Consider the following 115,343-nt stretch of genomic DNA (forward strand, 5'->3'; position numbering starts at 1 on the left):
AGTGGAAATCAACGTCCAAATTGTACAAGCCATAAAAATAGACAAACTCGATTTTCATCGAGTTTGTCTACAGTCTGGGGTGATGTTAGTTTAACATCACCATCTTTTTGTCGTTTATCTTGTAAATCTATTAAAATATGAAAAATAATAACATAATCCTAGTTCAAAATAGGAAAATAGTGACTATTACCCCTTAAAATCACCCCAAAAGTTGTGATACTTTTATACTCAGTAAGAATATTCCAAAAATTGATTATTTTAGAGGAGGAAAGTTCTTTGATTAAACGCAGTTTGTCCATTCTAGCAATCTTTCTATTAGTATTTACTGCAAGCGTTTCCGCAGCCAAGCTCCCAGATCCCCCGACAGGCTCGGGCGGTGCAGGTAAGAAGAATCAGGAAAGTATTATAAAGCTGAAGAAAAATGATTTGGGGAAAAAATACAAAAGTAATGAGAAGGTTAGGGTCATCGTAGAGATGAAGGAAGCCCCGGCAATAGAAACAGCTTCGAAAGAAGGGAAACTTTTTAAACAGTTATCGAAAATTAAGAAACAACAATTAAAGTCCGAAAAGCTAGCTAATCAGAAGAAATTGAAAAAAAAGGTGAAAGAGAAAAAAATAGCTTTCAAAGAACTTGAAAGTTTTACGACAGTCGTCAATGGGTTCAGTGGTGAACTTCAGTATGGTGAAATCAAAAAGGTGGAAGCCATGCCTGAAGTTGCTGAAGTACATATTGCGAATGAATATGAACGTCCTGTAGAAAAACCCGAAATGCTTTATAGTAAAGAACTTGTCCAAGCCCAGGAAGCTTGGCGGGAATATGGATATAAAGGGGAAGGGATGGTCGTCGGGATTATTGATACTGGAATCGACCCATCTCACCGTGATATGGTACTGAACGACGAGACTAAGGCTGAACTGACTGAAAGTGAAATAAGCGGGATGAAGGAATCTAGCCATCTATTAGGCAATTATTATACGGCGAAGGTACCTTATGGATACAATTACATGGATGAAAATGAAGAAATCCTTGACCTTGGTGAAGGGGCTTCCATGCATGGAATGCATGTAGCAGGTACGGCCGGTGCCAATGGAGATGAAGAGAACGGCGGCATTAAAGGGGTTGCTCCTGAAGCCCAGCTGCTTGCTTTAAAGGTCTTCGGGAATGATCCCGACATGCAGACAACATGGGGCGATATATACATTAAGGCGATTGACGATGCCATCATCCTTGGGGCGGATGTGCTGAATATGAGCCTTGGCTCCACTGCAGGTTTTGTATCGGCAGAAGATCCGGAGCAGCAGGCGGTATCCAGGGCTGTTAATAATGGGATCCTGATGTCTATTTCAGCAGGAAACTCGGCGCACTTTGGAAATGGATTTGCAAACCCATCAGCCTCGAACCCGGATATTGGTGTTTCAGGTTCACCTGGGCTTGCTTACGACTCTGTACAAGTGGCATCGGTAGAGAATAACTATATGGATTTGGATGCAGCGACTTATGATATAAACGGACAAGCAGGTAAAGCTCCGTTCATGTCGGCTTCAAGCGTACATCCCAATGCTTTGAAGGATAAAACACATGACTTGGTGGCTGCAGGTCTTGGGACGCCGGATGAGCTTTCCAAAGTGGATGTTAAAGGCAAGTTCGCCCTCATCGAGCGGGGCACGCTTTCTTTTATAGAAAAGGCGCAAAATGCCCAGGCAGCAGGAGCGACAGGAGTCATCATTTACAATAATGCTGACGGGTATATTTCCATGGCCACAGATCCAAGCATCACCATTCCTCAGCTGTTCATGTTGAAATCGGATGGTGCAAAGCTGAAAGCGGCCTTAACGGATGGCGAAAAGGTGAAGATTACCTTTAATGGTGATAAAACAAAAGCTGTAAATCCAGAAGCAGGGAAAATGAGCTCATTCAGTTCATGGGGAGTCGCACCGAACTTGGATTTCAAACCAGAAATCACTGCTCCAGGCGGACAAATTTATTCGACGCTGAACAACGATGAATATGGAATGATGAGCGGTACTTCGATGGCGGCACCACATGTTTCCGGAGGCTCGGCACTGGTTCTTGAAAGAGTGGATAAAGAATTTAAATTAGATGGATCTGCCCGGGCTAATTTAGCTAAGAATCTGATGATGAATACTTCAAAACCATTAACGGATCAGGGTGTCGTCAATAAGGCCCTTGACTGGGAAAACCCTTACTCGCCTCGAAGGCAGGGAGCCGGAGTCATGCAGCTGCAATCCGCATTGTCCACACCTGCTGTCGTGACCGAGGCATTCACGAAAGAAGCGAAGGTTGCACTGAAGGAGATCGGCAATAAGTTCGCCTTCACTTTAAAGGTTGAAAACTTCAGCAACAAAGCGGTCAAGTATGATGTAAAAGGAAACATCCAAACGGACTATGCAATCCAGGGACAACTGGGTTATTCCGCTAATGAGCTGGAAGCACAGGAAATTAAGAACGCTTCGATTAAAATCAATAATAAAAATACAAATAAGATTACCGTTCCTGCAAAAAAATCGGTTACATTCGAAGTGAAGGTGGACATATCCGATGCAAAGGTACTTGGCGATGACCTTCAGACTCTTGTAGACATTGACAAGGTCTTTCCAAACGGATATTTTGTTGAAGGGTTCATTTCATTGAAGGATCCAGCCGATACGAATCCGGCACTGAATGTACCGTATGTAGGGTTTAAAGGAGAGTGGGACAAAGCCCCGATCCTGGATGGCACTAAATATGACAAAGAGTCTTTCTATGGCATGGCAGGAGGAGTATCGACAGCAGGTGAAGATTTCACTTATCTCGGCTATGACCCTGCGGGAAAAACATTCAATGGCAAAAATATTGCAATTTCCCCAAATGGTGATGGTGCACAGGATGACTTCGTGCCGGTCCTATCATTCTTAAGGAATGCGAAAAAGGTAGAATACAATATATTGAATGGTGAAAACAAGTCGGTCCGGAAACTTCGCACAGAGAATAATGTACGTAAGGACTATTATGATGGCGGACAAGGGACTGCATACACCCTGGATCCGGCCCGTAAATGGGACGGTAAAATTAATAACGCACTCGCTAAGGATGGGGTCTATTATTTTGAAATCAAAGCGATGATAGATTACGAGGGTGCGAAATGGCAGACGTTTAAAATGCCTATCAAAATCGATACGGTAAAGCCGACAGTCAAGATTTCGAAAAAAGGCAATGTGTTGACCATCCAAGGTAAGGATAATTTGAATGGTTCAGGGCTTGCTTATTACGATGTACAAGTCGATGGAGCATCCATCATGGAGGAACCGCTCCCGGCGAATGCGAAACAATTCACCCTACCTGATGTAAAAGGGGAAAAGGTTCAGGTTGTGGCAATTGACTATGCAGGTAATGAAAAAACGGCTGAAACCGAATTAGCAAGCGATTCGGCTCCGATAGATAATCATGCACCAGCTGTAAAGATCAAGAGTCCTGAAGCCTTGAGCGTGAACAATAAAACTAAAATCAAAATAACTGGAGAAATTGAAGAAGCGTCGGAAATAACGGAATTTAAAATCGACAATAAAACGGTACCTGTAACGTATAACAAGACGAATAATAAATATCAATTCTCATATGAAAAGAAATTTGTAGATGGTGTCCAAAGCTTCACGGTTAAAGCAACCGATAAGTGGGATAACACGGTTTCCTTTAAACGGACGATTATGGTCGATGCAACAAAGCCAGGGTTAAAAGTTAAAGGTGTACCGGAAACTGTGGGAGCCAAAGGAAAGAATCCAAAAGTGGACGTGACGGTAGAGGATAATTTCGATGAAATCCGCCTTTACCTGAACGGAAGCGAAGTATTCTATCATGAATTCAAGGAACCATACAAAATGCGTGCCTATAAGAAGAAGATAGAGGATTTGGAGCTGCCGCTTAAAACAGGCAACAACAAGATTGAATTTAAGGTGACCGATCTTGCAGGAAATGAATCGAAGAAATCCTTTAACATCAATAAAGCAAAAAAATAACGAAAGGCAGCCCTCTTATCCAAGAGGGCTGTTTTTGCGTAATAAGATTCCCGGTTATGGATTGGAAGTATGAATTCTTTCGTGATGATTTTGGAGTAGTTTACTGCGTTTTCACCGTGCTAATATGTAAATCTATTAGTGAGGAAGTATTTTCATTTTCCGGCAGGGATATGGAATAGGATGAAAGAATTAGGTATAAAGAACCTATTAAAAGGAGGGTATCTATGAATTATAAGAAGAAATCCAGCAATAAAGTAAGTAGTCTTGCAATTACAGTGAAATTCGAAAGGAGAGGAAGCGACAGTTCAAATCTTACAAAACCGAGTTTCTTTGATGCACTTCAGCACGTCCATTCCCCCTTTGAAAAGGATCCCCGCTCAAATTCACCCTATCAGGATTTTCCTCTATGTCAGGAGGTAACCCTTTCTTTTTTTGAAAGAGGTGCTAAAACATCTATTAATTATGATCCCCACCAAGAAAAAATCATCATTGAGGAAAGTTCAGGGACATATCAGCCGAATAAGGGTGAGGCGCTTACTGCAATCCTCGATCATATCATGATCAATCATGGCTATCACCATTCTTTTTTCATCATCCAGCAAAAAGGGAGGAACGTAAAAATGAAAGCTGCTAATCCGTGATATCATCTTCTGGAACTGCAGGACATTGTAGGGTATGAGGAACGTACGAATAAGTTACTTTACTCAATAAGGATGGAGCTGCCACGGCAGCTCCTCGACATGATGAGCGTCTCCTATCCTTCAAAATGTTAAACCATCCGCCGAATGATCTTTGATAGGGTTTGGATGCCATAAGCTAATTGATCCTTCGAGGCGTATGAATATGAAAGCCGTATATGTGTATGGTTATTTGGTTCGTATATGTATCCTGGATTAAGAAGTATGTTCTCCTTTATCGCTTGCTTGAAAAGGTTTGGATTCACGATGGGTTTACATAATTTTAACCATATATAAAATCCGCCTTGAGGTATTTGCCATTCAGCCAGTCCCAAAAAATATTGATCGAGAAGGGTTAATGTAAAATCTCTGCGATCTATCAACTCATGCCTTAGCCATTCTAAATGCCTTGAATATTGACCATTTGCTAACCATTCTGCCACAAGGTGTTGGGAAAGTGCACTGGAACCGTAATCCATTTGCATTTTAATGTCCGCTAAACGTTCAATCACAGTTATCGGGCCAGCAATCCATCCGATACGCAATCCGGGGCTTAATGTTTTGGACATACTGCCAATGTGCAATACAAGGCCATCTGCATCAAGGGATTTTAAAGGTGGCGGTGGTTCTTTTTCAAACCACAAATCACTATATACGTCATCTTCAATAATCGGAATCTGTTCTTTTTTGCATAGTGATAGGAGGTTTAGTCTTTCTTCTTTTGTCCATGTAGTATTTGTTGGATTGTTAAACGTTGGAACAGTATAAAACAGTGACGCTTTCTTCCTTCCATTGATGCGCTTTATTTGTGTCGGAATACTTTCCCGGCCTTGTATTGATAAACCTACTAATTGCATGCCCGCAGATTGAAAAGGGTGAACGGAATTTAAATAGGAAGGGGATTCATGTAAAATCAACGATCCCTTTTGAAGTAAACCAACTGAAATCAACTGGAGTGCCTGAAGCCCGCCAGAAACGACCATGAGGGAGCTGGGACTTGCGTTGATCCCTTTTGTTTCTAAATAAACACTTATACATTGGCGAAGTCTCTTATCACCCTTGGGCTCGGAATAACCTAATGAGTGGGCATCAAAAGAGGTGGATCGCAACGTCTTTTCGATTTGTTTTGTAGGCAATAGAGCTGGAGATAGTTCGCCCGTGCCCAATCTGATGATGGCGGTGTCCGTTTCATACTGATTAATGTCCTGAATCGTTTTTAAATTAGGTTCATGAAGGCCATTCCGGACATAGTTTTTCCAGTCGGGCTGTTTGCTGGAGACGAGCACATTCCATGTATTATTTGAAACGAATGTTCCGGAACCAATCTTAGTTTCCAATAATCCGTCTGCAATCAACTCATCTATGGCTGTGATGAGGGTACTTCGGTTTACACCAAATGAGTCTGCCAATGAGCGTTGTGATGGAAGCTTAGTACCAACCGGCCATTCCCCTCGTGTAATTTGTTGTTTGACCCAATCTACTATTTGTTGGTGAAGTGATTGGTCGGAAGCCCGGTTTGGTCTCCATTCTATAAACATGCGAAAACCACTCCTTTCATGTTCTAAATTCATTATTAATTGGTTGGTTTGAAAACCAACCAATTGGATGGTTAATTCCTTTGTTTTTTTCATTATACTGAATATGAAGGGAGGGGGTATTCGTATGGGGCCAATTTTTCATGGATTATTCTTGGCATTAGGGCTGATACTTCCGTTGGGAGTGCAAAATGTATTCATTTTTAATCAAGGAGCAATCCAACCTACAATAAAAAAGGCATTGCCAGCAACGATCACAGCTGCAATTTGTGATACAGTGCTCATTCTGTTAGCTATTTTAGGTGTTTCGTTGGTTGTCATGCAATATGATTGGTTGCGCCTTACATTAATCATAATCGGAGTTATATTTTTATTGTATATAGGTTTTCAGATTTGGTTTGCCAAATCGAATTCACAGTCAGGTGCCCAATCCATGCAGATGTCGACCAAAAAGCAAATTGTGTTTACTCTATCCGTCTCATTACTGAATCCGCATGCAATCTTGGATACGATAGGTGTAATCGGTTCGAGCTCACTTGTTTATTCTGGGAAAGATAAAATGATTTTCACCATAACGTGCATCTTTGTGTCATGGTGCTGGTTCCATGGATTATGTCTTGCGGGACGATTGCTGAAAAAGGTTGATACATCCGGGAAATTCCTTGGAATATTAAATAAAATTTCTGCAATCATCATTTGGATCACAGCCCTCTATATGGTGAAATCGCTTTTTTGAATCAGATAAACGTATTCGAACTAGACCATGCCACGTATTCAAGGGTTTAAAAGTTACAGGACGCTTATGTATAAAAAAAGGGGAATGCATATCATATATGCATTCTCCCTTTTTTTGTCAATAAGCTAACAACCTGCCCTCATTCATCTTCATATCGTGAGAGCGGGTTATTGAAGAGCAACCAAGTCCTTGATTTCCTCTGTGGAAAGTTCGGTGATCCAGTTGTCACTGCTGATGATCTCGTCGTTCAAGGCTTGCTTTTTATCAAGCATCTGGTCGATTTTTTCTTCCAGGGTCCCTGTACAGATTAGCTTATGAACGTGAACGAAACGCTGTTGCCCAATTCGGTAAGCACGGTCGGTAGCCTGATTTTCAACAGCCGGATTCCACCAGCGATCATAGTGAATCACGTGGTTTGCTTCTGTAAGATTAAGTCCAGTGCCGCCTGCTTTCAACGAGAGTATGAAGATGGGGAATTCCCCATCTTGGAATCGGGTGATCATTTCATCACGCTGCTTCTTGTTCGCACTCCCGTTCAGGAATGGCACTTCAAAGCCATATCGTTTTTCCAGCAATTCTTTAATCATATTGCCCATCCCGATATATTGTGTGAAAATGAGACAGCTTTCATCCTGTTCGCGGACAGCATCGATAAGCTCGGTCAGCTTCTCGAGTTTGCCTGATCGGTTAGGTGCCTTCATGATGTTTTCCTTTTCCGCCTCTTTTAAGTATAGAGCTGGATGATTGCAAAGCTGCTTGAGCTTATTCAGCATCTGGAGGATGATGCCTTTTCTTTCAAAGGCAGACAGTTGTTCGATATCTGTGAATGTATCTTTTATCAGTTGTTCATACAACGATGCTTGCTCGGTGGTAAGCGGTACGAATTCCTTTTGTTCTTGCTTATCCGGAAGATTAAGAGCGACTTCTTTATCGCGTTTTGTACGGCGAAGCAAGAAGGGCTGTATCAAACGCTGCAATTCCTTAATTTTATCTTTCTGTTCATCACGCTCAATGGTCGCCACATATTTTTCCTGAAACTGACTTAGTGTTCCGAGATAGCCCTTGTTGATGAAGTCGAAAATCGCCCACAGCTCACTTAAACGGTTTTCCATCGGCGTACCCGATAAGGCGATATGATGTCTGCCATTTAGCTTGCGGACCGCTTTGGATTGCTTTGTTTGGGCATTCTTAATGTTTTGAGCTTCATCAAGGATTACGCTGCTCCAATGGATGGTGGTCAGTTCAGCCACATCTTGATGGGTCAGGCCATATGATGTTAAGACAATATCATGATCGGCTGCCAGTTTAGTAAATGCTTCACCTTTAGCACGATTCGATCCGTAATGAAGGTGAACCTTAAGTGATGGTGCGAATTTTTCCAATTCCTTTTGCCAGTTGCCAAGGACCGATGTCGGGCAGACGATGAGCGCCGATTGTACAGAGACGGATTCGGGGGCAGAGGTAATGACCTCAGCCTCATCGCTGCTCTCTGCGTTACTTTCCTCTTCGACGATGATCGGTTCACTCTTTTGTTCGTCCCTGAGGGCAGTGGGCAGCTCTTTACTGGCTCCTTCTTTGCCTTTCACATGAAGTAGGTAGGCAATCATCTGGACGGTTTTTCCAAGTCCCATATCGTCGGCTAGACAAGCACCAAATCCATGCTCCCTTAAAAAAAGGAGCCAGCTCATGCCCAGTTTTTGATAGGGGCGTAGATCACCTTGAAGTTCATTAGGGACGGGCAGGATGGATATGTTTTTGGTTTCCCGGAGTCTTCCGACCATTTTACGGAGCTCCTGGTTCAATTCGAATTGAATCCGGAGCATTTCGTCGTTTTCAGAATCGTCATCGCCATCTTCATTTACGCCATTCAAAAGTTCCTGCTGCAGCAAGTCAGTCAATTGGATGCCTTTTTCATTAGCTGTTTCCATCAGCTCCTGAATTTGTTTAATGAAAGCTGGATCAAGCTTGACCCATTGGCCGCGGATGAAGACAAGCCGCCTTTTTTCATTGACGAGCTCCTCGAACTCCGCCTCAGTGAGCTCTTTGCCATTTAATGAGAACCGCCAATCAAAGTCCATTAAAGCTTTTAACCCGACATAAGACGGGCCGCGGTTCGATTGGCTCTTCACTTTCGCCTTGACCTTCAATGAGGACTCCTTCAAGGCAAGCCACCACGATGGAAGGAGAATTTCGACGCCAAGAAACAGGAGCTTTTCGCTTGCGTCGGTCAAGAACTCCCATGCATCCGTTTCTGAAATCTCCCTTTTCAGACGGCCCTTCTCCCCAAGCCATGGCACGACGAGTTGCCAGCGTTTCGTAGCACGCACCACTTCACTTGCATACTTATTCCAGCCGCGCGGCAGTTTTTTTCCTGTATATGTTTCAACGATATTCTCATCCCTTTTTGAACGAAGGGTAACATCGAGTATCCAAGGCCCATTGCCATCAGGAGGCTCAGTTAAGCGGAGACCTATGGTGAATGGCTTGGGATCGGGCAGGGTACCGAGCCATTCCTGCCAGCTGTCTTTGTCAAAAAAGGCCTGCAATTCTTCGGGAGAAAGTCGTGTATCCTTTAATGCCCCGACGGCTTCACTCCATTTATGCTGCATGGGTGAATAGTTTTTTAAATACATATTAGCGGCACCGTTATACCACTTTTCGATAAAAGTACGGTTGGTTTCCAGTTCAGGAGAAGGGAGATCCAAAGATATTTCTTCTTCCCAAAAGGAAGGGACGAATTCCTCTTCCACTTCTTCCGGCAGCTTCCAGCCGATGGAGTCCAACTGAAGATTAGTGAAATCCGGTACGGGGATTCCGGCTTCAATGGATTCATGAAGAACGGGCGCTGCTGATAGGCAAAGGGAGGATAACTCGGACCATTCCCATTCTATGAAGGAGTTAAAGCTTTCCCTAGCAAAAAAGTTGAGAAGTCCCCAGGCGTCAAGAATGAAAACTTGATTTCCATCCACTATATCTGCAGTCATTTTAGTACCATAAAAGCTTGCGTCATCCCAGTTGAATAACAGCCTGCGTATATAATTCGTAGTGAGGAAGGTATTCTCTTCATTGACGACACCAAGGGCGTAAGTTCCGTTTTCGAGAGCCGCTATTTTGATTTTTAATTTCCCTGGATTAAACATCGATAAGCTTACCCCTTTTTAGTTCTTCTTGGAATGCGCGAAGCCGTTTGGTTGAATCTGCTACATAAAGTATATAACGATCGAATACGTCTTCCTTTTTGCTCTTTTTATAAATGGTGCGCATCCTTTTCAAATAACGGACAGCTTGCTTATAAGCAGGCCGATTTTTCAAAGAAACTTTTTCCTGGACCGCATGATAGTAAAGGGGCAGGATTAGTTCCGGTTCTTTTGAGACCACTTCTTTGATGGATTCACTGCTGATTAAGTCAATGCTGATTTCTGAGTAAATATGCATCTCCACCCATTTTTTATATTGTCCTTGTTCAAAAAGGAAATTTGCATAGTTCCAATAGCTGTGCGGAAGGGTGGCCCTGTAAAATTTCTCAAGCAAATCGGTCCGTTTTAATTTATAACAGCAACTATTAATTAAAGTCGTGAACGTTCGGACGAAATCCACCCGTTGATAATAATCGGATAAACCGGCAAGGAATTCCTGGACATTATTATTGATGAATTCAATAAAAGGGATGGCCCGTGATCGGTTGTCAGATTCAGCCAGGAGATTCAGCCAATAAAAAATGTATGGACAGGCTTCCTTCTTCAATTCATGAAGAAGCTCAATCGCTTGTTTATCATGGCTCTCCAAAAGGGATAGGTGAATGGCTGCGAGGGAATAGGACGTCCTCTCAGTGGTGCCCATATACTTGTCGGGAAGTTCTTTATTGATTCGTTCCAGTTCCTCTTTACGCCATGAGGAGTTGGAGAATAAGTAGCTCCATATCTCCCGGTAGAGGTCGATCTTTTCGTATTCCAGGCCTTCTCCTCCATCCAGTAGTTTAGCTACATCTTCCTTGATGCTGAAAACGAAGGGATCAAAGGCGAAGGGCCTCGCTTGCCGGCTAAGCGGCTGTACCGTCTCATGCAGCTCTTCTGCCAGGTCGACGGCAAGTGCATAAAAGACCCTGATCGTTTGCGTCTCACTTTTATGCAGCTGAATCATTTTAAGTGTCAGCTGCATCGTGCAAAATTGCGTAACGAAATGATAAAGCAACTTCCATTCCCTTTCCATTGGAGCTTTTGAGCTAAGGCGTTTAAAGTAAGTTTGTATATGATTTTCAATCATATAAGTAGCCTCACCTATATGGGGCTCGACATGTTCCGCAAAGGCATCATTGACGAATTGCTTCCATGATGGGTAGCTTTTATCTAAAATGATGGAATTCCCCGCCGCCTGTTTAAGTAATTCACTTGCCCGTTTAACTTGCTGCAGTGCTTGAGCAGTTGAGGTGTTTTTTGGTGTTTTCCATTCGCTCAGCCATTCGGAAACACTGGCGTGTTCAGAATATGCAGAAAAGAAAACAGCCATTTGATGCCGGCATATGAACCTTGAATCACATGTACAGCTTCCATCCTGAGGGAAGAGCAGATTCAGCCTGGCCTTAAAGCGTGTCCCATCCTGTACCTCAGCCGCAATCGTATCCACAGCTTCTTCTTTAATATCAACGAGCCCCTGACGGTATAACTGGAGCCCTTGATTCACCACATCCGAATCTTCCGGATCCCCGGCCTCCAAAAATTCCGCCAGCCGCTCCCCAACTAACAACAACTCCCGCTCCATACTCTCCTCCTTCAGGGACAAGCCCTGTTTACCAAAATTTATATTTTTTGTATGATCATGAACCATCAGTTCTTTAACTTATCGTAATCCCGCCCCGGGTTATTCTTGGGCCGGGCATATATTTCATCCCGAGATCGATTGCCGGGCTTTTTCCATGGCCGTTCTCTTTACGTTCTAATCCATTTAATCGAACAAACCATCACTGCTTCTAACCGTATATTCATAAAAACCCTGTAAAAGTCAATATCGTCAAAAATCCCCTTGAATATAAGCGGTTCGGATATAAACAGGAATAACTGGCATTAACGTTAACCATCCTCATCACGCATCACAAAACTAAGTGATGAGGGGCTGGAACTTTTTTTAAAGGTGCGTTTTTTGAAGCATCTCTTTATTATACTTCATTTTGGCTTGGAATTTAAAATGTAGAATGGAGGTTTTGAAAATGATGCGTGTAAAATTATACATATTCCTGGTGTATGGCTCAGTTTGTAGGCAAATGGGGTTCTATATAAAAGTAAAACAACGTTGACTCGAGCGGGTGCCTGGAGGCAACGTTCAAATTGTACATTCCTAAAAAAATTGTAGACAAACTCGATTTTCATCGAGTTTGCCAGTCTGGAGCCATTCCCGTGGAAATGGCCAAAAATATAGAATTTAGTTTATTTTCATTTCGTTCTTCCAACTGTCCAACTTTTTGTTGATGAATGTAACAAAGGTATGGTTTTTTTGTAAATTGAATAGAAACGCTGACTTTTCCAAGTACTCTTTTGCCTCTTCAAAGTTACCTACGAGTTCAAAGTTGTAACCTAAATGGTAGTGTAAATCAGCTAAAGCATATAATTGATCATGTTCGAGGCACCACTTTATGGCATCTTGGCAGCAGGCAATGGACTCTTCGTATCGGACCAGTCGTGTTAACACTCTGCCAAAATTATAGGATAGGCGTGTCTTTAGCGTTTTATCCGTCAAAAAGGGTAGGGCTTTCAAGTGATCTAAAGCTTTCCTTAACAAGGCGAATGCATTTTCGTACTGTTCTTCGGCAACATACATTACACCAAGGCTGCTTAAGATTTCAAGCTCCCGTTCCGAATATATTTTGTCGGTCGTATGAGTAATGGCGATGGCCTGATTAATGAATTCTATGGCTTTATCTAAATCTTTATTTTTTTCATATTCATATATTCCCTTGTGCCAAAGAATCAATTGATGATTCTTTTTATTCTGAAGAAAGAGGGGACTGTTTTCCTCAGCCTTTACAATTTGCTGCATTTCCTCATAATTTCGGGTTCTTCTGGCTATTTTTAATTGATAAATCACTTCTTCAACGTAATCCAGCCTAGGGGTCATTCCAATATCGAAAAAATAGTTTACATCAACGCCTAAACGTTGGGAAATTAAGTAGAGGGTGGATGCATATGGATAGACATCGCCTTTTTCAATCTTGCTGATCTGTGCTTGTGTACAAATACCGGATGCCAGCTCTTCCTGCGAAAGCCCGATTTGTTTACGTAGCTCTTTGATCTTTTGTCCAACTGCAAAAAAATCCATTTTGATTCTCCTTAAAATATGCCTAGAGTTATATTTTGTCATGAAAAATCGGTGAAAGCGGTATGTACAGGTCCTGAACGGTTTAAATAGAATCTTTAGTCGAAATATATGGTTTTAAGAAGTGTGGTTAAATATAACTATAGAATTAATTTCTATTTTAACCAATATTTTTTTAAAGAAAAGGAGGAATGACCTATGAAAAAAAGTACTAAAGCATTAGTCGTATCTTTTCTTATCATCGCTGCTTTTGTTATTGTCCCAAGCGAATTACCAGGCCTTTACGCAGAACTTCCAGGTTTATATAAATAAGTAATGAAGCTTCCCTATCAATCATTCAAGCATCTTCATTAGAAGATGTTTTTTTATTATGATTAAATGATTATTCTTTTGCGCATATTCCTGTAGTTATAATTATCTATGAAAGGTGAGAGTAAGGTCTATTTGGTAGGTGCGGAAGAAACGTGAGGGTAGTTTGTAACGCCTATTTCCCTTTAATGATTTTGTTATAGTGTAAATAACAAAACGGAGAGAGGTGTAAGGTTAACGATGGATATTAATATGAAAGTTCAACCCTCTTTTTACGATGATGAATGTGCCATTGTGTTTTCTTTTTATTTTGATAAGGCAGCCAAGAATATTGGCGAAGCTGTGGTGTACACATGCAAAAAATCAGATGAAAAAGAATACAGCCAAGATCATATAGATACAGATATACAAGAAAAAATCGCTTATATTAAAGAGTTTTCCATTGTAGATGAATATCAGGCAACCTCGATGAAAAAAATTAAACATTTTTTGAATGTAATCGGTATCAAGAAATGTGTAAAGCACAACCTTCAGGGAAATGAAATCGCATTTTAAACGATAAAAACTCATGACATCCAACCCGTCATGAGTTTTTACCATTTAAATGAAAGTTTTGAGCATTCATCTTCTTTTTGATGAAATCGCTCATTTGTTTCCGTTCACTTGGTTTAGCGTTATTTGTTCTTTCAAAAAATTTAAAGTGTTGTTTATTGCTATCGGATTTCATGATGTCTCTCCTTTGTTTTTTATTTACCCATTCCTCATTAGTTAAAACGTGATTTTCATGATAAAGGGAAAAAAATAGTGAACAAAAAAAATTTCGTTATTATTCCTATAGTTATATTTTCTTCTGTGAATCCCTGTATATAAGGATTAATTAGATAATAATGAGTGTTAATGCCTAAATATGGAGGAATTTCATGTTTTATCATACTTTAAATAAATGCTAAAATGGTCCGAATATCGGATTTTTCATTAGAAACATCAGTTTCTAGTACCCTAAAGTGAAGAGGGTTGAAGAACTCTTTTCGATGGCCCCCGAGCACTTGCTTGGGGGATTTTTTTTTATTGGACAATTTGTCCACTTTATTTCTATAATATGTTTCGTTTTGTTTGTATATACATGGGTAAATATAAGAAATAAGATGAATTAAACCTGTTTTTAGCAGTTCAAATCGGAGGAATATATTTTATGGATGTGAAAGTGAAGAATGATCCTACGAAGCGAACTTTCCAGCAGTACATTTTTCCATTTGCGCTTGAAGGAAAAATGATTGAAAAGTTTGTGGAAAAGTTGGTTGAGGACAATTTCGTTTTTTTGAACTTGAAAGATATGGAACAACAAAATCAATTTTACGGTGGCCATAAAGTTTCTCACCGTAAATTGGAAAAGTATTTCATGCCTTACATCGAGCCTATTTTATTTCCTGGTAATGCAAAACAGAAGGAAGGCTTGCGGCGTTTCACGAAAAAACTGGATTTTGATTGTACCTTCGAATCACCCTATCTAAATACCCCATTTATTATCAACTCTATAGATATCTTCATATGCCCATTTCATATTGGCATGATGAATCTTCGCATTACTTTGCCTGAAGGGCTTTCTTATGATGATGTGCTCTATTTTGGCGATACATTCCGAATCCTCGAACCGATTGCTGATGATGAAGAAAAAACGAAAGTAAGCTGTCGTGAAAATCAGTATGAACAGGTGAAGGATTTCATCTTCAATGAACTATTGCCGCCAATTGAGGAATATATGGATGAAGAACAAGCGAACCCGACTTATTTTGGCAGTTTGCCCTTCTTCATCGATGAAAGAATGTACGTGATCAGCTATACTGCATTCCCTGAGAATCGTGATATCACTAAAAATGATTTATTCCGCATCAGTGAGCTGAACGGGTATGACAATGATGGTGAGCCATATATAGGCGCATTAAACCCCGATTATATAGAAAAGTATTATCAAGAAAGGGTATATGACAGGTGGGGCAAGGAAACCTATTATGTAACTAGCATGTATCATTTCGCTTGTGTCACGAAAGCGACAGGTAAACTGGAACAGGAACTGGCAAGCGAAATGTATGGCCAGCATTTTTATACAGTATTGCTTTTCTTCTATTATAAAATCGTACTGCTTAAATTGGCTCATGAACATTCCCAGATAGATGTGGAAAAAGATCAATCGGATACGGAACAGCTGATTTTCATGATCACTCAGTTTTCTGCAAAGTACCTATTCACTGAAGTCAATAGTACGGCAATCGGTAAAGAGCTATTCAAAAAAACGGATGAAATCTTCCGGATTGCCGCTCTCTACAGGGAAGTGAAGGAAACACTTTCCTACCTTTATCAAAATCAGGATAAACTGTCTGGGAAAAGCAGTAATTATCTTTTGCAAATACTAACGATTTATACGGTTGTTTCCGGGATATTCGGAATGAATCTATATATTGACGATTGGAAAGGGAAATTACCGTGGAAAGCTTATATGAATTACTCCTTATACGAATGGGTAGCTGTCATTGTTACGACAAGCGGTCTAATCATTTCGGCCATCTTGGGCTTTTTCTTCTTGAAAAAATGGCTGCAAGAGAAAAAAAGCCGAAAAAAAAGAATGCTTTAAAATAAAAGTCCTGTACACTATGTACAGGACTTTTGTTTTAGAAAAAACATGGTCAATTAGAAAAATGAAGAAATTCGGGATGCAAAATCCCCCATTCCCCTAATATTTTGCTAAACTATAGGTATATCATTCTAACTATTCATTAGGAGGAAATCATGAAGAAACTAGCTTTAGTTTCCAGCTTATTGTTGATGAGCGTATTGTTCCTGGCCGGATGCTCGGATGAGCCTAGTCCGGAAGATCGCTTTGCGGCATATACGAAGCTTTGGAATAAACAGGATTTTGCGAAGATGTACGAGTATCTGTCGCCTGAGACAAAGAAAGAAATCAGTGCGGATGAATTTGCGAAGCGTTATGAAAAAATCTATACGGGCATAGAAGCCGACCAATTAAAGGTGGACTATAAACAGCCTAAAGAAGAGAAAAATCATAAAGATGGAGAAAAGGTAAGCCTTTCATATACCGTTGACATGTCCACTATGGCTGGTGCTGTCAGCTCTGACCATAAAGCGACACTTGTCAAGGAAGGGGAAGGCGAGGAAGAAAATTGGTACATCAAGTGGGATGAAAGCTATATATTCCCTCAATTGAAAGCTGGAGAAAAGGTATCGGTTGAATCGTATCCAGCCATTCGCGGTGAAATTGTCGATAGAAATGAACGCGGCCTTGCCATGAATGGAATGGTAGCAGAAGTGGGGATCGTGCCAGAGAAAATGGCCAACGAATCCGAAACGGTTAAAAAGGTTGCTGGAATCCTCAATATGTCCACCGACGAAGTGAATCAGAAATTAAAACAATCATGGGTAAAGCCAAGCTATTTCGTGCCGATCAAGAAAATGTCAAATGATAATGCCGCAACCTTGGAAAAGCTATTGAGCATTGCCGGTGTATCTGTCAATAATACGGAAGAGCGTATTTATCCGTATAAAGAGGCTACTGCTCATCTAATTGGATATGTCGGTGAAGCATCGGCGGAAGATCTGGAGAAATTGAAAGGAAAAGGTTATACCGCAAGTGACGTTATTGGCAAGCGAGGACTTGAGGAAGTGTTGGAAGAGCGGCTTAAAGGTGAACCTGGCGGTAAAATCTTTATTAAAACCGAAGATGGCGAAGAAAAAGTGATTGCTGAAAAGCCTGCTGAAGAGGGAGAAACAATTACCTTGACCATCGACGCCGAGCTTCAAAAGGATATCTTCGAGCAATATAAGAACGAAACTGGATCGGCATCGGCAATTGATCCGAAGACAGGCGAAACGCTTGCACTTGTTTCAAGTCCGTCATTCGATCCTAATAAATATATTTTCGGGATAACAAAAGCGGAACAAAAAGCGCTTGAAGAAGACCCGGAAAAACCACTTTTGAACCGCTTCAGTTCGACGTTTGCACCTGGTTCAACCATTAAGGCCATCACTGCGGCAATCTCTTTGAAAAATGGTGTGGATCCGAAAGAGTCGATCAATATCCAAGGGAAAACGTGGGCCAAATCGACATGGAAAGATCATTCCATTACAAGGGTGTCGGACCCCGGTGTTCCAATCGATATGGAAAAGGCATTAATTTATTCAGACAATATTTACTTTGCCCAAAAAGCTTTGGGGCTTGGAAAGGAAAAATTCACAAATGGACTCAAGGCATTCGGATTTGATGAGTCGTTGAACTACGATTATCCGATCAAAGCATCGAGCATCGGTAAGATCGACAGCGAGGGACGCTTGGCAGATGCCGGATATGGTCAAGCGCAAGTCCAAATGAGCACGCTCCATCTTGCCATGACCTATTCAGCCTTCTTGAATGAAGGAAACATCCTGACACCTTCGTTAATAACAGGAGATAAAATAGAAAAGAAAATATGGAAAGAAAATGCGATATCGGCAGACCAAGCAAATCAGGTCACCAAGATGCTGACACAAGTGGTGGAACATCCTAAGGGAAGCGGACATGGAATAGATGATCTAGGCATCAAAATCGCTGCCAAAACGGGAACTGCCGAAATCAAGGCATCCAAAAATGCTGACGGAACAGAAAATGGCTGGTTTGTTGCCATGGACACAGAAGACCCGGAACTTCTCATGGCATGGATGATTGAAGATGTAAAAGGACGAGGCGGCAGCCATGTCGTTGTCGATCGTATGAAACCGGTATTGAAGAAGTATTTGAAGTAAAGAAAAAAGTACCCATCAGAAATGGGTAAAAATGCAGCAAGCATTTATCATTAAAAAGCAGGACATGGTTTCTTCCATGTCCTGCTTTTATTTTTTTACACGTTGACGATTCCAATTTGTTAAGACAATAAAGCTGGATTTGAAGGATAATGAGTCGTACATACAGAATGTAAAAAGAGAGTTCAGTAACCTGCAAGTAAGCCCGTGATCCCGGTGGTCCTGAAATCATCAGGAATTTCTGCAGCAGTGACACCATCCAGGCCGTTATCCCTACCAATGGATTGAACAAGATTAATTCAAAAATATTTGAAAGATAAATAGAATAGGAATGAGGATGAAAAGCAATGAGAAGTTTAAGGTATTTGTTTATCGCTTTCTTTATCACTTTTTTTGCATTTCCTTCTCATGAAGCAACGGCAGCGGAAGAGAATACATCGATGGAAGTGAAACTGAAGAATTATTTGGGGAATAGAACCAGCGTCAAAATAAAGGCAACCGGGGACTACCGTACTTCAGGGGGAGAGATATTCATTAAGGCAGGTGAAAATCTGACTTTGAAAGTGGAGTCGGGTAAACTTGCCGTATACAAAGGTTTTAAGAAAATGGGATCTTATGCTTCCTTTAAGGTAATGCCAGGTAAACCTGATGCTTCATTGTTCATAAACGGCCGTCCGTATCTTGGCTCATTTTCATTTACAGCGGAGGACGGTTACATCCGGCCAATCAATCATGTTTACATGGAAGATTATCTAAAGGGCGTTGTCCCGCTGGAGATGCCCGCTCTATGGCATGCCGAAGCCTTAAAAGCACAGGCGATTGCCGCCCGGACTTATGCACTTCGCCATCAATCCACAATAATTGATGATACGGTTTCTTACCAAGTATATGGCGGGGCTGCCGGTCACTATCGAACTAATTCAGCCATTGAACAGACAAAGGGCATGGTAATCAAACATGATGGCGAAATAATCGAAGCGTTCTTTTCCTCAAGCAATGGAGGAATGACCGAATCGAATTCAAATGTTTGGTCAAGTGGCAATTCCCTTGCATATTTATCTATAAAAGAAGATCCCTATGATTCGAAAACCAATTGGGAGATAATGCTGGACAAACAGCAAATCGACCTTTCGAAAATGGATTTATCTAAACCGGAAGAATGGTGGGCAAGTGTAGAGGAAAAAGATAAAACGGTTGTGCCGAAGCTGAAGGTTTGGCTGAAGAATAATGGATATGCGAATAAAGATATTAAAATAACGGATATTCCCTTGTTAACATTTACAGATGAAAAAACGGGAGGCCGTGTAACGAAAGGCTCCATCCAACTGAATTTCTATGTAAGGGGTCTCGTTGATGACAGGGGGAAACTTTTGCAGCAAACGGTTAAGCTTACTAATGCAGCGGCTTCCAAAATCAGGGGCATGGTGGGGCAAGAGGTGATGAAAAGCTATTTGGTTGACCATTCATCTACCGATCCTTCCAAAATCTCTATTGAAGGATCAGGATATGGGCATGGTGTCGGACTAAGTCAGTTTGGAGCGAAAAACAGAGCGGAAGCAGGCCAATCATATCAAGAGATTTTGGGGTTTTATTATCCTGACACAACTATAGAAAAGGAATATGGACCAGGTGCTGGATCTAAAACGGAACTTGTCTTAAAGTCGGAACTAAATTCAGTTAACATGAAAGCGGAGCCGGATCATTTAAATGATGAGGTTGGAATCACATACTCCCTAAAAGAAGATGCTGTGGTAACACTCACGATTAAAAATAGTAAAGGGAAAGCCTTAGCTACCCCAGTCCGTGACCAAACAATGAAAAAGGGTACCCATTCAGCAATCTGGAACACAAAAACAGTAAATAACGGTACATATGAAGCAGAAATATCAGCAATGGACCGAACCGGGAATGAAGGTTTGGCCACAATGGCGATTAAGATCAGTAAAGATACGTCGGCACCGAAAATCACCGATGTCAATACATCGGGTGATTATAGTACCGAGAAAGCGAACATAACCTATACCATTAATGAAAACGCTAATGTAACAGTGGAAATTAAGAACAGTAAAGGAAAGGTTGTTGGCATCCTTTCTGAAAGACAGTTCACTAAAGGCAGGCAATCGGCAACCTGGGATTTCAAAAATATGTCCAACGGGACGTTTACGGTGACAATCTCCGCTAAGGATAAGAGTAACAACCAGAAATCCATTTCAACGAAAGTCTCCATTAGGAAGACCACAGGAATAGTGACAGCAAGAGAATTATATATTAAAAAAAATAAAAATGCATCTTCTGAAACGGTCGGGAATCTATACAGGGACCAAGCCGTAACGATCCTAGCTCAACAAGATGAATGGTATAAAGTGAAAAAGGGAAGCCAAATTGGGTATGTATTAAAAAAACATGTAAAAAAATGAATGTGGAGGACGTCAATTATGGCGTCTTTTTTAAATGGTATTTAGTTTCTTCATCAAACTCACGAGTAAAAGTGGCAAACTTACGAGTAAATGGAGCAAACTCACGAGTAAAAGGCACAAACTCACGAGTAAATGCCCCAAACTTACGAGTAAATGGAGCAAACTCAAGAGTAAACGAATCAAACTCACGAGTAAAAGGTACAAACTCACGAGTAAATGCCCCAAACTTACGAGTAAAGCACAAATTCACGAGTAAAAGGCAGAAACTCACGAGTAAATGCCCCAAACTTACGAGTAAATGGAGCAAATTCACGAGTAAATGCCCCAAATTCACGAGTAAAACGCAATTTCACGAGTAAACGCCTCAAACTCACGAGTAAATGCCCTAAAAACTCCAGGGGAATTCCCCTAAACTTGAGTTAACGGACCTCAATAGAAATGAATTCCGAAAAATCTAGATACTCATTCCTCTTTTGTTTTATGCTGACCAGGTGTGAACGGAACACCGGCTGCTTTTGTGATGATTTTCGAAATATCCGTATTTTCAATGACTCCATCGAAGGCTTCACTGCCTGGACCAGAGGCGAAAACGGGAATCATATTGGCTGTGTGCCCTCCTGTGGAACTGGCCGCCCTTGTGCTTCGATCAGCTACACCCGCCTTATGATGCCTGGCGATGGTGCTTCCGATTTCCCAATCGATTTGATGTTGTGGATAGACGAGCGTTCTATTCTTTCTTACGTTATCGATGAATTGATCGACTTCCTGATCCGTAAGGGATATATGTGCATACTTCTTGAATGTGGAAACGACACTTTCTGGATTGATTTCATTATTTTTATCAAATGTAAGCTGTTTGGACATATATTCAGATGAAACCCTGATTTTTTTCAATGCAGTGATATCCATTGTTTCAGAAGCGGAGGTCCCCATTGTTTCGTGGTCTGCAAGTACAACAATCAATGTATCATTTCGATTTTTTGCCCAATTTACAACCTCTTTCACGGTTTGGTCAAATTCGATCGTTTCTTTCCATATTCCAGTGATATCGGCGGCATGCTCCATATGGTCAATACGCGCACCTTCGGCCATCAAGAAAAATCCTTTATCACCCCTTGATAAAATATCCATCGCTTTGGATGTCATTTCGGGCAGGGATGGCTCTTGGGAATGTAATACTTCTTTATCCAGTTTAAAATTCATATAGGTAGGGTGAAATAACCCTAAAAGTTTTTCCGGTTTATTAATGGAACTAAGTTCTTCTTTCGTCGTCGTAATCCCATAGCCAGCTTGTTTAAATTTAGCGATTAAATCCTCGCCATTCTGCTTATCCGCCTCGAAATAGCTGGCACCTCCGCCGAGAATGACGTCGATCCGGTTATCAAATAGCTGCCTCGCGATATTTGCGCCACCTGTCCAGCGGTTAGGAACACTTGCACCAAAGGCAGCGGGTGTGGCATCGACTACCATATTGGTTGAGATGATCCCCACTTTTTTTCCATTGTTCTGAAACGCGTCCAATATACTATCCACCTCGGAACCATTGGCATCGACACCGATTGATTCATTTTTGGTTTTTATACCAGTGGCAATCGCGGACCCTCCTGCTGCAGAGTCAGTGACGAAATTATTGGCGGAATACGTGCGCATCAGGGCAACATGCTCCAGTTGTTCCAAATGTAGAACACCTGTCTTTCCATATTCCAATTGCCGGGCAATTTCTATGGCCCCTACCCCCATGCCGTCGCCAATCAGCAATATGACATTCTTGGGGGTGTTTTTTGTCTCTGCTTGAATAGGGGAGCTCATGTAAATAAAGCAAAATATAAGAACGAATAATCCAAAGTGATGCGGCTGTGCAAGTTTATGAATGAATTTTCTGCTTGTCTTACTCATCTGTAATCCTCCATTGGGTGAAAGTCTTCCTATTATTTGTTTAAATCGATAAAAAAACCCCTCCATGATTTTCAGGATGGAGCTAATCTTTTTAGCGCTTTTAATGGAAGGGCATCCAGCCGCTTTTTACGTAATTTATTCAAAAAAAGAAATAATTTCTATATAATTACAATATAAAGGTGATAATTAATAAACAGTAAATACTTACCTGATATAATTTCACTAAAGTTCAATTGAATTAATAGGAGAGAAAAACCTATGCTATCCAGTATGAAAAGGTTCTTCAAAGAAGGTTCTAAAGACTTAAAGAGAATTTATAAGTTGGTAGAAGATGTGAATCGGCTAGAGGGTAAATATGAAAGATATTCAGATTTGGAATTAAGCGGAATGAAGGATAGATTTAAAAGCGTATTGGATGCTGGTGAAAACATATTGGAAATAAAAGCTGAAGCTTTTGCGGTCGTGAGGGAGGCTTCTAAACGAGTATTGAATCTTAGGCATCATGATGTTCAGCTTGCAGGCGGTTTTGTGCTCAGTGAAAGGGGCATCGCACAAATGAATACGGGCGAGGGGAAGACGCTTGTCTCCACTTTGCCTAGCTATTTACAGGCACTGTACGGTAATGGTGTCCATATTATTACGGCCAATGAATATTTGGCCAGACGTGATAAAGAGTTAATGGGACAAATTCATGAATTTCTAGGATTGACGGTTGGTTTGAACATTTCCCAAATGGGACCTTCCGCAAAACGTGAAGCGTATGCGGCAGATATCACGTATGGAACGGCAACAGAGTTCGGTTTTGATTATTTGCGTGATCATATGGTTTACCGAAGAGAAGAAAAGGTTCAGAGAGGACACCGATTTGCCATCGTCGATGAGATTGACAGCATCTTGATTGATGAAGCGAGGACACCATTAATCATTGCGGGCAGGGCAAGCGACGGAACCGAGCTTCACCAGATCACGGCACAAATCATGAAGACATTTATAGAAAATGATGATTACGAGATTTTCAGCGAGTCAAGGTCTGCCTTTTTTACGGATCAAGGGGCTTCCAAGATTGAAGAGGCCTTTGATATCGACAATCTGTATGGAATGGAACATCAAGAGTTATTACATAATGTTACACAGGCGCTAAAAGCCCATGCGATCATGAAATTGGATGTGGATTACATTGTCATCGATGGAAAGGTTGCTATCATCGATAAATTCACAGGCAGGGTGATGGAAGGGCGAAGCTTCAGTGATGGACTTCATCAAGCAATTGAGGCAAAAGAGGGCTTGGAGATTTCCGAAGAGAATGAAACACAGGCCATGATTACCGTCCAAAATTATTTTCGATTATATCATTCAATGTCTGGGATGTCAGGCAGTGCAATGCCATCAAAGTCAGAATTCCAGGAAATATATCGGCTCCCCGTCATCGAAATTCCAACTTATGAGCCCATCATTCGAGTTGATGAGGTTGATTTGATTTATAAAGATGAAACAAGCAAAATCAACAAAATCGTCACGGAAGTAAAACGGATTCATGATGGAGGCAGACCTATTCTGATCGGTACGACTTCCATTGAGCAATCTGAAAAAATCTCAATTCAACTAGAGAAGGAGAAAATCAAACATCAAATCCTTAATGCGAAGACGGAAGAAGATGAAGCTGAAATCATCGCGAATGCCGGGCAAAAAAATCAAGTGATGCTGGCCACGAACATGGCTGGGAGAGGAACGGATATATTACTTGCGAATGATGTCAAGGAATTGGGCGGCCTTCATATTATCGGTACGGAGCGACACGAAAGCCGTCGGATCGATATGCAGCTAAGAGGGCGTTCCGGCCGGCAGGGTGATCCTGGTTCAACACAATTCATCATTTCTTTGGAGGATGATTTGTTTAATTACTATGATGAAGAAGAAATCGGGCGTTATATAAAGAAAATCAAAATGGATGAAAATGGATTGGTGCTGAGCCCTGCACCCGATAAATTCGTTAAAATGGTTCAGGAAACGGTAGAGCAGATGCATCAATCAAGCCGCTACCATTTATTGAAGTTAGAACATGCATTAAATGAGCAGAGTAAAATCATCTATGCAATGAGAGATAGGATTCTTGATATGGAGCCTGGACGGATGTCGGCCATTTTACTTGAATATATCGAAAAATACATTACTAGGCTCACAATGAAATATTATCCTGAACATATGGTGGAACCTGATTCCTCTGCCTTTATTGAAGAGCTTTCCCTTGTTTTCCTGTCGTTAGGTTGGCAGGCAAGTGATTTGCAGGATTTAGAAGGCCGAATTGAAGGAAAAGCGTTGGATGCTTTAGGTGAATTGGAATCGAGGCTGATGATCTTTCAAGACGATGCAGAATGGGGAAACCAGTTGCGTGCTTTCATGCTGCAGCATATTGATACAAATTGGATGAACCATTTAGATGAAATGAACAATGTGAAAGAAGGCATTGGTTTAAGCGGGTATGGTCAGCAGGACCCATATACACTGTTTGAAAAAGCGGCTCTCAGTCAATTCAACCTTCTATTAAGTAAAATTGAGACGGAGATAAGCATCCGTTTTTTGGAATATATGAAAAGCAATCAGGAAGATGCAGCTGCTTTGGAAGGGGAGGAACGATGAGTTTATTTGGAAAAAGGGATAATGCAGCTTCAGATGTACATGAGTTATTAAATGAGGATGACACCGTTCATACTGCCCTGATGTTTCACAAAGGGTGGGAAATTTCCAAGCAAGAGGAATATGTATATAAATTCCACCATCAAAGGCTGCCTGCATTAAAACCGAACCAAATTTCAATATCCGGCATCAAGCTGACCAGGGTGGAAGATGATGTAATCATAGTGGCTTTTCTACGAAATTCAATAGAGAAAGCTGTCAGGTTTGATATCGTGGATTTACTGTTAGTTGATGGAGATGGAAAATTCCTCGCAAAAAAGACATTCGATCTTACAGAGCTTGGGGAGATTCCAGCACTTTCAAGCATGCCATGGCGTTTCTTATTCGAGGAAGGAAATATGTTGGCGGAATCGATTCCTGATGAAGGTTGGAAAATTGCTTTTGAATGGAAGAGAAAGTAGGAAAACAACCGAATGATCTGGCGGCAACCGCTTTTTTGCCGGAGTGCCAAAGCAAAGCCCTCATCCTTTTAGTGATGAAGGCTATTTGTTTATTAGGGAAGTCATTAGTGCCAAATATTTATGCCGTTTTCTGTGTGCAATTTCTCATAAATGGCAACGCTAAGTAATATTTATAAGTGATCTTCCGCAATCAGGCTTAACTAAGGCTTGGAAATAATGAAGAGGAAAGTGGCAGGAGCATGAAGAATAACCTGAATCAACGATTGAAGGAGAGGCTATTGGAGATATTGTCATTTTCAATCGTGGCCATACTGTTCATTTATACGAATGATAGGATGGGGAACGATCTTTCTATTGGGATCATTACGATAATCATCGGTGTTGCCGGTTTTATTGTTTATCTGAAGGAATGGATATCGAATGGAATCGTAAAGGGCATCATTTTTTCAGCTTTCCTTCTTTCGATCATGGTCTTTTTCCTTGGGGACATCTGGTTTTATCGTTATTATTCGACACCTATAACTTCCTATATGTGGATGCAAAAAAGCAATCTGAATGGTCTAGGTGAAAGTATATTCAGTATGATGGAAATGAAGGATGCAATCTTTCTTCTGGTAGGCATCCCAATTGCTGAATCATTTGTGAAGAAAAAATACCCCCTCAAGCATATGGCACTAGTGCCGGCCGTAATATTCCTGATGATAGCAGGATTAAAGCCGGTCAAGAATATCTTTATCGACAAAGTAGATATAACCCGGCGTTATGAGGCGAATACCTTCTTGCGAACCTGGGGCCCTATCGGTCATCACGGATTGGATACATATGCCTATCTGACTGACTCTGGAAGGCATGGAATGTCCTCGGAAGAAAAGAAGGCCGTTTCTGATTACTTCAATAAAAAGAAAAGAAAGGAAAATGTCCATTCAGGCTCGTTGGAGGGGAAGAATCTCATTATCATCCAGGTGGAATCTTTACAGGCGTTTCCGCTATTTCAAAGTAGTGCCGGGCAGGAGGTCACGCCATTCATGAATGAACTGGCGAAAGGGGGGGTGTACTTTCCGAATGTATATCCACAGACGGTATTTGGAAATTCATCTGACGGAGAGCTTATCGTGAATACCGGTCTATTTCCCTTAAAGCAAGGTGCGACCTTTTTTCGATTCCCTTATAATGATTTTCCGGGCCTTGCTAAGGAATTAAAGAAGTCGGATTATCAAAGTTTTGCTTTCCACGGAGATGAAGAAGACTTTTGGAATAGGCAGCATGCATATCCCTCGCTAGGGTTTGATGACTATCTTTCCATAGAGGATATGCAGCAGGATGAGATGATTTCGATGGGCTTGGGAGACCGCAGTTTCTTCAATCAAAGCTATGATTTCTTAAAAGATAAACGAGATCCCTATTACGCCTTTTTCGTTACTCTGACCAGCCATGTCCCTTTTTCACTACCGAAAGAACAGATAACATTGAAGTCTGAAGTTGGAAAAGAGAACAGTTACCTGACCAAATATTTTGAAGCCATTCATTATACAGATTCCGCCATCGGGGATTTCATAAAGAAATTGAAGGATGACGGGAAATTGAAAAACAGCGTGATTGTGATATACGGAGATCATGATGGACTATTTTTAAAAGATAAACACGAGGTTGAAGCGTATTACGGCAGTAAAATTAGCGATGAAGAGTGGATTGAAAAATATATGCCCATTCCCGTGATCATTTATCAGGAGGATATGGAAGGAAGAACGATTGATAAGGTAGCTGGCCAAATCGATATTCTGCCAACTCTATATGATCTGTTCAATATTAAGAGTTCTTCATACTTTGGAGAGAGCATGCTGAATGGCGAAGAGGGCGATGCTTTGATAATGAAAGGCGATTATGGTTCTCAAATGAAAATAAATGGGGAAGGCAAGGCCGATGGATTTTCACCTGAAGACCAAAAGGTGATAGATCTGAGTGATCAAGTGATACGTTCCGATTACTTTAAACAGATTGGGAAAAAGGTAAAAAAAGAGGATGACTGATAAAAGCCATCCTCCATCCATTATAATCCCAGATGTTCTTTCACACGATTCTGGGCTTCAAGCTTTGTATCTTCTGGAACGATGTTGTACCAAACGCCATTTACCCGTTGATTGTCACCTTCAAGTGTATATTGTTCAATATTTTTGAGGGATGATTTGTAGTTATTTTGGATACTTAACATGTCATTGAAACTTAAATTGGTTTCCACGTTCTTACCTAGAGCTTCGAATATATCGTCATAATTGGTAAGTGTTGATAGGCTTGATCCTTTTTTCATGACAGCTTGAATAACCTGGCGTTGCCGCATTTGCCGTCCATAATCCCCGCGGGGATCTTCTTTACGGATTCGGGAATAAATCAAGGCCTCTTTACCATTTAGGTCGATTGTGCCTTTGTTGAAGGTATATCCTTTATAGGCAAGGTCCATATCATTATCGACTGTGACACCACCAACAGCATTCACAATATCCTGAAAGCCTTCCATATTCATTTTGACATAATAATCAATCGGAATATCCAAATAGGCTTCCACTGTATTGATCGACATGGGAACTCCGCCATATGCATAGGCATGGTTCATTTTATCAGTTGTACCTTTACCGATGATCTCTGTACGCGTATCTCTCGGTAAACTCAATAACTCAATCGATTCCTTTTTAGGATTAACCGTCATGACAATCATCGTATCTGATCGACCTGAGTCATTTTTTCTTTCATCCACACCAAGAATTAGTAATGAAAATGGATCTTTGCTTTTGAACTTGATGTCCTCTACTCGCTTATCCGTTTTATGGGCTGTACCCTGCATGGTGCTGATCGCACCGGCTAATGATTGATAAACTGAAGCGCCATAAACACCTGCGCCAATGAAAAGGATAAGAAGGGTGAAGCCGATTATTTTAAACGTTTTGCGTTTCTTTTTCTTTTTTTTATGTTCGGATCTCATTTAATATTCCTCCCTTAACCATCCCACAAAATGGAAGGTGTGAAAAAGTACCTAGTCGGTATTTTTAACTATACCTTTTTTTTATCAAAAATAGAATAGTTTCTTTTTGTACTTAGAGTGCATATTTACCTTTTTTCTTCCAAAAAAACGAAGGAATCCCAGAAACAGAACTCCTTCGTTAGCACATCATTAGAATGTTTCGTTAATAGTATAAATAGAGATAAAAAGGAGCTATGAATCTTTTACATAAAATTGCCAGACTTTAAGAGAAAGCCTGGCAAGTAAATCTTATAAACTTCTATAACCGATGATTTTACTTTTGAAATAAGAGTTTGAAGTAGCACTTATTGTTACTCCCTTACTTGATGAGGCATGAATGAATTCCCCGCCGCCCAAGTAGATTCCCATATGGCTTATCACTGATTTATTGGAACCCGTTGCAAAGAAGATAAGATCGCCGCTTTTCGGTGAAGTAACTTTTTTACCCATATCATAATATGTGGAAGATGAAAGCCTGGGAACATCATACCCAGCCTTCTTGAACGTATAGTAAATAAATCCGCTGCAATCGAAACCTGATGGGGAGGCACCCGCCCACGAATAAGGTGTACCAATTAATTTCTTTGCTTCGGAAACGAGCTTGGCCACTTTGTTCCCCGAACTTGGGGCCTCCACTTTTCCAGCATCGTTATTTTCTGCAGGGGCAGTGCTTGCCGATTTACTTAATTTTAGTTTTTGACCCACTCTGATTAAATCGGACTTTAACGAGTTGATTGATTTAAGCTGGGCTACGGTCAAGTTGGTTTTTCTGGAAATTTTGGAAAGAGTGTCACCTTTTACCACTAAGTATGTAGACGAATTGGCTGGGGTCTGAGTCACATTGGATGGTTTGGAGCTGCCGGGTAAATCAATGGTAGTGGTGGTGGTTGATTTGGATACGATAAGTTTGGCGCCTGCATAAATTCTATCGGATTTTAAGTTATTCATTTTCATCAATTCAGCAAGTGTAAGGTCATGCTTGTTTGCTATCCTGGTTAAGGTATCACCTGAAACAATGGTATATGTGGTTTTCTTTGTTTTTTTCACGGAAACAGAAGAAGCATTTGATGTTGTTGTGGAGTTAGGTGTAATTAATTTCTGATTGATTCTCAAAAAGTCTGATTTTAAGTTATTAAGCTGTTTTAAGTCTTTTACCGTCGTATTATGCTTCTGGGCGATTTTACTTAAGTTATCACCGCTTTTGACTGTATATGTACCGGCAAGGGCAGGAGAAACAAAAGTCGAAGATAAAATGGCTAATGTCGAAAATGCGACAACACTTTTTTTCACGGTTTTCCACCTCTAATATGTCTTTTTCCCTATTCTAACAAATTAAATGGGGTTAAACATATTACATTTTTGTTACAAGGGGAAAATAGTAGTATTTTACTGGTTTATATTGGTGGGGTTTGAGTATTGCAATCTACAATTTTTTCTATATTGTGAGTCTTTTTTCATGTTGTGGAGCTTCACGTTTTCAATTGTCATTTGCTGTAAAAATGCCCCTGTTTTTAGGGAGTGCATACATCGAGGGGGTATTGAAAAAAATGAAAACCCACTTCGTTTTACGAAGTGGGTGGTTTTATTTAAAAAGGAAATCAACTAATTCCCTGCTTGAATTTCCCGTGGAGTATTCATTCCATTTTTGGTTAAAGGAAGCAATCTTCATTAATGAATGATCGGCGGTACGTATTTCCCTTAAGAGCTCTTCTGTGGTAGATACCACGGGTCCGGGCATGGATGAAGAGTAATCCTCCCAGAATCCCCGTTCCTGCACATACTTTTCTAAGTCATATGCAAAGAATATCATGGGCCTTCCCAAAAAAGAGAATTCAAATGGTATCGATGAGTAATCGGTAATTAAAAGATCCGTACTGATCAGCAGTTGATTAACGTGAAACTCACTATTTACAGGGTAAATGAATCCCGGGAATTTATCTTGTAAATCATGCTCTGCTTTTACAGCTGGATGCAGTTTTAGTAATAACGCATAATTTTCGCCCTGAAGTTCCTTGTAGAGCAATTCCAAATCAAGTGCAATCTCCCCGTTGTTCAAGCCATCATTACGAAATGTAGGGGCATATAACATGATTTTCTTGTGCTCAAGTTCTGGATACTTGGCCAGCAAAGCATTACGGGCAGTCCTTTTTGATTCATCATTAAAAAAGAAATCGGTCCGAGGTATTCCGGTCCTTAAGATATGGGATGCCGGCAGTTGAAAACTTTCCTGATAAATCCCGGCCATTATCTCTGAACCTGCCGTAACATAATCGAATTTTTTATATACCTCTAAAAATCTTTTCCTTGCACCGGCTGAACGGTTTTGAATGGAGGGGTCTTTTGCCCCGAATTGCTTAACGGCACCTGCCGCATGCCACACTTGAACACATGTCACTTGCTCCTTGAAAGCAATAGCTGAAAGAAAGCCAAAATAATTATCGATGATAATCCATTTTGATGTAGCCAGATGATAAATCGATCGGATCATGGCAATGATATTTTTTGATTCAAACGGAAGGACGATGGTTTCCCCATCGTCCCTAACTTGTATAGAACTGCTCGATTTCATTAAAAAAACTTTTTGAACGGAAATGTCCTGCTTGTCCATTTCATCTGCGATATATTGGCAATTGTCCCCGAATGATGTGACAAAGGTCGTTTTGTCATATAAAGGGAAAAGCTTAAAGATAGAGAATAAAACTTTGAAACAAAAAAGATAAATCCCTATCGCGAATTCTTTAGCCATTAGTAACTTGTAAAAGGTCATCTTTAATTTGGGAAGTCGAAATGCCGATTGTCCTTGGAAGGTAGACCACTTCACAAACTTCGGATAATTCATCGAATTGACCTTTCCAGTCATCACCCATTACAAAAATATCTACACCTTCACGAACGATGTCTTCCCTCTTTTGTTCCCAATTGTCTTCCGGTATAACTTCATCCACATAACGGATTGATTCAAGGATCATTTTTCTGTTTTCAAAGCTATGATAAGCTTTTTTATCTTTTAAAGCATTGAATTCATCCGTTGAAATGGCAACGATCAGATAATCTCCTAAATCTTTAGCGCGTTTTAATAGATTGATATGGCCCCAATGAAGCAAATCAAAGGTTCCGTAAGTGATTACTTTCTTCATTTTTATTCCTCCTTTAAGACTCTTAAACTGTTATTCAAACAAATTAATATATATTTGGTCTATTAGAATATGAAATGGAACAATAAAACAGGCAGCCAGCATTTCAATTCTGCTTGTTGTATTCCTATATTTTTTTAGGCAATGACATTCTCTAACTAATTATAACTTAATAGCTTTACAAATAAACCACAATTTTTTTACAAATAAACCACATTTTTTTACATTGATGATTATTGTAAATATTATTTTTTAAGCTAAAATAAAATGTTGACTAATTTGTCTTACCCTGAAGGGCATAATAAAGTATCTATAGAAATGCATGATTTATACTGAAAGGTATTTAAAAATAATTTCATCAAATTACTTTAAGTAAGCTGATGAACGATATGATAAGAAAAATTTCATTATTCTTGCTGCAATCAGAATAAGCCATTCACAATTTTACCACGTTTAGGAGAGAACAACTAGAGGAGCATCATAAATCCCTGTTAATGGATGTATAGGCCATCAATCTTTCGCTTCACATTTAATAGCCCAATTAATGAAGTGCAAGTAAAAACAGTTGGCCTGTTTTGAAAGCGTTCACTTATGTCAAGAAGACTTCTTTAGCAATTAAGAAACATGTTTTTGCTATTCCCTTTCCATTCTGGCAACATGGAAGGACGTACATATTTACGAAATGTTTTTAGTTTTAGTATGTTCGTTTTCAACATCGAACTAACTAATATTCTCTTTTTTGTTCATTGGAGGAATTAAAGGTAATTTATGGTCGGTTTACCGTCTGTTTAATGATATTGAGGAAAAACCGAAAAAAGTTTATGATTTTAAAGTACAATAAATGATTCATTTTTATTTAAATAATAATTTGTTATAGGTGGTCTAAAATGATTAAAAAGCTTCTTGGAAAAGGGAAAGCAAAAAAAGCTCCTAAAATTAAGCTAAAACAAGTTCTGACCATTGTGCAAGAGGAAGATACGCTGTTGATAAAAGGGGAATTTTCAATAGAACATTATTGCGCAAAAGAACTATGGCTATATTCTAGGGAAAACGAAGATCAAAAAATAAAAATTGCTGAATCAGTGAGCTCATCTAAATTTGAGTTTAAAGTAGATATGAAAGATTTAATGCGGAAATTGGAAGATGATGAACCGACTGTTTATGACTGTTATATAAAGGTTGCCGTTCCGGTTGAAAAGCTGAGCAAAAAAACGATACTTAGTATTGAACATAAAGCTGAATATGTAGATGTGAACGAACAGGTTCATATCGAATATCCAATTCGTCTCGGGCGTTTTCAGGAAACGTACGTGAACAATTTGAGTATTTACACCTATGAAAATAAACAAAGTATATTCTCTATAACGAATAAAGGGAATTTATCTCTTTACTTCAATATGGCGCCTAAAATTTCGATTAAGTCTCAAATTGAAAAAATCCAAAACAAGTCGAAAACCATGCAAATTAATGGTCAAATTTTCACCAAGCATTCAAGAATCATAAAAGGTGAAGGACTTGTAAGAGGAAGGCAAAGTGGCAAAGAATATCAGGCGGATATATCTTTTATTCATAATGAGGAAATGAATATTAAGAAATATGGACTGAATCGTTATCTATATGATTTGAGATTGGATCTAGAACGATTAGTCAGTGCGGATTTGGTAGATGATGTATATGACATTTACATGAAACTACATTTACATGATCAGGAAGAGCCGAAAATGGTACGCGTCGGAAGACCAACCACCAGGACTAAATTATTTACTAAAAAGACTGATGTCAGCTCGAATGATGGAGTTGCTATCGTCAATCCTTACTATACCTTTAAAGCATCCAATTTATCTTTGGAAGTGTTTAACTTCTCTACAGATAGTTATCGATATTTAAAAAGGATGATGGGGTGGAGGAGATTCCTGGCTTTATTTAAAAAGAAAAAGGATGTCTGGCTAGTTGGAGAAAGAACGTATAAAGCCCAGGATACTGGATATCACTTTTTTAAATATATGAGGGAAAACCATCCAGAAAAAGAAGTGTATTATGTAATAGAAGAAAATTCCGTGGAAGCCAAGAACGTCGAGCCCTTTGGAAATGTACTTTATTTCAAGTCAAAGGATCATATTAAAAAGACGATGGAATCGACACGTATCATTTCATCACATCACCCGGATTATTTATATCCTTTAAGGACATCTGAATTTAAAAATCGTGTTAAGGGAGTTAAGGTTTTTCTTCAACATGGTGTTATGGGCACTAAGAATATGGTGGCAAACTACGGGAAAAATGCAGTTTCCGGTTTTAGTACGGATGTTTTTCTGGTAAGTTCAGACTTCGAAAAGGATATGATTGTAACTGATTTTGGTTACAACGAAAAAGAAGTATTCGCGACGGGACTTTCGAGGTTCGACTCGCTGTTTAAGGATGATGTTTCAACAAAGAGGCAATTATTGATCATTCCAACATGGAGAGATTGGATTACTTCCGATGAAATATTTTTGGAAAGCGAGTATTTTGAAAGGTATCAGAAATTAGTGAATCACCCAGTTCTACATGATTTATCTAAAAACAATGGGTTTGAAATCATTTTTTGCCTTCACCCTAATATGCAGAAATTCACGTCTTATTTTAAGGATGCCCCAGTTAGGGTAATTAGTCAGGGTGAAGTGGATGTCCAAAGGTTAATCAAGGAAAGTGCGATTATGATTACGGACTATTCAAGTGTAGCTTTTGACTTTAGTTTCCTGCATAAACCGGTTATTTACTATCAATTTGATAGAGATCGTTTCATAGGGAAAAGACCGTCACATTTGGATTTGGATAACGATCTTCCCGGTGAAATCGTTGATGAAGTGGATGAATTATTAGGTGTATTAGCCGAATATGCCAACACTGATTTTATCATGAAGAAGAAGTATATGGACAAGGCCAACCGTTTTATTAAATATCGCGATGTCCATTCTAATTCAAGGATATTCGAAGTGATTCAAAATGCAGAAAAAAATCAAAATTCACTAACTAAATTATATAACCATCCGATATCCAAACTCATTTTGAATCGGTTTAGGAAAAGTGATAAATATTTCGCTGTCATGAAAAAAGTTTATAAAATCATGTCCAAGGTTATCCCAGTTGACCGGAACCTAATTCTTTTTGAAAGTGGGATAGGGAAGCAATTCGCCGATAGCCCCAAGTATATCTATGAAGAACTGGTCAAAAGGGATAATAAATATAAAAAAGTTTGGGTGTATAATGGCAATTTACCGATAAAAGGAAAGAATACGAAGCTGATAAAACGCTTAAGTCCGGAATACTATTATTATTTAGCCAAAGCAGGTTATTGGATAAATAATCAAAACTTCCCTACCTATTTAAGCAAAAGGAAGGAAACGACCTATATTCAGACTTGGCATGGTACCCCATTGAAAAAAATGCTATTTGATATAGACAATATTCAAGGAAGAGACGATGGATACTTAAATCGAGTGCATGGTGCAACGAGAACTTGGGATTATTTAATATCACCAAGTCCATACGCATCCACGGCCTTCAGAAGTGCTTTCAAATATGAAGGTGAAATATTGGAAACGGGATATCCAAGAAATGATTTGTTTTACAGGGAAGATTCTTCAATAATTGCCAAGTCGGTGATGGAAAAACTGAAGATACCAAAAGGAAAAAAAGTCATCTTATATGCTCCTACATTCCGGGATAATCAAACATCGAAAAACAATAAATTTATTTTTGAGCTGAAATTTGATTTGGAAAGAATGAAGGAAGAACTAGGGGATGAATATATCCTGTTGTTAAGGATGCATGTTGTTATAAGTAATAATCTCAGCATCCCGAGCGAATTTGAGGATTTCGTGATAAACGTATCAAATTATTCAGATATTCAGGAACTTTACCTGATTTCCGATATATTGATTACGGATTATTCTTCAGTAATGTTCGATTTTGCTAATACCGCTCGGCCGATTTTGTATTACACGTATGATCTGGAAGATTACAGAGATAACATCCGTGGGTTCTATATGGATTTTGAAAAGGAAGCACCCGGTCCATTTTTAAAAACAACAGAGGATATTATTGAAACTATTACCAATATTGATAAAATAAACATGCAATATAAAGAGAGATATGGTTTATTTAGAGAGAAGTATTGTGGAATAGAGGACGGTAAAGCTACACAGAGAATCGTGGATAAATTTTTTAATGATTGATTCCTTAAATAAAGGGTATTGTTGCTTTTAAGTAACTGGTATATTGACTGCCTGGTCGAAACACCTATGTTACCTCTAGATATAAAAGGAGAGGAATCGTATGAATTTCTTGGTGCGTCAAAAAGCGAGGGAACTTTTAAAGAGCAATATTCCAATAAAAAATAATCCTGTAAGCTTAAGGAATAAATTTTTAGGAAAAGGAAAAAAAGTCACTGTAGTCACTGCAGCATACAATGCTGAAAAATTCATCAGGAAAACGATTGAATCGGTGATCAATCAAACCATGGGCATAGATCAGATTGAATATATCATCATTGATGATTGTTCGACTGATGGCACCAATAAAATCATTCAAGAGTATACGGCTAAATATAAAAATATCTGTTCCGTTACCCTTCAAGAGAATAATGGGTCACCTGGGACCCCGAGAAACATTGGAATAGAATTGGGAACATCCAAGTATATCACTTTTTTAGATGCGGATGACTGGCTTGCCCATGATGGACTGGAAAGCCTCTATAACATCCTGGAGGAAACCGGTGATGATTATGTAGTGGGCAAAACGGTAAAAGTCGAATCTGAGTCAGAGAGTGTGATCGGGGAGTTTGCTTCCATTAAAGAAAGAAGAAGCATCACCCCAATGGATGTTCCGCACTTTTTTTATCATATGGGTCCAACGGCCAGGATGATGAATCTGCATATGGTTAAAGAAAATGAAATTGGTTTTCCAAATATGAAATTCGGTGAAGATAAATGGTTTTTCACTGATGTTTTCTTTAAAGTTAGAGCTGTATCAACTACCAAAAAACCTATTTATTATGTCAATAGAACTTCGGAAAACTCCTCTTCTTTAACGCGTGTTACGAATATGTTAGACAAAAGAAAAGCGGATGTGGACATAATAAAGTATATTCAATCCAAGGATATTGCCATGGAATTGAAAAGGGTGGCTCTTAACCGGATTTATGAGTACGATATTGTAAAAACGTTCGACAGTCAAACCTTTGTGAAATCCAAGAATAAAGAAGATTTTATTGAAATATTAGGGGAAGCTGTCGAAACTGCGAAAAACTTGTCATATGACTTCAAGAATGAATTTAAAGTACCTATTTATAAATTAGCACTTGAATTATTCATGGAGGATCGTATTGATGATTTCATAAAGTTGTTTGAATGGTTAAAGCGAGATTCCAATAAAAAATATCATATAAAAGATGGTTTACCTTATTATGAACTTCCATTTCTGGAAGATGAATATCGCTTTGTCAGGATACCGATGCTTGCCCGTGCACTGGATTCTTATATTATGGATAATGTCTACCACCAAAGTTTTGAGATTTATGGTGATGATATAGACAACATAGATTCTGTATTGATACGTGATAGGACAAGATTTGACAATGAAATCAATTGCGGAGTTCAAATAGAAGGTAATAGAGGCCATTTCACTGTTTCGTTAGATGAAATTGATAAAATGGAAAAGTCTTTATTTACGGTGTTCATTCGCTACAATGATTATCAATTGGTGAATATTAAAAGGATCCTGAAAAATAAGATGACGTATAATAAGAAAAATGTGGAGTTTTATACAACAGTGGCAAATAATTTGGGACTGGCAATAAAGTCTTTGGAGTAGCTGTTAGAAGTACACCAAAAATAAGCTCTCCCTTCTATTGGGCGAGCTTATTTTTAATTCGATTTATTAGCATGGTTCCATTATCATTAATCAATAAAAAGGGAGATCGGATATGTCAAATGAAAAAATACAAACCTCAAACAGACCTTCCTTTCTATCGCTAGTTAAAAATAAGGCTAAAGCAATTTTTTTAAGAGGATATAAAGTGGCTTTTGCCATGGCGGGCACAGTATTGCCGGTGGACCGGAAGCTGGTTATTTTTGAGAGCTTTTTGGGCAAGCAGTATAGCTGCAATCCCCGGGCGATTTATGAATACTTGCAGAGTCACCATCCTGAATATAAAATGTATTGGAGCGTAGATAAAAGATATACAGCTCATTTCGAAGAGGCAGGCATCCCATATCTCAATCGTTTTTCATTTAGTTGGCTGCTCAAAATGACAAGGGCCCGTTATTGGGTAACGAACAGCAGGCTCCCGCTTTGGATTCCGAAGCCAAAGCACACGATCTATTTGCAAACGTGGCATGGTACTCCATTAAAGAAACTTGCGGCGGATATGAATGAAGTTCATATGCCTGGAACAACGACGGATAAATATAAAGAAAATTTCCATGCCGAATCAAGTAAATGGGATTATTTAATTTCACCGAATGCTTATTCCAGTGAAATTTTTGCCCGGGCCTTCAATGTCGATACTTCTAAAATTCTGGAAACCGGTTATCCTCGTAATGATATACTTTACAATGGGAATAATCGTGATACAATCGACTCATTGAAACAGAAGTTGGGTATACCAATAGAGAAAAGGATCGTTTTATATGCCCCGACTTGGAGGGACGATGAGTTTTATAGCAAGGGAAAATATAAGTTTGAAATAAAACTGGATCTGGATCGAATGAAACGGGAATTGGGGGAGGAGTATGTCATTTTGCTCCGTCTTCATTATTTGGTTTCAGAGAACTTGGATTTATCGGCGTATCAAGGATTCGCCTATGATTTATCCAGTTACGAGGATATCAGTCATTTGTATCTTATTTCGGATTTATTAATAACTGATTATTCATCCGTGTTCTTTGATTACGCAAATTTACAGCGTCCGATGCTTTTCTATGTATATGATATTGAAAATTACAGGGACAAGCTTCGCGGGTTTTACTTTGATTTTGAAAAGAATGCACCTGGTTTGTTAGTCAAAACATCTGATGCGGTCATTGATAGTATCAAGACGATGAAATACGAAAATACCAATGATATCAATCATTTTCACGCGCGGTTTTGTGCACTCGAGGATGGCCAGGCTTCACGCCGTGTCGTAGAAAAAGTGTTTTTAGGAAGGTCTGTGTAATTTATGAGTTCAGCTTTGACCGTTTTAAAAGAACAAATCAATAGTTTTTATTTGGTAAGGCGTTTATCTGTTTATGAAGTGAAAAGTGCCAACAGCAATAACTACCTGGGAATCCTATGGGAAATCATCAATCCGATGATACAGATTGCAATTTATTGGTTTGTATTCGGCTTTATAATCTTAAATCGCGGTGAAAATTTCCTTCCATGGCTAATGGCAGGGATCGTTGTCTGGTTTTTTGTGAACCCTTCAATAACCCAAACGTCCAAATCCGTCTTTTCCCGACTGAATATGGTATCCAAGATGAGCTTTCCGATGAGTGTCATCCCTTCGTATGTCATCTTTGCCAAGTTGTATCAGCATTTAATGCTGCTGGGAGTCATCATCATCCTATTAAGTTTTACTGGATACCTCCCAACAGTCTATATCTTGCAACTGCCGTATTATATTGTTGCGACGGTCTTGCTGTTATTTTCGTTTGGGTTAATCTCTTCAACATTATCAACCATTATTCGTGACGTTCATAATATAATCGTGTCCTTAATGAAAGTCTTGTTTTATTTAACACCAATCCTTTGGGTATTGGATGCTAAGGACCATCCTGTTCTAGTCAACATCATGAAGCTGAATCCACTATATTATATTGTGGATGGGTATCGAGCTTCATTGTTGGGGGAATCATGGTATCTAATAGAGCATTGGGAATATACGCTTTATTTCTGGGCAGTCGTTATCATCTTGTTTTTGATAGGTTCCTCGCTGCATGTCAGGTTTAGAGATCGCTTTGTTGACTTTAAGTAAACTGGAAGTGAGAAAAGTTGGAAAAATCGGTAATAGTCAAAGATATAACGAAAAAATATAAATTATATAATAAAAACTCGGAAAAATTATTGGATCTCCTTTTGCCCAAAAGCTATGGGGAAGAGTATTTTGCTCTGAGAAATGTAAGTTTCGAAGCTGAAAAGGGCGATGTAATAGGATTTGTCGGGGTCAACGGATCTGGGAAATCCACATTGTCCAATATTATTGCAGGCATTATCCCGCCTACGGACGGAAATGTCCAAACTAACGGGAAAACGGCTTTGATTGCCGTTGCATCGGGCCTGAATAATCAGTTGACGGGCAGAGAAAACATCGAACTGAAAATGCTGATGCTCGGATTCGACAAAAATCAGATCAAAGAACTTGAGCCTGAGATCATCGAGTTTTCAGAGCTTGGCAAGTTCATTGACCAACCGGTGAAATCCTACTCAAGCGGCATGAAGTCCAGGCTGGGTTTTTCCATTTCCGTGCATATTGATCCAGATATCCTGATTATTGATGAAGCCTTATCAGTCGGGGATAAAAATTTTGCTGAAAAGTGTTTGGAGAAAATGAACGAATTTAAGGAAAAAGGCAAAACGATGTTCTTTGTCAGCCATTCAATCGGTCAGATGAAGAAATTTTGCCAAAAGGCTTTATGGCTTGAATATGGAGAGTTAAAGGCATACGGTCCCATGAACGAAGTAATGCCGCAATATGAAGCATTCTTAAAAGAATATAACGCCATGTCTAAACAAGAACAGAAAAAATACCGTGAAGAACAAATGAAAAGGCGTAGTTCCGCACTGGTATGAAAGTGAAAAGCAGACCCGGGCTTCGGGTCTGCTTTTTTTAGTTCAGCACTTCATCATAAGCTTTCTCAAACCGCTCGGCAGCTGAAAGGTGGGAGTATTCGCTTTCCATTTTATATCTTGCTTTCGCAGCCAACTTTGTTGCATATTCAGTGTCTTTAAGCAGAATGGAGATGGCTTGTGCAAGTGCTTCTTTATTTTTTTCCTCCACTAACAGACCATCTTCACCATCAATGAGAATCTCCTTTAAACCCCCGATTGCGCTTGCGATGACGGGTGAGCGGCAACTCATCGCTTCTAATGCAGAAATGGAAGTCGCTTCTTCCACCCCGTGGGAATGAACGCTTGGGATGAGTACGATGTCCGATGCTTCATAGAGATTATGCATTTTCTCGAACGGCACTGAACCCAGGAAAAGTACGGAATCAGATATTTTGAGCCTGGCTGCCGTTTCCTCAAGCCGGCTTCGCTGTTCTCCTGTACCTGCATAGACCAATACCGTATCATGATGATTTTCCAGCACCTCCGGCAGAGCAAGGAGCGGGTAGATGACACCGTTCTTTTCCGTCATTCTTCTCGGAACGAAAAGCATCTTTTTATGTAGGGGTATTTGAAAGTCCCGGCGAGTTTGCTCCCGCTTTGCCATTTCCGGTTTGAAAGCAGACACGTCAATGAAGTTCTTGATCGTATCCGCCTCTATATGTGCCAAATGATTTATATAGTCTTTGATCCTTTGATCGACCGTCACCACTTTTGCAGCTGACTGATAAGCTTTTCTTTCCAGCTCCCGAATGATCAAATCTTCTTCACTATCCGGAAGAAGGGCGCCCCTGCTGACTGCCTCGAATGAATAATACCCATGGACGGTTTGCACCGTTGGTATCCCGGATTCGATGGAGGCGAGCGTTGCGAAAATGTCTTGAGCATTTATGACATCATAGTTCTTTTTCAAGGCATTAATAGATGAAGCCAATAATTTTTGGCGTTGCCGGTCATTGAAAAGCTGGCCGCTCCCCTGTTTTACTTTATTTAATAAAAATCCTGGAGCCTGGGCGAGCATCTTCCTCTTGAAAGGAGGCAATTGAGAGAAAGATAATATGTCCACATTATGGCCCCGCGTCATTAAACCCTTTTTTAACGTAGTGATATGGCTCGATAGCCCTCCTTCATGAGGGTAGTTGAAAATCGTCGTGATTAAAATGTTCATAATGGCACTCCTTCTAATGTATTACTTCGATGATCTGATCCTTTTCATCGCTTGCAGGCTGCTTACTTTAAAAAGAATGGATAATGCGAGATATAATCCGAATACCAGCAGCGAGATGATCACTAATTCCATGATGATGGGCAACGTCATGGTAAGCGGATGGATACAGAGAGCGAGTCCGTAAATGATGATTCCGATGATGGCAAGCTTGCTGCTTTCCTGAAAAACATCCCTGAAAGCTGCCTTGTCCGTTCTTTCTGTCTTTAGCCATAGGTAGCCGAAAAGGTAGAGAGATTGCAGGAGCATGGAAATGCCCGATGCTAAAGCGATTCCGCCGACGCCGAGATAACGTGATAGGACCCAGCTGAGCAGGACGTTAAGTAATACGGCAATCAGGCAGGAATACATGGCCACTTTCGTTTTCTTCAAGGCGTAGAAGGCGTTCATCAGATAATCCCGCAGTGCAAAGAACGGGAGGCAAGCTGAATAAAAGATGAATGCCCTATAAGTCACCTCGGTTGCTGAAGCATCGAAGGCCCCGCGTTGGAAGGCCAGAGTGATTAAGCTGTTTCCGCTGATTAACATGACGACCATGAACGGAATCGCTAAAAATAATAGCGATTTCAATCCCTTTAAGGTCAAATTAAGGAAAGATTGATAGCCTATAAGTGCGCGCTCGACGATTGAAGGATACAATACGGTAATCAGCGGCGTAAGGACAATGCTTAATGGCAGCCACAGCAGGCGATTCGCATAATTAAGGGCCGATACGCTCCCTGTTTCGAGCGAAGTCGCAATAATCCGATCGACGACACTATTCAACTGGATCGCCAAAGCGGCGATGATGATTGGATAAAAAGTGTACAGTGTTTGAACGATCTGCCTTTTATGAGGCAGGAAAGCGACGATGGGCCGGATTCCGTATTTCTTCAATGATGGGTATTGAATAAGGAACTGGCTTGCTGCACCGAATACAAACCCCCAAGCCAATCCTTCAATCCCAAACGGAGCAGCGAACAATACAGTGGCTGCAATAATGACCGTGTTTTGTGCAGTTGAAGTGAGTGCCGGCAGAATAAAACGCTTATTCGCATTCAGGACCCCCGTCGCCATGTATGAAAGCGTGAAAAATAGTAAACTTGGCAGCATGATCCGGGTCAGTGACTCCGTCAGGGCAAGCTCAGAATCAGAGAAGCCCGGGGCTGTCAACATGACGAGCGGCTTTATGAAAATCATGCAGGCTATGGTCAGGACTCCGGCTACCAGCATAAAGAAAGAGCCTAAAATACTGATGAATTCATCAGCCTTCAACGGATTGTCCGCTTTCTTTTCCAAGTAAATGGGGATAACGCCGGCCTGAAGACCGCTGCCAAGAGCCGTAAAAAGAATGGTCGGTATGAGGCTTGCCACGAAAAAAACATCTGCCATTGATGATGCCCCGAAATAGGCGGCTATGATCGATTCCCGCCCGAATCCGAGGACTTTTCCAATGGCTGCAATAATGGTGACGAGCCCGACCGATTTAATGACATGTGAAAGAGTAGGCATATTTTCAATCCTTTAAAATGATGTCCTTCTGTAAACAGATTCCCAAACAACTATAAAATATCAGCGTAAACGTTTTATCTTCGAGAATATTGTAGAAAAGTCCTGCTAATAATGCGGCCAACATCAGGCAGATGGTGAACGCTGCTAAAGTGCCATTTCCCGATTTTAGGATTTTGCGGCAGGTGAAAAAGATGAATGCAAGAACTGCAAGAAATCCCAGGACACCAGTTTGGACCAGAATCTGGATATATTGATTATCGGTATACATCCTTTCACCAATTTGGTATTCCTGATAGATTGGTGAGGAATAGGAAAGTGTGGCAGAATCTCCGAAGGTTGCTAGCCCGGTACCGATTATCGGGTGATCTGTGAAAATTTCAATTCCTTTGATTAGGACATATAACCGGCCCCATTCCGTACTTTGGTGCAGAGTTTTATCAGAGAACATTTCTGAAAAACGATTGGAGAGGGCATGTTCATGTTCAGGAGAGGGGGTGTTGCCAATTACCACATTTTCCATGGGAATTGATGCGGATACCTCCACTTTACTTGATGCAAATAAAACTGGGTAATAAATAAGAAGCAGGCCGAGACAAAATGCTCCTACAGCATATTTGAGAAATGGTTTATTTCTAGTCCATATCATAAAGACAAGCGCCGAGAACCCGAATGCAATCATCGTGCCCCGTGAATAGGTAAGCAGTAACGTTCCGGAAAGCAGGATGGCTGCCAGGAAGACGATCCATTTATATTTTTTCAGCGACTGAAATAGAAAGAAACTAAGGAATAACTGGATGCTTAAGAATAAGGCAAATACATTAGGATTGGCAGGTGCTCCATAAATCCTCATCCGGTTTGTTGGAGAAAGGTTCCACATTTCCCATGCATGGGGAAGCAGGACCGTACGTGAAAAGATTTTCTCCACCATGCCATGCAGGCAAAGGAAGATTGTAAATATTAGGATTACCTTTAAAAAGCGAAAGATATCCTTTCTTTCTAGATTTAATTCACCGATAATGTAAAGAAGCAAGAATGTAATAAGCAATGCACGGAGTTCAAATAGGATGGGGAGGATTCCCACTCCGGTTATGAGTGCAGCCACGGCACCAATTAAACAAAACAACCAAAATGGCGCAGTAAAATGATATTTCGAAAATTGCCATTCGTTCTTTTTGAATCTTTCAATAAGCAAAGAAATGAATAAGGTGAGGATGACCAGGTCACCTGTATAGGTTAAGCCGCTATTCAGTTCCATCAATAAGGGACGGGCAGGGAAATAAATGAATAGAATTAATAACAGGTTTTTTTTATTTATACCGATAAAAATGAGCATCAGCGCCGTTGTCATGTAACCGGCGATAGGGTGAGGCACTGCCAATGGGACGAGCAGGCACAGGAATAGAATGGGTAACGATTGCTTTTCTATAAACTTCAATTGATTAACCACCTTTGAATCAAAAATCACGTTCTATGATGTGTATGAAAAAATTTCTTGAATAATACCCCACCCTTTAGATGTATAGTACATATGAAAGGCTGAAGTGAAATGACAGAAAAGTTTGTTGAGATACTATCCATACCATTCATTGATAGCAATATGGATGAATTCATGAATGGAATGATCTATCCAAGATTGATGAATCAGGAAAAAACGTTTATCGTTACGGCAAATCCGGAAATAGTTGAGTATGCAAATGAACATCAGGATTATAAAGACATCATTATATCGGCTGATTACATCACTCCGGATGGCGTTGGTATTATTATGGCCTCTAAATGGCTAAATCAACCTTTACAAGAGCGGATTACTGGATTCGACTTGATGAATGAATTATTTCGGGTCGCTGATGAAAAAGCGCTGAAGGTATACCTGCTTGGAGCGGAGGAAAGCGTGATTGAAGCAGCGGCCCTGAAAGTAAAAGAATCATACCCGGGCCTCGAGTTGGTGGGATACAACCATGGTTACATTGATATAAAAGATGATACCCTGCCTAAGTCGATAGCGGATCTTGAACCTGACATCATTTTGACTGCATTAGGGTTCCCTAGGCAGGAAAAATGGGTTTCCAAGCACTATGGGCTATTCAATAAGGGGTTATTCATGGGAGTTGGGGGAAGCTTTGATGTCCTTGCGGGAAAGGTGAACCGCGCCCCGGTTATCTGGCAAAAGATGCGTCTTGAATGGTTGTACCGATTGATCCAGCAACCTTCGCGGTGGAAACGGATGCTTGCGCTGCCAAGATTCGTTTTAAAGGTTAAGCGGTTAAGGAAAACGGTGCAGCGTTCCTGAACATAAGGAGTGGACTGGATGAGAATCTTGCACTTAAACGCTGGGAATGAAACTGGCGGCGGAATGTTTCATATTATGTCCTTACTGAACCAATTGAATAAAGAGGAGTGTTTGCTTGGTGTATTTGAAGATGGTGAACTTTACCGGCGGGCCATGTCTTCCGGGATACAAACCGAACTTTTCAGGCAACATTCCAAATATGACCTTTCAATTTTGAAACCTTTACGGGACTTTATCCGTCTAAATAATATAGACATCATCCATACACATGGTCCGCGGGCGAATATTTATGGTGCCTTTATAAAGCGCCTCATTAAATGCCCTTGGCTTCTTACTGTTCACAGTTCACCCCATCATGACTTTTTGGGGCAGGGTGTAAAAGGGAAATTGTTTACCGGCCTTCATGTAAGGTCATTTCAATATGCCGATCATATACTGGCAGTTTCCGACCGTTTTAAGCAGGACTTGATTGACCAAGGAATCCATTCGTCAAAAATAACAAAGATCCTAAACGGAATTGACTTTGAAAAGGAATTGCCTTTCCCGCTTCAAAGAGAAGATTTCGGGTTTGGGAAGGATGATTTCATCGTCATCATGCCTGCAAGGCTTGAACCGGTGAAAGGTCATGAATTTGCTTTAGCTGCATTAAGTGAAGTGGTATCGGAATTCCCGCATGTAAAGCTGTTGCTTGCAGGGGACGGGAGCAGGAAATCCGCTCTGGAAGAGATGGTCTCGGAAAAGGGATTATCCGATCATGTGCACTTTTTAGGGTATCGTGAAGATTTAGAACGAATCTACCCGTTAGGGGACATCACATTATTGACTTCATTAAGCGAAAGTTTTCCACTGGTTTTACTTGAAGGAGCAAGATCGGGTCTTCCGGCAATCACAAGTGATGTCGGAGGTGTACAGGAATTGATTCCCGATCGGGGCAAGGGCTGGATTACGGATATCGGCAATGTCGAACAGCTGAAATTGGCCATCTGCAATGCTATAGAATTAAAAAAATCCGGGGACCTGACAAAGATAGGGTCGGATTTACAAAAATTTGCAAAAAACAACTTTTCTATAGAGATTTTAGCCAAAAACGTATATAATGTTTATTTGAGGATGAAAAATTAAAATAAGCATTTATATATAGGTTTTCATATAGATCGATACGGGTATTAGATTTTTAGTGGAATTGAGGTGGTTCTTGATGTTAATAGGGGCCTTGTTGGTAGCCTTTTTATTATCCATTTTTTTGACTCCTTTTGTCGGAAAGCTGGCCTTTAAATTAGGAGCTACCGATAAACCGAGTGAGCGAAAAGTGCATAGTAAAATTATGCCGCGCATGGGCGGTTTAGCTATATTTTTGAGTTTTTTCATTACCTTCTTACTTTTCATGAATGACTTTCGGGAGCAGTTGCCCCTTCTGGTGGGAGCCCTTGTCATCATTTTGATCGGAATGGCTGATGATATTTTTGAATTAAGAGCTGCACCTAAATTCCTTGGTCAGGTTTTGGCGGCCCTCATTATCGTATTATGGGGCGGTCTAGAAGTGGAATTCATCAATTTGCCGTTCTTTACCGATACACTTGAATTTGGTGTTTTAAGTATACCGATCACAATTTTGTGGATCGTCAGCATCATTAATGCAATCAACCTGATAGACGGACTGGATGGCCTTGCAGGCGGTGTCTCAACGATCGCATTAGTGACAATTGCAACTATGGCCCTTATTAAAGGGGACCTATTTGTTGCTATGGTCGCATTGATCGTGATTGGAAGCACTCTTGGCTTTTTGAAATATAACTTTCATCCTGCAAAGATTTTCATGGGAGATACAGGTGCATTATTCTTAGGTTACATTATTGCCGTTCTATCCCTGCTAGGGTTTAAAAACGTTACGATGATTTCCTTGATCGTACCGATCATCATTTTGGGTGTTCCCATTTCGGATACATTTTTCGCGATTATCCGCAGGGTCGTCAATAAACAGCCGATCTCGGCTGCTGATAAATCCCATTTACATCACTGTTTGATAAACTTGGGATTCACTCATAAGCAGACTGTCTTGCTCATTTACGCTTTAGCTGCTTGCTTTGGCTTAGCGGCCATAATCTTTTCATTTGCAACGATGTGGGGAGCTTTGATCCTTGTGACGGGACTCCTGCTGATCATAGAGATTTTCGTGGAGAAAATTGGCTTGGTCAATTCAAACTATCAGCCGTTGCTCAAGATGCTCAACTTTAAAAACAAGCCATGATCGTTATGGAAATAGATTAATAGATTAGCTAATTTTGCTAGTGTATAAATGAAAAGCCACCAATCGTTTAAAGTAACGGTTGGTGGCTTTTTTGCTTTATTGAGTGTAGATCATTTAAAGCTGTCTGCGAAGCATGTCATTTCATATAAGTTAAGCTATATGGAGGCGAACGCTTCAAAAAAGGAAACCCCCACTCATGAGTGAGTGGGGGTTTAACTTTATTCTTGTATTTGTGATTGAACGGCTTCGGTTTGATTGCCTTCATTCGGTCCCAGGTTCAAGTGGGATTGAAGCAACAGCTTAGTGTTTGCTACTGATGTATCGTTCAGCTGATAATAATAGGTTCCGTTAATGGTAGAATCCTGACCTTCAAGTTTAATGGTTTCAAGATTGAGTCCTTTATCGGTAGTTACATATTTTATGAAACCTCTCATTTGTGAGAATTTAAGGTTCGTTGTCATATTGTCACCGACAGCTTCCATAACGTCTGTATATTTCGTCAGTGATCCAGCAGAGGTTGCTTTGGCAATGATGGCTTTTAGGACTTCCTGCTGACGCTCACCGCGTTGGATATCACTGTCCTTTTTACGTGTCCGTGCAAACGCTAATGCTTCTTCACCATTAACGGTCTGTAATCCTTCTTCGAGATGAATGGCATTCTTTTTGTCATGTGAATCGATTTCATTTATTTCATAAGGGACGTTGACTTCGATACCATCCAATGAATCAACGACATCCATGAAAGCATTAAAGTTCATGCGAACATAATAATCGACAGGGATATCGAATAACTCCTCTACGGTGTCCATCGTCGCTTTTGGTCCGCCGGCTGCGTGGGCCGCGTTGATTTTCGTGGTTACGCCTTTGGCTGGCACGTACACATAGGAATCACGTGGAATGCTTAATAGTTTGATAGATTTTTGATCTTTATTGAATGTGGCCAGAATTAAAGCATCCGAGCGGGAATTTCCTTTTAAGTCACGGTCCTTACTATCATCGATTCCTATGAAGAGAATCGAGAAATTATCTTCGAGCGGGTCGATCGCTTCACTTCGCTTTGCTGATGCTTCCACAGGGTCATAAGAATCACTGAATACATTCTGGGCTTTCATATACAGGGTTGCAGCATACGTAGAAGCCCCCAGACCAAGTACCAGCAGGGGAACAAGCAATAACCAAAGCCTCTTTCGCCTTTTTTTCTTTGTTTTTTTAATTTTATAAACACGCCTAGTAGTAGACATCTTTTTCTTCTCCTTTTAAATAACGAACATCAGACATATATCGCTATTTTTCGAATCCTGCAGTTTATATTTCGTCATATATTACACCTAATTTTACAATGATTTAATAATTTCGTAAAATAAATATTTCTTTTCAATTATATTACAGCATAAAAAAGGAAAAATATGCAGGAGTTTATCAGGCGAATTCCTCTTCCAAATAAAGCATTTCTTGCTCAGTGATATTGCCTTGACCATTTGTCAGCTCTGTAATCCAAGCGGTATATGTCTCTTTTTGTGGTTCCTCAACATAAACAAGGATATTGACCTGATCAAGGTACTGAATTTCCTTTATTTGATAAATGGAAGATCGCAATTCGTTTTCCAATTTTCCAAGCCAGGTATAGTCGACGGTTGTCGAAATGACCCGCATTAGTTTTCTTACGACCACACCAGTGGTATTTATTCCTTCTGAAGTCGCTTTGCTGTAAGCGCGAATGAGACCGCCGGCACCAAGTTTGATGCCGCCAAAATATCGTGTGACAACAACAGCGGTGTCTTTCAGTTCTTTTTTCTTAAGCACTTCCAGGATAGGGACGCCTGCCGTTCCGCTCGGTTCCCCATCATCGAGGGCTTTTTGGATTTGATCTTGTTCCCCGATCATATAAGCGGAACAATTATGTGTAGCATCTTTGTGCTTTTTCTTGATTTCCTGGATAAAGGCCTGTGCGGCATCTTCGGTTTCAACTCGGGCGATGTGGGAAATAAAACGGGATTTTTCAATGACGATTTCATGTTCGCCGCGACCCGCCACCGTTAAATATTGAGTGAGCATTACTATTCCACCTTCGTACTTCCTATTAGTTGATTTATTATAAGGCTTTGCGGAAAAAGTGGCAATGACGATTCATTTACATACCGCATGTGTAAAGAAACTTTAATATAAGAAAAAGCTGTACGTGTTATAATTAATTTCATTGCCTGTTATTGTTATTAGCTGGTCATATATGCTTAAAAGAATAACATTGTAGGAAAAACATGAGTTCTGTGCCATTATCCTGGCTTTACTTTAACGCGTCCTCTCATTTCAGGGATTTTGCCATTTAATAAATGCATCTATTTCATATGATAATCAATGGAGCGGAATACCCCATTTGATTGAAAAGGATATTTTGTATTAGGATAATAGAAATGGCTTTCTGCATTTAATAGGCAGACTTAATGGCCGGAATATGAGATGTATAGTAAATAGGTACATTTTATGGAAATCATAAAAGGGAATTAACGTATTTTTAAGCATTTTTTGGTACAATATGTTCATGAAGGTTACTTCATACAAAAGTTACCTGAAATTTAACCATTCATGAAAAAGGGAAAGAACTTTTTTCCATATACATAGTCTTTAAGTCAATAAATTGTTTAAGTCTTTTGATTTAAGTGGAGGGATCTTAATGTCCATAAAAAAGGTTGATGCTAAAGCATTGGACAAGATCTTAGAAACAATGGTGAGCACTGTTAGTGAGAGTAAGGATGAAGTCTTTGATATCGGCGAACAATGCCGAAAGGATTTCGAGTCATTATCAAAAGAGCTTGAGGATGTGAAAATCAGGGTTGCCATTGTGATAACCGACAGCGATGCATTGGATGCAAAAGCCAGGTTTGCTCGAAAAAGGCTTTCAGAAGTCAGTATGCACTTCAACCATTTTTCTGAAGAACAGGTGCGCGATGCTTATGAAAGGGCACATAAGCTGCAAGTCGATTTACAAATTAACCGGCAATTGGAGAAAGAGCTCCGTAATCGCCGGGATGAGCTTGAGTTAAGGTTAAGGGGTCTACAGCAGACGATCGATAAAGCGGTGCATCTCGTTTCGCAAATATCGGTAGTGCAGAATTATTTGACACAGGATCTTAAATTTGTGGGGGAAGCCCTTCAAGAAGCGAAACGCAAACAGGACTTCGGCCTGAAAATAATCGAAGCCCAGGAGCAGGAACGTAAAAAGCTCTCACGTGAGATTCATGATGGTCCTGCGCAAATGCTGGCAAACGTCATGATGCGCTCAGACTTGATAGAACGAGTTCAGCGGGAGAGAGGTCCTGATGAAGCGTTAGTGGAAATCCGCAGTTTAAAGGTCATGGTAAGGAATGCTTTATATGAAGTGCGCAGGATCATCTATGACCTTCGTCCTATGGCGCTTGATGATTTAGGCCTTGTACCTACCCTCAGAAAGTACCTGCAAACGACCGAAGACTATAATAATGGCGTGAATCTGAATTTCGTCAACCTTGGACAGGTCAAAAGGCTTCCTTCCGATATGGAGGTCGCTTTATTCAGGCTGGTTCAAGAGGCTGTACAAAATTCATTGAAGCATGCGGACCCAAAACAGATTCAAGTTAAACTGTCCATTTCCAAGGAGATGGTGACCGTCGTCGTCAAAGATGATGGAAAGGGGTTTGACTCTTCGATTCAAAAAGAAGGTTCATTTGGCTTGGTAGGAATGAGGGAAAGAGTCGAGCTGCTGGAAGGTGAAATGACGATCGATTCACAACCGGGGGCAGGCACTTTGGTATTTATACAAGTTCCCTACCATTTATAAATTATTGAGAATAGACATATTAAATAGAAACTAGGAGGAAGAAGCCGTTGAAGACTAGTATCATCATTATAGATGACCATCAGCTTTTCCGTGAAGGCGTAAAGCGCATATTAGATTTTGAATCATCCTTTGATGTTGTTGCCGAGGGTGATGACGGAAGCGAAGCTATGGACCTCGTTGAAACACATAAACCTGATGTTGTTATCATGGATATCAACATGCCGAACATGAATGGGGTCGAAGCAACAAAAATGCTCGTGAACCGTTACCCTGAAACAAAAGTCATCATCCTTTCCATTCATGATGATGAAAACTACGTGCAGCACGCATTGAAAACAGGAGCACAAGGTTATCTTTTGAAAGAAATGGACGCAGATGCGTTGATTGATGCTGTACGTGTAGTCGCTGAAGGCGGCTCATATCTTCATCCGAAGGTGACACATAATTTAGTTAAAGAATATCGCCGCTTAGCAGCTGAAGAGGGTGCTGATCGTGATTCCGTACATACGATAGAAATCAGGAGGCCGCTACACCTATTGACTCGACGCGAATGTGAAGTGCTTCAACTTCTAGCGGACGGGAAAAGCAACCGGGCCATCGGCGAAACTCTATATATCAGTGAAAAAACAGTCAAGAACCATGTGAGTAACATTCTTCAGAAGATGAATGTGAATGACCGTACACAAGCGGTTGTCCTAGCTATTAAAAATGGCTGGGTGGAAGTGAAGTAATTAAAGCGTTCGATAAGTCCGGCTCTTCAGATACCGCAATGCGTGCTGAAGGGCTGGATTTTTTTTGGGCTGGATGACTCGATTCTAATTCTCGGTTTCAAATTTTTGGTAATGAAGAAGGCTATTTAATGCAAATAAAGGCATTTTCAGATAGAATGGTGAATATGATACAGAGTAAATTTTTATAAGGATGGTACTATTATGAAAACCGCAGTCGTAACAGATAGCACTGCATATATACCTAGGGAAATACGTGATCGTTTACATATACATATGATGCCGCTTAATGTCATTTTTTCCAATGAAGCTTATCGGGAGGAAGTTGATATAACTGCGGATGAGTTTTATGAGGAAGTAAAGATGCAAGAGAAGTTGCCGACCACTTCACAGCCTCCAATCGGGAAGTTTGTCGAGAAGTTCGAGGAACTGCAAAAAGAATATGATGATGTTATTTCCATTCATTTATCGAGCGGCATCAGCGGAACGTATCAAGGAGCGGTATCTGCAGGTGAAATGGTCGAAGGAATTAGGGTTCATGCCTTTGATTCGGAAATCAGCTGCATGGTACAGGGGTTTTACGTGATCGAGGCGGCAAAGATGGCACTTGATGGTAAAGGTGCAAAAGAAATCATGGCAAGGCTCGAAGAAATGAAACCATCGGTAAGGGCCTACTTCATGGCAGATGACCTATCCCATCTGCAGCGCGGCGGCCGCTTAAGCAGTGCCCAAGCATTGATTGGCAGTCTGCTTCAAGTGAAGCCGGTCCTCCATTTTGTTGATAAAGTCATTGTCCCATTCGAAAAAATCCGTACAAGAAAAAAAGCGATGAAACGGATTGCCGATTTACTTGGGGAAGACGCGGCAAGCGGCGAGAAATATAAAGCCGTCATCATTCATGCAAAACGGGAAAGTGAAGCTAAAGACTGGAAAGCCGAACTTGAGGCCCGGTTCCCAAATGTCGAGTTCGACATCAGCTACTTCGGTCCAGTAATCGGAACGCATCTGGGTGAAGGTTCAATGGGGATGGGCTGGTATGAAATTTAAGTTGTGACGCCTTTACTAAGTGAAAGGCGTTTTTTTATGGAGCAAAAAGGAATCCGGGAGTAAAAAGCGAATGATAAGGAGGAAAGTAATTTATCAAGAAGTGGAGGTTGCAGTTTGAAAAACATGAGCATTTCCCCCCCTTATTCCCCGGAACTTCAGAACCATCTCACCGGAAAACACCTTTTGGCCTTCGAAATCCCCTTCTCCCAAGAACTCCTCGCAGAGCACCTCAAGAATGGGTATGTCTCGGAAACTTGCGGCGTGCAATCGGGGAACGGCAGTTATAACTGTGTACGCTGCGGAAACAAAGATCAAACGTTGTTTTATACATTCCCTTGCAAGATTTGCAATCAAGATTGCACTTACTGCCGCTCATGCATCATGATGGGACGGGTCAGTGAATGTGCAAAGCTTTATAGGTGGACCGGGCCCGGCATTCATTTTACGACTCCTGACAATGTGATGAGGTGGGCAGGCATTTTATCGGCAGGTCAACAAAATGCCTCCGACTGTGTCGTTGAAGCCGTGAATGGAAAAGATGAATTCCTGGTATGGGCTGTATGCGGGGCAGGGAAGACGGAGGTCCTATTTTCAGCGATTGAGGCAGCCTTGCATGCCGGGAAACGGATTTGTTTGGCAACACCGCGGACCGATGTCGTTCTCGAACTCTCCCCAAGGTTAAAAAAAGCCTTTCCCGCCATTGACGTCATGACCCTCTATGCCGGCAGTGCAGATAGACATGGCTTTTCGCCACTGACCGTTGCCACGACACATCAGCTTTTCCGTTTTATTGAAGCTTTCGATGTCATCATCGTTGATGAAGTCGATGCGTTTCCCTACTCAATTGATGATTCGCTGCATTATGCGGTTCATAAATCGAAAAAGGTTTCTGCGGCGACCATCTACTTGACTGCCACACCTTCGAAACGGATGCAGCGGCTATACCGAAGCGGTAAATTGAAAGCCGTCATAATTCCGGCCCGTTATCATCGTCAGCCAATTCCTGTCCCTGGAATGAAGTGGAGCGGCAATTGGAAAAAACTATTTCTTCAGCAAAAGATTCCCCCCGCAATTAACGGATGGGTAAGTGAACGCCTTAAGCAGAACATCCCCTTCCTATTGTTTTTTCCAAGCATTCAAGTGATGGAGCAGGCCATTCCGCTGTTCAAAAGACTGTCCCCAAAATTATCGATTGTCCACTCCCGGCACCCTGATCGAAAGGAAAAGGTAATGGCACTAAGGAATGGAATGATTCCAGGATTACTGACAACGACCATCATGGAACGCGGCGTGACAATTGATCGGTTGGAAGTAGCCGTGATTGGTGCTGAACATGAAGTGTTTTCTGAAAGTGCCCTTGTTCAGATTGCCGGCAGGGTAGGGAGAAGCTTTGCTAATCCTGCCGGGACGATCACCTTTTTTCATTTCGGTAAAAGTAAAGCGATGGTCGAGGCGGTTCACCATATACAAATAATGAATAAAGATGCCATGAAAAGGGGGCTGCTCGATGAGTAGATGTCTTGTTTGTGATGAGGGAATGAAGCAGGCATTGACATGGAGGAGCTTGCTTAAGCGGGCCGAGGCAAGGGCAATCTGCGAAGGATGTGAGGGGAAACTTAAAAGGATTACCGGAGAGACATGTACAATGTGCTCAAGGGAGTTGGACAGGGAATACATGACCAGTGACCTCTGTCTGGATTGTTCAAGATGGGAAAGGGATGGGGAATGGGGAGGCTATTTGTCGAATAACATATCGCTATTTCATTATAATGAATGCTTAAAAGATATTATTGCTAAATATAAGTACCGGGGGGATTATGCATTAGCTGAGGTTTTCGCCCCTTTTTTGAAAGAAAGGTTAAAGGACATGGAATTTGACCTGGTAACGGCCATCCCGCTTAGTCATGAACGTCTTAGGGAGCGGGGATTCAACCAGGGACAGGCTTTGGCAGATCTCATTGGGCTTCACACGGTTGAGACTTTGACAAGAATCCATACGGAAAAACAATCAAAAAAATCACGGCAAGAGAGAATCTCATTACCGCAGGTTTTTCAGGTCATGCAATCTGATTTGCTGGAGCATAAATCAATTTTGGTCATCGATGACATTTACACGACAGGCACAACTCTCAGACATGCAGCGAAAGCATTGATAACGGCTGGGGCCAAAGAAGTATCATCCATCACCCTGGCTAGGTGAAACAGCTTATTTTAATGAACATCCTAAAGTATCGCCGGGATTATTCGATATATACACAAAAGAATAATCGCTGTGATGGTGAAGGAGGGGCCTCGATGGAAGTATTCAACTGTCCAAACTGTAATTCGTTATTCGTTATGACGAAATTCCGGGATGTATGCGATGCCTGTTATAAAGAAGAAGAAGCCCAATATGATAAAGTGTATGCATATATTCGCAAGAAAATAAATAGAACGGCGTCCATGATGCAGGTGGTTAAGGACACCGGCGTTGAAGAAACGTTATTAATTAAATTTGTGAGAGCCGGAAAGCTGGCGCAGTTTCCCAATCCAGGAATTCCATGTGAAAGGTGCGGCGCTAACATCAAGAGTGGAAGGTTATGCGGCAAATGCGGCGATTCACTGCGATCGGATTTGCAGGCATTTGAAAATGAGGAAAAGCGCCTGACTGAAATTCAAGGAAATGATAAAAAAAATACGTACTACATGAAGGAAGATCAAAAAGGATAAATCATGGAAACATGATGCGGTATTTGTTAAAATATTCGATATTGAGAACAATATTCGACAATGGGTGTCGAAGGAAAGATTACAGGAAACAATTAAAGAAATCCAATCCTTGTCGATAATAAGGATAGGGAGAATAACACAGTCCAGAGCCATTTTCATGTGTTAGGAATCAACATAATGGATTTATAAAATCGACCGAAGGAGAGGATCTGGAATATGAAAATCAATAACGTCGGTATGACAGGTGTTAACCCTTATAAACTACAAGCCAATAAAACGGGGAATATCAAAGAATCCAAGGTCAAATCCTCGGATAAAGTTGAAATTTCTTCAGCGGCAAAAGAAATGCAGCAATCATCTCCGATTCTTGCTGCAAGACAAGCAAAAGTGGAAGAATTGAAAATCCAAGTTGAAAAAGGAAATTATAAATTGAATGCACAAGCAACGGCTAAGGGTCTCATCGATTTTTACCGGAAATGAATTTTCAATGAAAAAGCTTGAATGAAGTGGACGGAGCCATTTTCCGTCCTTCATTTATGAGCGGAGGAGGCAGGAAAATGTCTGCACGGAACATCATCGGATCGCTTGAAAAATTGATCAAGCTTCATAAAAGCTTCAATCAATTGGCGATAAGGAAAACGGCCATTTTGAAAGCAAATGATACCGAGGCGATTACTGCCCTGCTGATTTCGGAACAAAAGCATATTAAAGCCATCAGTCAAACGGGTAAGGAAAGAGAAAGGGCAGTCGAGGAATTTCTTGCAGCCAATGGAACGGTAGGACAGCCTGCCTCCATCCATACCGTAACGGAACTGACAGGACCTGAAGATACGGAAGTCCTTGAAATGCTAAAAGCTGAATTGATTGATGAAGTGGCAAAGCTGAAGGAGAGGAACGGTTTAAATCAGCAATTGAGACTCATCATATCTTTGGATACATCCGTATCCATATTCAGCGTCACCATCAATTCGCGGATAATATTTTGCGTCTTGATGATGTTCGTATTCTTCGCTTCGATATTTCCTGCTTCAATGGCTTTCTTCCCTAGCATGATGAACTTCAAACAGCCATTATAAAGCATTAATGTAAGCTCTCCCGGGGATGTATGATTTCATGAACCGGCGTCTGATCGAAGCGAATATGAAAAATGATGTTGCTGCCTTGGAAGAAGTGGAGGGACTTGTTACTGAGTTCCGGAATACTTGGAAGGAAGTAATTCAGATCAATCGGAAAAAACAATTTACCCAAAGCGGTCAAGTGTAATGGTGATTAGAACCTTTCATGATTTGACTGCTGAATTACTTGCCGTTCTGGAAGATCGCACGATCACAGAACGGGATCATAAAATAGAAAGGGTTACAAAGCTGATTGATCAGCGAGATGGACTTCTTTCTCAAATCAAACCGCCTTTTACTGGTGAAGAGCAACAGCTGGGCCGTGCAGTCATGTTGCTCAACCAACAGGTCGATCACTTGCTGAAGCTTCAAAAGCAGGAGATACAGCGGAATATCCAGGAAATAAATAAGAAGAAACGATCATCCAATAAATACACGAACCCGTATGAAAGTCTATCAGTGGATGGCATGTTTTATGATAAAAGAAATTGATTACCCTACCGTTTGGATTCCAAACGGTCTTTATGTTAATTGTTTTTAAATTTTCTGTAAATAATATAGGCTTAATTTTTTCTTTATAGCATAGCATTTGATATAATGAAGCTAGGGCAGACATCAACCCTTTCCAAACCTTCCGACAATTGTTTCATTATTTCGACATATTTCATGATGTGTTTCTAAACGGAACCGGAGGGGTATTGTAGAATCTAACTGTATAGTCTTAATTTAAGGAGGACTCACTTTATGAATTACAACGTACGCGGTGAAAACATTGAGGTAACTCCAGCAATTCGAGAATACGTCGAAAAGAAAATTGGCAAGTTAGAACGGTATTTTAACAATACACCAGATGCAAATGTGTTAGTGAATTTAAAAGTGAACAATAATACATCTAAGGTCGAAGTGACGATTCCCATGCAGAATTTGGTTCTTCGCGCTGAAGAGGAAAATGCGGATATGTATGCTGCCATTGACTTGATCAATGATAAGCTTGAACGCCAAATTCGTAAACATAAAACGAAGGTCAATCGTAAGTTCCGGAACAATCTTTCTACGACACCCGATGCATTCGCCTTCAATACGGATGTTGACGAAGTGGTGGATGAATTCGAAGACGATAATGATATTGAAGTGGTCCGCAATAAGCGCTTTGATTTAAAGCCGATGGACAGTGAAGAAGCGATTTTACAAATGAATATGCTTGGTCACAGTTTCTTCGTTTACACGAATGCGGATACTAATACAACAAACGTGGTGTACCGCCGAAAAGATGGACGCTATGGATTGATTGAACCTAGTTAAATATTAATCTTAGATCAAAAGCACAACCCAGCCTCTGGGTTGTGCTTTTTTGATAGAATTCGTTGGCTGTTGAATAGGAAAAAACGACTGCTTGTTTTGTTCTCTAAAAAATCCAAAAGTTCATTTCAAAGAACAAAAAATGTTCTTTATTAAGATTAATAGGCATTTTTGCCTATTTTAATACCTCTAACTTTTGCACTATTCTCGAATTGTTGGTTCTTTAAAAAGAACAACTAAATAATTATAAAAATACAATTTGATTAAGGTGCAGAGGGGTTGGATAATTTGTATCAAAAGAATTGCCATACATGCCATAGGTCTTCTTTTAGCAGTGCAACATATGGAAAGTGGCTTTGCCTGACCTGCGGTGAGGATTTAACTGCGCAAAAAGCCCTCGATGCACTTATAATTGAGAGAATCAATACACCCCAACGAAATATGAAGAAGAGCAATAATTACTACTATACAAAAAAACGAAATTGAATTAGTTTATGATAAATTGCCATAACTATAAATTTTCCTAATATTGTAATATTTTGTCGGATGAAAGTTTTTGCATTTATGTGGATTACCGACATAAAATAGCAATATATGGAGTGTGTATCCGTTATAATATGATTACAATTAATGTATTGGTAATAAATACCATGACAAAGGCAAACTTATTGAAAGATTAGGGCGCAAAGGCACAGGCCTAAGGTCCTTGTGACTATGATGGCTGGTCTGCCTGAAATACAAAGAGTATTTTAGGAGGTAGGAGAGGTGGCTAATGTGGCAATGGATCAAGAATGGGTGAAATTGATTTCAGAAGCAAGGAGCTTGGGTTTCAAAAAAGAGGAAATCAGTGCTTTTTTGAAAAGGGCAAGCCTTGAGGTAACTTTTGAGGAGAAGGATGGAAAATAGGTTTCGAACAAGATTGAGAACATCCCTATAAACAGTGGTTCGATTCATTAGCTGTTTATAGGGTTTATTTCTCCTTGAGATTCTGGCGAGTCTAGCTTATTCAAACTGTATTCTTCAGGATTATGTAGGTAAACTAGTGCACTACCACTCTACTCTTCTTTATCTTTTCTCCATTTATTAAACTCGATGAATTCCCTGAATTGTTGTTTCGAAACACCCGAATTCATGGCTTCCTCAACGATTTTCATCCAGTCAGTGTCCAAGGTTTCCTTATTTGGTGCATCATAAAGCAGGGCATCAACAGGAATGTTAAGTACGGCGGAGATTTTTTCAAGAAATTGAATAGAAGGATTCGTTTGTAAGTTCCGCTCGAGCGAACTTAAATAAGACTTTGCCACACCCGCTTTATCGGCAAGTTCAGTCATCGACATTTTCTTTTCTTCTCGCAGTTTTTTTACACGTTCACCAATCATCAATACCACCTCGAAACATGTTCTATTTATCTTCCGCTATTAAGTTTCAGTAGCCCACCTTATCATTCAAAACATGACGCCTGTAAGGTTGGATTACCTTGACATGCTATCGCTAGAGAGGACACATCATCCAGTGATGGAAGGTTATGGGTAATTTTCGTTTGCATATGGAATAGTGGGGAGTTTGCAACATATTTTTTATACTTCCTTCTATTTTAACAGTTTTACTCCTCATTTATCCATTGTTTTTCGCAAGAATTGAATTCAGGTCTATACCAGGGAAGTGACATGAAGTTGTACCTCTAGAATAGAAGTGGTAAAATTAAGCGTGCATTAGTAATAATAGAAGATGTGTTTCTTCTTACTTATATGAATTTAGTCATTGAACGATCATTACCATAATAGAGGAGCGTTATTGAATGCTTAATATATTAAATAAAGTTTTTGATCCGAATAAGCGAGAAATCAAACGTTTAGAAAAAATCGCCGATCAGGTCGAAGCACTCGCTGATGAGACGGCTGCACTATCGGATGAACAGTTGCGTGCCAAAACGGAAGAGTTTAAAGAGCGTTATCAAAATGGGGAAACCGTGGATGATTTGCTTGTCGAGGCTTTTGCGGTTGCGCGTGAAGGTGCAAAGCGTGCTCTGGGCTTATATCCTTACCGTGTTCAAATCATGGGTGGGGCATCCCTTCATGATGGAAATATCTCCGAAATGAAAACAGGGGAAGGTAAAACCTTAACATCCACCATGCCTGTTTATTTAAACGCGCTTACCGGTAAAGGCGTACATGTCGTTACTGTCAATGAATACCTGGCACACCGTGATGCCACCGAGATGGGTGTATTGTATGATTTCCTTGGTTTGACCGTCGGATTGAATTTGAACAGTCATTCTAAAGAAGAAAAGCAGGCGGCGTACAATGCGGATATTACGTACAGTACGAATAATGAGTTAGGTTTTGATTATCTTCGTGACAATATGGTGTTATATAAAGAACAAATGGTACAGCGCCCGCTGCACTTCGCTGTCATTGATGAGGTCGATTCGATTTTGATCGATGAGGCGAGAACGCCATTGATCATTTCCGGTTCCGCACAAAAATCGGCTCAGCTTTATATCCAGGCCAATGCATTTGTGAGAACCTTAAAAAAAGAAACGGACTACACATATGATGAAAAGACAAAAGGTGTTCAGCTCACGGAAGATGGGATGAATCGAGCTGAAAAAGCGTTTAATATCGATAATTTGTTCGATATTAATCACGTTACTTTGAATCATCATATCAATCAGGCGTTAAAGGCGCATGTTTCCATGCATTTGGATGTGGATTATGTGGTCCAGGAAGGCGAGATAGTCATCGTTGACCAATTCACTGGCCGTTTGATGAAAGGCCGCCGTTACAGTGAAGGTCTCCACCAGGCGATCGAAGCGAAAGAAGGACTTGAAATTCAAAATGAAAGCATGACTCTTGCGACGATTACATTCCAGAACTATTTCAGGATGTATGAAAAACTTTCAGGTATGACCGGTACAGCCAAAACGGAAGAAGAGGAATTCCGCAATATTTATAATATGAATGTCATTGCGATCCCGACAAACAGGAATATTATTAGGGATGACAGGGCAGACCTTATATACGCGACAACTGATGGGAAATTCAAGGCTGTTGTGGAAGACATCGCCGAGCGTTATACAAAGGGCCAGCCTGTGCTTGTCGGTACGGTTGCCATCGAAACATCTGAAGTCATATCTGCCTATTTATCCAAAAAAGGAATCCCTCACGATGTTTTGAATGCCAAGAACCATGAGCGTGAAGCGGAAATCATTTTGAATGCAGGTAATCAAGGCTCAGTTACGATTGCTACGAACATGGCAGGGCGCGGTACGGATATCAAGCTTGGTGAAGGTGTCAAGGAGCTTGGAGGCCTTGCTGTAATCGGTACGGAACGTCATGAAAGCAGGCGTATAGATAACCAGCTGCGTGGTCGGTCCGGCCGTCAGGGAGACCCAGGGGTCACTCAATTCTATTTATCAATGGAAGATGAATTGATGCGCCGCTTCGGTTCGGATAACATGAAAAACATGATGGCACGCCTTGGTATGGATGATTCCCAGCCAATTCAAAGTAAAATGGTGACAAGGGCCGTTGAATCCGCACAGAAACGGGTCGAAGGCAATAACTTCGATTCACGTAAGCAATTACTGCAGTATGATGATGTTCTCCGTCAACAACGGGAAATTATATATAAACAGCGTTTTGATGTCATGGAAAGCGAGAACTTACGTGAAATCGTCGAAACGATGATTACGGCATCCATCCAGCGAAATGTTGTCGCGTTTGCACCAATGGGCGATGAGGAAGGCTGGAATTTACAAGGCCTTGTCGACTACCTGAATGGTAACCTATTCAATGAGGGTTCAATCACTGTAGCTGATTTGGAAGGGAAAAATGAATCGGAATTGGTTGAGTTCATTTTAGCAAAAGTGAAAGAAAGCTATGACCAAAAAGAAGAAGAGCTATCTGAAGAACAAATGCGTGAATTCGAAAAAGTAATCGTTCTTCGTGCAGTCGATAGTAAGTGGATGGACCATATTGATGCGATGGAACAATTGCGCCAAGGGATCCACCTTCGTGCTTATGGCCAGATCGATCCGTTACGTGAATATCAATCTGAAGGTTTCGCAATGTTTGAATCCATGATTGCTTCAATGGAAGATGAAGTCGCCAAATACATCATGAAGGCTGAAATCCGCAACAATTTGGAGCGTAAGGAAGTCATAAAAGGACAAGCGGTCAATCCGAAGGAAGAAGACGGGGGAAAAGTGAAAAAAGCCCCTGCCCGTAAAAAGGAAGACGTTGGCCGAAACGCATTATGCCCATGCGGCAGCGGTAAAAAATATAAGAATTGCCATGGCAATTTAGGCTAAAGTTAGGTGTATAATGATTATGAGACGGTTAAGTGTAAAGCTTGCCGCCTCTTTTCATGTTTAGTTTGCATAAAGCAATATATTTGCATATAGTTTGAAGAGGTTTATTTGTAATGAAGCGAATCCCTCTTCAGGGATTTTTTTTAACATACTTAATGAGGTGAAGAGAAATGGAATTAGCAGAAATAAGAAATGAACTTGAACGGACAGCGCAACGATTAACGGACTTTAGGGGGTCTCTTTGACTTAGATGAAAAAGAGGCACGAATCGCACAGCTTGAAAATGAGATGACACATCCCGATTTTTGGAATGATCAGCAAAAAGCCCAAACTGTCATCAATGAAACGAATGCTTTGAAAGAACAAGTCAATCAATTGTCCGATCTGAATGAATCATATGAAAATCTGGATTTGACATATGAATTAGTGAAAGAGGAGAATGATCAAGAACTTTTGGCTGAGCTGGAAGAAGAAATCACGATTCTTTCACAAAAGATGAATGACTTTGAACTTCAACTTTTACTAAGTGAAGAATATGACTCAAAAAATGCCATTCTTGAACTGCATCCTGGTGCAGGCGGAACGGAGTCCCAGGATTGGGGTTCCATGCTGCTTCGTATGTATACAAGATGGGGTGAAAAAAGAGGCTTTAAAGTGGAAACCCTTGATTACCTTCCAGGTGATGAAGCTGGAATCAAGAGTGTCACTTTAATTTTCAAAGGCCATAACGCCTATGGTTATTTGAAAGCGGAAAAAGGGGTACACCGTCTTGTCCGGATTTCTCCTTTCGATTCCTCGGGGAGACGCCATACTTCATTCGTTTCATGTGAAGTCATGCCGGAATTCGATGAGACGATCAATATAGAAATACGCACGGAAGATTTGAAAATCGATACGTACCGGGCAAGTGGTGCAGGTGGTCAGCATATCAATACAACGGACTCCGCAGTCCGGATCACCCATATACCTACGAACACCGTGGTAACGTGCCAAAACGAGAGATCTCAAATCAAAAACAAGGCCCAGGCCATGAATATGCTGAAAGCCAAATTGTATCAACGTGAAATTGAACAGCAACAAGCGGATTTGGATGAAATCCGTGGTGAACAAAAGGAAATTGGCTGGGGCAGCCAAATTCGTTCTTATGTTTTCCACCCGTATTCCATGGTTAAAGATCACCGTACCAGTGCGGAGACCGGAAACTTGGGAGCGGTCATGGATGGGGATATCGATATGTTCATTGATGCTTACTTGCGTTCAAAATTATAAGATCAGCCAGTCGGACCGGTTTCCCGGTCCGGCTTTTTTATGATTTCCTTTTTAACGAATCTTCTGGCTGACATTTACAGGATTGAAAAGGGATGCTCTACCTCATTCGGCCAATACTAGATAATAATGATGGTTCGAGGAGACATATGCAAAATGAAGAAAAGATACCTGGAGCAGAAGCACCCTTTAATTCTAAAGTTAATGGAGTATGGATTGGTGATTGTCGGTTCGGCCATAATTGCCATTGGTTTTAATGTATTCTTACTTCCTAACCAGGTTGCATCCGGAGGGGTCAGCGGGATTAGCACGATTCTCGATTCAACTCTCGGTTGGGAGCCGGCCTACGTTCTTTGGGGGTTTAATATCCCTTTGTTCATTGCGGGGCTTATTATCCTTGGAAGACATTTCGGAGCCAAAAGCCTGATTGGAACCTTGTTTTTGCCTTTAGTGGTATTTCTGACAAAGGATTGGGATGCATGGACGAATGATGCATTGCTTGGTTCGATTTGCGGGGGGATGATGGTCGGACTTGGGCTGGGGATCGTCTTTCGCGGGAAGGGTTCCACAGGGGGGACCGATTTGGCGGCACAGATTTTCCATAAGTATACCCATCTGTCATTAGGGACCTGTGTTGCTGTCATTGATGGAATCATCGTTTTAAGTGCTGCCATCGTTTTTGATATTGAAAAAGGGCTTTATGCATTAATAGGGTTATATGCGACAAGCAAGACGATTGACCTCGTCCAAATTGGATTGAACCGTTCGAAGATGTCATTAATTATCACGAATAAAGAAAAGGAAGTAAGGGATGCTATCATACATGAGCTTGACCGGGGTGTAACAGGCATATCCGGGTATGGCGGCTATACGGATGATACTCGTCCAATTTTGATGTGCGTAATAGACCAGTCGGAATTCACCAAATTGAAACAATTGGTGAAACTCGTTGACCCTAAAGCGTTTGTAATTGTAATGGACGCATCGGAGGTACTCGGGGAGGGTTTTAAACTGGAATGAAATTGGTATAATGTTCTTGTGCTGGTATAAATCAGAGGGGGTAAATTCAATGAAAGTGAAATGGTTAGCCTTAGTTTTGGGTACTTCTTTGGCCTTGGCTGCATGCGGTGGGAATGATGATGCTGCAGATAAAGAGCCTGCAAGTGAAAATAATGAAACGACTACGGCAGGTGCCGGTGATGCCGCTAAAATTTATGAAAACAAATGTTCAAGTTGTCATGCAGTGAATCTTGAAGGCGGCGTGGGACCGAATTTAACGAAGGTCGGTTCTAAGCTTTCGAAAGAAGACATCGAAAAAGTCATTGCGAATGGCCAAGGTGGAATGCCAAAAGGTATAATCCAGGGCAAGGAAGCGAGCATGGTCGCTGAATGGCTTGCTGGACATAAGTAATGATAGACGAAACGTCCTGCTCTAGCAGGACGTTTTAGCCTCCTTTAAAACCTCGAAACAACTCACATTTAATCCCTTATCAAGCAATCAAATCCTGGAATTATTACATAGATGTTGATATATGTCTAACTGAAATGAAACTGTAATATTTTTTATGCTTAATTTGACAAAATATGATGTTATAATGTTTCTGTGCTCAAGTAAGAGAGATTCCTGTCAGATTTCAGTGAAAATTGTCGAAAAAGCTGTTGGTACATAGTGATAATCCAAGCAAATTAGGTGGTTTTAGAATGATAGAAATGATAGATGTGAAAAAGACATATCCAAATGGCGTAATTGCCATTAATGGAATCAATGTGAAAATAAAGGCAGGCGAGTTCGTTTATGTAGTGGGTCCGAGCGGTGCCGGAAAATCGACCTTCATCAAAATGATGTATAGGGAAGAAAAGCCTACAAGCGGTAATATCTTGGTCAATGGCCTTAGCCTGCCAAGTATCCGTAATTCGAAAGTTCCTCTATTCCGCCGTAATATCGGTATGGTATTCCAAGATTTTAAACTCCTTCAAACATTCACTGCATATGAAAATGTTGCTTTTGCCATGGAAGTTATTGAAAAGGAACCAGAAGAAATCAAAAAGAGAGTCATGGAAGTTCTCGATCTGGTTGGCATTAAACATAAAGCGAGGATGCTTCCTTCAGAGTTATCCGGTGGGGAGCAGCAAAGGGTTGCAATAGCCCGTTCGATCGTCAATGACCCTAAGGTAGTCATAGCCGACGAGCCTACAGGTAATCTTGATCCTGAAACATCATGGGAAATTATGAACATATTTGAAGAAATTAATAAACGCGGAACTACGCTTGTCATGGCCACTCATAATAGGGACATCGTCAACAATATTAAACGACGTGTCATTGCCATTGAAAGTGGAAAAATAGTACGCGATGAACATCGAGGTGATTACGGATATGAAATTTAGAACATTGCTCCGTCACTTCCGTGAAAGTTTTAAAAATATTGGCCGTAATGGATGGATGACGTTTGCTTCAGTCAGTGCAGTAACGGTCACTCTAACATTGGTTGGCGTCTTTTTAGTGCTCATGATGAATTTAAATCATATCGCGGGAAATGTGGAGAAAGATGTCGAAGTTCGGGCACATATTGATAATGCGGCGAATGATGACGATATAAAAGCTATCGGTAAGCAAATAACGGAGATGAACGGCATTGAATCAGTGATTTTCTCTCCAAAAGATGAAGAGCTTACTAATTTAATAGATGATTTAGGAGATAATGGTGATGCTTTTAAACCATTTGAACAAGATAACCCATTAAGGGACGTTTATATCATCAAAACGAAATCCCCGCAAGATGTCATCAAGGTGGCAAAAAAGATCGAAGGTATGGAGTATATCCAAAGTGTTAAATATGGACAAGGCTACGTCGAGAAACTATTCAGCTTTGTTAATATTGCTAGAAACATAGGAATCGTTCTTATTGTAGGCTTACTATTTACTGCAATGTTCCTGATTTCGAATACGATTAAAATTACCATTGTAGCCAGAAGAAAAGAAATTGAGATCATGAGGTTGGTAGGGGCGACGAATACGTTCATCCGTTGGCCATTCTTCTTAGAGGGCCTCTGGTTGGGAATCCTCGGTTCCATCATTCCGATAGGTCTGATTGCAGTACTCTACTACAATCTATATAAATATGCAGCACCGCAGATTACGTTCAAATTCATAGATTTCCTGCCTGCAAACCCGTTTATTTATCAAGTTTCGGCCATCCTCATCGTAATTGGTGCCGTTATCGGGATATGGGGCAGCTTGATGTCCGTCAGGAAGTTCTTGAAAGTATAAAAGTATATCTTTACTCGAAAGCCAAAAGAAGCCAGACATAGAGAGACGTTACAAAGCATGTATGTAACGGGTTGAAAGGGGAAATGAAACGTTGAAAAAAAATATCATTGCCATGAATGCCTCCATCATGATCGGGTTGGGAAGCATTCTAGCGGCACCTTCGGTTTATGCTGAGTCGATTTCGGATTTAGAAAAACAGAAAGAATCCATCCTGGAAAAACGTTCGGGTGTTGAATCGAATATTTCTGAAACGGAAAAGAAAATCGATAACCTGCAGGATAAGCAAATGACAGCAGAAGATCAAATCGCTGCCATTGAAGCGAAAATTGACGAGTCCGCAAAAAAGATCGATGCTAAAAATGCTGAAATTACTCAAACGAAAAAAGAAATCGAGGCATTGAAAGAAGAGATTAAAGTAATTAAAGAGCGGATCGCCAAACGTAATGAAGTATTGAAGGAAAGGGCCCTTTCTTTCCAGGAGACTGGCGGGGACGTGAACTACCTTGAAGTATTATTCGGATCATCCAGTTTTGGGGATTTAGTTGACCGTGTCGGAGCTGTAGCGACAATCGCTGAAGCCGACCGCGATATTTTAAGGCAGCATGAGCTGGATAAAAAAGAACTGGAAGAAAAGCAAAAAGCCGTTGAAACGAAGCTTGCCAGTTTAGAAGTGGCAAAAGCTGAACTATTGGAAATTCAAAAGCAACAAAAACAGCAGAAGCAAGAAAAGGATGCCTTGGTTAAGAAATTAAAGCAACAAACTGAAAAGCATGAACATGAGAAGATGGGTCTAGAGGAAGAAAAAGCGAATCTTGCGGCTCAAGAAAAAGCGATCAAATCAGCCATCAGCTTAGAGCATCAACGTCTTGCCGAATTGGAAGCAGCTCGTAAAAAAGCGGCAGCCGAAGCGAAAAAACGTGCAGAGCAAGAAGCTGCGCAAGCTGCAGCACAAGCAGCATCACAAGCATCCGAATCAAAAAAACAATCCACTTCTTCAGGATATAGTGCAAAAAGCAACAGTTCAACATCATCATCACCTTCACCTTCTGCGTCTAATGTAAGTCAAGCGCCAGCTGTATCATCTGGTACTTTCACTAGACCAAGTGCAGGATATGTATCTTCAACAATGGGTGAACGTTGGAATAAACAGCATGCCGGCATCGATATAGCTGCTAGCGGAACGGTTCCAGTTGTAGCGGCAGCCGACGGAGTCGTAAGCCGTTCTTACTTCTCAAGTACATACGGTAACGTCGTCTTTGTTACACATTCAATTAGCGGTCAGCAATGGACTACTGTGTATGCACACTTAAGTTCTAGACAAGTAGGCGAAGGTGCTGTAGTTGCCAAAGGTCAACAAGTTGGCATCATGGGTAACACAGGACATTCCTTTGGTCAGCATTTACACTTTGAGCTACATAAAGGCCCATGGAATTATAGCAAGTCAAATGCTGTTAATCCATTAAACTATATAAATATTTAATACCCAATACATTGGAAAAACAGACAGGGATAAATTCCTTGTCTGTTTTTTTTGTATGGTGTCCATTTTCTATAAGCATATTCTTTCCATTCCCTTCATATAGTGAAATACATATCAGGTCAGAAATGGGGATAAATATGGTCAAAAAATGGGTACTTCCTCTAGCAATCATCATGTCACTAGCCATTGGAGCAGTGGGGGGCATATATTGGACAAGCCTTCCGGTCAAGAATGAAGCAAAGGATGAAAGCCAAGTAATATCAAAGGATAAGGAATGGGCAAAAGTTGAACAAGCTTACGGTTTGATCGTAAGTCAGTATGTAGAACAGGTGGACGGTTCCAGCCTGGTCGAGGGTGCCATCCAAGGCATGCTGTCAGCGTTGAAAGATCCTTATTCCGTATATATGGACAAGGAGACCGCTAAGCAATTTAATGAAACCTTGGACTCCTCTTTTGAAGGGATTGGGACTGAAATCGGAATGGAAGATGGTAAGGTCATCATTGTTTCTCCTTACAAAGATTCGCCAGCTGAAAAAGCAGGATTAAAGCCGAAAGATCAAATCCTTAAGGTGAATGGTGAGAGTGTAGAAGGTTTGGATCTGTATGAGACACGCCTGAAAATCCGTGGCGAAAAAGGATCACCCGTCAAAATGGAAATAAAGCGGTCCGGGGTGGATAATCCTCTTGAATTCAATATGGTGCGTGCCGAAATCCCGTTGGATACCGTATTTTCATCAATTAAGGAAGTCGCCGGAGAGCAAATCGGTTATATCGAGTTGACCACATTCTCGGAAAATACTGCGACTGATTTCAAAAAGCAGTTGAAGGAGCTGGAAAAGCAGGGAATCAAGGGCTTGGTCATAGATGTACGCGGCAATCCAGGCGGCCTTCTTTCCAGTGTGGAAACGATTCTTGGCGAGTTTATCACGAAAGACAAACCCTATTTGCAAATTGCGGAAAGAACGGGAGAAACACAATCGTTTTTTACAAGTCTTAAGAAAGCGAAAAGTTATCCCATTGCCGTCTTGACGGATAAAGGCAGCGCCTCAGCCTCGGAAATCCTGGCTGGCGCGATGCAAGAGGCGGGAGGCTATCCATTGGTCGGTGAGAAGACCTTCGGGAAAGGTACAGTACAGCAAGCTGTACCAATGGGTGATGGCAGTAAGATTAAACTTACGTTATATAAGTGGCTGACGCCTTCAGGGAACTGGATCCATAAAAAAGGGATCAAACCGACAATCAAAGTGGAACAACCGGAGTATTTTGATGCACATCAGCTGTCCGTTGAGAAGGTGTTGCAGCGGGATATGAATGATGAACAAATCCAATATGCCCAAAGCATTCTGAAAGGACTTGGATTTGAACCGGGTCGTGAGGATGGATATTATGACTGGAGTACAGAAATCGCAGTAAAAGCATTCCAAAAACAATTTGGCCTTGATGTGACTGGTAAACTGGACGCTAAAACCGCAGCACATCTGGAATCCGCCATTCTGGATAAGATCCAGGATGAAGATAATGATATACAGTTACGCACGGCTTTGAATTATTTAGTGAAATAAATTGATGGCACCGTTCCCCTTGGAGCGGTGCCTCTTTTGCATTTGATCGAGACCCGCCTGCGAACATGAAGGCAGTATAGGGGAAACTTAAGATAAAGCTACTTTTTCTGCATCTTAATAGGCATGAAGGTTACATTTTTGATAGAATAGGAGATAACTGACCAGAACGAAATTTGACAAAATTTTGATTACTTTTGAGGATGGTGGAAAGAAATTGACAACGGATTGGCTGACTGCATGCTTAATGGGATTAGGAAAACTCTTCCTTCATCCTTTGCTTTATGTTTCGATTGCCTATTGTTTATTCATCGGCTATCTTCGCGTTAAACGGGAACGCCATGATTTCAATACGAAGATTTACAGTTTTTCCATGGAGCTGCGTTCCATGTTACCTCAAGGTTTGATATGGGGATTGATCCTTTCCTTCCTCACGCTGGCTACTGGACTGGCCATTCCTTTGGCGGCTCTGTTCATCATGGCAGTGGTTACGGTTTTGTCCATGCTATCCATGAAAAAGAGGTTTGTTTCCCCCGTTTATACAGTGGGACTCACCTTCTTTATCCTTTTCTTTTTATATGATAGTGAAATCCAGCTGACTTTATTTCAGGATGCCTTTAATCAGCTGGATCGGTCCGTATATCCGACACTTGTTATTTTGATAGGGTTATTACTGATTGCTGAAGGGTTTTTGATTGCTGGCAAAGGAAGTGAAAAGGTCTCTCCTCAGTTGGAGGTATCCAAGAGGGGGCAGCCGATAGGTGTGTATGTTTCACAGCGAATCTGGCTAATTCCCATGTTCGTTTTGATTCCTGGAGGACAGCTTCCAGTGCCTTTCGAATGGTATCCGGTTTTTTCAATCGGGGACATGTCCCTATCGCCGATCGTACTGCCCATTTTAATCGGCTTTAAGCAAAAAGTTCATGGGACGCTTCCGGAACTGGCCATTAGGGCGCAAGGCAAAAAGGTAGGGGCATTGGGAATTGTGATTACGCTGTTAGCGGCAGTTGGTTACTGGTACCCTCCATTGGCAATCATAACGGCTGTTTTAGCAATCCTTGGTCGTGAATTCCTGCACTATACCCAAAAGGCAATGGATCAAAAGCTTCCTTTTTATTTTTCGAAAAGTAAGCTGGGTGTCCAGATCTTAGGCGTTATCCCTCAATCTCCGGCAGATAAAATGGGGTTGCAAAAAGGCGAGGTCATTTCGAAAATAAATGGGGTCGTCGTCAGGGAAGAAGAAGAGTTATACAGGGCGCTACAAATAAACCGGGCACATTGTAAGCTTGAGGTCATCGATAATAATGAACAGATTCGTTTTGTGCAAAGAGCTCTTTTTGACGGGGAGCATTACGAATTGGGCATCTTGTTCGTAGACGATCAATTAAAGGAAAGCGGACAAGTGGGTTAATGACACATTCATATAAAATAAAAGGCCTTTCTCGAATTATATCGAGAAAGGCCTTTTATTCTATATTACTTTTCAAGCATGATCTTTTCTATATCGTCCAGCATTTTATTAGCTGCAATTACTCCGCCAGCTGTATTCCATATTGCGTCGCTAACCTCATGGGCATTTCCATTTTTGACTGCATCAAGGTTTTTCCAAAGTGGATCATTAGTCCATTCTTTTGCTGTGCTTAGGGCTTGTTTGTCCCCTTCAGGAGCGTAAGTGAAGTAGAAAAGAATATCTCCGTCCATTTTAGGGATGACTTCTTTCCCAACCTCAATGGCAAGGTTACCTAATTTATTATCTGCAGTGAAAAGTTCCTTCTGTTGTTCTGCACGTTTAAATCCTAATTGATCGAAAATCACTCCAGAGAATGAATCTGTGTAATAAATACGAGTAGTTCCAGCCATGAAACGAACAATGGAAACTTCTTGATTTACTTTATCACCCAATTTAGCTTTAAGATCTTCTGTGTGTTTATCGAATTCTGCAATTACATCGTTACCTTTTTCTTCAAGGTTCAAGGCTTTTGCATAAAGTTTAAAGTTTTCTTTCCAATCTCCTCTTAGCGTTTCCGAGAAAACGGTAGGGGCGATCGCATTTAATTTATCATAAACAGCTTCTTGGCGTATCTTGCTTCCGATAATCAAGTCAGGCTTCAGTGATGCGATTTTTTCTAAGTTAACTTCATGTTCAACACCAACAACTTCGACCCCATCCATATCATCTTTAATATGGTCGTACCAAGGGTCACCAAGCCATGATTGAACGGCACCAACAGGTTTAATTCCTAAAGCAAGCAATGCCTCAGTGCCTTCATTTGTTAGAACGACCACTCTTTTAGGCGTTTCTTTCAACTCGGTAGTGCCCATGGCATGCTCAATTGTGTAGCTTTTATCCTCTTTCTTGTCTTCAGCTTTATTTCCATCGGCTTTATCATCCGAATTCCCGCAAGCTGCTAGAAGAAAGACTGCAAATATTGTAAAAATCGTTAATAATGACTTAACTTTAAACATCTATGTACCCCTCCCAATTTTTCAGCAAATGATAATCATTCGCACTTAACAGCATCATCATAAAATGAATATACTTTTCTGTCAATATATAAATGAAAATGATTCTCAAATTCATTGACATAATCCTGTTACCACCAGTAAAATATTACTATACAAACGTGATTGGAAAGGTAACTGATATGTTATTAAAATATACATGGCAGAAATGGATGGGGCTGTTCATTACCATTCTTTTGCTGCTGTTTTTACTGTGCTCAAGCATTGTATACGGTTATACAGATACAACCTGGAAAATGGCCATCGATGCTTTTACACATTTCAATGGGACGAATGAACACATTGTCATTCAATCAGTCAGACTTCCGCGTGCCCTGATCGCTTCGGCAATTGGTGCAAGTTTAGCCATCTCCGGGGTTTTGATGCAAACGCTAACTAAAAACCCCCTGGCCTCTCCAGATATATTCGGGGTCAACGCCGGAGCGGGATTGGCGGTTGTCACTGGGGTCACTGTTTTTGGGATAAGCAACCTTCAAGTATTCACATGGCTCTCATTCATAGGGGCGGCCATAGCCGCGATAAGCATATATATGATTGGAAGCATGGGACGCGGCGGCTTGACACCGATGAAGCTGACATTGGCTGGTGCAGCCATGACGGCCATGGTAGCTTCACTTACACAAGGTCTTCTTGTTTCTAATGAGGCTCTTTTAGAGCAAGTCCTATTCTGGCTTGCCGGATCCGTTTCCGGCAGAAGTCTAGACAATTTAGTTGCCGTCCTGCCTTATCTTGTCGTAGGTTGGGGCCTTGCCTTGATCATGTCCGGTAAAATGAATGTGTTATCAATGGGTGAAGATGTTGCAAAAGGCCTTGGACTGAATATAGTTTTCCTTAAACTGGTTCTGGGGCTGGCAATCATCCTGCTCGCTGGCGGATCAGTGGCGGTTGCTGGTCCGATTGGCTTTATAGGAATCGTCGTTCCGCATCTTACCCGTTCTATAGTAGGCATCGATCATCGCTGGTTGATTCCCTTCTCTGGACTTTTCGGGGCGGTGCTTTTGATTGCAGCCGATGTCATCTCCAGGTATATCCTGATGCCTCGAGAAATTCCGGTTGGAGTCATGACAGCCATAATCGGGACCCCATTCTTTATTTATATAGCCAGAAAGGGGTTCAGCGGTCGATGAAGTCATATAAAAGCTTTCGTTTGTTTAATGAAAAAATATCATTCTTGATGGATAAAAAAGCTATGATCGTGATTTTCATATTATTTTTAGTCACTTCGCTAGTGTTTGTGATCAGTACTGGAGTGGGTGAAATGAATATAAATCCGCTAAGTGTCCTCCAGGTCTTTATCGGAGGGGGGACGGAGAGCGATCGGCTTGTTATCCAATCTTTCCGCCTTCCTAGAATAATTGTTGCCCTGTTGGTAGGGATGGGCCTTGCAGTAGCTGGAGGAATCCTTCAAGGGATGATTCGAAATCCACTTGCTTCGCCTGATATCTTGGGGATAACAGGAGGAGCGACTGTAGCGGTCGTTGGATTCTTGGCCATTTTTAGCGATAAGAATCATTCTTTAACAGTGAGCATCAATTGGCTGCCGTTAGCTGCATTCATTGGGGCGACAGTCGTGGCCTTACTTGTTTATTCCTTAGCCTGGAAAAATGGAGTTCCCCCGATAAGGCTTGTGTTGATCGGGATTGGGGTGATGGCTTTAATGAAGGCACTCACAACGATGATGATGATTCTTGGCCCGGTTTTTCAAGCGAGCCAGGCAAACCTTTGGATCACGGGGTCAGTGTCTAACTCCACCTGGAATAATATCGCTGTACTGGCACCATGGACGATGCTATTCCTATTAATTGCCTTCCTGTATGCCAGAAATATTAATTTACAGGAGCTAGGCGATGACCTTGCAACGGGGCTTGGGGGACACGTCCAAAAACAGCGGTTTGCATTATTGATGATCAGTACGGCCTTGATTGGTGGTTCCACAGCTTTTGCCGGCGGAATAGGATTTGTGGGATTAATGGCACCCCACATGGCCAGAAGGCTGGTTGGTTCGAGTTTTGGAGTGTTATTGCCCACTTCAGCTTTGCTTGGTGGCATCCTGGTTATGGTAGCGGATTTGATTGGACGGACCCTGTTCTCACCTTTGGAAATACCGGCTGGTGTCTTCACAGCGAGTATCGGGGCACCATACTTCATTTATTTACTTTATAAAACGAGGAATTCTTAAATCGGGTTAAATGCATGCAGAAAGAAGCAGCCATCCTAGGGATGGCTGCTTCTTTATTTCATTAAGCTTCTTTAGCTGCTTCGATTTCGATGGTAAGCGTGATTTGATCGCCGATCAGTACGCCGCCTGTTTCTAATGCCGCGTTATAGGTTAGACCATAATCACTGCGTTTGACTTTCCCTTTTCCGCTAAATCCTGCTTTTTCATTTCCCCATGGATCTTTCCCTTGGCCTTCGAAGGTGATGTTGAAAGTTTCTTCTTGTGTGATTCCATTAAGAGTCACATTTCCGGTTACATCGTATTCATCTTCATCCGTTTTCACGATTTTTGTTGATTTGAATGTTAAAGTAGGATTGTTTTCTACATCAAAGAAGTCAGCGGAACGCAAGTGATTATCCCGGTCTGCATTGCGTGTGTCAATACTGGCCACATCAACGGTAAAGTCGATTTCTGCAGCTGTTAGATCCAATGGGTTTGCTAGAATGTTTGCTTCGAACTTATTAAAACTTCCTTTTACTTTAGCGATCATCATATGTTTTACGGAAAATTCAATAGCACTGTGAGTCGGATCGACTGTCCATTTTGTATTTGTCATGTTTATTCCTCCTGATTAGTAATCTTGAAATTATATATCTTTAATTTGAGATATCTTAACTTAATGTAATTATAAGAGGTGAAAGCAATAGTGTCAACTGAAAGTTTTCCTTAATTTTGAAAACATGAAAAACCCTGTGCATTTATGGGGCACAGGGTTTCAGACTGTAGACGAACTCGATGAAATCAAGTTTGTCTCAGTTTTTATGAAGGTTTATAAAACCTCGAACGTCGATTTCCACTCCAGGCACTCGCTTTCCGCGGGCGGTCCGGGAGCCTCCTCGGCGCGCTTTTCCCGCAGGAGTCTCGCACCTTCCGTTCCAATCAACTTTGTTTTGAAATTTTAGGTAAAACCCCTTTTGTCAACAAACTCAAACCCTGTGAAATTATGGGGCACAGGGTTTTTTCTCATGAAGACTATCTATATTAATTGGCATGTTCTTTCTCTTCTTGATTGGTCACTTTACTCGGCCAAAAAGCACGGCGGCCAAGTAGGGCGGTGATTGCAGGAACAAGGAACGGGCGCACAATGAATGTGTCCATTAACACACCAAGAGCGGTAATGAGCCCGAATTGGACCAATACTTGAATCGGAAGTGTGGCTAGAACGGAAAAAGTGGCTGCCAAGATTATTCCGGCGGAGGTGATGACACCGCTAGTTTCGGCAACGCCCTTTCTGATGGCCTGCTTGATTGGCATCGTTTCTTTCTTACGCCAAATGCTTGAAACCATGAAAATGTTATAATCCTCTCCAAGTGCGACCAGGAATACGAAAGAATAAAGTGGAATTGTCCCCTCTATCGCATCGACACCCATGAAATAATGCAGGATAATCCAACCTAACCCCATAGCTGCAAAGAATGAGAGAATGACTGTCCCCATTAAATACACCATGGCTGTCACAGATCGCAAGTAGGCTAAAAGGAGTAGGAAAATCAGGACGATGATGATCGGGATGATCATGAATTCATCGGATTTGACGGTATCCCTTTTATCGAATTGAGTCGCAGTCTGCCCGCCAACCCAAACCTTTTCATCAACGGAAGATATATTGGCGGCCTTCAATTCTCTCTCCGCCATTTTGCGGATTTCCGGAATGGAATCAATGGCCTCGATAGCATATGGGTTCAAGTTGAACGTGATCTCATAGGATTGCAGATCTTTATTGGATTTACTTATGACTGGATCGGCAACATTTTCAACAATATTCATCCTCTCTAATGCCGGCGCTAAATCGATATCTTCACCATCCGTATCGATAACCACTGTGGCTGGTGCCAGTTCTCCCGGTGAGTACGAGTCGGAAATGACAGAATAGCCTTCACGGGAGTTCATATCTTCAGGGAAGGAAGAGAGAATATCATATGAATATTTTATTTGTGAAGAATATCCAGCCAAAACACTGAAGATGATCAGGCATGTAAGAATGACAGTCCATGGCTTAGTCGTGACGATATGACCAATCCATTTACCAATGCGGCCGTATTTATGCTTTTTGGCTGCTTTTCCCTTTTTCTTGGCCCGTGCTTCTTCCATTTCAGGTGTACGCGGGACGATTGGGAAGAAGGAAGCCCTTCCGAATACAGAAAGCAATGCCGGTACAAGTGTCAAAGCTGCCAGCATCATGATTAAAATCGACAAGCTGAATGGTACAGCGAAACGGTGGTAGGCTCCGTATTTGGCTACAAGCAATGTTAGCAGGGAGATGACGATCGTTAGCCCGCTCATCGCAATGGCGCCTGATGAATCTTTAAATGCGGCAATCATGGCTTTCCGTTTGCTTTCATGATTCCTTAATTCACTTCTGTAGTGAGAAATTAAAAATAGGCAATAATCCGTTCCGGCACCGAATAATAATACGGTCATGATTGAAATGGCCTGTGAATCGACTGTAATCCAACCATGATCTGCCATGAAGCCAAGGATCGGGCTTGTGACAATATATGCGAAGCCTACTCCGATTAAAGGAATTATGGCTAAAAGCGGAGAGCGGTAAATGAGTAATAATACGACAAGTACAAGTATTACTGTCGCTAAAAGCAATTTGAAATCAGCACCTGAAAATAAACCCGTTGCATCGACTGATATCCCTACAGGGCCTGTCACTCGAAGGGATAATTCATCTGAATCGGTCGGGACCTTGAATGGATCCGATCCAATGCGTTCCGATACTTGCTCATTAATGCTTTCAAGATTTTTTTCGAGAATTTCAGTCTCGGTCTTTTCTTTAAAGAAAAGCGGCTGTACGAAAGTCGTTCCATCTTCTGAAACCGATCCTTGAAGAGCAGGCAACGGAATTTCATGAAGCGGCGGTAAAAAAGATTGCTGTGTCAATGGGTTATCTGTCAGTTCTTTGGAAAGGTACTGGATTTCAGCCAAGTCGGCCTTTGTCAGTCCACTTTCCCGATGCCATGTAAGGAGGGCAGGTAATCCAGAGGATTTTGGAAACTCTTCTTTAATAAGTTCATCAGCCACGACAGAAGGTGAGTCTTCAGGCAAGTCTGCGGCATTATTTGCTGTTCGATCATTTACGGCAGGCAATGTGAAGGTTAATGCGATTGCTGCAGTTATCCATACAGCAATGACAACCCAACGACTGGTTTTTCCGGTCATCATCCTGCCAAGTCTTCCTAATATTGATTCGTCCAATGAAGGCACCCCGCTTTTTGAATTTTTTATCCTTAGTTCATTATAATGGGGCGCTGTTCTCATATACAAAAATGGGTATGCTTCCTCCATGTTTCTACTAAATGCTTCAAAGCTTTCTTATCATTATATGATTTACACGAGTTGTTAATGGCATAAATATATGATCAGCGATATAGGGGGAAATTTAACTAATTTCAAGTGAATTTGAAGATTGAAGAGTGAAATATAGGGAATAGGGGAAAGTATAGTATTGTGGCTTTCATTAACATAGGAGGGATATTTTGTCTGATAAATCCAAAAAAACAAATGATGAATCGAAAGAAACATTAACGAACAGGCAAGGGCACCCGGTAACGAATAACCAGAGTCTTAGAACTGTAGGAAACAGAGGTCCTAGTACACTTGAGAACTATGATTTTCTGGAAAAGATCAGCCACTTCGATAGGGAGCGTATCCCTGAACGGGTGGTGCACGCCCGTGGTGCAGGTGCACATGGTTATTTCGTTCCGACCGGTAAAGCGGGAGACGAGCCTATTTCAAAGTATACGAGAGCGAAGGTTTTTCAGGAAGAAGGTAAAAAAACCCCGGTATTCGTGAGATTTTCATCTGTTATTCATGGAGGGACGTCCCCGGAAACGTTACGTGATCCCAGGGGATTTGCCGTTAAATTTTATACGGAGGATGGAAACTGGGATCTTGTAGGCAATAACCTGAAAATTTTCTTTATCCGTGATGCCATGAAATTCCCGGATTTGATTCATGCCTTCAAACCCGATCCGGTCACGAATATTCAGGACGGCAGGAGGATTTTCGATTTTTGCTCGAGTTCACCTGAAACATTCCATATGATTACCTTTGTGTTTTCCCCATGGGGCATTCCAGCTAACTACCGCATGATGCAAGGGTCAGGGGTCAATACTTATAAATGGGTGAATGAGGAAGGGAAAGCGGTGCTTGTCAAGTATCACTGGGAACCGAAACAAGGGATCAAGAACCTGACACAGCAAGAGGCAAATGAAATTCAAGCTACGAATTTCAATCATGCCACACAGGATCTATATGAAGCGATCGAACGCGGGGACTATCCTGAATGGGATCTCAACGTACAGATCATGAGTGATGATGATCATCCTGAGTTGGATTTTGATCCGCTGGATGATACGAAAATCTGGCCGAAAGATGAGTTCCCATGGCTGCATGTCGGTACGATGGTATTGAATAAAAACCCTGAAGACTATTTCACTGAAGTCGAACAAGCTGCATTCGGCACCGGTGTCCTAGTGGATGGATTGGACTTTTCTGATGACAAGATGTTACAGGGACGTACATTCTCTTATTCCGATACACAGCGTCACCGTGTTGGTGCGAATTATCTGCAATTGCCGATTAATGCTCCAAAGAAACCAACAGCCACGAATCAGACTGGCGGACAGATGCAATATGAAGTTGGCAGAGGCAGCCAAAGCCCCCACATCAACTACGAACCATCAACTGTCGGCGGCTTGAAAGAAGCCAAGCAGACGGGCAAGGAGTATACACCTATGGTGGAAGGGAAACTTGTTCGTGAGACAATCGATCGCCAAAACAATACGAAACAGGCTGGTGAAACATTCCGTGAATTCGAGGATTGGGAAAAAGACGATTTAATTTCCAATTTAGTGGCGGCATTGGCTCCTGCCGACAAGCGCATTCAAGTAAAAATGATAGCTCTTGCCGAAGAGGCCGATGAAGAGTATGGCCGCAGATTGAAAGAGGGACTGGCCGCGGCTTCTGAACATACGGATTCTTCAAAACCTCTGGGCGGGACGGATAACACTGAGGATGCCGCTAGAAAAGGACATGAAGCGGATCCATATTGATTGGGCTGAAAAGAAGCAAACTTCCCTTTAAAGGGGTTTGCCTCTTTTTTTTATGGGCATAATTGGAGGATGTGTTGAATGTTCTTCTAATGATGCCTTGAAAATCAAGTAGGAAATTGATTGGCAAAAAACTTGATAATCATTTAAACTGAAACTACTCTATTTTTCTCTTATAAAGGAGATGAAAAAATGATTAAAATTCTTTCTGCCCTTTTCCTTCCTTGTCTACTTGTCATGCTATTTTCAAGAGTCACCTATAACAATGTCGTGGGCCTTGTTTTAACTGTTGCCTTGATTACAGCTTCCGCATATAAAGGTTATACGCATACGAACTTATTGATCATCGTCGATGCCTTATCCCTGACAGTGGGATTTTGGTTATCAAAAAGAATGATGAAACGTACATCCAAGAGCGCCTGACACCAAAGGTGCTTTTTTTGTACTCAAACATGTCATTCCCCTCAACAAATCATGAAGTCCATAAAGCAAAAATAGAATGGATGTTCGCTTATTGCTGGTTTGTTTTAAGGCTATTGTGGTAGAATGTGTATATATGCTTTATTAAACCGGAATAAATAGAAGGGATATAGGCATGTCCCCGTTTTCATATAAAAATATTTCAATAGGAGGCTATGCTTGGTGAAGGATAAGTTTGAGTTAGTCTCAAAATACTCTCCTCAAGGAGATCAACCGGCAGCGATTGAAATGCTGGTCGAAGGGATTAAGGAAGGCAAGGAAATGCAGACGTTGTTGGGGGCAACGGGGACAGGTAAAACGTTCACCGTTTCCAATGTGATTCAAAGAATCAACAAACCGACTCTTGTCATTGCCCACAATAAAACGTTGGCAGGGCAGCTTTACAGTGAGTTCAAAGAGTTCTTCCCTAATAATGCCGTTGAATACTTCGTTAGCTATTATGATTACTACCAGCCAGAGGCTTATGTTCCATCCACGGATACATTCATCGAAAAAGATGCAAGCATCAATGATGAAATCGATAAACTGCGTCACTCGGCAACCTCATCTTTGTTCGAAAGGAAAGATGTCATCATCATTGCCAGCGTTTCGTGCATATATGGACTCGGTTCCCCTGAAGAGTACCGGGAGATGATTGTTTCCCTCCGAACAGGCATGGAAATAGACCGGAATGCCTTGCTGCACAGACTCGTTGATATTCAATATGAGAGGAATGATATTGCTTTCCAAAGGGGGACCTTCCGCGTTCGCGGCGACGTGGTCGAAATTTTCCCGGCTTCACGTGATGAACATTGCGTACGGGTCGAGTTTTTCGGGGATGAGATTGACCGCATCCGTGAAGTCGATGCCCTGACTGGTGAAATTACTGGTGAACGAGAACATATCGCCATTTTCCCGGCTTCCCACTTCGTAACCCGCGAAGAGAAAATGCGGATAGCCATTCAAAATATCGAAACGGAACTGGAAGAGCGTTTGAAGGAATTAAGGGAAGATGAAAAACTCCTTGAAGCGCAGCGCTTGGAGCAGCGGACCCGTTATGATTTGGAAATGATGCGGGAAATGGGCTTTTGTTCAGGGATCGAGAACTATTCCCGCCATTTAACCCTTCGTCCCTCAGGTGCGACACCATATACTTTAATGGATTACTTTCCAGAGGACTTCTTATTGGTCGTGGATGAATCACACGTAACCCTTTCGCAAATCCGCGGAATGTTCAATGGAGATCAAGCGCGGAAGCAAGTGCTCGTCGATCATGGCTTCCGTCTGCCGTCTGCAAAAGATAACCGCCCGCTAAGATTTGAAGAATTTGAAAAAAAGGTACATCAATCCATATTCGTTTCGGCAACTCCGGGACCATATGAACTCGAACATACGCCAGAAATGGTTCAGCAGATCATCCGTCCTACCGGATTGCTGGATCCGACAGTAGAAGTGCGGCCAATTGAAGGGCAAATAGATGACTTGATCGGTGAAATACAGGAGCGCGTCAAAAAGAACGAGCGTGTGCTCATTACGACCTTGACGAAAAAGATGTCTGAAGATTTAACTGATTATTTAAAGGAAATCGGCATCAAGGTCCAATATCTTCATTCGGAAGTGAAGACCTTGGAAAGGATAGAAATCATCCGGGAACTTCGAATGGGCAAATATGATGTACTCGTTGGAATCAATCTTTTAAGGGAAGGCCTGGATATACCGGAAGTGTCATTGGTGACCATTCTGGATGCCGATAAGGAAGGGTTCCTTCGCTCGGAACGCTCGCTTATTCAAACGATGGGCCGTGCAGCCCGTAATGCCAACGGCCACGTCATCATGTATGCGGACCGCATCACGAATTCGATGGAACTTGCCATCAGTGAAACGAGGCGGCGCCGTGAAATCCAGGAAAATTATAATAAAGAGCATGGAATAATGCCACAAACCATTCAAAAGGATATCCGAGACTCCATAAGGGCGACTCATGTAGCCGAAGAAGGCGAAGAGTATAAAGAAGACCTTGCACCAAGCCTCGCGAAGCTCCCTAAAAAAGAGCGTTTAAAAGTGATGGAGAGCATGGAAAAAGAAATGAAGGAAGCGGCAAAGGCACTGGATTTCGAGCGAGCTGCCGAGCTGCGTGATTTATTACTAGAGTTGAAAGCGGAAGGGTGACGAAACATGGCAATGGATAAAATTGTGATAAAAGGCGCCAGGGCCAACAATTTAAAGAATATTGATATCACGATACCGAGAGACAAACTTGTTGTGCTGACCGGATTATCCGGATCTGGAAAGTCTTCCTTGGCTTTTGATACGATTTATGCAGAAGGGCAAAGACGTTATGTAGAATCACTGTCCGCTTATGCTCGTCAATTCTTAGGGCAAGTGGATAAACCGGATGTCGATGCGATCGAAGGGTTGTCACCAGCCATTTCCATAGACCAGAAAACGACCAGTCGAAACCCTCGTTCAACCGTAGGGACTGTTACGGAGATCTATGATTATTTAAGGCTGTTATTTGCACGGGTCGGCAGGCCGACCTGTCCGATCCATAATATTGAAATCACCTCACAGACGATTGAGCAAATGGTGGACCGCATTCTTGATTACCCTGAGCGAACCAAGCTTCAGGTATTGGCACCGCTTGTCTCAGGCAGAAAAGGAACACATGCAAAAGTTTTGGAGGAAGTCAAGAAACAAGGATATGTCCGCATTCGTGTGAACGGGGAAATGCATGATCTCAGCGAGGAGATCACTCTCGAAAAAAATAAAAAGCATTCAATTGAAGTCATCATAGACCGGATCGTCATTAAAGAGGGTATCATGGCGCGGCTTGCAGATTCATTGGAAAGTGCTTTGCGGCTTGGCGAAGGCAAAGTCATCATTGACGTCATGGGTGAGGAAGAGCTTCTGTTCAGTGAACATCATGCTTGTCCATACTGCGGATTTTCGATTGAAGAGTTAGAGCCGAGAATGTTCTCCTTCAATAGCCCGTTTGGGGCCTGCCCGGATTGTGATGGCTTGGGGGCGAGGCTTGAGGTGGACCGTGATCTGGTCATCCCGAATAACGAATTAAGCCTCCGTCAACATGCGATTGCGCCATGGGAGCCGACGAGTTCTCAATATTATCCGCAGCTCCTTGAAGCGGTAGCCAACCATTATGGGATAGATATGGATGTGCCCGTTAAAGATTTACCGGAAGAGAAGATGGATAAGGTCTTGCTTGGTTCTGGTAAAGATAAGATATATTTCCGTTATAAAAATGATTTTGGAAGAGTGCAAGAAGGATATATTCCTTTTGAAGGAGTTTTAAGAAACATCGAAAGGCGCTTCAAGGAGACGAGTTCAGACTATATTCGTGAGCAAATGCAGAAGTATATGTCAGAACATCACTGTCCGACCTGTAAGGGTCATCGATTAAAAAAAGAGAGTCTTTCCGTGCTCATTCAAGGGGTCCATATAAGTGAAACGACAGCTTTATCAGTAGAAGATGCGTTAGTGTTTTTCGATGAGCTTGATTTGACTGAAAAGGAAGCTGCAATTGCGAGATTGATTTTACGTGAAATTCGTGAGCGGCTCGGTTTCCTGGCTAATGTAGGTTTGGAATATTTGACGTTGAGCAGGGCAGCGGGAACATTATCAGGCGGTGAGGCGCAGCGTATACGATTGGCTACGCAGATCGGTTCCCGATTGACGGGAGTACTCTATATTTTGGATGAACCTTCAATAGGGCTGCATCAGAGGGATAACGATCGATTGATCGAAACATTGAAGAATATGCGCGAAATCGGGAACACCCTGATTGTTGTCGAGCATGATGAAGATACGATGATTGCTGCGGATTATTTGATCGATGTTGGTCCTGGAGCAGGAGCGCATGGAGGAGAAATAGTGGCCGCTGGTACTCCGGAAGAGGTCATGAATAATCCTAAATCCTTAACGGGCCAATATTTAGCAGGGAAGAAATTCATCCCATTGCCATTGGAACGCCGGAAAAATGATGGCCGTGTCATTGAGATAAAAGGTGCCAAGGAAAATAATTTGAAAAACGTTAATGTGAAATTCCCACTTGGGGTCTTTACAGCCGTTACAGGAGTCTCTGGATCTGGGAAAAGTACATTAGTGAATGAGATCCTCCATAAATCGTTGGCTCAAAAGCTGAATCGGGCAAAAGCCAGACCAGGCGATTTCCGTGAGATCAAGGGAATTGAGCATTTAGATAAAGTCATTGATATTGATCAATCACCGATCGGCAGAACCCCACGATCGAATCCAGCTACCTATACGGGTGTATTCGATGATGTTCGTGACGTATTTGCCTCGACTAATGAAGCGAAGATCCGCGGTTATAAAAAAGGAAGGTTCAGTTTCAATGTGAAGGGCGGGCGCTGTGAAGCATGCCGTGGTGATGGCATTATCAAGATTGAAATGCATTTTCTTCCAGATGTCTATGTTCCATGTGAAATCTGTCATGGGAAACGTTATAACAGGGAAACGCTTGAAGTGAAATATAAAGGGAAAAACATTTCCGACATCCTCGATATGACAGTTGAGGAAGGCGTTAGTTTCTTTGAAAATATCCCAAAAATCAAACGGAAGCTACAAACGATTTATGATGTTGGTTTGGGTTATATCAAGCTTGGACAGCCTGCTACCACTTTATCAGGCGGTGAAGCGCAAAGGGTGAAACTTGCTTCAGAATTGCATCGCCGTTCCACTGGGCGCTCCTTTTATATCTTGGATGAACCAACTACCGGACTTCATGTCCACGATATAGCAAGGCTGCTACAGGTTCTGCAGCGGCTGGTTGACAATGGGGATACAGTTTTGGTGATCGAGCATAATCTGGATGTCATCAAGACGGCGGACCATATTATTGACCTGGGACCGGAAGGCGGAGATAAGGGCGGTACGATCGTCACTTATGGAACACCTGAAAAAATATGTGAAGTTTCCGAATCGTATACGGGAAAATACTTAAAACCTGTACTTACCCGTGATCAAATTCGTATGGAAAATTGGATTGAAGAAAAAGAAACTCAGCATGAACATGCTTAAAAGAACAAGCCATCAGGCTTGTTTCGGTTTGTGAAAAAAGGGATTCGGAACGGTCTCATCCCGAATCCCTTTCACAATTTTATCGAGGAATTATTAACGGGTTAAAACAAGACAGGTTAGACTCCATGATTTTTTATTGTTTTATAGAAATTTGCGACACTCCTGCCGAATAACTGGCTAACCAAGACCCGCTGGATGCTTGTGTCGAGGATGCTTGGCAGACAGGCGGCGGAAAGGGAGCGGATTTCTGAAATCAACTGGAACATTTTTTTAAAAAAACTGTAGGCCAAACTGGCTTTTCTTCGAGTTTAACTACAGTCTGGAACAAGCCATCCGGCTTGTTTTTTTGTAGAAAAATGACGGTGTGCCTTTAATCAATCATTTGATTAAAGAATAGGAAAACAAGATATTTCCGGGGAAATCATACATCTTCCTTTTCGAAAATTGTCATATCCCTTTGTCGAATGATGGGAAAAACGGTATTTATGAAACTTTTTAGATATCTGGGCGTATGTATGAATAAAATGATAGAAGAAAGCGAGGAATGTTCATGCAGGAGGAAAGAAAGAAAATTTTAGAAATGATCCAGGATGGAAAGTTATCAGCGGAAGAAGCCATGGGCTTATTGGAAGAATTAGATAAAGCCAGTCAGGAAAGTGAATTTAAAGAGCAGAAATTGCAAAATGAATTATCAACGGTAGTCGTGGATAAGAAAAGCGAGGGAAGCACTCAGGATACGTTTAAGAAGAATATCCAGTCATCGAAAGAAAAGATTATTGATTTCGTTGAAAGTGCTTTTAAGAAAATCAAAGAAACGGATCTTGATTTCAATTTCGGGAAATCTGTGGAGGTCAGTCATATTTTCCAGCATGATCATGATTTCCTGAATGAAGTTGATGTAGATATAGCAAATGGGAAAATAAAAATTGCCGCATGGGACCATAATGATGTCCGGGTTGAATGCGAAGCTAAGGTATACCGTGTGGAAGATATAGAAGAAGCCAGGAAGAACTTTTTGGAAGAAGTCGATTTTACGATTGAAAATGGAAAATTGAGGTTCAAGGTTCGTGAAAAATCCATAAAGGTTGATACGATCATGTACATTCCAAGGAAGGAATATGAGGATATCCATGTAAGGATGTTCAATGGCGCTATCACGACTGAATCATTGAAATCAGAGAACCTTAAAGCGAAGACGGCGAATGGTGCCATTCATATCATGCAGGGTACGGGTGATTCGTGTGAGCTTGAAACAGGTAACGGAATGATCAATATTTCGGATACCAACTTTAATGACTTGGAAGCCGAGACCCTGAATGGAGCGATTAATGCCGATGGATACTTCAAGAAATTGGATGTCCAAACTTTCAATGGGGAAATCATCTGTACGAATTCAGGGATGGATTGCGATTCGATCCATGCTAAGTCAGTCACTGGAAAAGTCCAGCTGACCCTGCCACCAGGTAAGGCGATAGAAGGAGAGTTGAAATCAAATTTAGGAAGCTTTAATGTAACTTTGGAAGGGATGACCATCATCGAAGAGAAAAGTGATGTGGTTCAGAAGGTCCTTAAGTTTAAGACGGTTAAGGAAGAGGTTCCTGTTCTTCATGTTTTTGCAGAAACCAAGACTGCAGCGATAACGGTTTCCTGAAGAAAAAGAAAGCGCACTGATATAACTGGCGGGCTCAGAATATAGGCAAACTCGGTGAAAATCGAGTTTGCCTACATTTTTTTATGGCTTGTACAATTTGGGTATTGATTTCCGCTCCTGGTACTCGCTTTCCGCCTGCGGGTCTCTCCTAGATGCGCTTTTCCCGCAGGAGTCTCGCACACCTGCTCCAATCAACTTTGTTATTAGATAGAAACCATATCTAAGGAGTTGAAGGTGTTGCTTTGGAGTTGGTTCGGGAACATCATTTGATGAAAGATACGTTTTCTGATCCCTTTTGTCTACAAAGTGAGCCCGCCAAAATAAACTTGCGGGCTTTCTTTTATTGGGATGAAACGAGTGTAAGGATTCATGCATTTTCATCTCATCTCTTTCATGTTCACGGGGGCCTTCCCGCTGTCATCATCGGGTGCAGTGAATAAAAAAACAATAAATCGATAATGCTTTGTTTGGTTATTAACAGAAAAATGCTAAAATAGAAAAAGTATCTCGAAAAATAGCAACGCTCCAAAAGGAGGAAAGATATATGGCAAAAGTCCGTACAAAGGATATAGTAGAAGCGTTCGGTCTAGAACTTATCAGTGGGGAAGAAGGAATTAACCGACCAATAGTTACGAGTGATTTATCTCGTCCCGGACTTGAAATAGCCGGTTTTTTTGATTATTATCCCGCGGATCGAGTGCAGCTTTTAGGTATGACGGAGATGTCCTTTTTTAATCGGTTGAATGAACCGGAGCGAATACAGAGGATGGAAGAGTTGTGCAGGGACTTTACTCCAGGCATCATCATTACGCGTGGTCAGGAAGTGCCGATAGAATTGATCGAAGCTTCTGAGCGGGAATCTGTTCCTGTGATGAGATCTAATATGAAGACAACAAGGTTATACAGCCGTCTGACCAATTTCCTTGAAAGCAGATTGGCACCAACTACTGCTGTTCATGGTGTATTGGTGGATATCTATGGGTTAGGGGTGTTGATCACCGGGAAAAGCGGAGTCGGTAAAAGTGAGACAGCCCTGGAATTGGTGAAACGGGGTCATCGTCTCGTAGCTGATGACTGCGTCGAAATCAGGCAGGAAGACCAAGATACGCTAGTAGGGAATGCCCCGGATTTAATCGAACATCTTCTTGAAATAAGAGGGTTGGGAATCATTAATGTAATGACTCTTTTTGGAGCTGGTGCAGTCCGGAGCAATAAAAAGATCTCAATCGTCATCAATCTGGAACTATGGGAAAAAAACAAGCAGTATGACCGGGTTGGTCTAGATGAAGAAAAAATGAAAATCATCGATACGGAAGTGACGAAAATTACCGTACCTGTCCGTCCAGGGCGAAATTTAGCTGTTATCATTGAAGTGGCAGCCATGAACTACCGCCTGAAACGAATGGGAGTAAATGCTGCGGAACAGTTTTCAGATCGCTTGAACCATGCCATTGCAGATCCGGAACATGATGAATTTTAAAAGGTTATAGGAAAAGAGGGGACAAGATGGAACAAGGAATACAGCCGCTGAATCCAATCGCGATAGATCTAGGACCCATACAGGTACATTGGTATGGACTGATCATCGGTTTCGGTGTGTTATTGGGTCTTATTATCGCTTTAAGGGAATCTGAGCGAAGAGGTCTTGATAAGGAAATATTTACGGATATGATTTTGTTTGCTGTCCCAATCGCGATCATATGTGCCCGTATTTATTATGTGATCTTCCAATGGGAGTACTATTCACAAAACCCGGGGGATATCATAAAAATATGGAATGGCGGAATTGCCATACATGGTGCGTTGATTGGATCGGTGCTGACTGCGATCGTCTTTGCCAAGGTCAAGAAAGTCTCATTCTGGAAGCTGGCGGATATTGCTGCACCGAGCTTATTGTTGGGGCAGGCGATTGGCCGTTGGGGTAATTTCATGAATCAGGAAGCGCATGGGGGAGAAATAACAAGGTCATTCCTGGAAAATATGCATTTGCCTGAATTCATCATAAATCAAATGTACATAAACGGTGCGTATTATCACCCAACCTTTTTGTATGAATCGATTTGGAATATCGTCGGTGTCATTATTCTCTTAAGTTTACGGAAGGTGAACTTGCGCAGGGGGGAACTATTTTTAACCTATGTATTATGGTATTCCATCGGCCGTTTTTACATTGAAGGATTGCGGACGGATAGTTTGATGCTGACGGAATCGCTGCGTATCGCACAAGTGATCTCTATTGTGTTGGTAGTTGTAGCCATTGCTTTAGTGGTCTATAGAAGGGTCAGCGGGCATGCAAACAAAAGATATTTAGATGCATAGGGAATATGTGAAAAAGGAGAGGGCATAGTGTTAGTGGATTCGATTAAAAAGGGACTTCTTTCAGGCTTGAATACAACATGGTCTTTGGGAAAAGTGATATTCCCAGTCACTCTGATCGTCACAGTGCTTCAATATACGCCTGTCTTGCCATTCATCATTAACTTGATAGCGCCTTTGATGAATCTCATCGGTCTTCCAGGGGATGCGGCAATTCCGCTCGTGTTAGGGAATTTCCTGAATTTATACGCGGCGATCGCTGGCATATTAACGCTTGATTTGACTGTGAAAGAAGTTTTTATTATCGCTATGATGCTATCTTTTTCACATAATTTATTGATCGAGTCAGGTGTGGCGATGAAAACCGGTGTCAAGCTGTGGATCATCTTAACAGTACGGATCGGGCTTGCGCTTTTATCCGCGGTCGTCATCAATCTTGTTTGGCAGGGCGGATCTGAAATGGCCCAAGGAGCAGCTATCGGGGAGGCTGCAGAGATTAACGGAGCGGGTGCAATCCTTTTACATGGGGTCATCCAGGCCCTTTCAGGAATCGGCCAGTTGGCGGTCATCGTTATTCCGCTCATGGTGGCGGTTCAAATCATGAAAGATTTAAAATGGCTGGAAGCCTTCTCGAAAGCCCTTGCTCCCTTCATGAAGGTCCTGGGGATGAAGCCGAACGCTTCCATGCCTTTCGTTACAGGCCTGACTCTCGGTTTGGCGTATGGGGCAGGCGTAATGATTCAAGCCGCTAAAGAAGATAATGTTTCGAAGAAGGATATGACGATTGCGTTCATCTTTTTAGTTGCCTGCCATGCTGTTGTAGAAGACACACTGATTTTTATTCCGCTGGGGATTCCGGTCTTGCCGTTATTGCTTATTCGGCTATTCACTGCCATTGTGTTAACGATGGCCGTTGCGTATATATGGAATCGGACTGACAGTGTACAGAGAAAGGAAGCTGTATATGAACAGTAACATAACTACATTATTATTTGATCTTGATGGGACGTTGATCAATACAAATGAATTGATCATCGCCTCTTTTACGGAAACTTTAAACCACTTTTGTCCTGGAAAGTTCAAACGGGAAGATATCATTCCATTTATCGGACCGACTTTGGTCGATACTTTCTCCTCCATTGATCCAAAACGAGTGGATGAAATGATCGCTTACTATCGGGAGCACAATTGGAGGAACCATGATTTGCTTGTCACACAATTTGACGGGGTGTTCGAAACCGTTCAAACGTTGAAGCAGAGCGGTTATAAATTGGCGGTCGTTACGACGAAGAAGCGTGATGTCGTCGAAAAGGGCCTGCGTTTAAGCAAACTGGATCAATTCTTTGAAGTGGTGGTCACACTGGATGAAGTGGAAAAGGCAAAGCCGGACCCAGAGCCTTTGGTAAAAGCATTAAATCAACTCGGTTCGGTTCCTGAAGAAGCGATCATGATTGGCGACAGTTATCATGATATCATGGGCGGTAAAAATACAGGTACGAAAACGGCAGGGGTCTCGTGGTCCATTAAAGGCCGTGAATTCTTGGAAAGTTATCACCCTGATTATATGCTTGAGCAGATGGCGGATTTATTGAATATCGTTGAGGTTGAAAAACTCACGGAGGCTAGAAAATGAGACGCACGTCCCGCTATCCGGTTGAAGGGGCTAATTCACTATGGCATGTATATAAGACCGTTCCATTCTGGAAAGTCGTAAAGAATTTTGTGGTGATACAGCTAGCGCGTTATACGCCTTTTCTGGGCATGAAGAATTGGCTATACAGGACTTTTTTACATATGAAAGTAGGGAAGCATACTTCGTTTGCCTTGATGGTCATGCCGGATGTGATGTTTCCGGAAAAAATATCGGTTGGTATGAATACTGTCATTGGCTATAATACGACGATTCTTGCCCATGAATATTTGATTCATGAATATCGTTTAGGAGATGTAGTCATTGGTGATGAAGTATTGATTGGAGCCAATTCGACCATTCTTCCAGGACTTTCAATTGGTAATGGGGCGATTGTCTCTGCGGGGACGCTTGTCCATAAGGATGTTCCGGAGGGAGCTTTCGTCGGGGGAAATCCAATGAAAATCTTATATACCAAAGAGGAAATGCTTGAGAGAGAGCAGCAAACTTCTTTATGAAAAAAAGGACTTGCCCATATATGCGGCAAGTCCTTTTAATGGCATTTTGGGTATAACGGAGTCAGTTCATTCTTTAGATGCTCTATCACTTCGTTGATTGATACATTTTCCTGGTTCAACGTTGCTTCATACGTTTCTTTTAAAATTTGAAAAAATCTTTGCTGTGCCTGTTTATCCATATTGAGCTTGTCCTCCTATCATCTATTAAAGATTTATGAAGAGGGGGCAGAATAACTTCAGCCCCGCATCTCATTTACCTATCTCCGATTTCAATAAATCGGCAACCAATACGTATCGTTCCGGTGCACTACCAATATATGAAAAAGGATAGCAGGTTGTTACTGTAAGTGTGGCTTTAGGCTTGGGAACGATCACGGTACGGTCATCTGCATCGACGATACGAACCTTCCTCACTTTATATGTAAACGTACCGGCTTCTGTCTTGGCAATCAGCAAGTCACCCTCGCCGACTTCACCTAGATCTCTGAAAATTGTATCTCGGTGACCGGATAAAACGGAATTATCCTTTTCACCGGGGAGGACGGACCCCGCATAATGACCGACGCCCTTTTCGAGTTCATCTTTGTCCGTTCCGTGATAAATTGGAAGTGTGGCCTCGATTTTTGGAATATAAAGCTCACCCATCAAATCACCTGTCTCCGGTCGTTTTTCATATAGTTCAATCCCACCGGGAATATCAGCTTTCGACTTCGGTTCGGGGAGCTTAGCCGTCACTTCCGTTGTGTCAGATTTATTCCATTTATATAGGGCATAGCCTTTTAACAGCGTATAGGCATTTGTCGTTGTGAAATAAAAACCTAAGGTTAAAATGCAAACAGCAGTGATAAGTAACGTTTTTTGCTTATGCCTGGATTGCCTATTTTTGCGCATTTTAATTAGTGAGTCTCGCTTTTCTGATTAATCCGAAAGCGATACCCATCAATACTAAACCGATTAAAGCACCGAATAAGTAATTACCAGCCGTTTTAGGAAGCACTCCGCCTTTTTCCGTTTTATGTTCAGGTTTTGTGGGTTTTTCCTTTTCTTTTTTTATCTCAATCACTTTAGAAATGACCTCAGTGGACTGTTTAATGTCATTACCGGTTTCTTTCACTAAATTGGAACGATCATTTCACCTGTCAATGTAAAGTCGAGCAAAAAATTGCCGTTTAAATCATAAATGGAAACTAGTAAACTAGCATTCATCAATTCCTCAAGTTGGAATAAGCCTCAAGGGATAGGTTTGTCGTGACACCATCCTGAATTAAGGCGAATTTGAATTGAATTTGCAGCAAGCTTTGAAGATCATTATATATAGAAAGCAATTCTGCCACTTGTTCAGCAGATAATTCATCAATTGTTTCAAAATACTCGAGTTGATCCATCCTATCGGAGATCGCCATTAAACGAGTTTCGAAGGAAGGGTCTTCGACGATAGGTAAAAGGTGGTTCATGAATCTGTCCAGCTCTTCGTCTGTAAGGCCGATCTCAGTAAAGAGACGATCCATTAAATCGATGATCTCTTCCTCATCATAATCCATTTCTAAATCGATGATATCCTCAATGTCGTAAATGAAATGGAAGGTATCGATGATGGAATCCCCCTCTTCCAGTTCGTCGTATTCTATTAATAATTCCGTAAGTTCAGCTTCTGTCATTTCATATTGTTTAAGTAGATTCTGTATGGTCTCAGGAGTGACGGTCGGTCCCTAATGCATCACGCAACTCTTCTGCCGATTTCAGTTCATTCAATGATAAGTCGTAATAGGATAAATACTCTTCCAATTCTTCTTGCGTCATTCTAACTTCGGAAAGGTATGCATTAAGCTCATCCTGGTTGATCTTAGTTGCTGCAAAACCCTTCGTTCCGCTTAAACTCAGTGAAAAAAGAACGATATTTCTTCATTTCCCATTTACTCCTAAAATTATCTGATATTACCAAACTCCTAAACATTATAAAACAGCTAAACCAAAAGGTATACATTAATAACAGTGAATGGCTAAAGATAGGAAGAAATATTCGGGTGAAAAGGTACAACTCCTTCCGTTTGGACTTAAACCGATCATGAAAAATTTCCAAGACTAACTTGGTATTGGAGTAATGGGATTAGGCATATTTTCCTTGACGTAAGGTGGGGGCAGGGGTAAACTATTAATAACTTCAACCTGCTACCATATTAGCGAACTAAAGTGTTTTAATGGATTATTGCGATTATTTATATTATTATGTCAGTTTATTTGATACTATTTTTATATGTTGTCCGAAATTTGGATTTAAGCGTGAAACCTTGGAAAGATAAAGGGATAAACAAAATTAGGAATGAGTGCATCGGTTTTTGCCCATAGGCGGACCGATTGGATATAGATAGTAATCAAAATTTCAAAAGGATGTGCAGTTGTGACAAAGCCATTTATGTTTGAAAAACCATTAGGTATGAGAGATACATTGCCGGTGCTATATGAAACGAAAGTGTCGGCCAGAAATAAAATGAGTGATGAAATCAAGAAGTGGGGCTATCAATTTATTGAAACGCCTGCTTTGGAATATTATGAAACAATTGGCGATGCTTCGGCAATCTTGGATCAACAGTTGTTTAAACTTCTTGATTCCCAGGGGCATACGCTCGTACTCCGTCCCGAGATGACTGCTCCCATTGCACGGGTCGCAGCATCCAAACTGTTAAAACAGCAAATTCCGCTTCGCCTGGCTTATTCCGCGAATGTATACCGCGCACAGCAGCGTGAAGGAGGCAGGCCGGCAGAATTCGAACAGATTGGCATTGAATGTATCGGGAATAAGTCTATAAGTGCCGATGCTGAAATGATTGCCCTGCTTGCGGATGCTCTAAAGGCTGCAGGGCTTCAGGAATTTAAGATATCCATTGGACATATCGGATTTCTGCAAGAATTTTTCTTAAGCATTCTAGGTACGGAGGAAAGAGCCTCTATATTAAGGAAGTTTTTGTATGAAAAAAATTATGTCGGTTATCGCGAGCATGTTAAATCACTGCCGCTTTCATCCATTGATAAACAACGGCTTATCGAATTTACCTCATTAAGGGGCAGTGAAGGAACCCTGAAAAAGGCGCTAGGGTTGGTTGAAAATGATAAAGGGCAAGATTCTTTGGCTGAACTGAAGGAATTGTCTGCGCAGCTCAAAGAATTTGACGTTGAACAATATGTGAGCTTCGACTTAACATTGGTCAGTCATATGAGTTATTACACGGGAACTTTATTTGAAGTGTATGCCGGGCAAGTGGGTTCGCCAATCGGCAATGGCGGCCGGTATGATAATCTGCTTTCAAAGTTCGGCTGGAATGCTTCGGCCACAGGTTTTGCAATCCGGGTGGATCGTCTTGCAGAAGCTCTTGGGGAGCCGATCCAGCCTGTCGCGCCAGAATGCATTTTATTCAGTCCCGAACGGAGATTGGAAGCAATACAATTTGCTAGAAAAAAACGCTTCGAAGGGAAAATGGTAACGATTCAAGATATTACGGTCGTCCAGAATGTCGATGCTTTTACACGGACATTTTCTGAAGTTCATTTATTCGTAGGGAATGGGGGGAATGGAAAAGATGAATAATAGCTTTTTAACGATTGCCATGCCGAAAGGGAGAATATTTGAAGAAGCGGCAGAGCTGTTAAGAAGGGCCGGTTTTCGTCTCCCTCCCGAGTTTGATGATTCCCGGAAATTGATCCTTGAAGTGGAAGAGGAGAATTTGCGGTTCATTTTAGCAAAACCGATGGATGTCGTAACATATGTGGAACACGGCGTCGCTGACATTGGGATTGCAGGGAAGGATGTCATGTTGGAAGAAGAACGTGATGTCTATGAGTTACTTGATTTGAAAATCAGTGCCTGCTACTTGGCTGTAGCTGGATTGCCTGGTACGAAAATAAGTGACATCGCCCCCAAAATAGCCAGTAAATACCCGAATGTTGCTTCCAGTTATTTTCGCGAGCAGGGGGAGCAAGTCGAGATTATAAAGTTGAATGGGTCTATTGAGTTAGCACCGTTAATCGGTTTAGCAGAACGAATCGTCGATATCGTTTCAACGGGGCGAACATTGAAGGAAAATGGTCTTGTGGAATATGCAAAAATCGCCAATGTGACTTCGAGGCTGGTAGCAAACCCTGTCAGCTATCGAATTAAAGAAGCAAGGATTACCGAAATCGTGGAACGGCTAGCAGAAATTATTGAATAGTAAAGAATCGCTAATGAGGTGAAGGTATGAAAATAGAACGGTTTGCTGAAGGGATTTCACTGAAACGCTCGGTTGAAGCAGGTACTGCCGATCAAAGAAAAGCGGTTCAGGATATTATTTATGATGTCAGGAAAAGCGGAAACGCCGCTTTACATACCTATACCGAACGTTTCGATGGTGTCAGTCCAGGGGAATTACTTGTATCGGAACAGGAAATGGAAGAAGCGACGGCCGCCTTAACTGCTGAGCAGCTTGATATTATTCAAGAAGCTGCAAATAATATTCGAATGTTTCACGAGAAACAAATTCGAAATTCATGGTTTACGACTGATGATACGGGAACGATGCTAGGACAAAAATTGACACCTCTTGATGCTGTAGGTGTTTATGTACCTGGAGGCACAGCGGCATATCCTTCGTCAGTATTGATGAATGTGTTGCCTGCGAAGGCCGCGGGGGTGGAACGGATCGTTATGGTTTCCCCTCCAGGAAAAGATGGGAAATTATCGCCAGCGGTTTTGGCAGCTGCCAAAATTGCCGGGGTGAAGGAAATCTATAAAGTTGGCGGGGCCCAGGCCATAGCTGCTCTCGCTTATGGGACGGAAACAATTAAGAAAGTGGATAAAATAGTGGGTCCGGGAAATATTTATGTGGCGTTAGCAAAGCGCGAAGTATTCGGTGATGTTGCCATTGATATGATAGCAGGTCCAAGTGAAATAGCGATATTGGCGGACGAATCGGCCATCGCTGCAGAAGTTGCGGCAGACTTGCTATCACAGGCGGAGCATGATGCCCGAGCATGCAGTGTTTTGGTGACGACGTCAACGTCTCTTGCAGAAGAAGTGGCAGCAGAAGTGACCAAGCAGGTGGCGTTACTTCCACGCCATGATATTGCTGAAGCATCCATAAGGGATTATGGAAGAATCGTTGTATGCGGGAATATGGCAGAAGCTGTTGAAGCGATTAATGAACTTGCACCGGAACATTTGGAAATTGTGGCCAAAGATGCACTTGAAATCATGGCTAAAATCCGCCATGCCGGGGCAATCTTCATTGGCCGCTTTAGTTCGGAGCCCGTCGGTGATTACTTTGCAGGTCCCAATCATGTGTTGCCTACAAATGGAACTGCCCGCTTTTCCAGCCCGCTGAATGTGGATGATTTTCAAAAGAAATCGAGCATCATCATGTATAGTGAAACAGCCTTCCGCAAAAATGCAGAAAAAATCGCAGCATTTGCCCGGATGGAAGGACTCGAGGCTCACGCCCGTGCCATTGAATCACGGGGTGTGAATGAACCCGGGAAAAAGTCCTGAATTATTACAATAAGTGAAATCACTGATATAAAGACTTTTGACATGCTTTTACATCTTGGGAATTGAGGAGGAGTTGTAATGGAACGTTTTGCTAGTGTGGAGCGAAAGACGAATGAAACGGAAATAAGCTTGAAGTTTGGTGTGGATGGGGAAGGTGATTCCTCCATTAAGACGGGCGTTCCGTTTATGACGCATATGCTGGACTTGTTCACGAAACACGGGAAGTTTGATTTGACTGTAGATGCAAACGGGGATACAGACGTGGATGATCATCATACAACTGAAGATATTGGCATTTGCTTGGGGCAGACGTTATTGGAGGCCCTTGGAGACAAGCGCGGGATAAAGCGTTACGGAAATGCTTTCGTACCTATGGATGAAGCACTCGCCCAGGTCGTCATTGATTTAAGCAATCGTCCGCATCTGGAGTTCCGAGCTGAGTTTCCTTCGCAAAAGGTCGGTACTTTCGATACTGAACTGGTGCACGAGTTTCTTTGGAAATTCGCTCTTGAAGCCAGGATGAACTTGCATGTAGTCGTTCATTACGGACACAACACACACCATATGATCGAAGCAATATTCAAAGCGCTTGGACGTGCATTGGATGAAGCTACGACCATCGATCCGCGTGTCAAAGGCATCCCTTCGACGAAAGGAATGTTGTAAATGATCGGGATCGTCGATTATGGCATGGGGAATTTATTTTCCGTAAGTAAAGGGCTGGAGCGACTTGGTGCCGATTCATTCATTTCCGATGACCCAAATGAACTTTCAAAGTCGAATGGGATCATACTTCCCGGTGTTGGCTCTTTCAGGGATGCCATGAGTCTCTTGGAAAAACAAAAGCTGGATGAATTCCTGAAGGAATATGTAGCCGATGGAGGTTATCTTTTAGGCATCTGCCTTGGTATGCAGCTTCTCTTTGATGAAAGTGAGGAAAATGGACCAGCAAAGGGATTATCTCTCATCCCAGGTAAAGTCGTTCGTTTTAAGGGAGTGGATGCGAATGACCAGGTTTATAAAGTGCCGCACATGGGCTGGAATCGTCTTGAATTTAAACAGGCGTCACCAGTGAATGAGGGCCTGGAAGAGGAACATGTTTATTTCGTCCATTCTTACTACGTCGATACGGATGAATCATTCGTAACCGCTTCGGCGACGTATGATGTGGAAGTGCCGGCGATCGTCGGCAAAGGGAATGTATTCGGTATGCAGTTCCATCCGGAAAAAAGCGGGAAGATGGGCATGTCACTCTTGAGAAATTATCTGTCACTAGTAGAAGGGAAGGAAGAAGCATGAGCAACTTTACTATTTACCCGGCGATTGATATGCGCGGAGGCAAATGCGTCCGCTTAATCCAGGGAGATTACAATCAGGAAACCGTTTATGGCGATTCCCCCTTCGATATGGCTAAAAGCTTTGCAGACCAAGGAGCCGATTGGATACATATGGTCGACCTTGACGGAGCTAAAGAGGGAGTGCGCATCAATGATTCATACGTAATTAAAGCTGCAAGTGAGTTAGGGGCCCGCATTCAAATCGGCGGCGGCATCCGTACGGAACGGGATATAGCCCATTACCTGGATAATGGAGTGGAACGTGTCATTCTAGGCAGCACGGCCGTTTCAGACCCTGATTTCACTAAAGATATGATTAGGAAATATGGAAGCCATATCGCAATCGGGATCGATGCGAAAGATGGCAGGGTAGCCACTCATGGTTGGCTTCAAACTTCTGGAACGCTTGCGATAGATCTTGGCAAATTACTGGCCGATGCTGGTGCAGAGACCTTTATCGTGACTGATATTGCGACGGATGGCATGCTTTCAGGTCCGAATGTGAATGGTATATTGGCCATGGCGGAGGCAACTGGTAAAAACGTGATCGCTTCGGGAGGCATCAGTTCACTCGAAGACCTTGTCACCCTCAAAGAGTATGAAGCCCAAGGCATTGCAGGGGCAATCATTGGCAAGGCACTTTATACCAATCGCTTTACTGTAGAAGAAGCACTAGAAAAGGTGCGTGATTAAATGCTCACTAAACGAATTATTCCATGTCTCGATGTAAAGGATGGGCGCGTAGTCAAAGGTATACAATTTGTTTCCCTTAGGGATGCTGGAGATCCGGTCGAACTTGCATCCTTTTACGACCAAGAAGGTGCCGATGAGCTTGTCTTCCTGGATATTTCCGCATCACATGAAGGCAGGGAAACGATCGTCGACGTCGTTCAAGCGGTAGCGGGCAGCTTGGCAATCCCGTTCACGGTGGGCGGCGGCATAAATTCATTGGCGGATATGAAGAAGATCTTACGAGCCGGTGCCGATAAGGTATCCTTAAATACAGCTGCCATTCTGCGCCCTGATTTAATAAACGAAGGTGCTGATTATTTTGGTTCACAATGTATCGTTGTCGCCATAGACGCCCGATATGATGAAGAGCTTGGGTCATGGCGCATATATACCCACGGCGGTCGGAAACCGACTGAATGGGAAGTGATCGAGTGGGCGAAGGAAGCCGTAATCCGCGGTGCAGGTGAAATTTTATTGACAAGCATGGATTGTGACGGCGAGAAAAAGGGGTTTAATATCGCTCTGACAAAAGCGGTATCTGAAGCCGTTTCAGTGCCGGTCATCGCCTCAGGCGGGGCTGGTAACGCCGAGCATTTCCAGGAAGCCTTCCAAGAAGGAAAAGCCGACGCAGCATTAGCCGCATCGATTTTTCATTATAAAGAAACATCCGTCAAAGAAGTCAAAGCGTTTCTCAAACAACAAGGAGTGGTTGTACGATGAATCTTGAAACTATTAAATACGACGAAAAAGGCCTGATACCGGCAATTATTCAAGATGCAGGAACCGGCGAAGTGCTGACACTTGCTTACATGAACCAAGAATCGCTGAAATTGTCGATTGAAAAAGGTGAAACGGTCTTCTTCAGCCGTTCGCGCAATGAATTATGGCATAAAGGGGCGACCAGCGGCAATACCCAGAAAATCATCGAAATGAAGTATGACTGCGATCAAGATGCATTGGTCGTTCGGGTCGTTCCTGCGGGTCCTGCGTGCCATACAGGGGCAACAAGCTGTTTTAGTGAAACGATTTACCGAAACAGTGAAGCCGGACAAGACGTGAAGGCGAATGTGACTTTCTTGACGGAATTGGAAAGATTGATTGAAAAAAGAAAATCGGAAATGCCTGAAGGTTCATATACTACCTACCTATTCGATAAGGGCGTTGATAAGATCCTGAAAAAAGTCGGTGAAGAAGCGGCAGAAGTGATCATTGCTGCTAAGAACCGGGATGCAGAGGAACTGTCGATGGAAAGCGCCGATCTCCTCTATCACTTATTCGTTCTTCTTCGGGAGCAGGAGTTGCCTTTCCAAGCAGTGCTTGATGTATTGAAGGCTAGACATGCCGATAAGGACGAACCGAAAGAAACCGAATGAATGGTGATTGCCCTCCGTCAATAGGAGGGCTTTTTTTGTACTTACGACTATGAGCAGCAATCTTGAATCCATATTTGGCTAAGGATATAATTCCATTTTTTCTTAATGGAAGCATGGTCATTACCGTTTTCCATTTTCTTGAATTGTTCGGCAAATTTTCTCCAATATGTTATAATACTATGGTTAATCAACTTGTAGATGGAGGATTACATGAGTAAAGACTCTAAATTTGGCCAACAGGCAAAAATTCTAACTTTTCACCCAACAGGTGAGTATTATTTCACCAAGGGTTTAAAAGCTTATCATAGACGAGAATTACCTAAATCAAAAAAATACCTGGAACGAGCGCTGGAACTTGAACCTGCTGAACCGATGATAGCCTGTCAATTGGCGATCACCTGCTCGGAAATCGGTGAATATAATTATTCAAACAACCTATTGGAAAACATCTTGGATGTGATGGATCCCTATATGTCGGAATGTCATTACTTCCTGGCGAATAATTATGCCCACTTAGGCATGTTCAAGGAGGCTTATCGTCACGCCAGTGCTTATCTTGATAAAGAAGAAGACGGGGAGTTCAGCGATGACGCCGAGGATCTGCTTGAATTGATAACTTTTGAGTCGGATGAGTCAGAAGAAAACCCCTTTAAGCATGATGGGCTCATTACCAAACAGGAACAAGCCCGTGAGTACCTGGAATCAGGCAATTTCCCGAGGGCAATCGAAGTCCTGAAAGAAACGATTGCCGAGTACGAGGATTACTGGTCCGCTTATAATAACCTGGCACTTGCCTATTTCTATCTTGGTCAAGTAAATGAAGCTTTTGAAACACTTGATGAGGTATTGGAAAAAAGTCCGGGAAACCTGCATGCGCTTTGTAACCTTGTTGTTTTTCATCATTATCAACAGGATGAAGCAAAGGTTGAAGAGCTCATACAGATGCTGGAGAAAATTCGGCCGATGCTATCCGAACATCGTTTCAAGCTTGGAGCGACCTTCGCTTTGATCGGAAACTATGCTTCTGCATATAAATGGCTGAAAGGACTCCAAAAGCAAGGGTTCGAGGGAGATGGAACCTTCTACTATTGGCTTACCATTTCCGCTTACCACTTAGGCCATGAACAGGCAGCCAAAAAGGCATGGAAAAGGGTCGTGGAAATGAACCCGGAAAAGGAAGGCATGGAGCCTTGGGGAGATATGAATGCAACATCAGATGGTTTTGAACATCATTTTCCTTCTATTATAAAAAGGCTGGAAAGTGAATTCATCGAAGAAAGGCTGTTTGCCATTTTCCTTCTGAAACATTCGGTTCATAAACAGAAGCTATTGAAAAACCAGGTCCTCAACCTAAATCAGAATTTCACTGATTTGGAACGTGATTATGCCGAACTTGTTCAAGTCCCTGCTAAAGATCGCCAATTAACACCGATTGATTTTGCCGATCGCACAGCTGAGTTATTATATCGGCATTTCCAACCGATACAATTAAATGAAGCCGGGCTCTATTTAATGTGGTTTTCCGTCTTCATCGAAGCGGTGAAATCCGAGCAGAAGTTAAATAATCCAGCAGGCTGGGCATCTGCGGTGGAGTACGTGTGGAATCAGCTTAAAAATGAGAAGGCGAGCAAACAGGCAATCGCAGACAAACATTTCATATCGGTGTCCACCTTATCGAAGTACGTAAAGCTGGTTCAAAACTTACTGGGATGAGCAGATATTTGGACGAAAAATTATTTGTTATATAGGATAATAGGTAGGGAACACTAACCGTAGTGAAGGTTCCATTTGTAATGGAATATGGAGGAGTGAAAACATGTCTGAAAAAATTTATGACGTTGTTATTATTGGAGCTGGTCCTGCAGGGATGACGGCGGCTGTCTATACATCACGTGCGAACCTTTCAACATTGATGTTAGAACGCGGAGTACCGGGCGGGCAAATGGCCAATACTGAGGAAGTGGAAAATTATCCTGGATTCGACACTATACTCGGACCTGACCTTTCAACGAAAATGTTTGACCATGCAAAGAAATTCGGTGCGGAGTATGCCTATGGGGATGTTAAGGAAATCATTGACGGTGAAGAGTATAAAACGATCAAAGCCGGTTCCAAGGAATTTAAAGCACGTTCAATCATCATTTCATCTGGTGCCGAATACAAGAAAATCGGCGTTCCTGGCGAAAAAGAATTGGGCGGCCGCGGTGTATCGTATTGTGCAGTTTGTGATGGTGCTTTCTTCAAGCAAAAAGAACTGTTCGTTATCGGCGGCGGAGACTCTGCTGTTGAAGAGGGTGTGTACTTAACCCGTTTTGCTTCAAAAGTGACGATCGTTCACAGACGTGAAGAACTTCGTGCTCAAAAGATTCTTCAAGATCGTGCATTTTCCAATGAGAAAATTAACTTCATCTGGAATCATACTTTGAAGGAAATCAATGAAAAAGGCGGCAAAGTCGGCGGTGTCACTCTAGTTTCCACTGAAAACGGAGAAGAGACAGTGATGGACGCAGACGGTGTATTCATTTATATCGGAATGCTTCCGCTAACTAAACCATTTGAAAACTTGGGCATCTTGAATTCCACAGGCTATATTGAAACTAATGATCGGATGGAAACACGCGTCCCTGGTATTTTTGCTGCTGGTGACGTTCGTGAAAAAACATTGCGACAAATCGTTACAGCTACAGGCGATGGAAGCATTGCCGCTCAATCCGCTCAGCATTTTGTTGAGGAACTTCAAGAAAAATTGCAGCCAAAGGCTTGATTTCAAGAATATACAATCGTAATTCCGTTTTAACGACGTTGTAACACGCGTGAAATAATAATTGGGTATAATATGGGTAGAAGTTGACCCCCTTTAATTATAAACGTTTAAGGACACAGATTGAGTTTCTGTGTCTTTTTTTTGTTTTCCTGCTTTTAGACTATATCTTCGGTTCCAATTTTTAGGGTATTTTTAAATGGTTTTTAATGTGAAGTAAGACAGCCCTTTGCATTTGGGCAGCGAAAGTTGAGAAGAATAGGAGTTAAGCAGGATAAAGGCTCACCTATGTGATTCCTTGCGAATGAATATTCCCCCAATGCAGGAAGTTTACTTTATTGTTAGCTCATTTCAAAAATAGTATAATGATAAGATATACTAAACATAATCTTTCATAATGGTAAGAAGATGAAAAATACAACTTGTTTGAACTATTAGCATTTGTAAATCGCCAAATGGATATCTAGCGGCGGTTTAAGGATATAAACTGAATCTCTTCAACATTGGGGGAAAGGTTTCTATAGTCGAGCAGAGCCAATTGAGGTGAAGAACGTGCAACGTGTCACAAACTGTGTATTGATAAAAGATAATCAAATCCTCTTATTGAAAAAGCCTAGACGCGGATGGTGGGTAGCTCCAGGCGGCAAGATGGAACCTGGGGAATCTGTACGCGATGCTTGCATTAGGGAATATCGCGAAGAAACGGGCGTTTATTTAAAAAACCCTTCCATCAAAGGTATTTTCACCTTCATTATGAAGGACGGAGATAAAGTTTTGTCAGAATGGATGATGTTCACTTTCTTTGCAACGGATTCCGATGGTGTAAATGTGGATGTTTGTGAAGAAGGGGAACTTAGCTGGCATCCGGTTGAAGATGTTAAAAAGCTGATGATGGCTGAAGGTGATTTTCACATCCTGGACTATATGGTTCATGGAAGTGGGATCATCTATGGAACATTTACCTATACGCCTGAATTTAAGCTACTTTCTTATCGATTGGATCCAGGTTAATTTTTAAATATAAAAAAAGATATACATGGGGGCGGAGAAACTATGAGTACAGGGCAGATGAGTGAAACGCAATTGGTCATCATTACCGGAATGTCCGGAGCAGGTAAGACAGTGGCGGTTCAAAGTTTTGAAGACCTCGGCTTTTTTTGCGTCGATAATTTGCCGCCCACTTTATTGCCAAAGTTTTTGGAGTTAATGAAGGACTCCGGGAATAAGATGAATAAAGTGGCCCTTGTCATGGATTTAAGGGGGAGGGAGTTTTTTGATTCCTTATTTCTTGCACTGGATAATTTAACGGATACAGCTGCAGTATCACCAAGAATCCTTTTTCTTGAAGCTGATGATGATTCCTTGGTACGCAGATATAAGGAAACGAGAAGGACCCACCCCCTTGCTCCATTAGGCCGGCCATTGGAAGGCATTAAAATGGAACGGGAACTTTTGGACGAATTGAAGGGAAGGGCTCAATTGATCTTTAATACTTCCCAACTGAAACCGCGCGAATTGAGGGAGAAAATCGCTTCGGAATTTTCTTCAGATAAAAGTGTCGGCTTTACAGTCAATGTCATGTCGTTCGGGTTCAAGCATGGCCTGCCCATAGATGCCGACCTTGTGTTTGATGTACGTTTCCTGCCAAATCCATATTATATTGACCATATGAGGCCAAGGACTGGCTTGGAACAGGAAGTTTCGAGTTACGTTTTAAAATGGAGTGAGACGCAAAAATTCTTGGAAAAAGTGACCGATTTGCTTGCATTCATGCTTCCATATTATAAACGTGAAGGGAAGGCACAGCTTGTTGTTGCGATTGGATGTACAGGCGGTCAGCACCGTTCAGTAGCATTGACGGAGTATATTTCAAACCACTTCAAAAAGGATTACAGGGTTCAAGTATCACATCGCGATATCGAAAAAAGTAAGGGGAAAGCAGATGTTAAATAATAAGAAACAACCTAAGGTTGTGATCATTGGAGGGGGAACCGGCCTTCCCGTTTTGTTGAGAGGGTTAAAGAAGCATCCAGTGGATATTACCGCAATCGTTACGGTAGCTGATGATGGTGGCAGTTCAGGCCGCCTCCGCGAGGATATGGATATCCCCGCTCCGGGTGATATTCGTAACGTGCTGGCTGCGTTATCGGATGTAGAGCCCCTTGTTGAACAAATGTTTCAACATCGCTTTCAGAGTAAAAATGAGTTGTCCGGGCATTCGCTGGGGAATTTGATACTGGCGGCAATGACCTCGTTGACCGGGGATTTCGTCCATGCGATCCAGGAAATGAGTAAATTCCTTAATGTACGCGGTAAAGTTCTTCCTGCTGCTAACCAAAGTGTGGTTCTCCATGCGGAGATGGATGACGGAACGGTTGTTACAGGAGAATCCAAGATCCCCTTCTCAGGAAAGAAAATAAAAAAGGTTTTTCTGTCTCCTCATCATATAAAGCCGCTCAGTGAAACTCTCCAGGAAATCAAGCAGGCAGATCTTATTGTCATAGGTCCTGGAAGCCTATATACTAGCATTCTGCCTAACTTACTTGTCCCTGGCCTAGGAGAAGAGGTTGCCCGTTCCAAGGCTAAGAAGGTGTACATTTGCAATTTGATGACACAAGCCGGCGAGACGCTGGATTATAGTGCGAGCGATCATATAAAAGCGATATATGACCATATGGGAAATGCATATATTGACAGGATACTTGTTAATAATGAGGAAATACCAACCGAGATTCAGCAACGCTATCAAGCTGAATATGCCAAACCGGTCATGTATGATGTGGAAAGTTTAAAACGGATGGGTCTTGAAATCATACAAGAACGCATTTTCAGCTATGAGGGGAATGTAATACGCCATGACACGAAAAAAGTGGCGGATTTGCTTTATAATATGCTTGTAAATGAAACTAAAAGCCCCATAATACCGTAGATATAAGCGGGGACGGTTTTTTGATTGATAAAAATAGATTACCTGCGTTCGATTGGGGGTGAAATGGATGTCTTTTGCTTCAGAAACGAAAAAAGAGCTTACTACATTAGAGGGAAAGGATTGCTGCGGTAAAGCGGAATTGTGTGCGCTTATCCGGATGAACGGATCCCTTTCATTTTCTAATCGGAAGCTTGTTGTGGATATTCAAACTGAGAATGCTGCGATTGCCAGAAGGATTTATACGCTGTTGAAAAAAAGTTATGAGGTCCAGGTCGAGCTGTTGGTCCGTAAAAAGATGAAGCTTAAAAAGAATAATGTATATATTGTCAGGATGTCGTCCGGAGGGCAGCGAGTTTTAACCGATTTGGAAATTTTAGGCGACGGCTTTGAAATTCTCCATGATATATCCGATACAATTGTTGGGAAGAAATGCTGTAAGCGTTCTTACCTAAGAGGTGCATTTCTTGCGGGGGGTTCGGTAAATAATCCGGAAACGTCTTCCTATCACCTTGAGATTTTCTCACTTTATAAAGAGCACAATGATGCCCTTTGTGAGCTAATGAATAAGTTTGGCTTGAAGGCCAAGACGCTTGAACGCAAGAAAGGGTACATCATTTATTTGAAGGAAGCCGAAAAGATTGCCGAGTTTTTAAGTATAGTCGGCGCCCATTCAGCCTTATTAAGGTTCGAGGATGTACGGATTGTCCGAGATATGCGTAATTCAGTGAATCGGCTTGTGAATTGTGAAACAGCCAATTTGAATAAAACGATCGGGGCCTCATTGCGCCAGGTTGAAAATATCCATTATATCGAGGATACGGTAGGACTAAGCATTTTACCGGATAAGCTTCGGGAAATTGCGGAGCTTAGGATAGCGTTTCAGGATATAACCTTAAAGGAACTTGGGGAAATGGTATCCGGGGGAACCATCAGTAAGTCCGGGATTAATCACCGATTACGAAAGATTGATGAAATAGCTGACAGGCTCCGTGGGGGAGAGGCTATTGCTGCGAAAAAATAAAGCTAACAGGGGAGATCAAGATGGTGGAAAAACAAGTTGAGGTAAAATTGAAGACGGGTTTGCAAGCGCGGCCGGCGGCTCTTTTTGTACAAGAAGCTAACCGCTTTCATTCAGATGTTTTTCTTGAAAAAGAAGGAAAGAAAGTGAATGCAAAAAGTATAATGGGGTTAATGAGCCTTGCCATCAGTTCTGGCGTATCCGTGAAGTTAATCGTCGAAGGACGCGATGAAAAAGAAGCGTTAGAGGCATTGGAAGAGTTCGTTCAGCAAGAGGGTTAAAAGAAAAGGATGCCTAAAAGTGCATCCTTTTCTTTTATAATGTAAAAAAGGCTCCGGAAGTCGCTTGAGGCAATCTCCGGAGCCTTTTGTTGCATAATTATTTAGAGTCTTTTTTGTCATCAAGGATGCTGCGCGTGATGACTTTGTCAATCAAGCCATATTCAAGAGCTCTTTCGGAAGTCATGAAGTTATCACGTTCCGTATCTCTTTGAAGGACTTCAATAGGTTGACCTGTACGTTCTGCCAGGATTTGGTTCAGTTTATCTTTTAAGTGAAGGATACGGCGGGCAGCAATTTCAATTTCCGTAGCTTGACCTTGAGCTCCTCCAAGCGGTTGGTGAATCATGACTTCACTGTTTGGCAACGCAAAACGTTTGCCTTTTTCACCAGCAGCCAGTAGGAAAGCTCCCATGGAAGCGGCCATACCGATGCATACTGTGGATACATTAGGTTTGATATATTGCATAGTATCGTAAATGGCCATACCGGAAGTGATGCTTCCGCCAGGGCTGTTGATGTATAGAGTGATATCCTTTTCAGGATTTTCCGCTTCTAAAAATAGTAATTGAGCAACAATGGAGTTGGAAACATTATCGTCAATTGCACTTCCTAGCATAATGATCCGGTCTTTTAATAAACGGGAGTAAATATCGTAGGCACGCTCCCCACGACTTGTTTGTTCGATAACTGTAGGAATTAAATTCATGTTCATTTCCTCCTTCGATTAAGAGAATCATTTAAATTCTTTATGTATGTATGATACACTTTTTGGTCAATTTAGGTCAAACAAAACAAACCCTATATTGGATAATTTGTTCGACAATTTTCTGGCCAAGGCTCCTTCCCGATAGATTACTTTATATATTATGCCGCACAGGGATGAATTTCCACATTACCCATAATACCCAAAAGACAAAGTTTTAAACCTGATAACCCTTGCAAAGAAGGGGATTCTATCATATAATGAAGTCTGTTGAAAAAATATTTTCTATTACGCCCTCGTAGTGCAACGGATAGAACGCAAGCCTCCGAAGCTTGAAATGCAGGTTCGATTCCTGCCGAGGGCATTACCAATCTTCTGCTTAATAAAGTGGGGGATTTTTTATTGGGCATTTTTAAGCGGTTTCCTAAGATTTTTGGTGAATTTACTCGTTTTCCGTAATATTCCATCGAATCCTGTGATGTCATTCCTGTCTTGAAAATATTCGCCAACACTTTTGAAAAATGGCGATTTTTCAATAAAAGTAGTTGTTAAATTTGCATTTCTAACATATAGTATTTAAAACAAATAAACTATTCAGAAAAAAATCGTAAGCGTTTTCATGGGTTTTTGTGTAGAATTTTCTCCTGATAATGTAAAATGGAGTGGGGGAGGGATGAATCGATGAGTATGAATATGAAAGCAGGACTTTTTCAACAGCAAACATTAAAGATGGCAATGACCCAGGAGCTTATGCAAGCTATTACATTGCTGCAATACTCCTCGCAGGAGCTATCGGCTTTTTTAGAAAATAAAACGGTGGAGAATCCATTACTGTCCATAGATCAGCCAACATCTTCTTTATTTCAGCCAACTTTTGACCGGAAAAAGGGTAAACGGACTCTTAAAAATACGTATGATGCCAACTATTGGATTGAACAGATCAGTGAAGATACTTTATCGCTTGAACAGCATATCATGTCCCAGGTGAATCACCAGCAGTTTTCAGGTGAGCAGCAGAAGGCAATGCTGCTTTTAATTCATAACCTTGATGAAAACGGTTACTTAAGGACTCAGCTGGATGATATATGCGTCCCAGGCATATCTCCGGCCGTTTTGGAAGAGAGTCTCTCGATTTTACAGGAACTTGAGCCGCATGGCATTGGAGCGAGAAACCTTCAAGAATGCCTTTTGCTTCAGGTGAGAGCAGAAGGGGAGAACCTGCTGGCAGAATCGATCATAGAAAATCATTTCCTCGATTTTGCTGAAAAGCGCTGGAAAGACCTAAGTAAGAAAATCGGTGTTACAATGAAGGAGATTCAAGAAGTCTTTGATTATGTCCAGACGTTGAATCCGCGTCCGGCTTCACTTTTTTTTCAGGAAAAGCCTTCTTATATAGTGCCGGATGTGGTCGTGGAAGTTCGGGATGGCATGCTGCTTGTCGGGAATTATGATGGTAACACACCCAACCTTAATGTGGATAAAGGGTATTTAAACCGAATGAAGAGCCATAAGGATCAGGGAGTTCAACGGTTTATCCAGGATAAGTGGCAGGAATACCAATGGATCTCCAGAGGGATCCAACAAAGAAAAGAAACTATATTGAAGGTCATTCAGTGCATCGTCGAAAAACAGCCGGCGTGCTTTCATCATGGCCTGAACTATTTGAAGCCGATGACGATGAAAGAAATAGCCGACGAACTTGGTATACATGAGTCCACAGTAAGCCGGGCGGTTAAAGGGAAATACGTGCAGACACCATTTGGCACGATAGAGATGCGGATATTTTTCACTACTTCTTTACAGTCAGTCGGCCTTGATGAGGATATGTCGGGCATGCAAGCAAAAAAGAGCCTGCAGGCAGCCATCAATGGGGAAAATAAACAAAAGCCGCTTTCGGATCAAGACCTGGTAGAACGGTTGAAAGAGGAGCATGGAATTATCCTGGCACGCCGAACTGTTGCCAAATACCGGGAACAATTAGGGATCCCTTCTTCATCAAAACGAAAAAGATATGATTGAAAAGGATGAGTGGTTTGGAATCAAATGCGTTTGTTTTATATAGTAGGGATAAATGCCCGTTATGTGATAAAGCCAAGCAGGTACTTGAAGAAGTGAAAGCGGAGTCGGGCATAGGCTATAAGGAAATCGATATCCATACCGATGATGATTTGCTAGAGAAATTCGGGCTGATGATTCCTGTCGTAGAATGGAAAGATGATATCGTTCAATTCGGAAATGTTGATAAATCAGCTCTAAATAGGCTTTTGGAAAAATAATTTTTCAAATCATTTGAAGAAACATTCCGTTCCTGCTAGAATAAAATATGTAGCAGGAATATTTTTTTGTTTTAAGTGGGACAGAAAATGACTACGCGGGACATTAAATGCCCAACTTAACTTTTTAGGAGTTTTAAATATGCGTACATTACTCGAGGTACAAAGAAAATTATTACCAGATTTCCTTCTGGTTATGCAAAAAAGATATGATATCCTGCGTTATATCAAAATGATGCAGCCGGTTGGAAGGCGCAGTCTGTCCGTGAGCCTTAATTTGACAGAACGGACGCTTAGAGGCGAGGTTGATTTTCTGAAAAGTCAGAACCTGGTTAACATATTCAGCTCTGGCATGACGCTGACTGATGAAGGGATTGAAATCCTGGATAAGTTAGAAGGAATAATGCGTGAAGTAATGGGTATAGACATAATGGAACGGCAATTGCAGGATTTGTTACAAGTGGATGAGGTCATTATTGTCTCAGGAAATTGTGATGAGACCCCATGGGTGAAAAAAGAATTGGGTAAAGCTTGTGCAAACCGTATGAAACGGGAATGGAACTCAAAGAATATCATTGCGGTTACTGGCGGATCGACAATGGCCGAAGTGGCTAATTCGTTGTCACCTGATGAAGCGTCGAAGAAATTGATATTTGTCCCTGCCCGCGGGGGAATTGGTGAAGCAGTGCAGAATCAGGCCAATACGATTGTCGAAAAAATGGCACAGAAGGCACAGGCCTCATACAGAGTGTTATATGTACCCGATCAATTAAGCGGTGAGGTTTATGCTTCGTTTCAGAAGGAACCTGCAATTAAAGAAGTGATTTCCCAAATTAAATCTGCCGATATGATCATTCATGGAATCGGTGATGCCATGGCGATGGCAGAGAGAAGAAATTCTTCGCCAGAAATGTTAAAGAAGCTGTTAGATGGAAATGCTGTAGGAGAGGCATTCGGTTATTATTACGATGAAAACGGCAAAGTTGTTCATAAAGTTTTGACAGTCGGCATCCAGTTAGATGACCTTAGCCCTGAAAAGCGAGTGATAACTGTGGCAGGTGGCAAAACTAAAGCAAAGGCTATCCGTTCCTACATGAAAGGCGCACCTTCATCAACCGTTTTGATCACGGATGAAGCGGCGGCACAAGAGTTAATTCAGGGGAATTACACCCCTTAATATATTTGCGAACTTAAAAGGAGGAATTTTTCATGGCAGTAAAAGTTGGTATTAATGGTTTTGGACGTATTGGACGTAATGTATTTCGTGCAGCATTGAGTAATCCTGGGGTAGAGATTGTTGCTATTAACGACTTAACGGATGCTAATATGTTAGCGCACCTTCTTCAATACGATACAATTCATGGATCTCTTAATGAAAAAGTAACAGTTGATGGGGATTACCTTGTTGTTGATGGTCACAAAGTAAAAGTATTGGCTGAACGTGATCCTGCACAATTAGCATGGGGTGAATTAGGAGTAGAAGTAGTTGTAGAATCTACAGGACGTTTCACAAAACGTGCGGATGCAGCTAAGCATTTAGAAGCTGGCGCGAAAAAAGTAATCATCTCTGCTCCTGCATCTGATGAAGATATCACGATTGTCATGGGTGTAAATGAAGACAAATATGATGCAGCAAACCACCATGTAATCTCTAATGCTTCTTGTACAACGAACTGCTTGGCTCCATTTGCTAAAGTGCTTCATGAACAATTCGGAATCAAACGCGGTATGATGACTACTGTTCACTCTTATACAAATGATCAGCAAATCCTTGATTTGCCTCATAAAGATTACCGCCGTGCACGTGCAGCTGCCGAGAATATCATTCCTACAACAACTGGGGCAGCAAAAGCTGTTGCACTTGTCCTTCCTGAACTTAAAGGGAAATTGAATGGTATGGCAATGCGCGTACCTACTCCAAACGTGTCTGTTGTCGACCTTGTTGCAGAGCTTGAAAAAGACACAACAGTTGAAGAAGTTAACGCAGCATTCAAAAAGGCTTCTGAAGGCGAATTAAAAGGAATTCTTGAGTACAGCGAACTTCCGTTAGTATCAACTGACTATAACGGTAACCCATCGTCATCTACAATTGATGCCCTTTCCACAATGGTAATGGAAGGAAACATGGTTAAAGTATTATCTTGGTATGATAATGAAACAGGATATTCTAGCCGTGTTGTTGATTTGATCGATTATTTGGCTAAAAAAGGATTGTAATTAGAATAATAAAAAAACCTCACCAAGGTGAGGTTTTTTTTATCACACCTCTAAAAAAACTTGGCAGAAGATGATATTATTAGTAAGTCATTAATCAGTCAAGCGTTTACATTTCTTGTTTTTGGATAATTTCCTGGAAACCGACTATAATGAAAAAGAGAAAAGGGGAGTTGGGAAATTTACCCTCTCCCTTTTTGGCTAAAAGAATCAAAAATATGATAACAATATCTAAGGAGGTTCTTGGATTATGAATAAAAAGTCGATTAAAGATATGGAATTAAAGGGGAAACGCGTATTTTGCCGTGTTGATTTCAATGTGCCGATGCAGGACGGAAAGATTTCGGACGATACTAGAATCAAAGCAGCACTGCCGACGATTTCTTATCTGACAGATCAGGGAGCTAAAGTCATCTTAGCCAGCCACCTTGGCCGTCCTAAAGGACAAGTCGTTGAAGAATTGCGTCTAGCACCTGTTGCAAAAAGACTAAGCGAACTTAGTGGCAAAGACGTGCAAAAGGCAGAAGAAGCTTACGGAGAGACCGTGCAATCAATGATTGATAACATGCAAAATGGCGAGATCCTGTTGTTGGAAAACGTTCGTTTCTATCCAGGAGAAGAGAAGAACGATCAAGAATTGGCGAAGTCATTTGCTGCACTGGCTGATGTTTATGTTAACGATGCATTTGGAGCTGCGCATCGTGCACATGCTTCAACTGAAGGAATAGCACACCATCTCCCAGCTGTTGCCGGATTGCTGATGGAAAAAGAGCTTTCTGTACTAGGAAAAGCCCTATCGAACCCGGAACGTCCTTTTACAGCTATAATTGGCGGAGCAAAAGTAAAGGATAAGATAGGCGTTATCGAAAACCTTTTGGAAAAAGTCGATCACTTGATCATTGGTGGTGGTCTGGGTTATACATTCATTAAAGCGCAAGGTCATGAAATCGGTAATTCTTTATTGGAAGAAGACAAAATAGAATTGGCCAAATCTTTCATCGAAAGTGCAAAAGAAAAAGGCGTAAAGCTCCATTTACCTATCGATGCAGTCGTATCGGCTGAATTTTCACCTGATGCAGAGGCAGAGAATGTCGACATCGATGCTATTCCAAATGATAAAATGGCTCTTGATATCGGTCCAAAAACAAGTGATTTATTTGCGGATGTAATCAAAAGTTCTAAGCTAGTGATTTGGAATGGACCAATGGGTGTATTCGAGTTCGATAAATTTGCGAATGGAACGAGAACGGTTGCTAGAGCATTGGCGGAAGCAAAAGATACGTACAGCATTGTAGGCGGAGGGGATTCAGCCGCAGCTGCAGAAAAGTTTGGCTTGGCAGAAAAGATGTCCCATATTTCAACTGGCGGCGGTGCATCTCTTGAGTTCATGGAAGGCAAAGAGTTGCCTGGCGTTGTGGCCTTGAACGATAAATAAGATCAATCCGTTACATATTTCAACTTTAGAAGGGATGAGAAACCAAATGCGTAAACCGATTATTGCAGGAAACTGGAAAATGAATAAAACACTATCTGAAGCGACTGCCTTTTTAGAAGAAGTGAGCAATTTGATTCCGAAGCAAGATGTAATCGATACGGTTGTATGTGCTCCAGCTTTATTTTTGGATCAGCTGGTTCAAGCAGCAAAAGGAACCGATGTGAAAATCGGGGCGCAGAACATGCACTTTGAAGAAAGCGGTGCTTTCACAGGAGAAATCAGCCCAATCGCATTGGCTGATCTTGGTGTATCCTACGTCATACTTGGTCATTCTGAGCGCCGGGAAATGTTCAATGAAACGGATGAAGCCGTTAATAAAAAAGCTCATGCCGCTTTTGCCCGCCAGTTGACCCCGATCGTTTGCTGCGGTGAAACACTTGAGCAAAGGGAAGCTGGCGAAACGAATGATTTCGTAGGCAGCCAGATTGAAAAAGGCTTGGCAGGATTATCTGAGGATCAATTGAAACAAGCCGTTATTGCTTATGAGCCGATTTGGGCGATTGGAACAGGAAAATCGTCATCTGCTCAAGATGCAAATGAAGTTTGTGCACATATCCGCTCAGTTGTTGCCGACAAATTTTCAAATGAAGCAGCTGCAGCCATCCGCATACAGTACGGTGGCAGTGTAAAACCTGAGAATATTAAAGAGTACATG

At 41.6% G+C, this 115,343-nt stretch carries 97 protein-coding genes, 1 tRNA gene, 4 pseudogenes and 1 riboswitch (1 of these 103 running past the window's edge); of the genes and pseudogenes, 74 read left to right on the forward strand and 28 right to left on the reverse strand.

The features are described 5' to 3' along the window. Nucleotides 1-276 precede the first annotated feature (276 nt). A complete protein-coding gene (locus tag ACFX4I_RS01755; RefSeq protein WP_377418751.1) occupies nt 277-4,014 on the forward strand; it encodes a S8 family serine peptidase in 3,738 nt (1,245 codons plus the stop codon). 224 nt (nt 4,015-4,238) lie between these two features. Continuing rightward, entirely contained in the window at nt 4,239-4,655 is a 417-nt protein-coding gene (locus ACFX4I_RS01760; RefSeq protein WP_230301770.1) for a hypothetical protein, read from the forward strand. Nucleotides 4,656-4,783: 128 nt separating this feature from the next. Here the strand turns inward: ACFX4I_RS01760 and ACFX4I_RS01765 are convergent, their stop codons facing one another. Further along, on the reverse strand, nt 4,784-6,229 hold the full coding sequence (locus ACFX4I_RS01765; protein ID WP_230301771.1) for an aminotransferase-like domain-containing protein: 1,446 nt from the start codon (nt 6,227-6,229) through the stop codon (nt 4,784-4,786). A 124-nt stretch (nt 6,230-6,353) separates the two neighbouring features. Here ACFX4I_RS01765 and ACFX4I_RS01770 point away from each other — a divergent pair, with 124 nt between their 5' ends. Then, nucleotides 6,354-6,962 carry a LysE/ArgO family amino acid transporter gene (locus tag ACFX4I_RS01770; protein ID WP_230301772.1) on the forward strand — a complete coding sequence of 203 codons (609 nt, stop codon included), beginning with the start codon at nt 6,354-6,356 and terminating at the stop codon, nt 6,960-6,962. Between the two features lie 167 nt (nt 6,963-7,129). Here ACFX4I_RS01770 and ACFX4I_RS01775 read toward each other — a convergent pair whose 3' ends face one another. From ACFX4I_RS01775 to ACFX4I_RS01785, 3 genes are all read right to left on the reverse strand, one after another. Then, entirely contained in the window at nt 7,130-10,102 is a 2,973-nt protein-coding gene (locus ACFX4I_RS01775; protein ID WP_377418755.1) for a DEAD/DEAH box helicase, read from the reverse strand. After that, nucleotides 10,095-11,720 carry a hypothetical protein gene (locus tag ACFX4I_RS01780; protein ID WP_230301774.1) on the reverse strand — a complete coding sequence of 542 codons (1,626 nt, stop codon included), beginning with the start codon at nt 11,718-11,720 and terminating at the stop codon, nt 10,095-10,097. Before ACFX4I_RS01780 ends, ACFX4I_RS01775 begins: the two co-directional genes overlap by 8 nt. Nucleotides 11,721-12,377: 657 nt before the next feature. Further along, nucleotides 12,378-13,271, reverse strand: coding sequence for a helix-turn-helix domain-containing protein (locus ACFX4I_RS01785; RefSeq protein ID WP_283932386.1), 894 nt, complete (start codon nt 13,269-13,271; stop codon nt 12,378-12,380). A 546-nt stretch (nt 13,272-13,817) separates the two neighbouring features. On the opposite strand from ACFX4I_RS01785, the gene ACFX4I_RS01790 reads away from it, so the two are divergent. Then, a complete protein-coding gene (locus ACFX4I_RS01790) occupies nt 13,818-14,132 on the forward strand; it encodes a hypothetical protein (RefSeq protein ID WP_230301776.1) in 315 nt (104 codons plus the stop codon). 28 nt (nt 14,133-14,160) lie between these two features. Here ACFX4I_RS01790 and ACFX4I_RS01795 read toward each other — a convergent pair whose 3' ends face one another. After that, nucleotides 14,161-14,304: a hypothetical protein gene (locus ACFX4I_RS01795; RefSeq protein ID WP_377418759.1), complete on the reverse strand. Its 144-nt coding sequence runs from the start codon at nt 14,302-14,304 to the stop codon at nt 14,161-14,163. A gap of 465 nt (nt 14,305-14,769) precedes the next feature. On the opposite strand from ACFX4I_RS01795, the gene ACFX4I_RS01800 reads away from it, so the two are divergent. The 3 genes from ACFX4I_RS01800 (at nt 14,770) to ACFX4I_RS01810 (ending at nt 20,782) form a co-directional block, all read left to right on the forward strand. Continuing rightward, complete coding sequence (locus tag ACFX4I_RS01800; RefSeq protein WP_377418762.1) at nt 14,770-16,206, forward strand: hypothetical protein; 1,437 nt, start codon at nt 14,770-14,772, stop codon at nt 16,204-16,206. A 155-nt stretch (nt 16,207-16,361) separates the two neighbouring features. Next, complete coding sequence (locus tag ACFX4I_RS01805; protein ID WP_377418765.1) at nt 16,362-18,368, forward strand: penicillin-binding transpeptidase domain-containing protein; 2,007 nt, start codon at nt 16,362-16,364, stop codon at nt 18,366-18,368. A 344-nt stretch (nt 18,369-18,712) separates the two neighbouring features. Then, a complete protein-coding gene (locus tag ACFX4I_RS01810) occupies nt 18,713-20,782 on the forward strand; it encodes a SpoIID/LytB domain-containing protein (RefSeq protein WP_377418768.1) in 2,070 nt (689 codons plus the stop codon). A gap of 16 nt (nt 20,783-20,798) precedes the next feature. On the opposite strand, the gene ACFX4I_RS01815 is transcribed toward ACFX4I_RS01810, so the two are convergent. The 3 genes from ACFX4I_RS01815 to ACFX4I_RS01825 all read right to left on the reverse strand — a co-directional run bounded on the left by ACFX4I_RS01815 (nt 20,799) and on the right by ACFX4I_RS01825 (nt 22,678). Beyond that, on the reverse strand, nt 20,799-21,053 hold the full coding sequence (locus ACFX4I_RS01815) for a hypothetical protein (protein ID WP_377418771.1): 255 nt from the start codon (nt 21,051-21,053) through the stop codon (nt 20,799-20,801). Continuing rightward, nucleotides 21,010-21,156, reverse strand: a complete 147-nt coding sequence (locus ACFX4I_RS01820; RefSeq protein WP_377418774.1) for a hypothetical protein — start codon at nt 21,154-21,156, stop codon at nt 21,010-21,012. Before ACFX4I_RS01820 ends, ACFX4I_RS01815 begins: the two co-directional genes overlap by 44 nt. 88 nt (nt 21,157-21,244) lie before the next feature. Further along, nucleotides 21,245-22,678 carry an alkaline phosphatase gene (locus ACFX4I_RS01825; RefSeq protein ID WP_230301781.1) on the reverse strand — a complete coding sequence of 478 codons (1,434 nt, stop codon included), beginning with the start codon at nt 22,676-22,678 and terminating at the stop codon, nt 21,245-21,247. A 258-nt stretch (nt 22,679-22,936) separates the two neighbouring features. Between ACFX4I_RS01825 and secA (ACFX4I_RS01830) the strand changes: the two genes are divergently transcribed. From secA (ACFX4I_RS01830) to ACFX4I_RS01845, 4 genes are all read left to right on the forward strand, one after another. Further along, nucleotides 22,937-25,315: a preprotein translocase subunit SecA gene (gene secA, locus ACFX4I_RS01830; protein WP_377418777.1), complete on the forward strand. Its 2,379-nt coding sequence runs from the start codon at nt 22,937-22,939 to the stop codon at nt 25,313-25,315. Then, nucleotides 25,312-25,773 (forward strand): SLAP domain-containing protein, encoded by a 462-nt coding sequence (locus ACFX4I_RS01835; protein WP_309519644.1) that lies wholly within the window; start codon nt 25,312-25,314, stop codon nt 25,771-25,773. The genes secA (ACFX4I_RS01830) and ACFX4I_RS01835 overlap by 4 nt, the downstream gene beginning before the upstream one ends. After that, on the forward strand, nt 25,758-25,940 hold the full coding sequence (locus ACFX4I_RS01840; RefSeq protein WP_230301784.1) for a hypothetical protein: 183 nt from the start codon (nt 25,758-25,760) through the stop codon (nt 25,938-25,940). The genes ACFX4I_RS01835 and ACFX4I_RS01840 overlap by 16 nt, the downstream gene beginning before the upstream one ends. Before the next feature lie 72 nt (nt 25,941-26,012). Then, nucleotides 26,013-27,800 carry an LTA synthase family protein gene (locus ACFX4I_RS01845; RefSeq protein WP_377418780.1) on the forward strand — a complete coding sequence of 596 codons (1,788 nt, stop codon included), beginning with the start codon at nt 26,013-26,015 and terminating at the stop codon, nt 27,798-27,800. A 20-nt stretch (nt 27,801-27,820) separates the two neighbouring features. On the opposite strand, the gene ACFX4I_RS01850 is transcribed toward ACFX4I_RS01845, so the two are convergent. The 4 genes from ACFX4I_RS01850 to tagD form a co-directional block, all read right to left on the reverse strand. Then, nucleotides 27,821-28,747 (reverse strand): LCP family glycopolymer transferase, encoded by a 927-nt coding sequence (locus ACFX4I_RS01850; protein ID WP_230301786.1) that lies wholly within the window; start codon nt 28,745-28,747, stop codon nt 27,821-27,823. Nucleotides 28,748-29,035: 288 nt separating this feature from the next. Continuing rightward, nucleotides 29,036-30,076: a C40 family peptidase gene (locus tag ACFX4I_RS01855; protein WP_377418783.1), complete on the reverse strand. Its 1,041-nt coding sequence runs from the start codon at nt 30,074-30,076 to the stop codon at nt 29,036-29,038. A 292-nt stretch (nt 30,077-30,368) separates the two neighbouring features. Next, nucleotides 30,369-31,532, reverse strand: coding sequence for a CDP-glycerol glycerophosphotransferase family protein (locus ACFX4I_RS01860; protein WP_377418786.1), 1,164 nt, complete (start codon nt 31,530-31,532; stop codon nt 30,369-30,371). After that, nucleotides 31,525-31,923 (reverse strand): glycerol-3-phosphate cytidylyltransferase, encoded by a 399-nt coding sequence (gene tagD / locus ACFX4I_RS01865; RefSeq protein WP_057278149.1) that lies wholly within the window; start codon nt 31,921-31,923, stop codon nt 31,525-31,527. The genes ACFX4I_RS01860 and tagD overlap by 8 nt, the downstream gene beginning before the upstream one ends. Nucleotides 31,924-32,807: 884 nt before the next feature. Here tagD and ACFX4I_RS01870 point away from each other — a divergent pair. From ACFX4I_RS01870 to tagH, 5 genes and pseudogenes are all read left to right on the forward strand, one after another. Continuing rightward, on the forward strand, nt 32,808-36,137 hold the full coding sequence (locus ACFX4I_RS01870; RefSeq protein ID WP_377418789.1) for a CDP-glycerol glycerophosphotransferase family protein: 3,330 nt from the start codon (nt 32,808-32,810) through the stop codon (nt 36,135-36,137). 100 nt (nt 36,138-36,237) lie between these two features. Beyond that, a complete protein-coding gene (locus ACFX4I_RS01875) occupies nt 36,238-37,773 on the forward strand; it encodes a glycosyltransferase family 2 protein (protein WP_230301790.1) in 1,536 nt (511 codons plus the stop codon). A 154-nt stretch (nt 37,774-37,927) separates the two neighbouring features. Beyond that, nucleotides 37,928-39,118, forward strand: a pseudogene (locus ACFX4I_RS01880) (CDP-glycerol glycerophosphotransferase family protein); the annotation flags it as partial. A 3-nt stretch (nt 39,119-39,121) separates the two neighbouring features. Further along, complete coding sequence (locus ACFX4I_RS01885) at nt 39,122-39,919, forward strand: ABC transporter permease (RefSeq protein ID WP_230301791.1); 798 nt, start codon at nt 39,122-39,124, stop codon at nt 39,917-39,919. 17 nt (nt 39,920-39,936) lie between these two features. Continuing rightward, on the forward strand, nt 39,937-40,734 hold the full coding sequence (gene tagH / locus ACFX4I_RS01890) for a teichoic acids export ABC transporter ATP-binding subunit TagH (RefSeq protein WP_230301792.1): 798 nt from the start codon (nt 39,937-39,939) through the stop codon (nt 40,732-40,734). Between the two features lie 37 nt (nt 40,735-40,771). On the opposite strand, the gene ACFX4I_RS01895 is transcribed toward tagH, so the two are convergent. Genes ACFX4I_RS01895 through ACFX4I_RS01905 form a run of 3 tightly spaced genes read right to left on the reverse strand, consistent with a single transcriptional unit; the run spans nt 40,772 to nt 44,921 of the window. Then, complete coding sequence (locus tag ACFX4I_RS01895; RefSeq protein ID WP_230301793.1) at nt 40,772-41,938, reverse strand: glycosyltransferase family 4 protein; 1,167 nt, start codon at nt 41,936-41,938, stop codon at nt 40,772-40,774. Between the two features lie 21 nt (nt 41,939-41,959). Further along, nucleotides 41,960-43,486 (reverse strand): murein biosynthesis integral membrane protein MurJ, encoded by a 1,527-nt coding sequence (murJ, locus tag ACFX4I_RS01900; RefSeq protein WP_230301794.1) that lies wholly within the window; start codon nt 43,484-43,486, stop codon nt 41,960-41,962. 4 nt (nt 43,487-43,490) lie between these two features. Next, a complete protein-coding gene (locus ACFX4I_RS01905; RefSeq protein WP_377418792.1) occupies nt 43,491-44,921 on the reverse strand; it encodes an O-antigen ligase family protein in 1,431 nt (476 codons plus the stop codon). A 111-nt stretch (nt 44,922-45,032) separates the two neighbouring features. Here ACFX4I_RS01905 and ACFX4I_RS01910 point away from each other — a divergent pair, with 111 nt between their 5' ends. The 3 genes from ACFX4I_RS01910 (at nt 45,033) to ACFX4I_RS01920 (ending at nt 48,024) form a co-directional block, all read left to right on the forward strand. Beyond that, nucleotides 45,033-45,776, forward strand: a complete 744-nt coding sequence (locus ACFX4I_RS01910; protein WP_230301796.1) for a WecB/TagA/CpsF family glycosyltransferase — start codon at nt 45,033-45,035, stop codon at nt 45,774-45,776. An 18-nt stretch (nt 45,777-45,794) separates the two neighbouring features. Then, the gene (locus ACFX4I_RS01915) at nt 45,795-46,898 is read left to right on the forward strand and encodes a glycosyltransferase family 4 protein (protein ID WP_377418795.1); all 1,104 of its coding nucleotides are present in this window, start codon (nt 45,795-45,797) and stop codon (nt 46,896-46,898) included. Between the two features lie 76 nt (nt 46,899-46,974). Continuing rightward, a complete protein-coding gene (locus ACFX4I_RS01920; RefSeq protein WP_309519651.1) occupies nt 46,975-48,024 on the forward strand; it encodes a glycosyltransferase family 4 protein in 1,050 nt (349 codons plus the stop codon). A 218-nt stretch (nt 48,025-48,242) separates the two neighbouring features. Here the strand turns inward: ACFX4I_RS01920 and ACFX4I_RS01925 are convergent, their stop codons facing one another. Together ACFX4I_RS01925 and ACFX4I_RS01930 are read right to left on the reverse strand one after the other, a co-directional pair. Further along, nucleotides 48,243-49,265 carry an LCP family protein gene (locus tag ACFX4I_RS01925; protein ID WP_230301799.1) on the reverse strand — a complete coding sequence of 341 codons (1,023 nt, stop codon included), beginning with the start codon at nt 49,263-49,265 and terminating at the stop codon, nt 48,243-48,245. A 178-nt stretch (nt 49,266-49,443) separates the two neighbouring features. Next, nucleotides 49,444-50,079, reverse strand: a complete 636-nt coding sequence (locus ACFX4I_RS01930; RefSeq protein WP_283932377.1) for a YigZ family protein — start codon at nt 50,077-50,079, stop codon at nt 49,444-49,446. Between the two features lie 616 nt (nt 50,080-50,695). On the opposite strand from ACFX4I_RS01930, the gene ACFX4I_RS01935 reads away from it, so the two are divergent. From ACFX4I_RS01935 to flgN, 8 genes and pseudogenes are all read left to right on the forward strand, one after another. Beyond that, complete coding sequence (locus ACFX4I_RS01935; RefSeq protein ID WP_377418798.1) at nt 50,696-51,838, forward strand: sensor histidine kinase; 1,143 nt, start codon at nt 50,696-50,698, stop codon at nt 51,836-51,838. A 47-nt stretch (nt 51,839-51,885) separates the two neighbouring features. Continuing rightward, nucleotides 51,886-52,569, forward strand: a complete 684-nt coding sequence (locus tag ACFX4I_RS01940) for a response regulator (protein ID WP_101223770.1) — start codon at nt 51,886-51,888, stop codon at nt 52,567-52,569. A gap of 201 nt (nt 52,570-52,770) precedes the next feature. Beyond that, nucleotides 52,771-53,613, forward strand: a complete 843-nt coding sequence (locus ACFX4I_RS01945; protein WP_377418801.1) for a DegV family protein — start codon at nt 52,771-52,773, stop codon at nt 53,611-53,613. Nucleotides 53,614-53,736: 123 nt separating this feature from the next. Beyond that, nucleotides 53,737-55,128 (forward strand): ATP-dependent helicase ComFA, encoded by a 1,392-nt coding sequence (locus ACFX4I_RS01950; protein ID WP_377419140.1) that lies wholly within the window; start codon nt 53,737-53,739, stop codon nt 55,126-55,128. Further along, nucleotides 55,121-55,813 carry a ComFC family protein gene (locus ACFX4I_RS01955; protein ID WP_377418804.1) on the forward strand — a complete coding sequence of 231 codons (693 nt, stop codon included), beginning with the start codon at nt 55,121-55,123 and terminating at the stop codon, nt 55,811-55,813. The genes ACFX4I_RS01950 and ACFX4I_RS01955 overlap by 8 nt, the downstream gene beginning before the upstream one ends. Nucleotides 55,814-55,908: 95 nt before the next feature. Further along, nucleotides 55,909-56,322 (forward strand): TIGR03826 family flagellar region protein, encoded by a 414-nt coding sequence (locus ACFX4I_RS01960; protein WP_377418807.1) that lies wholly within the window; start codon nt 55,909-55,911, stop codon nt 56,320-56,322. Between the two features lie 216 nt (nt 56,323-56,538). Next, a complete protein-coding gene (gene flgM / locus ACFX4I_RS01965; RefSeq protein WP_283932376.1) occupies nt 56,539-56,802 on the forward strand; it encodes a flagellar biosynthesis anti-sigma factor FlgM in 264 nt (87 codons plus the stop codon). A gap of 77 nt (nt 56,803-56,879) precedes the next feature. Continuing rightward, nucleotides 56,880-57,176: pseudogene (gene flgN, locus ACFX4I_RS01970) on the forward strand (flagellar export chaperone FlgN); the annotation flags it as partial. 59 nt (nt 57,177-57,235) lie between these two features. Here flgN and fliS read toward each other — a convergent pair. Then, a pseudogene (fliS, locus tag ACFX4I_RS01975) lies at nt 57,236-57,424 on the reverse strand (flagellar export chaperone FliS); the annotation flags it as partial. Here fliS and ACFX4I_RS01980 point away from each other — a divergent pair. From ACFX4I_RS01980 to ACFX4I_RS01995, 4 genes and pseudogenes are all read left to right on the forward strand, one after another. After that, nucleotides 57,424-57,585, forward strand: a pseudogene (locus tag ACFX4I_RS01980) (flagellar export chaperone FliS); the annotation flags it as partial. The pseudogenes fliS and ACFX4I_RS01980 sit on opposite strands and share 1 nt — an antisense overlap. Then, entirely contained in the window at nt 57,585-57,929 is a 345-nt protein-coding gene (gene fliT / locus ACFX4I_RS01985; RefSeq protein ID WP_377418810.1) for a flagellar protein FliT, read from the forward strand. The pseudogene ACFX4I_RS01980 and the gene fliT, both read left to right, overlap by 1 nt. A gap of 252 nt (nt 57,930-58,181) precedes the next feature. Next, complete coding sequence (hpf, locus tag ACFX4I_RS01990; RefSeq protein WP_098371577.1) at nt 58,182-58,739, forward strand: ribosome hibernation-promoting factor, HPF/YfiA family; 558 nt, start codon at nt 58,182-58,184, stop codon at nt 58,737-58,739. Nucleotides 58,740-59,384: 645 nt separating this feature from the next. Continuing rightward, nucleotides 59,385-59,470, forward strand: a riboswitch (cyclic di-GMP riboswitch). 31 nt (nt 59,471-59,501) lie between these two features. Further along, the gene (locus ACFX4I_RS01995) at nt 59,502-59,642 is read left to right on the forward strand and encodes an anti-repressor SinI family protein (RefSeq protein WP_230301805.1); all 141 of its coding nucleotides are present in this window, start codon (nt 59,502-59,504) and stop codon (nt 59,640-59,642) included. A gap of 149 nt (nt 59,643-59,791) precedes the next feature. Here ACFX4I_RS01995 and ACFX4I_RS02000 read toward each other — a convergent pair whose 3' ends face one another. Then, entirely contained in the window at nt 59,792-60,115 is a 324-nt protein-coding gene (locus ACFX4I_RS02000; RefSeq protein ID WP_063233922.1) for a helix-turn-helix domain-containing protein, read from the reverse strand. A gap of 419 nt (nt 60,116-60,534) precedes the next feature. Here ACFX4I_RS02000 and secA (ACFX4I_RS02005) point away from each other — a divergent pair, with 419 nt between their 5' ends. From secA (ACFX4I_RS02005) to ACFX4I_RS02045, 9 genes are all read left to right on the forward strand, one after another. Next, nucleotides 60,535-63,048, forward strand: coding sequence for a preprotein translocase subunit SecA (gene secA, locus ACFX4I_RS02005; RefSeq protein ID WP_230301806.1), 2,514 nt, complete (start codon nt 60,535-60,537; stop codon nt 63,046-63,048). Between the two features lie 170 nt (nt 63,049-63,218). Beyond that, a protein-coding gene (prfB, locus tag ACFX4I_RS02010; protein ID WP_230301807.1) for a peptide chain release factor 2 occupies nt 63,219-64,317 on the forward strand; the annotation gives its coding sequence in 2 pieces (ribosomal slippage) (nt 63,219-63,281 and nt 63,283-64,317; 1,098 coding nt in all). 153 nt (nt 64,318-64,470) lie between these two features. Then, nucleotides 64,471-65,334 carry a YitT family protein gene (locus ACFX4I_RS02015; RefSeq protein WP_377418813.1) on the forward strand — a complete coding sequence of 288 codons (864 nt, stop codon included), beginning with the start codon at nt 64,471-64,473 and terminating at the stop codon, nt 65,332-65,334. A 49-nt stretch (nt 65,335-65,383) separates the two neighbouring features. Continuing rightward, the gene (cccB, locus tag ACFX4I_RS02020; protein ID WP_076368274.1) at nt 65,384-65,725 is read left to right on the forward strand and encodes a cytochrome c551; all 342 of its coding nucleotides are present in this window, start codon (nt 65,384-65,386) and stop codon (nt 65,723-65,725) included. 290 nt (nt 65,726-66,015) lie between these two features. Next, the gene (gene ftsE, locus ACFX4I_RS02025; protein ID WP_076368273.1) at nt 66,016-66,702 is read left to right on the forward strand and encodes a cell division ATP-binding protein FtsE; all 687 of its coding nucleotides are present in this window, start codon (nt 66,016-66,018) and stop codon (nt 66,700-66,702) included. Next, nucleotides 66,692-67,585, forward strand: coding sequence for a permease-like cell division protein FtsX (gene ftsX / locus ACFX4I_RS02030; RefSeq protein ID WP_377418816.1), 894 nt, complete (start codon nt 66,692-66,694; stop codon nt 67,583-67,585). Before ftsE ends, ftsX begins: the two co-directional genes overlap by 11 nt. Before the next feature lie 91 nt (nt 67,586-67,676). Then, nucleotides 67,677-69,065 carry a murein hydrolase activator EnvC family protein gene (locus tag ACFX4I_RS02035; RefSeq protein ID WP_377418819.1) on the forward strand — a complete coding sequence of 463 codons (1,389 nt, stop codon included), beginning with the start codon at nt 67,677-67,679 and terminating at the stop codon, nt 69,063-69,065. Nucleotides 69,066-69,202: 137 nt separating this feature from the next. Beyond that, a complete protein-coding gene (locus ACFX4I_RS02040) occupies nt 69,203-70,627 on the forward strand; it encodes a S41 family peptidase (protein ID WP_377418822.1) in 1,425 nt (474 codons plus the stop codon). A 214-nt stretch (nt 70,628-70,841) separates the two neighbouring features. Then, on the forward strand, nt 70,842-72,035 hold the full coding sequence (locus tag ACFX4I_RS02045; protein ID WP_377418825.1) for a PDZ domain-containing protein: 1,194 nt from the start codon (nt 70,842-70,844) through the stop codon (nt 72,033-72,035). Nucleotides 72,036-72,100: 65 nt separating this feature from the next. Here ACFX4I_RS02045 and ACFX4I_RS02050 read toward each other — a convergent pair whose 3' ends face one another. Further along, on the reverse strand, nt 72,101-73,090 hold the full coding sequence (locus tag ACFX4I_RS02050; RefSeq protein WP_230303283.1) for an ABC transporter substrate-binding protein: 990 nt from the start codon (nt 73,088-73,090) through the stop codon (nt 72,101-72,103). A 179-nt stretch (nt 73,091-73,269) separates the two neighbouring features. Here ACFX4I_RS02050 and ACFX4I_RS02055 point away from each other — a divergent pair, with 179 nt between their 5' ends. Together ACFX4I_RS02055 and ACFX4I_RS02060 are read left to right on the forward strand one after the other, a co-directional pair. After that, nucleotides 73,270-74,274 (forward strand): FecCD family ABC transporter permease, encoded by a 1,005-nt coding sequence (locus tag ACFX4I_RS02055; protein ID WP_283932371.1) that lies wholly within the window; start codon nt 73,270-73,272, stop codon nt 74,272-74,274. Next, nucleotides 74,271-75,326: a FecCD family ABC transporter permease gene (locus ACFX4I_RS02060; protein ID WP_230303281.1), complete on the forward strand. Its 1,056-nt coding sequence runs from the start codon at nt 74,271-74,273 to the stop codon at nt 75,324-75,326. The genes ACFX4I_RS02055 and ACFX4I_RS02060 overlap by 4 nt, the downstream gene beginning before the upstream one ends. A 61-nt stretch (nt 75,327-75,387) precedes the next feature. On the opposite strand, the gene ACFX4I_RS02065 is transcribed toward ACFX4I_RS02060, so the two are convergent. Further along, a complete protein-coding gene (locus tag ACFX4I_RS02065) occupies nt 75,388-75,921 on the reverse strand; it encodes a YceI family protein (protein WP_377418830.1) in 534 nt (177 codons plus the stop codon). Nucleotides 75,922-76,346: 425 nt separating this feature from the next. Next, nucleotides 76,347-78,569: an MMPL family transporter gene (locus ACFX4I_RS02070; protein ID WP_377418833.1), complete on the reverse strand. Its 2,223-nt coding sequence runs from the start codon at nt 78,567-78,569 to the stop codon at nt 76,347-76,349. 281 nt (nt 78,570-78,850) lie between these two features. Between ACFX4I_RS02070 and ACFX4I_RS02075 the strand changes: the two genes are divergently transcribed. The 10 genes from ACFX4I_RS02075 to ACFX4I_RS02120 all read left to right on the forward strand — a co-directional run bounded on the left by ACFX4I_RS02075 (nt 78,851) and on the right by ACFX4I_RS02120 (nt 92,054). After that, the gene (locus tag ACFX4I_RS02075; RefSeq protein WP_377418836.1) at nt 78,851-80,428 is read left to right on the forward strand and encodes a catalase; all 1,578 of its coding nucleotides are present in this window, start codon (nt 78,851-78,853) and stop codon (nt 80,426-80,428) included. A 189-nt stretch (nt 80,429-80,617) separates the two neighbouring features. After that, complete coding sequence (locus ACFX4I_RS02080; protein WP_034309928.1) at nt 80,618-80,848, forward strand: CsbA family protein; 231 nt, start codon at nt 80,618-80,620, stop codon at nt 80,846-80,848. 219 nt (nt 80,849-81,067) lie between these two features. Further along, nucleotides 81,068-83,053, forward strand: coding sequence for an excinuclease ABC subunit UvrB (gene uvrB / locus ACFX4I_RS02085; RefSeq protein ID WP_377418839.1), 1,986 nt, complete (start codon nt 81,068-81,070; stop codon nt 83,051-83,053). A gap of 6 nt (nt 83,054-83,059) precedes the next feature. Next, the gene (uvrA, locus tag ACFX4I_RS02090; RefSeq protein ID WP_230303278.1) at nt 83,060-85,939 is read left to right on the forward strand and encodes an excinuclease ABC subunit UvrA; all 2,880 of its coding nucleotides are present in this window, start codon (nt 83,060-83,062) and stop codon (nt 85,937-85,939) included. A gap of 550 nt (nt 85,940-86,489) precedes the next feature. Further along, entirely contained in the window at nt 86,490-87,590 is a 1,101-nt protein-coding gene (locus ACFX4I_RS02095; RefSeq protein WP_377418842.1) for a DUF4097 family beta strand repeat-containing protein, read from the forward strand. Between the two features lie 544 nt (nt 87,591-88,134). Then, a complete protein-coding gene (gene hprK, locus ACFX4I_RS02100) occupies nt 88,135-89,070 on the forward strand; it encodes an HPr(Ser) kinase/phosphatase (RefSeq protein ID WP_076368260.1) in 936 nt (311 codons plus the stop codon). A gap of 26 nt (nt 89,071-89,096) precedes the next feature. Further along, on the forward strand, nt 89,097-89,909 hold the full coding sequence (gene lgt, locus ACFX4I_RS02105) for a prolipoprotein diacylglyceryl transferase (protein ID WP_283932366.1): 813 nt from the start codon (nt 89,097-89,099) through the stop codon (nt 89,907-89,909). A gap of 27 nt (nt 89,910-89,936) precedes the next feature. Next, the gene (locus ACFX4I_RS02110; protein ID WP_377418846.1) at nt 89,937-90,881 is read left to right on the forward strand and encodes a nucleoside recognition domain-containing protein; all 945 of its coding nucleotides are present in this window, start codon (nt 89,937-89,939) and stop codon (nt 90,879-90,881) included. After that, nucleotides 90,871-91,539, forward strand: a complete 669-nt coding sequence (gene ppaX, locus ACFX4I_RS02115; protein ID WP_230303832.1) for a pyrophosphatase PpaX — start codon at nt 90,871-90,873, stop codon at nt 91,537-91,539. The genes ACFX4I_RS02110 and ppaX overlap by 11 nt, the downstream gene beginning before the upstream one ends. Continuing rightward, complete coding sequence (locus ACFX4I_RS02120; protein ID WP_230303831.1) at nt 91,536-92,054, forward strand: acyltransferase; 519 nt, start codon at nt 91,536-91,538, stop codon at nt 92,052-92,054. Before ppaX ends, ACFX4I_RS02120 begins: the two co-directional genes overlap by 4 nt. A 35-nt stretch (nt 92,055-92,089) precedes the next feature. On the opposite strand, the gene ACFX4I_RS02125 is transcribed toward ACFX4I_RS02120, so the two are convergent. The 5 genes from ACFX4I_RS02125 to ACFX4I_RS02145 form a co-directional block, all read right to left on the reverse strand. Beyond that, a complete protein-coding gene (locus ACFX4I_RS02125) occupies nt 92,090-92,233 on the reverse strand; it encodes a YwzD family small protein (protein WP_230303830.1) in 144 nt (47 codons plus the stop codon). Nucleotides 92,234-92,303: 70 nt separating this feature from the next. Continuing rightward, nucleotides 92,304-92,945 (reverse strand): class D sortase, encoded by a 642-nt coding sequence (locus ACFX4I_RS02130; protein WP_377418849.1) that lies wholly within the window; start codon nt 92,943-92,945, stop codon nt 92,304-92,306. A gap of 1 nt (nt 92,946) precedes the next feature. Then, nucleotides 92,947-93,168 carry a hypothetical protein gene (locus tag ACFX4I_RS02135; RefSeq protein ID WP_230303828.1) on the reverse strand — a complete coding sequence of 74 codons (222 nt, stop codon included), beginning with the start codon at nt 93,166-93,168 and terminating at the stop codon, nt 92,947-92,949. Between the two features lie 91 nt (nt 93,169-93,259). Continuing rightward, the gene (locus ACFX4I_RS02140) at nt 93,260-93,712 is read right to left on the reverse strand and encodes a processed acidic surface protein (RefSeq protein WP_377418852.1); all 453 of its coding nucleotides are present in this window, start codon (nt 93,710-93,712) and stop codon (nt 93,260-93,262) included. A 31-nt stretch (nt 93,713-93,743) separates the two neighbouring features. Next, nucleotides 93,744-93,950, reverse strand: a complete 207-nt coding sequence (locus ACFX4I_RS02145; RefSeq protein ID WP_377419143.1) for a processed acidic surface protein — start codon at nt 93,948-93,950, stop codon at nt 93,744-93,746. Between the two features lie 502 nt (nt 93,951-94,452). On the opposite strand from ACFX4I_RS02145, the gene ACFX4I_RS02150 reads away from it, so the two are divergent. From ACFX4I_RS02150 to ACFX4I_RS02220, 15 genes are all read left to right on the forward strand, one after another. Further along, nucleotides 94,453-95,637, forward strand: a complete 1,185-nt coding sequence (locus ACFX4I_RS02150) for an ATP phosphoribosyltransferase regulatory subunit (RefSeq protein ID WP_377418855.1) — start codon at nt 94,453-94,455, stop codon at nt 95,635-95,637. Beyond that, nucleotides 95,630-96,259: an ATP phosphoribosyltransferase gene (hisG, locus tag ACFX4I_RS02155; RefSeq protein ID WP_034311625.1), complete on the forward strand. Its 630-nt coding sequence runs from the start codon at nt 95,630-95,632 to the stop codon at nt 96,257-96,259. Before ACFX4I_RS02150 ends, hisG begins: the two co-directional genes overlap by 8 nt. A gap of 26 nt (nt 96,260-96,285) precedes the next feature. Further along, nucleotides 96,286-97,572, forward strand: a complete 1,287-nt coding sequence (gene hisD, locus ACFX4I_RS02160; protein ID WP_377418858.1) for a histidinol dehydrogenase — start codon at nt 96,286-96,288, stop codon at nt 97,570-97,572. Nucleotides 97,573-97,650: 78 nt separating this feature from the next. Continuing rightward, nucleotides 97,651-98,238 (forward strand): imidazoleglycerol-phosphate dehydratase HisB, encoded by a 588-nt coding sequence (gene hisB, locus ACFX4I_RS02165; protein WP_230303825.1) that lies wholly within the window; start codon nt 97,651-97,653, stop codon nt 98,236-98,238. Then, nucleotides 98,239-98,871: an imidazole glycerol phosphate synthase subunit HisH gene (hisH, locus tag ACFX4I_RS02170; RefSeq protein WP_230303824.1), complete on the forward strand. Its 633-nt coding sequence runs from the start codon at nt 98,239-98,241 to the stop codon at nt 98,869-98,871. It abuts the gene before it with no gap. Further along, on the forward strand, nt 98,868-99,602 hold the full coding sequence (gene hisA / locus ACFX4I_RS02175; protein WP_230303823.1) for a 1-(5-phosphoribosyl)-5-[(5-phosphoribosylamino)methylideneamino]imidazole-4-carboxamide isomerase: 735 nt from the start codon (nt 98,868-98,870) through the stop codon (nt 99,600-99,602). The genes hisH and hisA overlap by 4 nt, the downstream gene beginning before the upstream one ends. Next, nucleotides 99,603-100,361, forward strand: coding sequence for an imidazole glycerol phosphate synthase subunit HisF (gene hisF, locus ACFX4I_RS02180; protein ID WP_377418861.1), 759 nt, complete (start codon nt 99,603-99,605; stop codon nt 100,359-100,361). It begins immediately after the preceding gene. Next, entirely contained in the window at nt 100,358-101,014 is a 657-nt protein-coding gene (gene hisIE, locus ACFX4I_RS02185) for a bifunctional phosphoribosyl-AMP cyclohydrolase/phosphoribosyl-ATP diphosphatase HisIE (RefSeq protein ID WP_377418864.1), read from the forward strand. Before hisF ends, hisIE begins: the two co-directional genes overlap by 4 nt. Before the next feature lie 210 nt (nt 101,015-101,224). Continuing rightward, on the forward strand, nt 101,225-102,727 hold the full coding sequence (locus ACFX4I_RS02190; protein WP_377418867.1) for a tetratricopeptide repeat protein: 1,503 nt from the start codon (nt 101,225-101,227) through the stop codon (nt 102,725-102,727). 103 nt (nt 102,728-102,830) lie between these two features. After that, nucleotides 102,831-103,778 (forward strand): thioredoxin-disulfide reductase, encoded by a 948-nt coding sequence (gene trxB, locus ACFX4I_RS02195; RefSeq protein ID WP_377418869.1) that lies wholly within the window; start codon nt 102,831-102,833, stop codon nt 103,776-103,778. Between the two features lie 549 nt (nt 103,779-104,327). After that, on the forward strand, nt 104,328-104,786 hold the full coding sequence (locus tag ACFX4I_RS02200; RefSeq protein WP_063233957.1) for an NUDIX hydrolase: 459 nt from the start codon (nt 104,328-104,330) through the stop codon (nt 104,784-104,786). A gap of 42 nt (nt 104,787-104,828) precedes the next feature. Continuing rightward, a complete protein-coding gene (gene rapZ, locus ACFX4I_RS02205; RefSeq protein WP_230303615.1) occupies nt 104,829-105,728 on the forward strand; it encodes an RNase adapter RapZ in 900 nt (299 codons plus the stop codon). Beyond that, nucleotides 105,718-106,704: a gluconeogenesis factor YvcK family protein gene (locus tag ACFX4I_RS02210; RefSeq protein WP_230303614.1), complete on the forward strand. Its 987-nt coding sequence runs from the start codon at nt 105,718-105,720 to the stop codon at nt 106,702-106,704. Before rapZ ends, ACFX4I_RS02210 begins: the two co-directional genes overlap by 11 nt. A 67-nt stretch (nt 106,705-106,771) precedes the next feature. After that, the gene (gene whiA / locus ACFX4I_RS02215) at nt 106,772-107,725 is read left to right on the forward strand and encodes a DNA-binding protein WhiA (protein WP_034309971.1); all 954 of its coding nucleotides are present in this window, start codon (nt 106,772-106,774) and stop codon (nt 107,723-107,725) included. 20 nt (nt 107,726-107,745) lie between these two features. After that, the gene (locus ACFX4I_RS02220; protein ID WP_048688029.1) at nt 107,746-108,003 is read left to right on the forward strand and encodes an HPr family phosphocarrier protein; all 258 of its coding nucleotides are present in this window, start codon (nt 107,746-107,748) and stop codon (nt 108,001-108,003) included. Nucleotides 108,004-108,100: 97 nt separating this feature from the next. On the opposite strand, the gene clpP is transcribed toward ACFX4I_RS02220, so the two are convergent. After that, entirely contained in the window at nt 108,101-108,709 is a 609-nt protein-coding gene (gene clpP, locus ACFX4I_RS02225; protein WP_230303613.1) for an ATP-dependent Clp endopeptidase proteolytic subunit ClpP, read from the reverse strand. Between the two features lie 289 nt (nt 108,710-108,998). On the opposite strand from clpP, the gene ACFX4I_RS02230 reads away from it, so the two are divergent. The 7 genes from ACFX4I_RS02230 to tpiA all read left to right on the forward strand — a co-directional run. Next, nucleotides 108,999-109,070, forward strand: a tRNA-Arg gene (locus ACFX4I_RS02230). A gap of 317 nt (nt 109,071-109,387) precedes the next feature. Further along, nucleotides 109,388-110,725 (forward strand): RNA polymerase factor sigma-54, encoded by a 1,338-nt coding sequence (gene rpoN, locus ACFX4I_RS02235; protein WP_309519658.1) that lies wholly within the window; start codon nt 109,388-109,390, stop codon nt 110,723-110,725. 14 nt (nt 110,726-110,739) lie between these two features. Further along, complete coding sequence (locus ACFX4I_RS02240) at nt 110,740-110,982, forward strand: glutaredoxin family protein (protein ID WP_286201338.1); 243 nt, start codon at nt 110,740-110,742, stop codon at nt 110,980-110,982. Nucleotides 110,983-111,121: 139 nt separating this feature from the next. After that, nucleotides 111,122-112,156, forward strand: coding sequence for a sugar-binding transcriptional regulator (locus ACFX4I_RS02245; RefSeq protein WP_098371545.1), 1,035 nt, complete (start codon nt 111,122-111,124; stop codon nt 112,154-112,156). Nucleotides 112,157-112,188: 32 nt separating this feature from the next. Continuing rightward, nucleotides 112,189-113,196, forward strand: a complete 1,008-nt coding sequence (gene gap, locus ACFX4I_RS02250) for a type I glyceraldehyde-3-phosphate dehydrogenase (protein ID WP_076368241.1) — start codon at nt 112,189-112,191, stop codon at nt 113,194-113,196. Nucleotides 113,197-113,443: 247 nt separating this feature from the next. Continuing rightward, on the forward strand, nt 113,444-114,628 hold the full coding sequence (locus ACFX4I_RS02255) for a phosphoglycerate kinase (RefSeq protein WP_230303611.1): 1,185 nt from the start codon (nt 113,444-113,446) through the stop codon (nt 114,626-114,628). A gap of 46 nt (nt 114,629-114,674) precedes the next feature. Continuing rightward, nucleotides 114,675-115,343, forward strand: the 5' portion of a protein-coding gene (tpiA, locus tag ACFX4I_RS02260; protein ID WP_230303610.1) for a triose-phosphate isomerase. The gene runs 93 nt beyond the window's last position; only the first 669 of its 762 coding nucleotides appear in the window; its start codon is at nt 114,675-114,677; the stop codon falls past the right edge of the window.

Source organism: Peribacillus sp. YIM B13472 (genome assembly GCF_042788005.1).
GTDB classification, from domain to species: Bacteria; Bacillota; Bacilli; order Bacillales; family DSM-1321; genus Peribacillus; species Peribacillus simplex_E.

Bases quoted from the DNA above. Each gene is read 5' to 3' on its own strand.
- ppaX (WP_230303832.1), top strand. From the start codon at position 90,871: ATGAACAGTAACATAACTACATTATTATTTGATCTTGATGGGACGTTG.
- ACFX4I_RS01790 (WP_230301776.1), top strand. From the start codon at position 13,818: ATGGATATTAATATGAAAGTTCAACCCTCTTTTTACGATGATGAATGT.
- ACFX4I_RS01780 (WP_230301774.1), bottom strand. From the start codon at position 11,720: ATGGAGCGGGAGTTGTTGTTAGTTGGGGAGCGGCTGGCGGAATTTTTG.
- ACFX4I_RS01910 (WP_230301796.1), top strand. From the start codon at position 45,033: ATGACAGAAAAGTTTGTTGAGATACTATCCATACCATTCATTGATAGC.
- ACFX4I_RS02125 (WP_230303830.1), bottom strand. From the start codon at position 92,233: ATGGATAAACAGGCACAGCAAAGATTTTTTCAAATTTTAAAAGAAACG.
- ACFX4I_RS01930 (WP_283932377.1), bottom strand. From the start codon at position 50,079: ATGCTCACTCAATATTTAACGGTGGCGGGTCGCGGCGAACATGAAATC.
- hisD (WP_377418858.1), top strand. From the start codon at position 96,286: ATGAAAATAGAACGGTTTGCTGAAGGGATTTCACTGAAACGCTCGGTT.
- ACFX4I_RS02130 (WP_377418849.1), bottom strand. From the start codon at position 92,945: ATGCGCAAAAATAGGCAATCCAGGCATAAGCAAAAAACGTTACTTATC.
- uvrA (WP_230303278.1), top strand. From the start codon at position 83,060: ATGGCAATGGATAAAATTGTGATAAAAGGCGCCAGGGCCAACAATTTA.
- ftsE (WP_076368273.1), top strand. From the start codon at position 66,016: ATGATAGAAATGATAGATGTGAAAAAGACATATCCAAATGGCGTAATT.
- ACFX4I_RS02040 (WP_377418822.1), top strand. From the start codon at position 69,203: ATGGTCAAAAAATGGGTACTTCCTCTAGCAATCATCATGTCACTAGCC.
- ACFX4I_RS01935 (WP_377418798.1), top strand. From the start codon at position 50,696: ATGTCCATAAAAAAGGTTGATGCTAAAGCATTGGACAAGATCTTAGAA.
- hisG (WP_034311625.1), top strand. From the start codon at position 95,630: ATGAATAATAGCTTTTTAACGATTGCCATGCCGAAAGGGAGAATATTT.
- hisF (WP_377418861.1), top strand. From the start codon at position 99,603: ATGCTCACTAAACGAATTATTCCATGTCTCGATGTAAAGGATGGGCGC.
- ACFX4I_RS02245 (WP_098371545.1), top strand. From the start codon at position 111,122: ATGCGTACATTACTCGAGGTACAAAGAAAATTATTACCAGATTTCCTT.
- ACFX4I_RS01805 (WP_377418765.1), top strand. From the start codon at position 16,362: ATGAAGAAACTAGCTTTAGTTTCCAGCTTATTGTTGATGAGCGTATTG.
- tagD (WP_057278149.1), bottom strand. From the start codon at position 31,923: ATGAAGAAAGTAATCACTTACGGAACCTTTGATTTGCTTCATTGGGGC.
- ACFX4I_RS01835 (WP_309519644.1), top strand. From the start codon at position 25,312: ATGAGTTTATTTGGAAAAAGGGATAATGCAGCTTCAGATGTACATGAG.
- fliT (WP_377418810.1), top strand. From the start codon at position 57,585: ATGGTGATTAGAACCTTTCATGATTTGACTGCTGAATTACTTGCCGTT.
- ACFX4I_RS02255 (WP_230303611.1), top strand. From the start codon at position 113,444: ATGAATAAAAAGTCGATTAAAGATATGGAATTAAAGGGGAAACGCGTA.
- cccB (WP_076368274.1), top strand. From the start codon at position 65,384: ATGAAAGTGAAATGGTTAGCCTTAGTTTTGGGTACTTCTTTGGCCTTG.
- clpP (WP_230303613.1), bottom strand. From the start codon at position 108,709: ATGAATTTAATTCCTACAGTTATCGAACAAACAAGTCGTGGGGAGCGT.
- ACFX4I_RS01765 (WP_230301771.1), bottom strand. From the start codon at position 6,229: ATGTTTATAGAATGGAGACCAAACCGGGCTTCCGACCAATCACTTCAC.
- ACFX4I_RS01960 (WP_377418807.1), top strand. From the start codon at position 55,909: ATGGAAGTATTCAACTGTCCAAACTGTAATTCGTTATTCGTTATGACG.
- ACFX4I_RS02220 (WP_048688029.1), top strand. From the start codon at position 107,746: ATGGTGGAAAAACAAGTTGAGGTAAAATTGAAGACGGGTTTGCAAGCG.
- ACFX4I_RS01800 (WP_377418762.1), top strand. From the start codon at position 14,770: ATGGATGTGAAAGTGAAGAATGATCCTACGAAGCGAACTTTCCAGCAG.
- ACFX4I_RS01950 (WP_377419140.1), top strand. From the start codon at position 53,737: ATGAGCATTTCCCCCCCTTATTCCCCGGAACTTCAGAACCATCTCACC.
- ACFX4I_RS02140 (WP_377418852.1), bottom strand. From the start codon at position 93,712: ATGACAGAAGCTGAACTTACGGAATTATTAATAGAATACGACGAACTG.
- hisIE (WP_377418864.1), top strand. From the start codon at position 100,358: ATGAATCTTGAAACTATTAAATACGACGAAAAAGGCCTGATACCGGCA.
- ACFX4I_RS02080 (WP_034309928.1), top strand. From the start codon at position 80,618: ATGATTAAAATTCTTTCTGCCCTTTTCCTTCCTTGTCTACTTGTCATG.
- hprK (WP_076368260.1), top strand. From the start codon at position 88,135: ATGGCAAAAGTCCGTACAAAGGATATAGTAGAAGCGTTCGGTCTAGAA.
- secA (WP_377418777.1), top strand. From the start codon at position 22,937: ATGCTATCCAGTATGAAAAGGTTCTTCAAAGAAGGTTCTAAAGACTTA.
- ACFX4I_RS01810 (WP_377418768.1), top strand. From the start codon at position 18,713: ATGAGAAGTTTAAGGTATTTGTTTATCGCTTTCTTTATCACTTTTTTT.
- lgt (WP_283932366.1), top strand. From the start codon at position 89,097: ATGGAACAAGGAATACAGCCGCTGAATCCAATCGCGATAGATCTAGGA.
- ACFX4I_RS02210 (WP_230303614.1), top strand. From the start codon at position 105,718: ATGTTAAATAATAAGAAACAACCTAAGGTTGTGATCATTGGAGGGGGA.
- ACFX4I_RS01915 (WP_377418795.1), top strand. From the start codon at position 45,795: ATGAGAATCTTGCACTTAAACGCTGGGAATGAAACTGGCGGCGGAATG.
- ACFX4I_RS01925 (WP_230301799.1), bottom strand. From the start codon at position 49,265: ATGTCTACTACTAGGCGTGTTTATAAAATTAAAAAAACAAAGAAAAAA.
- rpoN (WP_309519658.1), top strand. From the start codon at position 109,388: ATGAGTATGAATATGAAAGCAGGACTTTTTCAACAGCAAACATTAAAG.
- murJ (WP_230301794.1), bottom strand. From the start codon at position 43,486: ATGCCTACTCTTTCACATGTCATTAAATCGGTCGGGCTCGTCACCATT.
- ACFX4I_RS01920 (WP_309519651.1), top strand. From the start codon at position 46,975: ATGTTAATAGGGGCCTTGTTGGTAGCCTTTTTATTATCCATTTTTTTG.
- ACFX4I_RS01850 (WP_230301786.1), bottom strand. From the start codon at position 28,747: ATGAGATCCGAACATAAAAAAAAGAAAAAGAAACGCAAAACGTTTAAA.
- ACFX4I_RS01895 (WP_230301793.1), bottom strand. From the start codon at position 41,938: ATGAACATTTTAATCACGACGATTTTCAACTACCCTCATGAAGGAGGG.
- secA (WP_230301806.1), top strand. From the start codon at position 60,535: ATGCTTAATATATTAAATAAAGTTTTTGATCCGAATAAGCGAGAAATC.
- ACFX4I_RS01840 (WP_230301784.1), top strand. From the start codon at position 25,758: ATGGAAGAGAAAGTAGGAAAACAACCGAATGATCTGGCGGCAACCGCT.
- flgM (WP_283932376.1), top strand. From the start codon at position 56,539: ATGAAAATCAATAACGTCGGTATGACAGGTGTTAACCCTTATAAACTA.
- ACFX4I_RS01760 (WP_230301770.1), top strand. From the start codon at position 4,239: ATGAATTATAAGAAGAAATCCAGCAATAAAGTAAGTAGTCTTGCAATT.
- ACFX4I_RS01770 (WP_230301772.1), top strand. From the start codon at position 6,354: ATGGGGCCAATTTTTCATGGATTATTCTTGGCATTAGGGCTGATACTT.
- hisH (WP_230303824.1), top strand. From the start codon at position 98,239: ATGATCGGGATCGTCGATTATGGCATGGGGAATTTATTTTCCGTAAGT.
- ACFX4I_RS02190 (WP_377418867.1), top strand. From the start codon at position 101,225: ATGAGTAAAGACTCTAAATTTGGCCAACAGGCAAAAATTCTAACTTTT.
- ACFX4I_RS01845 (WP_377418780.1), top strand. From the start codon at position 26,013: ATGAAGAATAACCTGAATCAACGATTGAAGGAGAGGCTATTGGAGATA.
- ACFX4I_RS02015 (WP_377418813.1), top strand. From the start codon at position 64,471: ATGAAGAAAAGATACCTGGAGCAGAAGCACCCTTTAATTCTAAAGTTA.
- ACFX4I_RS01825 (WP_230301781.1), bottom strand. From the start codon at position 22,678: ATGAGTAAGACAAGCAGAAAATTCATTCATAAACTTGCACAGCCGCAT.
- ACFX4I_RS01775 (WP_377418755.1), bottom strand. From the start codon at position 10,102: ATGTTTAATCCAGGGAAATTAAAAATCAAAATAGCGGCTCTCGAAAAC.
- ACFX4I_RS02060 (WP_230303281.1), top strand. From the start codon at position 74,271: ATGAAGTCATATAAAAGCTTTCGTTTGTTTAATGAAAAAATATCATTC.
- hpf (WP_098371577.1), top strand. From the start codon at position 58,182: ATGAATTACAACGTACGCGGTGAAAACATTGAGGTAACTCCAGCAATT.
- ACFX4I_RS01795 (WP_377418759.1), bottom strand. From the start codon at position 14,304: ATGAAATCCGATAGCAATAAACAACACTTTAAATTTTTTGAAAGAACA.
- ACFX4I_RS02120 (WP_230303831.1), top strand. From the start codon at position 91,536: ATGAGACGCACGTCCCGCTATCCGGTTGAAGGGGCTAATTCACTATGG.
- ACFX4I_RS02055 (WP_283932371.1), top strand. From the start codon at position 73,270: ATGTTATTAAAATATACATGGCAGAAATGGATGGGGCTGTTCATTACC.
- ACFX4I_RS01885 (WP_230301791.1), top strand. From the start codon at position 39,122: ATGAGTTCAGCTTTGACCGTTTTAAAAGAACAAATCAATAGTTTTTAT.
- hisA (WP_230303823.1), top strand. From the start codon at position 98,868: ATGAGCAACTTTACTATTTACCCGGCGATTGATATGCGCGGAGGCAAA.
- ACFX4I_RS01945 (WP_377418801.1), top strand. From the start codon at position 52,771: ATGAAAACCGCAGTCGTAACAGATAGCACTGCATATATACCTAGGGAA.
- ACFX4I_RS01875 (WP_230301790.1), top strand. From the start codon at position 36,238: ATGAATTTCTTGGTGCGTCAAAAAGCGAGGGAACTTTTAAAGAGCAAT.
- ACFX4I_RS02065 (WP_377418830.1), bottom strand. From the start codon at position 75,921: ATGACAAATACAAAATGGACAGTCGATCCGACTCACAGTGCTATTGAA.
- ACFX4I_RS01860 (WP_377418786.1), bottom strand. From the start codon at position 31,532: ATGGCTAAAGAATTCGCGATAGGGATTTATCTTTTTTGTTTCAAAGTT.
- gap (WP_076368241.1), top strand. From the start codon at position 112,189: ATGGCAGTAAAAGTTGGTATTAATGGTTTTGGACGTATTGGACGTAAT.
- rapZ (WP_230303615.1), top strand. From the start codon at position 104,829: ATGAGTACAGGGCAGATGAGTGAAACGCAATTGGTCATCATTACCGGA.
- ACFX4I_RS01785 (WP_283932386.1), bottom strand. From the start codon at position 13,271: ATGGATTTTTTTGCAGTTGGACAAAAGATCAAAGAGCTACGTAAACAA.
- hisB (WP_230303825.1), top strand. From the start codon at position 97,651: ATGGAACGTTTTGCTAGTGTGGAGCGAAAGACGAATGAAACGGAAATA.
- ftsX (WP_377418816.1), top strand. From the start codon at position 66,692: ATGAAATTTAGAACATTGCTCCGTCACTTCCGTGAAAGTTTTAAAAAT.
- whiA (WP_034309971.1), top strand. From the start codon at position 106,772: ATGTCTTTTGCTTCAGAAACGAAAAAAGAGCTTACTACATTAGAGGGA.
- ACFX4I_RS02095 (WP_377418842.1), top strand. From the start codon at position 86,490: ATGCAGGAGGAAAGAAAGAAAATTTTAGAAATGATCCAGGATGGAAAG.
- ACFX4I_RS02050 (WP_230303283.1), bottom strand. From the start codon at position 73,090: ATGTTTAAAGTTAAGTCATTATTAACGATTTTTACAATATTTGCAGTC.
- ACFX4I_RS02000 (WP_063233922.1), bottom strand. From the start codon at position 60,115: ATGATTGGTGAACGTGTAAAAAAACTGCGAGAAGAAAAGAAAATGTCG.
- ACFX4I_RS01955 (WP_377418804.1), top strand. From the start codon at position 55,121: ATGAGTAGATGTCTTGTTTGTGATGAGGGAATGAAGCAGGCATTGACA.
- trxB (WP_377418869.1), top strand. From the start codon at position 102,831: ATGTCTGAAAAAATTTATGACGTTGTTATTATTGGAGCTGGTCCTGCA.
- ACFX4I_RS01870 (WP_377418789.1), top strand. From the start codon at position 32,808: ATGATTAAAAAGCTTCTTGGAAAAGGGAAAGCAAAAAAAGCTCCTAAA.